We start from the raw sequence: 115343 nt of genomic DNA, 5'->3' as shown, positions 1-115343 counted from the left end.
GACCGCCTCGCCGCGGTCGAGGAGACCACCCTGGAGGCGCTGCGCCGGCGGGGAGCGGCGACCACCGTCGACCTCACTCGCGACGTGCCGGACCTGCTCGAACAGGTCGTCGTCGCGGCCGGCAAGCCCTACGAGACCCGCCAGAACGTGTCCAGCCGCGTCGTCCGCGTCCTGGCCGCCGAGGGCCGGATGCGCCGCGGCCGTCCCCTCGGCACGTGGCTGAGCACCCGGTTCCGCTGGGAGCCCGCCACACCGTGGCCCGAGCTCGACCCCGCCGACGCCCGCGCCGAGCTGGCCCGCCGCTGGCTCGCCTCCTACGGGCTCGGCTCCGAGGCCGACCTCAAGTGGTGGACCGGCTGGAACCTCGGGCACACCCGCAAGGCCCTCGCCGCGGCGGGCGCGGTCGAGGTCGAGCTGTCCACCGGCCCCGGCTACGCCCTGCCCGACGACCTCGACCCGGTCGAGGACCCCGAGCCGTGGGCCGCGCTGCTGCCGGCACTGGATCCGACGCCGATGGGGTGGCAGGCTCGCGGCTGGTACCTCCCCGACCGGCACCGGCCACGCCTGTTCGACACCGCGGGCAACGTGGGCCCGACCGTGTGGTGGAACGGCGCGGTCGTCGGCGGGTGGGCCCAACGCGCCGACGGCGGACTGGTGTGGGAACTCCTCGAGGACGTCGGCGCGGACGCGGAGGCCGCGATCGCCCGGGAGGCGGACCGGTTGGCGTCCTGGCTCGGCGGGGTGCGCGTGATCCCCCGCTTCCGGACACCGTTGGAGAAGGAGTTGGCGACATGATCCTGTTGCGGAAGGTGGACGACTGCGCGGTCGAACGGCTGCTGGGCCTCGCGGTGGCCGACACCGATCCCGGCGACGTGATGCCACCGGGCTGGACGGTCGACCGGCCCGACGAGTTCCGCGAGTTCTACCGCGGCTTCCAGGACGACGCCTACGAGATCGTGGAGGACGACCGCACGGTCGGCATGGTCCGGCTCAGCGCCAAGGGCGAGACCGGCATCTGGGTCGCCCGCTGCGCCCGCGGCAACGGCATCGGCCTCGCCGCGCTGCGCCGCGTGGTCGAGGAAGCGCCACGTCGCGGCGTCACCACGATCGTCGCCGACACCACCACCGACAACGTCGCCGCCCTGACCATCCTCCGCAAGGCGGGCGCCACCCTCGACGTCGACGGCGCCCGCGTCTGCGCGCGCATCGCCGTGCCCACCGAACCGCCGCCCGACCTCACCGACGCCGGCGACCTGCTCCTGGCCTACCTCGACTTCCACCGCGACGCCGTGCTCCGCAAGATCGACGGCATGTCCGAGGACGAGCTGCGCACCAGCCGCCTGCCGACCGGCTGGACGCCGCTGGCGATGGTCAAGCACCTCGCCCACGTGGAACTGCGTTGGCTGCGCTGGTGCTTCCGCGGCGAGGAGATCGCCCACCCCTACGGCAACCCCGACGTCGACCGCGCCGAGTGGGTCCTCGAGGACGACGACACCACCGACCGCGTCCGGGAGTTCTACCTCGAACAATGCGCCCGGTCACGCGACATCGCGGCCGAGTCCGCCCTCACCGACCGGGCCGTGCGCCGCAACCGGCCCGAGGCGCCGCCGCCGACGCTCGCCTGGATCCTGTTCCACCTGCTCCAGGAGTACGCGCGCCACGTCGGGCACCTCGACGTCGCGCGCGAGCTCAGCGACGGCGTGGTCGGGACCTGACCGTCAGGTCGCGGACTTGCGCAGCTTGGCGTGCAGCGCGCGGCGGGCGACCGGGCCGAGCTCCTGCACCACGTCGACGAGGGCCGCGAGGCGCTCCAGGGCGTCCAGCGCGGCGTGCGCGCCGGCGGGATCGACGCCCTCGAACAGCTCCAGGCCGATGAACCCGGCGCACACCGCGCGGGACAGCCCGGCGGTGTCCACCAGGTCGGCGACCGGCGAGTCGGCCAGCAACCGGTCCAGCACCCGCTCGATCGGCCGGATCCACAACCCCAGCGCCGCCGACGTCGCCTTGGCCAGCTCCGGGTCCGCCTGCGCGCCGGCCAGCATCTGGGCGAGCACCATGACGTTGCCCAGCGAGCGCTCCTCGGCGTGCAGCCGCCGGCCGAGGTCCAGCAGCCCGCGCAGGTCGGCGACCTCGTCCAGCCGGGCCGCGAACGGCGCCACCCTGGCCTCGGTCGCGGCCAGGCACGCCGCTTCCAGCAGCTCGTGCACGCTGCCGAAGTGGTAGAACACCAAGGCCTGGTTGACGCCGGCGGTGGCGGCGATCGTGCGCGCGGACGTCCCCGTGATGCCGTGCCGGCGGATGGTCTCGATCGCGCCGTCGATCAGTCGCTGTCGGGTGTCGGCCATGCCATCACGGTAGGGGCGCGGCCGTGCGGACCTCCGCCGGGCGTGCGCACAGGTAGGGCCGGGCGAGGACCAGGGCGGTCGCGGTGAGGCCGATCCCGACGAACACCGGCGCCAGGTGGCCCGCGTCGGTGTAGCCGATGACGCCGTGCACCACGACCGCGGGCAGGAACCCCGCGGCGGCGGCCAGCGCGAGAGACCACCACACCCACGCCTCGCCCCGACGCCAGCCCCACGCGGCGAGCAGCGTGATCGCCGCGGCGGCGGACATCAGCGCCCCGCCGAAACCCGCCCGGTCGTGCGCGATGAACCCCGGCAGCCGGGGGTTGGCCGCCCGCAACGCGTCCGGCCCGGTCCGCAGGAACTCCAGGTCGCTGGGCACGAACACGTCCGTCAGACCGACCGCCGACACCACCACTCCACCCGCGAACAGGCCGACCCCCGTGCACACCAGGAGCAACTGCCCGACCAGCGCCCGCCGCCGCTCGTGCTCGGGCCCGTCCGGGCGCGCGGTCCACCGCGGGTCGTCCGGACGACGCCGGGTGGCGGCCAGGAACATCGGGAACAGCACCACGGCCGCCGCGGTGTGCAGCGGCTCCACGAAACCGATCCCGAGGAAGTAGAGCACCGTCGGGAACCCGACCCACCCGGAGACGAGGAACACCTCGCGGGCCCACGGCCGGCCCGTCCGCATGCCGCCCGCCGCCAGGCCCGCGTAGAGCACGCCGATCGCGACCATCGTGCCGGCCATGGTGATCCGGTCGTGCTGCAGGAAGTGCACCAGGTGGTGGTTGATCCCGTGCAGCCCGTCCACGTCCGCGCCCAGGAAACCGCGGTCGTACCACAGCAGCACCGGACCGAGCGTGATCGCGGCGGCGCCCAGGCCCGCGACGACCATGCCCAGCCCGACCAGCGCACCCCACCACCACGCCGGCCACCGGCGGGGATCACGGCCGACGTCACGCGGTGACGGCGCCGGACCGGTGGGCGTCGCCGCCTCCGCCACCCGCGCGAAGAAGCCCGGACCGGCGCGCACCAGCACCTCGGGCGTGACCAGGACCGCCGTGGCCGGGTCGGCGAGGAGGGCGGCGGCACGCGCCGTGGACGCCGACGCCAGGTGGACCACGTCGGTATCGGCCCCGACCCGGACCGCGTCGACGTGCGGTGACAACGCGTCCACCACGGCCTGCTCCGTCGCACGCACCACCACCGGCACACGTCGGCCCGCGACGGCCTCGCGCACGACGTCGACATCGGCGGGCCCGACCGGCGCGACCTCCACCACCCCCGCGCCCAGCAGCGGCAACGCCCGCACCGCGTCCCGCGCCACACCCGGTGGCACCACCGCGCCCAGCCGGGTGCGCACCGGGACGCCGGCGACCGCACCGGCCAGCCGCGACGGTGGGTGACGGTGCCCGAACCCCCACGACACCAGCCGACCGCCGCCGGGCCACGACCCGACCGCGGCCAGCGCCCGCAACGCCACCCGCCGCGAACGACCGGTCCCCAGCAGCGCGGCGGCGATCCCGCGCAGCGGGTGGTAGGTCCAGTCGGGCATCAGCGGCCCACGCTCACCGGCACGTGGCCCGTGCTGTCGGGTGGCGTCCAGCCGAGGATCGGCGCCATGGCCCGCAGCGTCACGGCGGCCGGCGTCAGCCTGGCGGCGAGATCACGCGCCACCACCGCGGGCGGCCACGACCACTGGGCCAGCCTGCCCAGCCGTGCCGAACGCCGCACCACGGTCCGGGTCCGCGGCCCGCGCACCCGGTCGTAGCGGACCAGCGCCGAACCCACGCTCGCGTCCGAGACCAGGCAGTCGGCCAGCACGACCGCGTCCTCCAGCGCCTGACCCGCGCCCTGCCCCAAGGCCGGGTCCATCGCATGGGCCGCGTCACCCGTCAAAGCCACCCGGCCCCGCGCACAACCCGCCAACGGCGGCAGCACGTGCACGTCGTGCCGGACAACACCGCCCTCCGGCACCGCCGCCAGCAGCGCGCGCACAGGGTCCGGCCAGTCGCCGAACCGGTCGCGCACGGCGGCGAGCTCACCGCCAGCGGCGACACCACCCGCGGGCACGGTCGCCGTCCCGAAGCAGTAGAACCGCCCACCCGGCAGCGCGGTGAACCCGAACCGCTCGCCGCGACCCCAGATCACCGCACCCTCCGCCGGCGGGTCGGCGACCGGCTCGGTGATCATGCGCCACGCCGTGTACCCCGCGTAGCGCGGCGCGGGCGCGTTCGGCCACCACTGCCGCCGCACCGCGCTGTGCACACCGTCCGCGCCGACCACCAGCTCCGCCCGCACGACCCCGCCCCGGTGCTCGACCACCATCGCGTCACCGTCCGACCGCACCGCGGACACCTCGCTGTCCGACCGCAGGCACTCCGGCGGCAACGCCTCCGCCAACGTCCGGACCAGGTCCGCGCGGCGCACCACGACCAGCGGCACGCCGTGCCGCCGCGCGATCTCGGCGTTGTCCAGCCGCGACAACCACCGCCCGGAGCGGCCACGCACGCCGCCCGCCGTCTCCACCGCGCCGACCGCGCGGACCCGTTCCGCCAACCCGAGCGCCCCGAGCGCGCGCATCGCGTTCGGCCACAGCGAGAGCCCCGCGCCGACCTCGCCGAACTCGGGTGCACGTTCCAGCACCACGACCCGCCACCCGGCCCGGTGCAGCGCGAGGCCCGCCGCCAGACCACCGATACCGCCGCCCACCACGACCACTGTCCGCCCGACCACCGGCCACCCCCGTTTTGAGCGAGTGCTCAAAACGGAGGGTAGCCAGTTTTGAGCACTCGCTCAACGCCCGGTTAGGACGACACCGAACCGATCACCACGGTCGCCGACAACTCCTCGTCCGACACGACCTCCGCGCGCAACCCGCCCGCCGCGAACGCCGCCACCGTCCCCGCCGCCTGCCGCGCACCCGTCTCCACCAACAACCGACCACCCGGCGCCAACCACCGCGCCGCACCCGCGATCACCCGCCGCTGCACGTCCAGGCCATCCGTCCCACCGTCCAACGCCACCCGCGGCTCGTGCTCACGCGCCTCCGGCGGCATCAACCCGATCGCACCGGTCGGCACGTACGGCGCGTTCGCCACCAGGACGTCCACCCGCCCCGCCAACGACACCGGCAACGGCTCGTAAAGATCACCCGCGTACACCCGGCCGACGCCGATGTTGCGCCGGGCACAAGCCACCGCCACCGGATCCACGTCCACCGCGTGCAACCGCACCCCGGCCACCCGATCCACCACCGCCGCACCCACCGCCCCCGACCCGCAACACAGGTCCACCACCACCGAACCGGCCCGCGCCACCCCCACGGCCACCCGCACCAGGAACTCCGTGCGCCGACGGGGCACGAACACCCCCGGATCCACCACCACCCGCAACCCGCAGAACTCCGCCCACCCCACCACGTGCTCCAACGGCAACCCGGCCACCCGCCGAGCCGTCAACGACTCCAACTCCTCCGGACCACGCGCGGCCTCCACCAACACCCGCGCCTCGTCCTCGGCGAACACACAACCAGCCGCACGCAACCGCGCGACGACATCAAGATCCATGGAAACGAACGCCTCTCGCACGAAACCCGAGGGCGCCCCTCACACCGCCACGACGCGGCCGGGAGCGACCCGAAGCACACCAGCAGAAATGGGTCCCACCTCCCTCGTCCGCGCCAACCGCCACACCGTATATCACCGCCCGCCGACCTCAGCCCCCGCCGGCGCGCGCACGCGCCACCGCCGCCTCCACGCCGTCCAACAACACCTCCAGCCCCGTCACGAAGTTCCCCACCGCGTCCCGCTCCAAGTACGGCACGTCCTCCTCCCCCTCCACCACCGGCGGCTCCTCCGCGCCCAGCCACGCCGACAGCGGAAACCGCTCGGTGAAGTCCGGCGCGACCTCCTCGAACACCTCCGACCGCGAGAACCACCACTCCTCGTCCGTCATCCCCGTCTCCCGCGCCGCCCGCCGCGCCTCCGCGATCACCCCCGCCGCGCCACGCACGAACTGCACCACCGCACCCACCACACCCCGCAACACCGACACGCCCAGACCCGTCGGCCGCAGGATCCGCAACAACACCTCCACCATCAGGAACTCGTTCGGCCCCAGCACCGGCCGCGCCTGCGACACCTGCAACACCCACGGATGAGCCAGGAAGAACGCCCGCGCGTCCTGCGCCCACGCCCGCAACGCCACCCGCCACCCACCGTCCACCGGGTACTCCGACGGCAACTCCCCCAACACCCGGTCGTACATCAGGTCCACCAACTCCGCCTTGCTCGGCACGTACGTGTACAACGCCATCGCCGAACGCCCCAACCGCTCACCCACCGCGCGCATCGACAACGCCGCCATGCCGTCCCGGTCCGCCACCTCGATCGCCGCGTCCACGATCACGTCCACCGACAACCCCGACCCCGCACCACCACCCGGCGCACGCCACAGCAGCCGCATCGACCGACGCGCGTCACCCTGCCCGGCGAAGACCGCCACTTGCCCACCCCTTACAGCGTAAAGTACCGTGCCGCGAGCACCTTACGGCATAAACAAAGCAGGGGGAAAGCCAGGCGATGGCCGCACCAGCAGACAGCCACGACGTCATCCAAGTACGCGGCGCCAGGGAGAACAACCTCGCCGACGTCTCCGTCGACATCCCCAAACGACGACTCACCGTCTTCACCGGCGTCTCCGGCTCGGGTAAATCCTCCCTCGTCTTCGGCACCATCGCCGCCGAGTCCCAACGACTCATCAACGAGACCTACACCGCGTTCATCCAGTCCTTCATGCCCAGCCTCGGCCGCCCCGACGTCGACGCCCTGCGCAACCTCAGCGCCGCCATCATCGTCGACCAGGAACGCATGGGCGCCAACTCCCGCTCCACCGTCGGCACCGCCACCGACGCCCACACCATGCTCCGCATCCTCTTCAGCCGACTGGGCCAACCCCACGTCGGCACCTCCGGCGCCTTCAGCTTCAACCTCCCCGAAGGCATGTGCCAGACCTGCGAAGGCCTCGGCCGCGTCTCCACCGTCGACATCGACCAACTCGTCGACCGCACCAAATCCCTCACCCAGGGCGCCATCACCGTCCCCGGCTTCACCGTCGACAACTGGTACGTCCAGACCTACGTCCAATCCGGCTTCTACGACCCCGACAAGGCGCTCCAGGACTTCACCGACGAAGAATGGGACGCCTTCCTCAACCGCGAAACCACCAAAGTCAAAATCGGCAAGACCAACGTCACCTACGAAGGCCTCCTGGTCAAAGTCCAACGCCTCTACCTCGGCAAGGACCGGGAATCCATGCAACCCCACGTCCGCGCCTTCGTCGACCGCGCCGTCACCTTCACCGACTGCCCCACCTGCGGCGGCGCCCGCCTCAACGCCGCCGCCCTCTCGTCCAAGATCGACGGCGTGAACATCGCCGACTGCTCCACCATGCAGATCAGCGACCTCGCCGACTGGGTCGCCAAGATCACCGACCCCTCCGTCGGCCCCATGCTCACCACCCTCAAAGAACTCCTCGACAACCTCGTCGAGATCGGCCTCGGCTACCTCAGCCTCGACCGACCCGCCGCCACCCTCTCCGGCGGCGAAGCCCAGCGCGTCAAGATGGTCCGCCACGTCGGCTCCGCCCTCACCGACGTCACCTACGTCTTCGACGAACCCACCGTCGGCCTGCACCCCCACGACATCCAGCGCATGAACGACCTCCTGCTCCGCCTGCGCGACAAGGGCAACACCGTGCTGGTCGTCGAGCACAAACCGGAGACCATCGCCATCGCCGACCACGTCGTCGACCTCGGCCCCGGCGCCGGGACCAACGGCGGCCACATCACCTTCACCGGCACCGTCGACGAACTCCGCGCCTCCGGCACGCTCACCGGCCGCCACCTCGACCACCGCGCCCGACTCCGCGACCAGGTCCGCACCCCCACCGGCCAACTGCCCATCACCGGCGCCACCCTCCACAACCTCAAGGGCGTCGACGTCGACATCCCCCTCGGCGTCCTCACCGTCGTCACCGGCGTCGCCGGATCCGGCAAGAGCTCGCTCATCCACGGCTCCCTCGCCCACCGCGACGACGTCGTCACCGTCGACCAGGCGCCCATCCGCGGCTCACGGCGCTCCAACCCCGCCACCTACACCGGGCTGCTCGACCCCATCCGCACCGCCTTCGCCAAGGCCAACGGCGTCAAACCCGCCCTCTTCAGCGCCAACTCCGAAGGCGCCTGCCCCAAGTGCAAGGGCATCGGCCTCGTCTACACCGACCTCGCGATGATGGCCGGCGTCGCCTCCGTCTGCGAGGAGTGCGAGGGCAAGCGGTTCACCGCCGAGGTCCTCACCCACACCCTGCGCGGCCGCAACATCAGCGAAGTCCTCGGCATGTCCGTCACCGAGGCCCGCGACTTCTTCACCGAGAAGCAGGCCAAGGCCATCCTCGACCGACTCGTCGACGTCGGCCTCGGCTACCTCTCCCTCGGCCAACCCCTCACCACGCTGTCCGGCGGCGAGCGGCAACGGCTCAAGCTCGCCATCCACATGGCCGAGAAGGCGTCCACCTACATCCTCGACGAGCCGACCACCGGCCTGCACCTCGCCGACGTCGACCAGCTGCTCGCCCTGCTCGACCGGCTCGTGGACGACGGCAACACGGTCATCGTGATCGAGCACCACCAGGCCGTCATGGCGCACGCCGACTGGATCATCGACCTCGGCCCCGGCGCCGGGCACGACGGCGGCCGGATCGTCTTCACCGGCACGCCCGCCGACCTGGTCGAGAACGCCTCCACCCTGACCGCCCGGCATCTCGGCGCCTACGTCGGCCGCTGATCGTCCTGGCCGCTTTTGGACCCAGTCTTCTCCCGGTGCCACGTCCGGTGCCGGGAGAAGACTGAGTTTAGTCGACACTGAAGTTATTAAGATTATTGGCCAATGGGGCGCGGGTAGCCCGACCGTGGTCGTCGTTCGGAATACCGCAGGTCGTTCCCACTGCCGGCCGATTGTCCGGTACCGAGCGGTCCTCTAACGTTGCCGATCACGTCCGCGCGAACGTGATCGCAGAACCTCCACTCCCCGGCCGACCCGCGCCGCTATGGGTCTGCCGGAACCCCTGCACGAGGGAGAACCCTGCAATGGGAGACGTTCGCGGATCCAGACGAGCCCTGCTCGCGTTAGCCGCGGTGGCGATGACCACCGCGGCACTGGCCTCCGGCGCCACACCCGCCGCGGCCGAAGCCGACATCCTCGGCACGAACAACCCGACCGCCATCGCGGACAGCTACATCGTCGTGTACAACGAGCTGTCCACCCAGAGCGTCGACGCGCTCACCGCCGACCTCAGCGCCAAGTACGACGCCAAGGTCGACTACACCTACCGCAACGCGCTCAAGGGCTTCGCGGGCACGTTGTCCGAACGGGACGCGCGACGCCTGGCCGCCGAGCCCGGCGTGGCCTACGTCCAGCAGAACGGCGAGGTCAAGGCGACCGCGACCCAGCCGAACCCGCCGTCGTGGGGCCTGGACCGCATCGACCAGCGCGACCTGCCGCTCGACTCGTCCTACACCTACCCCAACGACGGAACCGGCGTCACCGCCTACATCATCGACACCGGCATCCGGACCACGCACTCCGACTTCGGCGGCCGGGCCACCTGGGGCACCAACACCGTCGACACCAACAACACCGACTGCAACGGCCACGGCACGCACGTGGCGGGCACGGTCGGCGGCACGGCCCACGGCGTCGCCAAGGGCGTGCGGCTGATCGCGGTCAAGGTGCTCAACTGCGCCGGGTCCGGTTCGTTCGCCGGTGTCGCCGCGGGCATCGACTGGGTCACCGGCCACCACACCTCGGGCCCGGCCGTGGCCAACATGAGCCTCGGCGGCCAGGGCAGCGACGTGACCGGCGAGACCGCGGTCCGCAACTCGATCGCCGACGGCGTGACCTACGCGATCGCGTCGGGCAACTCCAACGCCAACGCGTGCAACTTCACCCCGGCCCGCGTCGCCGAGGCGATCACGGTCAACGCGTCGACCAACACCGACGCCCGCGCCTCGTTCTCCAACTGGGGCACGTGCACGGACATCTTCGCGCCCGGTCAGAACATCACCTCGGCGTGGATGACCAACGACACCGCCACCAACACCATCAGCGGCACGTCCATGGCGGCGCCGCACGTGGCGGGCGGCGCGGCGGTCCTGCTCGGCGCCACGCCGTCGTTGACGCCCGCGCAGGTGGCGAGCGCGATGATCGGCAACTCCACCCCGAACAAGATCAGCGGTCCGGGCACCGGCTCGCCGAACCAGCTGCTGTTCGTCAACACCGGCGACCCCGGCACCGGCAACCCGTCGGTCACCCCGCCGGGCAACCAGACCGGCAGCGTCGGCACGGCCACGAGCCTGCAGCTCAAGGCCTCCGGCGGCGCTCCCCCGTACACCTGGTCGGCCACCGGCCTGCCGCCCGGCCTCACGATCGCGGCGTCCACCGGCCTGATCTCCGGCACGCCGACGACCGCGGGCTCCTACACCGTGACCGCGACGGTCACCGACAGCGCGGGCAAGTCGGCGGGCGCCACGTTCACCTGGACCGTCAACCCGACGGGCGGCACGTGCGCCGCGCCCGGTGAGAAGGCGGTCAACGGCGGCTTCGAGAGCGGCACCACCGGCTGGTCGAACGCCACCCACACGATCGCCGCGTGGACCGGCGAGGGCTCGCCCCGCTCCGGCACCCGCTCCTCGTGGATCAGCGGCTACGGCTACACCAACACCGAGACGCTGACGCAGACCGTCACCATCCCGGCGGGCTGCACGAACACCACGCTGTCGCTGTGGCTGAAGATCAGCACCGACGAGTACGAGCCGGAGGTGTTCGACACCTTCACGGTCTCGGTGGCCGGCACCACCCTGGCGACCTACACCAACCTCAACCCGTCCGGGTACGAGGTGCGCACCTTCAGCCTGGGCGCGTACGCGGGCCAGAGCGTCACGCTGAGCTTCTCCGGCGTGGAGGACTGGTCCTACCAGACCTCGTTCGTGGTGGACGACGTCTCGGTGAACGCGGCCTGAGCCGAGCGTGGGGAGGGCCGGCGCACCGGTCCTCCCCACGTCCGCCGGATCAGCAGGCGACGGGCGAGGAGCCGACCGCCACGTCGTCGTACCAGAGGGTGTTCGCGCCGTCGCCGTAGCTCTCCCAGCCCAGCCGCAGGTCGGTCACGGCGGGCCGCCAGTTGGTCTTGCGCAGCCACTGCGAGTCGACGTCGGGCGTGGACACGCCGTCGGCCACCAGGCCCTCGACCACCGCGCCGTTGAGCGAGGTCGAGATCCGGCCCGCCGGGTCGACGGTGAACTGCACGCAGTTCCACTGGCCGGTCGGCAGCGGCTTGCTCTTCGACACGCCGACCGGGCTCTGCTCGGGCAGGGTGGCGTCGTCGGACTCGCGGTTCCACTGCAGCGCCGAGTTCTGGCCGCCCATGCGCAGGTCCTTGCCGCCGTCGGCGGAGTCCTTCATGGCCATGAACGTCACGTGCGCCATCGGCAGGGCCGTGGTGTGGCGGACGTAGAACCGGCCGTGCACCACGCTCGTGCCGGTGATCGGCGTGCCGAAGAAGATGTGGTTGCAGTAGCCCGACGCGCCGTTGACCCGCACCGACTTCGAGCCGCTGCGCGCGACCGAGTTGTCGATGGCGACCGTGCCCTGGCCGGTGCAGTTGGCCGCGCCGACGGTCCACCGGCCGCTCGGGGCGGACCCGGTCTGCTGCTCGAAGTCGTCGCACAGCGCCGCCGTGTCACAGACCGGCGGGTTGCCGGTCGTCGTGGTCGTGGTGGTGGTCGACGTCGTCGTGGTCGTGGAGGTCGTCGTCGTCGTGGTCGGGCCGTCGCCGCTGCACGAGACGCCGTTGAACGCGAAGTCGGTCGGCACCGCGTTCGTGCCGCTGTACGTCGCCTGGAAGCCGAACTGCGCGCTCGCGCCCGTGCCCAGCGACCCGTTCCACGGCATGCTGGACGCGGTCACGACCGCGCCGGACTGCTTCACGTCGGCGCTCCAGCCGGAACTGACCGCCTGGTTACCGGCGAAGGTCCAGGTGAGCTTCCACGAGGTGACCGGAGCGGACTGGTTGGTCACGGTCACGTTGGCGGTGAACCCGGTGGCCCACTGGTTGAGCTTGTAGTCCACGGCGCAGACGGGAGCAGCCCCCGCCGTGCTGGTCCCGCCGATCACCACCAACCCGGCTATCGACACCACAGCGGCCACCGCCGCCAGCAGATTTCGCACAACAACCCCTTCGTTGTCGTCTCTGGGAGCGTTCCCAGAAACTGACTGTAACGATTCCGTCACCCCGATGGAATACTCCGGCTGCCGCAACGGTGATTCCGACGAAGGCGCCCGGCGCGGCGGACTACGGTGCACTGTGATCCACAACGGACCGGGCCACCGAGGGGGACCAATGCCCACCGCCGCCGAGATCGACCGGCTGCGCCGCCGGGGTGAGCTGGACCGGGCCGAGGCGCTGGCCGGGCCCGACCACCCCGCCGACGACACCGACCTGCGGATCGCGCGTGGCCGGTTGGCGCTGGCCCGGCACCGGTACGACGAGGCGCTGGCGCTGTTCGCGGACGACGACGACCGCCTGCTCGCGTGGCGCGTCGCGACCCTGTCCCGCACGTACCGGGACGACGAGGCGTTCGCCGTGGCCGCCGAGGCGATCACGCGGCACCCGGACAGCGTGCCGCTGCGGCTGGCCCTCGGCCGGGCCCACCTGGACGCGTGGCGGCCACGCGAGGCGCTCGCGGCCTTCACCGAGGCCCGCCGCCTCGCGCCGGACGACTGGCGCACCGCCGGCTGGGTCGCCGTCGCCCTGGCGAACCTGACCCGGCTGGACGAGGCGAAGGCGACCGCGCGGGAGGCGGTCCGCGACCACCCCGAGGCGCCGAAGGCCCACTACGCCCTCGGCCGCGTCCACTCGACCTCCTACGAGTACGCGGAGGCGGTGGCGTGCTTCGACGCGGCGCTCGACCTCGACCCGCACCACCCGGACGCGCTCGAGTGGAAGATCACCGCCTTGCGGTCCCAGCACCGCTACGACGAGGCCGAACAGGTGGCCGAGGCCGCGGTGGCGGCGGTGCCCGCCGTGCCGCGGCTGCACGTCGAGCACGGGTGGGTGCTCAGCGACCGGCACCGCTACGACGAAGCCCTGGCCGCCGTCGACCGGGCGCTGGCGCTCGACCCCGCGCACCGCTGGGCGCTGGACAGCCGGATCGACCTGCTCCAGTCGCTCGGCCGCACGGACGACGCGCTGGAGCAGGCGGCCGACGCGGCGGACCGGCACCCGTCCGACGTGGTGTTCCTCGTCTCCACGGCCTGGCTGCACGCCGCGCGCGACGAGCACGACCGGGCGATCGAGCACCTGGACCGCGCGGCGGCGATCACGCCCACGCACGAGTCGGTGGTGCGGAGCAGGATCTCGATCCTGGTGTCGGCGGACCGGCACGACGAGGCCGAAGCGGCGGCGGGCGTGGCCCTGCAGCACTACCCGGACGACCCGGACCTCCAGTTCACCCTCGCCGGGGTGCACCTGGCCCGCGGCGACACCGACCTCGCCGTCGCGTGCTGCGACAAGGCGCTGGCCGGTGTGCCGCGGCACGCCCCCGCGTTGCGCCGCAAGGTCGTGATCCTCCGTGACGCCGGTCGGTCCGAGGAGGCGTTGGAGACCGGCGAGCGGGCGCTGGCGTTCCACCCCCGTGACCCGGCGATCCACCTCGCGCTGGCGCGCCTGCACGCCGACGAGGGCCGGCACGTGGAAGCCCTCGACCACGTCGAGCGCACGTTGGCGGTCAGTCCCCGCGACACCGACGCGTTGCAGGGGCGGATCGACTGCCTCGGCTCCCTCGGCCGGCGCGAGGAGGCCGTGGAGGCGGGGCGGCACGCCGTGGCGCTGCGCCCGGACGAGCCCGACCTGCACGTGGAGCACGCGTGGGCGTTGAGCTCGCTCGACCGGGAGGACGAGGCCGTCGAGGCGGTCGCCGGCGCGCTGCGCCTGTCCCCCGACCACGCGTGGGCGCTGCGCAGCCGCGTCAAGTTCCTGACCTACGCGAAGCGGCTCGACGAGGCGGTCTCCGCCGCGGCGGACGCCGTGAGCCGGCAGCCCGACGACGCCGAGCTGCACGTCGCGATCGCCCGCCTGCAGATCACCCTCGGCCGGCTGGACGAGGCGGTGACGTCGTCGGAGCGCGCCTTGGCGCTCGAACCCCGGCACTCCGGGGCGCACAGCGCGCGGATCGTCGCGCTGGACGCCCTCGGCCGGCTGCCGGAAGCCCTGCGTGCGGCGGAGGCCGCCGCCGAGCAGCAGCCCGAGGACGTGCCCACCCTCCTGCGCCTGGCCGACGCGTACAACCAGTCCGGGCGGCACGACGACGCCGTGACCACGACCGAGCGCGCCCTCGCGATCGAGCCCGACGACCGCACCGCCGTGCGGAGCCTGATCGGCCACCTGCGCGAAGCCCGCCGGTTCGACGAGGCCAGGCGCACGGCGGAGGAGGCGCTGGCCCGGATCGCCGACGACCCCGACCTGCACGTCACCGTCGCCTGGCTGCACGCCGACCGCCACCGGGTGCCGGACGCCCTGGCGTCGTTGGACGCCGCGCTGGCGCTCGACCCCGAGCACGAGTGGGCGTTGCGCAGCCGGACCGCGGTCCTGCACACCGCCGGCCGGGTGGACGAGGCCCTGGTGACGGCGGCCAAGGCGGCGGCGCTGCACCCCGACTCGTCGAGCCTGCACGTGACCGCCGCCGAACTGGCCGCCGCCAGGCACCTCGTCGACGAGGCGCTGTCCCACCTGGACCGGGCGTCAGAGGTCGACCCGGCCTACGCGCTGCCCCATCGCCGCAGGATCCGCGTGCTGCGGCTCGCCCGCCGGTTCGACGAGGCCGGGCGGGCGGCCGACGAGGCGCTGGCGCGCTTCCCCGACGACGCCGACCTGCGCGTCGACATCGCCTGGCTGCACTCGGACCTCGACCGGGTCGAGGCGGCGTTCGCCGAGGTCGAGCGGGCGTTGGAGCTGCGGCCGGGGCACGAGTGGGCGTGGCGCACCAAGGTGAGCCTGCTGCGCACGGCCCGCCGCTACCCCGAGGCGCTCGCCGCCGCGAACCGGATGCTCGAGCTCCGCCCCGACGAGCCGGACGCCCTGGTCACGGCGGCCTGGCTGCACGGCGACATGGGTGATCTCGACCGCGTGCTGGTGGTGACCGACCGCGCGCTGGACCTCGACCCCGGGCACGTCGCCGCCTACGAGGCGCGCGTCGCCGCGTTGATGCTCCTCAACCGGTTCGAAGAGGCGGAGGAGACCGCGCGGCAGGCGTTGGTGAACGCGCCGGGCGTGGTGGACCTGCACGTGCTGCTGGCCAAGGTGCACGACCACGTCCGCGCGTTCGACCGCGCCGAGGAGCAGTTCGCCGCCGCACGCGCCGTCGACCCCTTCGACGTGGACCTGGTGGTCGCGCTGTCGGCGACGTTGCGCACCCTGCGCCGCCTCGACGAGGCCGAACGGCTGGTCTCCGAGTTCTGCGCCCGGGCGCCGCACCTGCGCGGGCCCAGGTTCGAGCTGGGGTGGGTCCACCACGACGCCCGCCGGCTCGGCGAGGCGCGCCGGGTGTTCGCCGCGTTGCTCGCCGACTCGCGCGACGACTACGAGCGCGCGGCGTCGCACCACGCCCTGGGCTGGGCGGCCTTCACCGACGACGACCTCGTCACCGCCGAGAAGGAGTTCCGGGCGGCGCTGGCGGACCGCCCGGACGACTACGACTACGTGCTGGCCCTGGTGTGGGCGCTGGCGCGGCAGGACGGCGAGCGGCGGTGGCGCGAGGCGGAGGGCCTGGCCGGCGGTCTGCTCGACCGGCGGGCCTCCGCGCCCGTGCACGTCTGCCTCGGCGTGCTCGCCTTCCGGCGGGGCAACCTGGCCTCGGCCGAGTACCACCTGCGCAAGGCGCTGGAGGTCGACCCGCACCACGGCAGCCACGCCGACCTCGGCGCGCTGTACGTCCAGATGGGGCGGTACGAGGAAGCCGAGGTCGAGCTGGGCAAGGCCGTCGCGCGGGACTGGTACGACGTGAACGCGCACGTCGAGCTGGGCGCGTTGTTCCTGCAGCTGGGCGAGGAGCGGTTGTCCGACGCCGAACGGGAGTTCCGGCAGGCGATCGCGATCGACCCGGCCTCGGGCGCGGCGGCGATCGGGCTGGCGCAGGCGTTGGCCAGGGCCGGCGACGAGGCGGAGGCCGAGTCCGTGCTGCGGCTCGCCGAGCAGCGGCAGGACGCGTCGCGGAAGTGGCGAACGCACCTGGCGCTGGCGCGGCTGCTGGTGCAGCGCGGTGACAAGCAGCAGAACCCGGACCTGCACGCGGAGGCGTACGCGCAGGCGCAGTCGGCGATCGATACCGCGCCGGACGCGGAGGCCGACCCGCACTTCGTGGCCGGTGTGGCGCACCACCGCATGGGGTCGCTGGCCGCCGACGCGCGCGGCCGGTTCGGCTACCGGCTGCGCGCGATGCACCACCTGCGGGAGTGCCTCAAGCGCAGCCGCGGCCACGTCGAGGCGCAGCGGAACCTCCAGCTCCTGGAACGGGAGATGAAGGCGGTGGCGCCGGCGATCTGGGGCGGCTACGCGGTGGCTACGATCTCGTTGCTGCTGCTCGGCACGATGTGGACGGCGTTCTTCTTCTCCAGCAAGGTGACCGCGGTGATGCTGACGGCCACCACGCCGGTGCTGGTCGGGCTGTTCACCGTGGCCGTGCTGCTGCCCGCGTTGATCCGGCTCAAGCTGCCCGGTTTCGAGGCCGACCTCCAGGCGGGCAGCGCCACGGTGTCGCCAGGGCCGACCGGGCAGGTCACGTTCGGTCCGGGCCGGTTGACCGTGACCAGCGGGCCGACCGGGCAGCTGCCCCGACGGGAGTGATCAGCCCAGCACGGTCACGGCGCCGCGCCCGCCGTCCACGCGGACGCGATCGCCGGTCCTGATCCGGGTGGTGGCGTTGCCGCAGCCGACGACGGCGGGGATGCCCAGCTCGCGGGCGACGATCGCGGCGTGCGACAGGGGCGCGCCGACATCGGTGACCACGGCGGCGGCGCGCGGGAACAGCGGGGTCCAGCCGATGTTGGTCACCGTGGTCACCAGGATCTCGCCGGGTCGCAGCGCGGCGGCGTCGGCGACGTCCTGGATCACCCTGGCGACGCCCTCCACCACGCCCGCCGCGCCGGGGAAGCCGGACACGGCGTCGCCGAGGGGTTCGGCGGCGGCGGCGTGGACGTCGGTCCGGCGGTCCGGGTCGGCGGCCCACGCCTCGGGGTCGAACCGGCCGCGGATCACGGTCGGGTAGGGCGGCAGCGCGCGGTAGCGGTCGTAGGCGGCACCGCGGGCCGGCACCGACGCCAACGGGGTCTCGTCGCCGTCGAGGACGCGCAAGGTCTCCTCGATCGGCAGGAAGAACACCGCGTCGCCGTGCCCGGTGACCTCGCCCGCCCGCACCAGGAACGCCCGCAGCACGGCGAACGTGCGCGCGAACTCCGACCGCGCCCGTTCCCGCTCCCGGGCCAGCGCGGCGAGCCCGTCCACCTCGCGGCGCAGCCGGTCGACCTTGCCGGGGTGCGCGGCGCGCAGTCGTTCCCACGCCGCGTCGCGCACGGCCGCCTGTCTGGCCAGCAGCTCTTCGGGGTCGACGCCGACGTCGTCGGTGCGCGGCCACCCGGGGTCCTCGGCCGGGCGCGGCGCGGACACCTCGAACTCGTCGGCGAACCGGTGGCCGTACAGCCGGACGTACGCCTCGCGGGTGATCTCGCCGCGCTTGAGCCGGGCGAGGCCGAGCACCGGGCCGAGGCTCTCCAACTCCCCCGCCGCGCCGTGCGCGCCGGTCAGCAACGCGGTGGTGTCGTCCTCGCCCACGAGCCCGGCCAGCTTGCGGCGCAGCTTGACCGACGACATCGAGCCGTTGCGCGCGCCGGCGTCGAACACCTTGGCGTCCACGTGCAGCACGTCGTGCACGTCGGACTTCCACAGCGCGAGCAGCTCGGCGGGCGTCGAGGCGGCGCGGAAGGCGGCGTGCAGCCGTTCGGCCCGACCCGGCGCGGAGGCCAGCAGGCCGTCGATCTTCGCCCGGAACTCCCGGTTCTGGCGCAGGAACGGCAGCGCCGCCCCGATCGCCGCCCGCAGCACGGCTGGGCGGGACAGCGGCAGCGGCGGCACCTCGACGCCCGCCGGGACGCGGCCGAAGTACAGCTCGACCGTCCGCCACAGGAAGCGGTTCAGGCCGAGCGCCCGACCGACGGCCAGCGCGGCGCTGAGGTTGAGGTAGAACCGGCCACCGATGTTGCCCGACGTCGGGTGGCCGGCGATCGGCGGTTGGGCGAGCACCCGGGCGAACGACCAGGTGGCGGGCGACATCACGCTCGGCACGGCCTCGCGCAGGTTCGCGCAGGTCCACAGGTAGTCGCCGCGCAGGGTGTCGTTCCAGACCTCGGGCAGCGCGGTGATCGGCCTGGCCTGCAACACCGCGATCCGCCCGCCGGCCACGGCCCACTCGACGTCCATCGGCACGCCGTACAGGTCCTGGATCCGTGCGCCCAACCCGGCCAGTTCCCGCACCTGAGCGTCGGAGAGCAGTGAACCGCCGGACCCGCGCACCACGCCGTCGGCGGACACGATGTACTCGTCCGGGGTGACCGTGCCGCCGACCAGCGCCTCGCCCAGGCCGGGCGCGGCGTTGACCACGGTCTCGGTCCGCGCGCCGGTGACGGGGTTCGCGGTGAACAGCACACCGGCCGCGTCGGCGGGCACCATCTCCTGCACGACGACGGCGAGCGCCACGTCGGTGATGCCGTTGCGGGCGCGGTAGGCGACGGCGCGTGCCGTCCACAGCGACGCCCAGCACCGCTTCACGGCGTCCAGGACCTCGTCGCCGGACACGTCGAGGAAGGTGTCGTGCTGTCCCGCGAACGACAGGTCCGGCAGGTCTTCGGCGGTGGCCGACGACCGCACCGCGACCGGTCCCGGTGGCAGGGCCGCGCGGATGGCGTCGGCGATGTCCGCGGGGATGTCCAGGCGTTCGAACGCGGCGGCGATGGCGGCCTCGCCTCCCCGTCCGGCCCGGGTCCCGGCGTCGAGCCCTTCGGTGGCCCGGCGGTAGGCGTGCGTGGTCAGGTGGAAGCCGGCCGGCACGGGCAGGCCCGCGGCGGCGAGCCTGGCCAGCGAGGCGCCCTTCCCGCCGACCGTCTCCAGGTCCGCAGTGGGATCGGCGAGCGGCAGCACCAACGCGGTGGTCCCCATGTGCCGATCTTCGCACCGACGACTACCTCCCGTTGCGCGAACCGGCCGGACGGCTGACCGACCGCGTGCGCGCGGCCAGGTCCAAGGTGATCGCGATCCCCAGCCCCACCGCCACCACGCCGGCGGCGACCACGAGCGCCGCGAAGAGCCCGGCCGCGGTGAACGCCAGCCCGATGACCGCCACGCCGAGACCGCCCGCCAGCTCACGGCTCGCGGTGACGGTGGCCGAAGCGACCCCGGCGAACCGCTCGTCGGCGGCATCCAGCACCACGGTGGTCAACGGGGTCGTCAACGCCGAGCCGAAACCGATCACCACCAGGCACGCGAGCATTGCCGGCGGACACGCGAAGGGCATCGCCACGAGCCCGGCCGTCACCGCGCCGAGCCCGCACGCCGCCGTCCGCCACGGCCCGAGCCGGGGCACCAAGAGGGGCACGACCGGCGCGCCCGCGATCACGGCCACCGCGGCGGGCACGAAGAACAGGCCGGTGGCCAACGGGGTGAGGCCCTCGGCGCGGTGCAGGTGCAGCGGCAGCACGAACAGCACGCCGCTGACCGCAAGCCCCCACAACGCCTGCGCGACCGTGCCGCCGACGAACACCGGCCGGACCAGGCCCGCCGGGAACAACGGGCGCGCGGCCGACCGCTCCGCCGCCACGAACGCCAGGCACGCCGCGCCGGACAACGCGGCCAACGCCGCCACCGGACCGTCGCCGCCGACGCTCAGCACGGTCGCGGTCACGGTGAAGACGGCTGCGGTCAAGGCCGCCGTCGACCGGATCGGCAGCGGTGTCGGTCGGGTGATCCGCCGTGACGGCAGGGCCAGGGCGGCGAAGGCGGCCACCGCCACGCACGCCGGGACGTTGCCGAGGAAGATCCACCGCCAGTGCGCCGCCTCGCTGAGCAGGCCGCCGAGCGCGGGCCCGACCGCGAGCGCCACGGCCAGCGCGGCCGTCCACGCCGCGATCCCCGTCCGGCGCCGGGCGGCGTCCAGGTCGGTCCGCAGCACGGCCAGCCCGGTCGGCACGATCGCCGCCGCCGACGCACCTTGGGCCGCCCGCCACAGCGCCAACTCCCAGCCGACGTCCGACGTGCCGCAGCCCAGCGACGCGGCGGCGAACCCGAGCAGCCCGACCAGCAGCACCCGGCGGTGCCCGAACCGGTCCCCCACCGCGCCCGCCGCCGGCATGAGGCTCGCGAACACCAGCATGTAGGTGACCACGGCCCACTGCAGGTCGGTGGTGGACAGGCCGAGGTCGCGGCCGATGGTCGGCAGGGCGACCATCAGGACGCTGTTGTCCAGCGCCGTGACGAAGGCCGCGAAGCAGGCCACCAGCACGACGCGCGTCACGCGAGCGCGGCCATCAGCACCGGCCAGGACGCCCGCAGCTCGCGTTGCCAGTACTTCCAGGTGTGCGTGCCGCCGCCGTAGGCGTTGACCGTGATCGGGATGCCCAGCGACCGCATCCGGCCCACGAAGTCCGGCGACGTGGTGCCCACGATCGTCTCGAACGCGTCGTAGGACCACCAGTCCGTGTCCAGCGCGCCTTTGAAGCCGTTGCCGTAGGACATGTAGAGGGACATGCCGCGCAGGTTCGCCGCGAGCTGCCTGGGGTTGTGCGCCGCCCAGACATCGGGCACGAGGGTTTCGCGGCCCCACGGCCCGTACGGGTCGAGGCCTTCCCGCAGCACGGTGGTGTAGATGAACTGGGGGACGCCGATGAACTGCGTGGACAGCAGACCGCTGTAGGAGGCGGCGGCCCGGAACATGCCGGGGTGCTTGGCCGCGTACCCGAACGCGCCCGTGCCTCCCGCCGACAGCCCCGCGACGGCGCGCGCCGTGCCGCCCCGGTAGTTCCGCTCGACGAGTTGCGGCAGTTCCCCGGTGTGGAACGTCTCCCACCTGGGCGTGCCGCCGCGTCCGCCGTTCCACCAGTCGGTGTACCAGCCGGCGCGTCCGGCGTCGGGCATGACGACCAGGACGTCGCTCGACGCGCTGAGCTCCTCGACGTCGGTTTCCCTGGTCCACGAGGTGTAGTCGTCGCCGACACCCTGGAGCAGGTAGAGGACCGGCCAGGTCCTGGACGCGGTAGGCGACCAGCCCGGTGGGGTGAGCAGGCGGACGGGAACGTGGCCGCCGATCGCGGGCGAGGACACCGTGAGGTCGACGGTGCGGGCGTCGAGCCACCGCTCGCCGACGACTACTGCCCCGTCATCGGCCGCGACGGGTGTGGCCTGCGCGGGAACGACCATCAGGACCAGGGCGGACAGGGCGGGCAACAGCACGCGCGACATGACTTCTCCCGAAATTGTCGGACCTCGTCGGTAAGATCGAGAACAGGGGTCCCCCTGGGCGGGGACCTCCGCGACGCGTCCGGGCCTGCGGTCACGAGGTGGGCGGTCACGAGGTGGGCAGCAGGCCGGCGAGGTAGCGGTCGCGGCAGGCGGTGCGCGAGAGCTTCCCGCTGGACGTCTTGGGCACCGAGCCCGGTTCGACCACGAGCACGTCCAGCACCCGCACGTCGTGATGTCGGGACACGGCGGCGCGCACGCGGGCGCGGACGCGGGACTGGTCGACGGCCGCGCGCGGCACCTTCGAGGACCGCTCGGCGACCACCACCATCGCCTCGCCGTCGACCGAGGGCACCGCGAACGCCGCCACGTGACCGCGCCGGATCACGTCGTCGGCCCCCTCCACCACCGCCTCCACGTCCTGCGGGTAGTGGTTGCGGCCGTCGATGACGATCAGGTCCTTGATCCGGCCGACCACGTACAGCTGGCCGTCGTGCAGCACGCCCAGGTCACCGGTGCGCAGCCAAGGTCCCGGCGGCGAACCCGGCAGCCGGGCGCCGAAGCCCTCCCCACCGGACCAATAGCCGGGCGAGACGTTCTCCCCGCACACCCAGATCTCGCCCACCCGGTCGCCGTCGACCCGCTCCCCCGTCACCGGGTCCACGATCGCGAGGTGCTGGTCGACCGCGCCGCCGCAGCCGACCAGCACGCTCGCCCGCTCCGGGTCGTCCTGGCGGACCGCGCGTCCTCGGGCGAGCGCGGCGCGGTCGAACCCGGTGGTCGTCGGCCGGGCGGCGGCGGTCACGAACACCGTCGCCTCGGCCAGGCCGTACGAGGGGCGCTGGGCGTCCGGCCGCAGCCCGCACGGCCCGAACGCCTCCTGGAACCGGGCCACCGTCGCAGCGTGCACCGGTTCGCTGCCGTTGATCAGCGCCACCGCGCCGCTCAGGTCCAACCCGGACCGTTCGGCCGCCGACACCCGCCGCACGCACAGGTCGTAGGCGAAGTTGGGCGCGGCGCTGAGGACGTTGCGCCGCCCGTGCATGGCCCGCAGCCACCGCGAAGGCCGGTAGAGGAACGCCGACGGGTCCATCAGCACCGCCTCGACACCGGTCACCAACGCCACGCCGACGCCGAGCACCAACCCCATGTCGTGGAACAGCGGCAGCCAGCTCACCGGCGACGCCACCACGTCGACCAGGCGGTAGGCGGTGAGCGCCTGGCGCACGTTGACCCGGAGGTTCCGGTCGGTCACCACCACACCGGCCGGTGCCCGCGTGGAGCCCGACGTGTACTGCAGGTAGGCGGGCCCGCCGAGCCGTCGCACGGGTGGTTCGGCGGACGGCGGCACGCTGCCGACCACCACCACGTCCAGGTCGAGCGCGGCGGGCGCGTCGGTGAGCGCGACGGTCGGCGCGCAGTCGCGCAGGATGCCGTCGAGGCGTTCGCGGTGGCCGTCGCCGGTGATCGGGAACAACGGCACGGCGAGCACGTCGGCGTACAGGCAGGCGACGAACGCCACCACGTAGTCCAGCCCTTGGGGCAGCAACAGCAGCGCGCGGTCGCCTGGCGCGCACCGGCGCCGCAGCTCGGCGGCCACGCCGCGGGCCCGTGCGTCCAGCTCGGCCCAGGTGATCGAGACCGGCACGCCGCGCGGGTCCGCCTCGTGGTCGAGGAACGTGAAGGCGGTGCGGCCGGGCCGGTCGCGGGCCCAGCGCAGCACGGCGTCCACGACCGTGCCGGTGGTGGTCGCGGTGACCGTCATGAACACCCTCTCCTCTGACAAAATCCCGAAATAGGTTTTGTGCGGTCGTCACAACTTTTGCCGAAGTGATTTCCAGCACGCCGGGCGCAGAAGCTACCGACGAGTAGAAGAACTGTCAACGACTACTTCCCGCGACCGGTCATTGACCCGATCAGCCTATTGTTCACCGGCGTTCGACCAGGCCACGATCGTTCGCACGCCGCAGACACCCGGATCACGGACGTGTCGTCCACCGCCTCACAAATACGTCGAGGCGTTTTTGTGGAAATCGTATGAAAGGTGACTCATGACCGGCTTCGACACGCCCGCGGAAGCGGAACTCCGCGCGTGGTTGGTGCGCGGCGTCGCGGAACTCGCCGACCTCGCCGAGGGCGAGGTGGACGTCGACCAGCCCTTGGCCGAACTCGGCCTGTCCTCACGTGACGCCGTCGTGCTCGCGGGCGCGTTGGGCGAGTTCCTGGACGTGCCGCTGCCCCCGACCGTGCTCTACCAGCACCCCACCATCGCCCGCCTGGCGCGCCACCTGGCCGGGCACGAGACCACGCCGGACACGGGGCCCGACCGTCCCGTGGACGAGGGCATCGCGGTGGTCGGCGTCGGCTGCCGACTGCCCGGCGGCGTCGACGGCCCCGACCGGCTGTGGGACTTCCTGCGCTCGGGCGGTGACGCGGTCACGCCCGCGCCGCCGGACCGGTGGCCCGGCCTGCCCGACGGCACGCCCCGGTTCGGCGGCTTCCTGCCCGACATCAGGGGTTTCGACGCCGAGTTCTTCGGCATCGCGCCGCACGAGGCCGCGTTGATGGACCCGCAGCAACGACTGGTGCTGGAGGTGTCGTGGGAGGCGCTGCACCACGCGGGCATCGCGCCGGACACGTTGCGCGGCAGCCGGACCGGCGTGTTCGTCGGCATCTCCACCGGCGAGTACGGCACGGCGAGCGCGGCGGACCTGAGCCGGGTGGAGCCCTGGACGGCGACCGGCGGCGCGTTGAGCATCGCCGCGAACCGGCTGTCGTACCTGCTGGACCTGCGCGGGCCGAGCCTGGCGGTGGACACGGCGTGCTCGTCGTCGCTGGTCGCCGTGCACCACGCGTGCCAGAGCCTGCGCGCGGGCGAGACGGACGCCGCCGTGGTCGCGGGGGTGAACCTGCTGCTCGGGCCGGCCGTCACGCTCACATTCCACCGGGCGGGCCTGCTGTCGGCCGACGGGCGCTGCAAGCCGTTCGACGCCGCCGCCGACGGTATCGCCCGGGCCGAGGGCTGTGCCGCGGTCGTGCTCAAGCGCCTGTCGGACGCGAGACGGGACGGCGACCGGGTGCTCGCGGTGATCCGGGGCAGCGGCGTGAACTCCGACGGGCGCTCGAACGGGCTGATGGCGCCGAACCCGCGGGCGCAGGCCGATCTGCTGCGCCGGGTCTACGCGGACGCGGGCGTCGACCCGTCCCGGGTGGACTACGTGGAGGCGCACGGCACCGGGACGCTGCTCGGCGACCCGATCGAGGTGGGCGCGCTGCGCGAGGTGCTCGGCCAGGACGAGGCTGCCCGCGACAACGGGCCGTTGCTGCTCGGGTCGGCGAAGTCGAACTTCGGCCACGCCGAGTCGGCCGCCGGTGTCATCGGGCTGGTGAAGGCGGTGCTGGCGGTACGGCACGGCGAGATCCCGCCGAGCCTGCACTTCCGCGCGCCCAACCCGCACATCGACTTCACCGGCTTGCGCGTGGTGACCGAGCCGACGCCGTGGCCGCGGTACTCGGGCCGGATCACGGCGGGTGTGTCGTCGTTCGGGTTCGGCGGCACGAACGCGCACGTGGTGCTGGAGGAGGCGCCCGCGACCGACCACGCCGACCGGCCCGACGGCCCCGCGTTCCTGGTGGTGTCCGGCACGTCCGAGGGGCGCGTGCGGCGGCACGCCTCGGCGTTGGCCGAGTGGCTGGCCACGACGCACGCCGACCTGCACGACGTGGGCGCGACCTTGGCCCGACGTCGTGGACGTGAGCCGCACGCCGCGGTGGTCGCCGGGCACGACCGGACCGCGGTGGTGGCCGGGTTGCGCGCGTTGGCCTCGGGAGAGCGCCCCGTGAGCAGGGCCGAACGTCGCACCGGCGCCGTGTGGGTGTTCTCCGGGTACGGCTCGGGCTGGGCCGGGATGGGACGTCGGCTGCTCGACGCGGAACCGGTGTTCGCGGCGGCGGTGGACGAGGTGGACCGGCTGATCGCGCCGCACTCGGTGCGGTCGTTGCTGGAATCGCCGTCGGACACCTTGGGCGACGGCCAGATCGCGTTGTTCGGCGTGCAGGTCGCCCTGGCCCGGCTCTGGGAGTCACGCGGGCTGCGGCCGGCGGCGGTGATCGGGCAGTCCGCGGGCGAAGTCGCCGCGGCGGTGGTGAGCGGCGCGTTGTCCCTCGCCGACGCCGCCCTCGTGATCACCACCAGGGCCCGGCTGCTGGACGTGGTCGACGCGGCGGGCGGCGGCGGGATGGCTGCGGTCGACCTGCCCGCCGACGAGGTGGACGACCCGGCGCTGTCGGTCGCGGTGCACGCCGCACCACGCCGCTGCACGGTGTCCGGCCCGGCGGACCGGCTCGCCGCCCTGGTCGCCCGGGTCGAGGCGGGCGGCGGGACGGCGCGCGTGCTGCCGCTGCGCACCAGCGGCCACTCCCCCGCCGTCGAGCCGGTGCTGGACGAGCTGGCGTCGGCCCTGCGCGAGGTGGCCGGACGGCGTGGTGACGTGCCGCTGTACGGGACCGTGCTGGCCGATCCGAGGCACGCGCCGCCGTTCACCGCCGCCTACTGGGCCGCGCACATGCGCCACCCGGTGCGGTTCACCCAGGCCGTGACCGCTGCGATCGAGGACGGCTTCACCGCGTTCCTCGAGGTCTCGCCGCATCCCGTGGCGCTGTCCGCGATCGCCGAGCACGCGCCCTCCCTCGCGCTCGTCGGCTCGCTGCGCCGGGACACCGACGACGTCCGCACCTTCCACGACAACCTCGCGTCGCTCCACCTGCACGGCCTGGTGCCCGCCCGAGGAGTCACCGACGTGCCGACCGCGCCCTGGGAGCACCGTCCGCACTGGACCACTCCCCCGACCCGTCCGGCGGACCGGCACCCGCTGCTCGGCGACCACGTCGAACTGCCCGACGGCACGCACGCGTGGCACGCCGACGTAGGGCTGGCCGCGCTGCCGTGGCTGGGCGACCACCGGGTGCAGGACACCGCCGTGCTGCCCGGCGCGGCGTACGTGGAGATCGCCCTCGCCGCCGGCGCGCAGGTGGTGCCGGGTCCGCTCGCGGTGCGTGACGTGGCGTTCGAGGCGCTGCTCCCCCTGGCCGACGAGGTCCCGCTGAGCACCACGTTCCGGGCCGGACGCGTCGAGGTGCACGCGAAGACCGCCGACGGGTGGGTCCGGCACGCCACCGCCACCGTCGTGCCGGGCGAAGAGCGCGGCGCCCCACCGCCGGTCCGCAGTGGACTCGAACCGGTGGCCTTGTACGAGCGGCTGGCCGAGGTCGGGATGAACTACGGTCCGGCCTTCCGGGGCGTCCGGTCCGCCCTGGCCGGCGCCGGTGCGGCGAGTTGCCTGGTCGACCGGCCGGACGGCCCGGACCGCATGTTGCGGCTGCCGCCGACGCTGCTCGACTCGTGCCTGCACGCGCTCGCCGCCGCCGCGCTCGACCTCGCCGCCGGTGGGCCGTACCTGCCGGTCGGCATCGGCGCCGTGCGGCTGCACGGTGACCCGCGCCGTGCGCACCGGTGCGAGGCCGTGGTCCGCGAGAGCGGCGGCGGTGAGCTGACCGGGTCGGTGTGGCTCCACGACGACGCCGGCACCCTGCTGGTGGAGGTCGTGGACGTCCGCGTGCGGCCGGCGTCCGTGGCGTTGCCCGGGCCGGCGTTGGAGATCGGGTGGGAACGGCACGACCTGCCCGCCGTCGAGGACGCGTCCCGCACGTGGCTGCTGCTCGCCGACTCCCCGACCCTGGCCCGCGTCCTGATCGACGCCGGCCAGCACGTGACGACCGATCCCTCGGCGGCGGCCGACGGGATCGTGTTCGTCCCCGGTGGTCTCGAACAGGACTTGGCGCGGTTGTCGGCGTTGGCGCACGACGCGCGGCGGTTGTGGATCGTCACGCGGGACGCGGCGTGCGTCCTGGACGGTGAGGCGGGCGTGCCGGAGCAGGCCGCGTTGCGCGGCGCGGTGCGGGTGTTGGCGTTCGAACGGCCGCAACTGCGGGCCACGATCGTGGACGTCGACGACGTCGCGGTGCTGCCGCGCGAACTCCTCGCCGACCGGGCCGACGACGAGGTCGCCTGGCGTGGTGGCGTGCGGTACGCGGCACGGCTGCGGCGCGCGGAGGTCGACGTGCCCGCGACGGGGTCGGTGGTCGACTCGGGCGCGTACCTGATCACCGGCGGATTGGGCGCGTTGGGGCTGGTCATGGCCCGGTGGCTGGCCGAACGCGGTGCCGCGCGGATCGTGCTGTGCGGTCGTCGTGAGCCGTCGCCGGACGCGCGGGCCGAGGTGGCGAAGCTGCGGGCGCTCGGCGCGGACGTCGTCGTGGTGACCGGTGACGTCGCCGAACCCGGCGTGGCCGAGCGGGCGGTGACGGCGGCGGTGGACGGCGGGTCGCGGCTGTGCGGGGTGGTGCACGCGGCCGGTGTGCTGGCCGACGCGCCGTTCGACCGGCTCGACCCGGCCGACGTGCGGCGCGTGCTGCGGCCCAAGGTCGACGGCGCGCTGCGGCTGCACGAGGCGACGGCCGGGTGTCGGCTGGACTGGTTCGTGGTGTTCTCCTCGGCGGCGGCCCTGCTCGGCTCGCCCGGCCAGGCCGCGTACGCGGTGGCCAACGCGTGGCTGGACGGGTTCGCCCGGTGGCGGCGGGCGTCGGGGCTGCCCGCCACGACGATCGACTTCGGCGCGTGGAGCCGGGTCGGGCTGGCCCGGGACAACGACAACCCGCTGCTGCGGCCGATCTCGCCGGCCGAGGGCGTGCAGGCGGTGGAGGCGTTGCTGCTGTCCGGACGGGTGGCGACCGGTGTGGTGAGGTTCGACCGGCGGCGGGTGGTGGAGCTGTTCCCGGGGCTCGCGCACCGGCCGTTCTTCGAGTCGTTCCTCCAGCCTTCGTCCGACGTGCCGGCGGCGGACCGGCTGAGCGCGATCGTGGCCAGGGTGATGGGTGGCGCGCCGGATCCCTCGCTGCCGTTGACGTCGCTGGGGTTGGACTCGTTGATGGCGATGCGGTTGCGCAACGCGGTCGAGCACGACCTGGGGGTGGAGCTGCCGGTGCCGCTGCTGCTGCGCGGGGCCAGCCTGCGTGACGTCGAGCGTCACCTCTCCGGGGTCGAACGTGGGGCTTCGACCCGGGTCGAGCCGCGCGACCCGACCGAGCGGTGGCTGTTCGGGCTGTGGGCGGAGGTGCTGGGACGGCGGGACTTCGGCGTGCGCGACGACTTCTTCGCCCTCGGCGGCTCGCGGGAACGGCTGCTGGCGCTCGTCCGCCGACGGGTCGCTGCCGACGACTCCCTGTTCACCTCGCCCACCGTGGAGGCGATGGCCGAACGGCTGCGTGCGGCGTTCGAGGACGCGGGCGGGCCGGTGCGGGTGCTGCGCGCGGGCGGGTCGCGGCGGCCGGTGCACCTGTTCCACCCTGCGGGCGGCCCGACCAGCGTGTACGAGCCGTTGGTCGGGTTGCTGGAGGACCGGCCCTGCTACGGGTACGAGCGGATCGACGAGGTGCCGGACATCCCGGCCAAGGCGGCGCGGTACGTGGAGCTGGTGCGGTCGGTGCAGCCGTCCGGGCCGTACGTGCTGGGCGGCTGGTCGTTCGGCGGGTGCCTGGCGCACGAGGTGGCGTGCCTGCTGCTGGACGAGGGCGCCGAGGTCGAACTGGTGGTGATGATCGACACGGTCCGGCCGCTGCCCGCGCCCGAGGTCTCGCCCGCCGACCTCGTGCGCCACCGGTTCGCCCGGTACGTCCAACACGTCGAGGAGGTCTACGGCGCGTCGGTCGAGCTGCCGTGGGAGTCGTTGTCCGCGTCGGACGACGTGGGGCAGATCGACGCGGTGCTCGCCGCCGTCGCCGACCTGGGCATCAGCCCCGGCGCGCTGCGCCACCAGCGGACGTCCTACCTGGACGCGCGGGCGGCTGAGCGGTTCACGCCGCGGCACTACCCGGGCCGCGTCGTGTTCTACCGGGCGACCGACCGGGAGACGTTGACCACCGTGCTCGACCCGCGCTACCTGCGCCGGCAGGACGACGACGACCTCGGGTGGGCCGACGCGTGCGGCGTGCTGGAGGTCGTGCCGGTGCCCGGTGACCACCTCTCGATGGTGGACCTGCCGCACGTGTCCGTTGTCGCACGGCACCTCTCGGAGGTGTTGGACGCGTAGGGTGCCCCGGCGCGCGGGGTGAGGGCGCGAAACCCCCGCGCGCCGGGGACGGTCACAGGCCGTTGGTGAACAGCAGGCGGTTGACCGTGCCGCCGGTGCCGCCACCGCTGACGACGTTCGGCGTGGCGCCGGAGTTCAGCCAGTTGTGCACGGTGGCCGAGGGCTGGTCGCCGAACCGCTGCTTGTAGAGCGCGGCCACGCCCGCCACGTGCGGCGTCGCCATCGACGTGCCGCTCATCGTGCCCGCGCCGCCGGTGCGGACGGTCGAGACGATCGAGCTGCCCGGCGCGTAGAGGTCGACGCACGCGCCCGTGCTGGAGAACGACGACCGGGCGTCGGTGTTCGTGGAGGACGCCACCACGCTGGCCGTCTCCACCTTGCGCGGCAGGCGGTCGCACGAGTTGCCGCCGGTGTTGCCCGCCGAGGTGGCCAGGAAGACGCCCGCGGCGATCATGTTGCGGATCGCGGTCTCCAGGCTGGCCGACGCGGTGAAGTTCCACGACGTGTTGGCCACGGCCGGCTTGGTGTGGTTGGCGGTGACCCAGTTGATCGCGTTGAGCGCCGCCGTGGTGGTCGCGCCGCCGGAGCAGTTCATCATCTTCACGCCGTGCAGCCGCACGCCCTTGGCGATGCCGTAGGTGTTCGAGCCGATGGTGCCGGCGACGTGCGTGCCGTGGCCGTGGCAGTCGGTGTTGTTGCTGTCGATGCCGTTGTAGTCGAACGTGGCCCGGCCGCCGTAGTCCGCGTGACCCGGCGTGATGCCGGTGTCGATGATGTAGGCGTGCACGCCCGCGCCGGTGTAGGTGTACGTGTAGCTCGCCGACAGCGGCAGGTTGCGCTGGTCGACCCGGTCGATGCCCCACGACGGCGGGTTGGCCTGGGTGGCGTCGAGCGCGTCGGTGACGAGCACGTCCTGCTCGATCGTGGTGACCGCGGGGTCACGGCTGAGCTTGCGCAGCTGCGCCGGGGTGAGCTTGGCGGCGAAGCCGTGGAACGCCGCGTCCCAGACGTGGGTCGGCGTCACGCCGGCGGTGGCGGCCACGCTCGCGCCGCCGCGGGCCGTCGCGCCGAGGGTGACGATGTAGGAGTCCTTGATGGGGTGGACGGTCGCGGACGCCGTCGCGGTGACGATGTCGACCTGGTGCGGGGGTTCGGCCGAGGCGGTGGTGGCGGTGAGGCCGACGGCGGTGGTCGCGACGGCCACAACGGTGAGCGTTCGACGGAAAGGACGCACGGGTTGGCTCCTTCGGGTGAACCCGGGCGAGTGCGCCCCGACGCAGGGTTGACGGGGCGAACGGTCACTCGACCGAGGTTCAGACCAGCAGCCTGACCAGCGGTTATGCCATGGTCAACCGACGTCGGCCGAACGGCCGCCACCGCCGTCACGCTCGGTCGACATAACCGACAACTGGTAACGCCCGGTTCGCTCTCCCGGCCGCTTGGCCGGGGCCAACCGGGTCAGGGCGACCCCGACCAGGACCACGGCCATCCCGGCCACGATCCGTGCCGTCAGCGGCTCGTCCAGCACGATCGCGCCCAGCGCGACGGACACGACCGGCAGCAGGTAGCCGACCGTGGCGGCGCTGGTCGGGCCTTCGTCCTCGATGATCCGGTAGTTGAGGACGAACGTGATGCCGGTGCCGAAGACGCCGAGCACCACCACCGCGACGATCGCGGTGGCGTTGGGCGTGGCCGGGGTGTCGTCGAACGGGAGCATGAGGGCGGCCAGGCCCGTGGCGGCGGTGAGCTGGGCGGCGGACACCGCGACGGGGCCGCCTTCGCCGACCAGCTTGCGTCCCATGTAGGCGAACGCGACCGCGTAGCTGGCCGCCGCGCCGAGGAGGACGAGAGCGCCGACGCCGGCCAGGCCGTGCTGCCGCCAGGGGGCGAAGATCAGCAGGACGCCGGCGAAGCCGAGGACGAGGCCGGCCACCCGGACCGGCGTGACGCCGCGGTCCGTGCCGATCGCCAGTCCGATGAGGAGCGAGAACAGCGGGGTGGTCGCGTTGAGGACGCCCGCCACGCCGGAGTCGACGGTCTGCTCGCCGATCGCGAAGAGCAGGAACGGCAGGGCGTTGCAGAAGAACGCCGCGACCACCAGGTGGCCCCACAACCTCGCCGGGAACCTCTGCCGCCCGACCCCCGCCATGACCACCAGCACGGCCGCGCCGAGCGCGCACCGGATCACCGTGATCTGCACCGGCGACAACCCGGTCAGGGCCAGCTTGATCCACAGGAACCCCGACCCCCACAAGAGGGCCAGCACACCCAACCGCAGCACGCCACGTCCGGTCATGGGACCACCGTCCCCCACGACCACCTTCAAGAAAAGTGAAACATCATGACGCCACGTTAAGCAGCGCTACAACGTCGCTTCCACCTGAACGTAGAACTCGGGGTACCTGAACGTTCGACACGCGGGCGCCGAACGTAGGACTCGCGCGAGAGTCCTACGTTCACACCGCGCGTGTCGAACCTCCAGCGCCCGCGTGTCGAACGTTCGGAACGCGCGTGTCCTACGTTCAGGACCCCCGAGTTCAACGTTCAGGTCAGCGGGTGTGGACGAGCAGCGACTCGACACCGTGCACGATCGACGCGGCCCGGAACGCCGGCCGTTCATCGGCCAGGCGCAGGTTCGGGAAGCGGCGCAGCAGGGCCGGGTAGGCGGCGCGCAGCTCCAACCGCGCCAACTCCGCGCCGACGCACCGGTGCGCGCCGTACCCGAACGCCAGGTGCGACGACGACGAACGGCCGGCGTCGAACTCCGACGCGTCCTCGCGGTTCGCCGCCGACAGCGACACCACGACCACGTCGCCTTCCTCGATCTGCTGGTCACCGACCCGCAACGCGTGCCGCGCGAACCGCGGGAACGCCACCTGCACCACGCTCAGGTGCCGCAGCAACTCCTCGACCAACGGCGCCGCCGCCGCGTCGTCATCACGCATCGCCGCACGCGCGGCGTCGTCCCTCAGCAGCACGATCGCGCCCAGCGCGAGCATCGACGCCGTGGTGTCGAACCCGCCGGTCAGCACACCGTCGGCCAAGCCCGCCAGCTCGACGTCGCTCACGTCGTCGCCGTGCTGCCGGATGATCGAGCCGATCAGGCCGTCCCCCGGAGACCGGCGCTCGCGACGCACGATCTCCTCCATGTACGACAGCGACTCCGAGATCGCGCCCAGCGCCTGCCCCGCGCCGCCGAACAGGTCGAACCGCGCCGCCGCGAGCTCCTGGAACCGGTCGCGGTCCTCATAGGGCACGCCGAGCAGCTCGCAGATCGTCAACGACGGGATCGGCAGCGCGAACTCCTGCACCAGGTCCACCGGCCCGTCGGCGGCCTCCATGGCGTCCAGCCGCTCGGTGACGATCGCGTCGATGCGCGGCACGAGCCGCGACAGCCTGCGCATGGTGAACTCCGGCGTGAGCAGCTTGCGCAGCCGGGTGTGGTCGGGCGGGTCGGCGAAGCCGAGCCCACCGGGCGACTGCTCCAGCCGACCGACCGCCGCGCCGAGCCGCGCGTAGTCGTTGCTGAACGCCCCTGTGTCGGAAAGCACGTTCTTCGCTTCGTCCTGACCGGTGACCAACCACACCCGCAAGCCGAACGGCACCGGGATCCGGTGCACCGCGCCGGACTCCCGCATCCGCTCCAACTCGGGCACCGGCACCACCCCGTCCCGCTTCAGCGGAACCAGCGCACGGTCCGGGAGCAGCGAAAACGCCCGCGATCCGATCTTGCCCAACACCCACCGCGTCGCCGAACGCCGTGCGACCCACGCCACCAAGCCGTCGCGCACGGACGCCAGAGTCGTCATCGAACACCCCTCTTCCCCAGACTGGATCGCCCGACGGTAACCGCACGCACGGGTGAGCAGCATCGCGCTAGAGGCGGATTGACACTTCAAGGTCCGTGACAGACGATCGGCAATCGCGCGCGATACGGGGGAAGCCGGTCGAAATCCGGCGCTGACCCGCAACGGTAGGTCCCACCGGGGACGAGCCCGAACGCCCGTCGCGCGTGCCACGCTCCCGACACCGTCGAGGTCAACGGGTCGGAGCCCGGGGGAAGTCGGTCACGGCTGTCCGGGGTCCGCCCACGCCTTGCCCCCGGAAAGGCCGAACATGTCGTTGAGACGGACCGCCGCCGTCATCCTCACCGCCGCGGTCGCCGCGCTCGCGTCGGCTCCCGCCGCCCAGAGCCAGGAGCGGGTGGCGCCCACGACGGACGTGAGCGACGCCGCCGCCGGCTGGCTCGCCCGGCAGCTCGTCGACGGCGACCACTTCGAGAACGTCTTCGACGGCGTCGCCTACCCCGACCAGGGCCTCACGCTGGACGCAGTGTTCGCGTTCACCGCGGCCGGCGTGGCGTCCGCGAGCTCGGACAAGGCCGCCGCCTGGCTCGCCGAGCCCGCGATCATCGCCGGCTACCTGCACGGCGGCGACCCGGCCGAGTCGTACGCGGGCGCGCACGCCAAGCTGGCGTTGGCGGCCCGGGTGCGCGGCCAGGACCCGACGGCGTTCGGCGGCGAGGACCTGATCGCCGGCCTCACCGCGCTCCAGGCGCCGTCCGGGCGGTTCCAGGACAAGTCGCAGTGGGGCGACTACTCCAACGGTTTCACCCAGGCGTTCGCGGTGCTCGCGCTGGACCGGTGGGAGGGTGCGCCGCAGGCCGCCGTCGACTACCTCGTCGGCACGCAGTGCCCGGACGGCGGGTTCCCGCTGGTCCTGGAGGCCGAAGCCTGTGAGTCGCACGTGGACGCCACCGCGATGGTCGTGCAGGCGCTGCTGGCGGTCGACAAGTCCGCCGAGGCGGGCGAGGCGCTCGACTGGCTGACCGGCGTGCAGCAGCCCGGCGGCGGGTTCCGCGACGAGGGCCAGGCCGGCGAGGGCAACGCCAACAGCACCGGGCTGGCCGCGCAGGCGTTGCGCGCGGGCGGTCGGACGGCCGCCGCGAACCTGGCGGCCGGGTTCCTGACGTCGTTGCAGGTCGGCTGCACGGCCGCCGAGGCGGGCCGGGGCGCGATCGCGTTCGACAAGACGGGGTTCACGCAGGCCACGTCGTTGCGCGCGAGCGCACAGGGCGTCCTCGGCCTGGTGGGCGTGAGCTTCGCGGACCTGACGGCGGGGGGCGGCACGCCGTCCGCGCCGGTGCTCGACTGCCAGGTCACCACCACTACGCCGACGTCGACCTCCACGTCCACTTCGGACACCACGACGACGACCACTGCCGCCACCACCACCTCGGACACCACTGCCACCAGCACGACGACGACCGCCGTGGTGGCCGTGGCGGGCAACCGCGGCAACCTCGCCCGCACGGGCGTGGAGGTCGGTCCGATGCTGTGGATCGGCGCGTTGCTGATGGTGGGTGGCGTGCTCGCGGTCGTCCTGGCGCGTCGGCGGTACGCGGAGGCACGGAAGTGACGGCACGTGATCGCGGCACGCCGACCGCGTTCGTGACGCGATGACCGGCCGGTTGCGGCGTGGCCTGACGGCGCTGGCCGCCGTCGGGCTCGTCCTGGCGTCCGCCCCGCCGACCGCCCAGGCGGCCGAGTGCTCGGGCGTCACGGTGGTCGTCGACTTCCGCTCCCTGGGCGGCGGCGTGCAGACGGGGTGCGCTCCGGGTGATCCCGCCACGGGGACGGCCGCGCTGACCGCCGCCGGGTTCGGCTACACGTTCGCGTCCCGGCAGCCCGGTTTCGTGTGCCGGATCAACGGCAAGCCGAGCAGCGACCCGTGCGTGAACACGTCCCCGACCACCGCGTACTGGGGTTACTGGCACGGCCAACCCGGCGGTTCGTGGGTTTACGGCAACACCAGCGCCGGCGCGTACGACCCCCCTCCGGGAAGCGTCGAGGGCTGGTCGTTCGGCGCGGGTGAACCGCCGGGCATCGCGCCGCCCGCGCCCGCGCCGAAACCCACGCAGCCCGCGCCGCGGCAACCGGCGCCCGGTCAGCCCACGCAACCCGTCCAACCCGTCCAACCCGGACAACCAGCACCACAACCGGGTCAGCCGACCCAGCAGGCCACCCAGCAGCCCGAGACGACGTCCGCGTCGACCACCGCCGGGACGACTACCGCACCGCCCTCGTCGTCGGCGGCGACCACGTCCGGCAGCACGACGTCGGGTTCCGCCGCGCCGACGGGCTCGACGTCGGTCGCCGTGGAGCCGACGGCGGGCACGTCGTCCGGCGGCACGGTGGGCTTGGTCGTCGGGATCGTGGTGATCGCCGCGTTGGCCGGTCTCGGTCTGTGGACCGCGCGCCGGCGCGCCAAGGCGACGGAGTGAGCCTGCACCCCGGCGCGTGGTGGCTGTGGGCGTTGTGCCTCGCCGCCGTGGCCGGCCGCGCCACCAACCCGGTGTTGTTGGCGCTGGTGATCGCCGTCGCGGGGTACGTGGCCGTGTCCTGCCGCGAGGACACCCCGTGGGCCGGCGCGTACGGGGTGTTCCTCAAGTTCGCGTTGGTGGTGCTCGCCATCCGGGTGGTGCTGCACGTGTTGCTGGGTGGCGTGAGCGGGCCGACGGTGCTGGTGACGTTGCCGGAAATCCCGTTGCCGGAGTGGACGAAGGGCATCCGGCTGGGCGGCCCGGTCAGCGCCGAAGGGCTCGCTTTCGCGTTGTACCAAGGGCTTCAGCTGGCGACGTTGCTGTGCTGCGTCGGCGCGGCGAACGCGTTGGCCAACGCGAAGCGGCTGCTGCGGTCGTTGCCGGCCGCGTTGTACGAGGTGAGCGTCGCGGTGGTGGTGGCGTTGACGGTCGCGCCGCAGTTGGTGGCCAGCGCGCGGTCGGTGCGGCGGGCGCGGGCGCTGCGGGGGGACGTGGTGCGCGGCGTGAAGGCGATGCGGGTCTTGATGGTGCCGGTGTTGGAGGACGCGTTCGAGCGGTCGCTGGTGCTGGCCGCGGCGATGGACTCGCGCGGGTACGGCCGGACGGCGGGGCTGCCGAAGCGGACCAGGGTGGTGACCGGTGTGCTGGTGCTCGGCGGGTTGCTGGGGCTGTGCTTCGGCGCGTACGGGCTGCTCGGCGGCAGCGCGCCGGGCGTGGTCGGCACGCCGATGCTGGTGGTGGGCTCGGCGCTGGCCGTCACGGGTTTGTGGACGGGGTCGCGACGGGTGCGGCGCAGCCGGTACCGGCCGGACCGGTGGGGCCCGCGCGAGCTGGTGATCATCGGGTCGGGGCTGGTCGCGGCGCTGGCGACGTTCCTCGCGCCGCAGGACCTGGGCGGCGGCGCGTTGACGCCGAGCACCGTGCCGCTGACCGTGCCGGAACTGCCGCTGCTGCCCGCGGTCGGTCTGCTGTGCGCGCTCGCGCCCGTCGTCATCGCCAGGAACGCAGGCGCCAGGAACAGGGTGAACACGTGATCCGGTTCGAGAACGTCTCCGTCACCTACCGCGACGCCGACGCGCCCGCGTTGGCCGCGGTGGACCTGCACGTGCCGGAAGGCGAGTTGTGCCTGGTGGTCGGGCGGACGGGGTCGGGCAAGTCGACGCTGTTGCGCGCGGTCAACGGCCTGGTGCCGCACTTCACCGGCGGCACGCTCACCGGCCGGGTGCTCGTGGCCGGACGCGACACCCGCACTCACCCGCCGCGCGAGCTGGCCGACGTGGTGGGCATGGTGGCGCAGGACCCGCAGGCCGGGTTCGTCACCGATTCGGTCGAGGAGGAGCTGGCGTACTCGATGGAGTCGCTGGCGCTGGCGCAGCCGGTGATGCGCAAGCGGGTCGAGGAGACGTTGGACCTGCTCGGCCTCGCGGACCTGCGGCACCGGCCGCTGGCGACGTTGTCGGGCGGGCAGCAGCAACGCGTGGCCGTCGGCGCGGCCCTGACCGCGCACCCGCGCGTGTTGGTGCTGGACGAGCCGACCTCGGCGCTGGACCCCGGTGCGGCGGAGGACGTGCTGGCCGCGCTGCACCGGCTCGTGCACGACCTGGGCATGACCGTGCTGATCGCCGAGCACCGGCTGGAACGGGTCGCGCAGTACGCCGACCGCGTGGTGTGGCTGCCCGGCGGTGGTCTGCCGCCGGTCGCGGGCGAACCCGGCCCGGTGCTGGCGGACGCCCCGGTCGCGCCGCCCGTGGTGCGGTTGGGTCAGCTGGCCGGGTGGGAGCCGGTGCCGGTGTCGATCCGCGACGCGCGGCGGTTGGCCGCTCCGCTGCGGGACCGTCTGCCCGAGCCGCCGGTGGCGACACCGGCGCGGCCGGCGGAGTTGGTGCACGCGCGTGACCTGCGGGTGCGGTACTCCGGTGTGGACGCTCTGCGTGGGGTGTCGTTGAGCGTCGGCGCGGGTGAGCGGGTGGCCGTGATGGGTCGCAACGGGTCGGGGAAGTCGAGCCTGCTGTGGGCGGTGCAGGGCACGGGCAAGCGGTCCGGCGGCGAGGTCGCGGTGGACGGCGTCGACCCGGCGACGCTCAAGCCCGGCCCGCGGCGCAAGGCCATCGGTCTGGTGCCGCAGCAGCCCGGTGACCTGCTGTACCTGCACACCGTCGGCGGCGAGTGCGCGCAGGCGGACCGCGAGTCGGACAAGGCCGAGGGCACGTGCCGCGAGTTCCTGGACCGGCTCGCGCCGGGCATCCCGGACGACCGGCACCCGCGTGACCTGTCGGAGGGGCAGCGGCTCGCGCTGGTGCTGGCCGTGGCGCTCACCCCGTCGCCGCGGGCGATCCTGCTGGACGAGCCGACGCGGGGCTTGGACTACCCGGCCAAGACGCGGCTCGCGGCGGCGTTGCGCGCTCTCGCCGACGACGGGCACGCGATCGTGCTGGCGACGCACGACGTGGAGTTCGTGGCGGAGTACGCGAGCCGGGTCGTGGTGCTGGCCGAGGGCGAGGTGGTGGCCGACGGACCGACCGCCGAGGTGGTCACCGCGTCACCGGTCTTCTCGCCGCAGGTGGCGAAGGTGCTCGCGCCGGCGCCGTGGCTGACGGTGGCGGACGTCCGCGCGGCTTTGGCGGCCCGGTGAACCCCGGCCGCGCGCAACTCCCGGCTGGCACGGGCCACGCGCAGATCCCAGCCGGGACGGGCTGCGCAGAGGTACCCGCCAGGGGGACCCCTGTTCTTGATCCTGCCACAAGGGACCGACGCTCCCGGCCCGTCGTGCTCGCCCTGTGGACAACTGCCGGCGAGGTGACGCGATGAACAGGTCGGTCCGGATCCGGCCCCGCGCCACCCTCGCCCTGGCCGTGGCGGCGGCGATCAGCGTGGTCGCCTTCGGCTGGCCGTTGCTGGTCTCCGCGGACGCCGGCATCGCGCAGGGCGCGACCGCGCCGTGGACGTTCGCTCTGCTCCTGCCGCTCGTGCTCGCCGTCGTGCTGGCCGAGATCAGCGAAGGCGGGCTGGACGCCAAAGCCGTGGCGATGCTGGGCGTGCTGTCGGCGTTGGGCGCGGCGATCCGCCCCCTCGGCGCGGGCACGGCGGGGATCGAGACGGTGTTCTTCCTGCTCGTCCTCGGCGGCCGGGTGTTCGGGCCCGGGTTCGGGTTCGTGCTCGGCAACACCATGCTGTTCGCGTCCGCCCTGCTCACGGGCGGTGTCGGGCCGTGGTTGCCGTACCAGATGCTCGGCGCGGCCTGGGTGGCGTTGGGCGCGGGTCTGCTGCCGTCGGCGCGCGGCAAGGTCGAACTGGTGCTGCTCGCCGCGTACAGCGCCCTCGCGTCCCTGGTCTACGGGCTGCTGCTGAACCTGTCGTTCTGGCCCTTCGCGCTGAGCGCGGGCAGCACCTCGCTGTCCTTCCAGCCGGGCGCGCCGATCCTCGACAACCTGGTGCGCGTGGTGGCGTTCAGCCTGGCCACGTCCTTCGGCTGGGACGTCGGCCGCGCGGTCACCACCACGATCCTGGTCCTCGTGACCGGCCCGGTGCTGCTGCGCACGTTGCGCCGGGCCGCCCGCCGGGCGTCGTTCGGCGATCCGGTGTTCACCGGGGCAGCTGCGCCGCCACCTCCGCCAACGCGTCCAGCACCTCCGGCGTGACGTAGCCGGTCGCGATCTCGGCCTCGGCGACGGTGACCGTGGACCGGTCCCGGTCCGAGCCGTAGTTGGCGCCGGTGAACGCCACGTCCACGAGACCGACCTGGGCGGTACCCAGCGCCTTCACGTCACCGGTCCCGGGCGCGTCCATGATCTCTTGGAACTCCCGCGCGTCGCCGCGCGAGTCGAACACGACCCAGGCCACCGCGATCACCGCCGAGTTGCCCGCGTCGTCCCCCACGGTGAACAGCACCCGGTCCATCGACGTGCACCCGGTCTCGCGGAGGAACTCCCGCACCGCGCCGAACGCCGCGTCCACGCACGCGGCCTGCTGCTTCTCCGTCCGCTTGAGCCCGTGCAGCCCCATCCGGCGCCACGCGCCGTCGGCGTCACCCCGCCGCGCGAGGTCGCCGCCCTCGGCCTTGCGCGCCTCCACGCTCAGCCCCGGACCGCCGCCGCCACCGGAGCCGCCCGCGCTGAGGCCGACCGCTCCTCCGTACCCGACCGCGCTGAGCGCGATCAAGCCGGCCAGCAGCACCGACCTGCTCCGCCCGCCCCCGCCGGCGACCGGCCGGACCCGGCCGCGGTCGTCGGTGTAGAAACCCTTTGGCACGTGACCTCCTCCCCCTGAGGAAGGTTTAGCAACGCCGAGGGGCACGAGACCCGAATTTCGCGGAGAACCGCTCGAAGAGCGCAAACCAAACGGTCGGTTCACTGACCGTGCGTGACCCGCCACCGGTCGTAGTCCTCGGGTGTCCGCACGCCGTCGTCCAGCACCGACCGGTAGACGTCGAAGCTGCGGTAGTCGGGGCGCGAGTGCTTGATCAGCAGGATCGCCGCCCGGGTCTCCGGCGTGATCCGGTCGGGCAGCGTGCGCACGTGCCCGAGGTCGGGCTGGCGCTCGGGTTCGTCCACGAACCAGATGTCGGCGTTCCACTCGGACCCGGCGCCGTGCCGGTCCTTCCCTGCCCGGTACTTCAGGCCCAGGTACAGCCCGTCCGGGTAGGCGTCCGGCTCGGTGTTCCAGTGGCCGTCGTCCCTGCGGAACTGCACCACGCGCACCCGCTCGTGCCGCGCGAGCCGGGCGGCGACGTCCACGACGGCGTCGCGGTCCAGCGCCGGGCACACCACCGTGATGTCGATGTCGGGCACCACCATCAGGCCCAACGCCGAGCTGCCCGTCCGGACCGGCTCACCCAGCGCCGACAGCAGCACGTGCAGCCCGAGGTCGGCCACCACGGCGTCCGCCTCCGCTTGCAGGTCCTCCTGGCGCCGCAGCAGCTCGTCGATCACGCGGTCAGTATCGCCGACTTGGGACGTGCGGCGAGCAGCAACGCCAACCCCAGCACCGACATCGCCAGCCCCATGCCGTAGGCGGTGCGGTAGCCGAGGTGCTGCGCGAGGCCGAGCAACGGCCCGACGAGCATCGCGCTGGTCTTGTAGGTGTTGGTGAACAGCGTGCTGGCGTACCCGGGCCGGTCGGGCGCGAGGTCCTGGAAGTAGGAGATGCCGAGGCCCATCACCGCCGAGATGACCACGGCGTGCAGCACCTGCGCCGCCATGACCTGCCAGGTCGCCTCGGTGAGGAGCATGATCGTGTAGTAGACCAGCGCGACCGCGCCGCCCGCCAGCACGAGAACCCGGAGGTTGTGCCGCACCGCCAACGCGCCGAAGCCGAGCATCAGCGGGATCTCCAGGGCCGCGCACAGCCCGAGAACCAGGCCCGCGTCACGGGTCGTCCCGCCCAAACTCTCGGTCACGAACAGCGGCATCGCCGTCACCCCGAGCGATGTCGCGCACTGCAGCAGCACGAACGCCGCCGCCGCGAGCACCACCTCCCGCCGCAGCCCGGACTGCTGTGCCACCTCGTGCGACGGCGGCGCGGACGGCCCCAGCTCCGGCAGCCACACCAGGATCACGACGACGGCCACCACGTACACCGCGGCGCTGACCGCGAACAGCCCGGTGAACCCGCCGCCGGCGAGCACCAGCGCGCCCAGCGGCGGACCGCCGACCCACGCGATCGACATGGTCGTGCGCAGGCCGCTCATCACCAACGGCGCCTTCGTCGAGCCGCTGCGTTCGAGCAACTGCCGGGCGTAGGCGTACATCTGCGGAATCTGCGCGGACGCGAGCGCCCACACCGTGACCGCGACGACGAGCAGCAACCAGTACTCCCGCAGCACGGCGAACAGCACCCACGCCAGCCCGCCCGACACCCCGGCCACCACCAGCAACGTGCGGCGGATCGCCCGCGCGTCGGACAACCGCCCGAGCAGCGTGCTCACCACCATCGACACCAGTGAGGCGACCAGCAGGAACGCCCCGACCGCGACCGGGCCCGCCTGGACCTCCTTGATCAGGAACAGCGACAGGAACGGGCCCGCCAGCGCGTACCCGACACCGGTCAGCAGGCTCACCGACATCAGCGGCACGAAGGGTCGGGACCGGGGTTGGACAGGGGTTTCGCTCAGCGCGGGCACACCGGCGATCCTCGTCGCCGGGGTGGGCGACGAGGAAGCCGATTTCCAGCATGCGGACCGGTGAGAGCGCTCACACGATGGCGCGCGCGACCAGCACGGCCATGTCCAGCGGCAGTTCGCGGATGTCCTCCAACGCGAAGCCGTTGGCCGCCAACAGCCTCCGGTGCTCCTCGGTGGTCCGCTCGCCGCCCTGCACGGTGTTGACCATCATGTGCACGTTGAACGCCAGCGGCAGCAGCGTGCGCGGGTCGTCCTGGATCGGCCGCTCCACCACGGCCAGGGTCGCGCCCTCCGCCATCGCCGCGCGCACGTTGCGCAGGACCGTCGAGCACCGCTCGTCGTCCCAGTCGTGCAGGATCCGGGACAGCAGGTAGAGGTCGCCGCCCGGCGGCACCGGGTCGCGGAAGAAGTCGCCCGCGACGACCGACGCCCGCGCGCCGTGGCCCGCCAGCACGTCGGCCGCGGCGCCGACCACGTGCGGCCGGTCGAACAGCACGCCGCGCAGGCCGGGCGCGGCGGTCAGCACCAGGTCGAGCAGCCTGCCGTCGCCACCCGCCACGTCGACGACCGTGCCGGTGGCGGGCAGGTCCAGCAGGCCGGGCACCAGTTCCAGGAAGCTCGTGCCCGCCGCCATCGCGCCCTCGAACAGCCGCGCGTCCGCCGGGTGGGCCGCGAAGTGCTCGAACAGCTCCGCCCCGTACACGTGGCTGAACCCGCTCTCACCGGTGCGGACGGCGTGCTCCAGCCCGCTGAACGACCGGTAGAACAGGCCGCCGTAGATGCGCGCCAGGTCCCGTTGCGACCCGGGCGCGTCGGCGCGCAGCATCGTGCCGACCTCGGTCAACGACCACTGCTCCCCGTCACGGCGGAACACGCCGAGCGCGGCGAGGAAGGCGAGCACGCGGCGGAGCTTGTCCGCGCGGCAGCCGGTGCGCGCGGCCAGTTCGGCGGTGCCGAGCGGGCCGCCGGCGAGCAGGTCGGCGATCCCGAGCTCGGCGACCGCGGCCACCGCGCGGGTGCGCCACGCGCCGGTCATGAGGTCGAGCATCGACCGCCGCGGCTGGTCGGGCCGCCCGACGTGGCGCTCCAGCAGCGCCGTGCGCCGGCCGGGGACCTTCAGCTCCAGCCGCGCCGAGGTCGGGCCGCGGAAGTACAGCATCGTCGCGTGCTCGTGGTCGTTGTAACCGCCGCCGTCCGCGGTGAGGCCCGCGTCCTGCAACGTCTCGCACACCCCGCGCAGCAGCACGTCGTCGTCGCCGGTCACGCGGAACGCCACGTGCGACTCGGCCTCCCGGTCGGCCTCGGACAGCACCGCTCCGCCGGGCACCACGAACAGCTCCACTTCACGCGTGCTGCCGGCGACGGCGCCGCGCACGATCAGCGGGTCGAACTCCCGTCCCGTCCGGACGCGCAGGCGGTCGCGCACCACCACGCTCGGGCACGGTTCCCGCGCGTCCACGCCGAGTTCGGCCAGCGCCCCGACCACGTCCGCCGGCTCCGCCACGGCGACGAGCACCGCGGCGTGCGCGAACTCCAGGTGGCGCAGGACCGTCGCGGGCGGCTCACCGCCCAGCACGGCGGCCAACGCGTCCCCGGTGCTCCGGTCCCGCGCGAAGGCCACGGTTTCCGCCAACCGGCGGAGGTCTCTGTCCCCCAGCGCGCCGGGCGCGCCGCTGACCGTCACGGACATTGCCGATCCTCCAAGAGGGTGGCCGTGACCCACCCGCGGGCGGGTCACGGCGGATTCGTCACCCCAGGTGGGGTTGAGGTCTCTCGAGCTCCGGGTGGAGCTCGACGTCGCACCAGCGCACGAGGCCGGCGATGCGTGGCTGCCCGTCGTGCCGCCACACCATGGACGGCTTGGTCATCTCGCCGGGCGCGGACACCCGGCTCGCGCCGAGCACGGCGAGTTCGCGCGCGGTCCGCCGGAACTCGTCGCCGAACGCGCCGAGGCCGACGTTCTGCAGGTGCTCGGCGAACGGCCGCATCGCGTCGACCGCCGCGGCCACGTCCGGCACGGACACGATCCGCGCGACCCGGTTGCCCGCGCCGCTGAGCGGCATCAGCACGTCGTCCAGCACGACCGTCCACTCCAGACCGTCGGGCGACCACACCTCGCTGTCGTCCGAAGTGGCCGCACGCCACTCGGCGACGAGCCTGCGGTGTTGCAGCACGGTGGCGTCCTGCGCGTCGATCGTCCCGGGTGGGCGGTCGCGCGCCTCCCGCCGCATCGCGGCGGCCAGGTGCTCGGCGATCTCGCGGGCGTGCTCCCGCTGCACCAGGTAGACCTGCGGGGAGAGGCACGCGTGCTGGTCGAAGTCGCTGCAGTCGGCGGCGATCCGGCGCGCCACCTCGGCGGCGCCGAGCCGGGCCGCGTACTCGGCGCTCACGATGCCGAACGACAGCTTGTGCCCGTGCTCCTCGTAGAGCTGGTGGGGCCCGACCTTGGCCCGGATCGCCGCGCACGCCTGGTCGCCGCCGTAGGCGATCACGGCGTCGGCCTGGCCGAGCGCCGCCTCCAGCGCGGCCTCGTCGTCGCGGTCCCAGTAGGTGGCCACGACCGCGTCGGCCAGCACCGGCTCCACGTCGTGCAGCGTGCGCAGGAACGCGGCGGTGAAGTGCGGCTCCTTGGCCGGGATCTTCGCGATCACCGACGCCTTCACCAGCAGGGCGCGCACCAGCGACCGCGCGGGCAGGCCCGGCACGTTGCCGGAGAACACCGCCAGCACGGTGCGCGGCCCGATCGCCGTGGTGCCGCCCCGGAAGCCGTCGAGCACCTCCGGGTCGCCGAGCTCCCGGGTGAGCGCGGCCAGCAGCGACTCGGCGCGCAAGGTGCTCAGCTCGGCGTCCAGCGCGCGGTCGATCGTCTCCTCCGACATGCCGGTGACCAGCGCGGCGTCGCGGACGGCGGCGCGGCGGGCAGTGAAGTCGCGCTTCGCCCACAGGTCGACGACCGCGTCGACGGCCTCGACGATCCGCCGCACGGGCAGCCGCCGCAGGTCCTCCTGCGCGGTCCGGAGCCCGTCGCCGACCGCGGCCCAGTCGGCGGGTCGCACGCCGCGCCACTCGTGCGGGCCGGACTTGAGGGTGAACGGCACGCCGCCGGGCGTCAGCCACCCGGGCGTCCACGAGACGCTCATGCCGCGCCTCCCGTCATCTCGTCCAGGGTCAGCGAGCACCCGCGGCTGCTGCCCGCGATCCGGCCCGCGATCGCCACGCCCTCCGGCCCCGCGATGCCGAGGTCGCCGGTGAGCAGCACGTGCGGCCGGTCCAGCAGGGACAGGTCGGTGATCTCCAGCAGGCCGCGGCCCTCCGCGAGGTGCTCGCGCGTGCGGGGGTCGCGGACCTTCGGACCGCCCGCCGGGTGGTTGCCCTTGGGGCGTTCGCCGAGCGGGCCGACCGGGGTGTCGGAGGCGTCGTAGAGCATGTTGGCCAGCTCGGTCATGCCGAAGATGTTGCCGTGGCGCTCGATGCCGAAGACCCGGCGCACGGCGGCGCGCAGGTCGTCCACGCGCATGACCCGTGAGCGGCCCTTGAACCCGCCGCCGTCGTACATCCGGGAGCCGGGCGGCAGTTCCCAGCTCTGGCCCCGTTCCTCCAGCGCGTCGCAGATGTTGACGAACGCGAAGGTGGCGCCGACGAGCACGACCGGCAGCCCTTCGGCCACGGCCGCGTCCAGTCGCCGTGCCAGCAGGTCGAAGTCCACCCCGTCGGCACCGACGACGGCGGTGCTGAGCGCGGGGTCGCCGCACGACTTGGCGATGCGGGCCATGTCGAACGCGATTGCCATCTCCGGCGCGGCTTGCTCCGACGGCGCGAACGCGAGGACCACGGGCCGCACGCCGCCGTCCGGCCGCAGGTGCCGCCGGGCGTTGGCCTCGACGGCGAGCCCCTTCAGCTCCAGCCCGAGCCGGGAGTAGCGGACGGTGCCGCGGGTGCTCCCGGTCGTTCCGCTGGTGCGGAACACCCTGACCGCGGGCGCGTCCGGGAACAGGTGCGGACCTCCGTCCTTGTAGGCGGTGTCCGGAACGCCGACGCCCTCGCCGACCTGCTTCCAGTACCGGGCGACGTCCGGTGAGTTCGCCATGGCCAGCTCGACGAGCTGCTCGTGGAGGTCGAGCGGGTCGCCGACGCCGTCGCCGACGAGCCGTGCCATGTGTTCGAAGAGCCGCGCGACGTGGGGATCGTCGTGGGCAACGGTCATCGAGAAATCCTCCTGCGGTGGAGATCGGGCTCGGGACAGGTCAGCAGCGGCGGACGCGTCGGACAAGGTCCGTCCCCGGAACGGGGCACCGCTGACCGGGGGTTTTCGAGGGGCACAGGATGACTCAGCGACGGCGTGCGCAGAACCGAACGAGCGCGTTCCGCTTCGGGAAACGGAACGCTGACCGGTCCTGTCGGTGCTGGTGGACGGAGGCGGAACGCCTCGGAACGCCTGCGAACGTCTGTGAACGGTCCTGCGATGTCACCGGGAGGGGCTTGACACGGCGGTCGACACGGGTTCGACACGGGTCGTGACACGCGTCTGCACGCCCGATGACATGTCCATCCCGGACTGTCGTCCCCGGACAACGGGGAAGGGAACGGACATGGAGTACGCATTCGAGGCGGAAGGCCTGGTCAAGCGGTACGGCAAGACGACCGCGCTGGCCGGCGTCGACCTCGCCGCGCGTCCGGGGACCGTGCTGGGGGTGCTCGGGCCGAACGGCGCGGGCAAGACGACCGCCGTGCGGATCCTGGCCACGCTGCTGCGGCCGGACGGCGGACGTGCCGCCGTGGGCGGGCTGGACGTGGTGTCGGACGCGGCGCGGGTGCGTCGGCTGATCGGGTTGACCGGGCAGTACGCCTCGGTGGACGAAGACCTGACCGGCGTGCAGAACCTCGTGCTGATCGGGCAGCTGCTCAACCTGCGCACCTCGCAGGCCAAGGCGCGGGCCGCCGAGCTGCTGCGCGACTTCGAGCTCGTCGAGGCGGGCGGGCGGCAGGTCAAGACCTACTCGGGCGGCATGCGGCGGCGGCTGGACCTGGCCGCGAGCCTGGTCGGCCGACCCGACGTGATCTACCTGGACGAGCCGACCACGGGGCTCGACCCGGCCAAGCGGGACGACATCTGGAACGTGGTGCGCACGCTCGTGGCCGATGGCGCGACCGTGCTGCTGACCACCCAGTACCTGGAGGAGGCGGACGCGTTGGCCGACGAGATCTCGGTCATCGACCACGGACGGGTGATCGCGCACGGCACGCCCGCGTCGCTCAAGCGGGTCGTCGGCGGGCAGACCGTGCTGGTGCGGCCCGCGGACCCGGCCCGGCTGGCGGACGCCGCCGCGGTGCTCGCCGAGGTGTCCGGGCACCAGCCGGAGTCGACCGCGCGGGGTGTGGTGACCGTGCCGGTGGACGGTGACGCGGCGTTCACGGAGGTCGTGCGGCGGCTGGACCAGCGGCGGATCTCGGTGACGGAGCTGTCGTTGCGGCTGCCGAGCCTGGACGAGGTGTTCTTCACATTGACCGGCAAGCACACGGAGGTGGCGGCATGACGACGGTGACGACTTCACCGGTGGTGGCTCGTCGGGCGGAGGCGCGGCGGCCGTTCGCCCTCGTGCGGCACAGCGCGGCGTTGGCGCGGCGCAGTCTGATCAAGACGATGCGGTCGCCGGAGCAGCTGCTGGACGTGACGTTGCAGCCGGTGATCTTCGTGGTGCTCTTCGTGTACCTGCTGGGCGGCGCGGTGTCCGGGTCGACGCACGAGTACCTGCAGCTGCTGCTGCCCGCGATCATGGTGCAGACGACCATGTTCGGTGGGATGGCGACCGGGGTGAACCTGAACACCGACATCGGCAAGGGGGTGTTCGACCGGTTCCGTAGCCTGCCGATCGGCCGGTCCGCGCCGTTGATCGGATCGGTGCTCGGCGACCTGATCCGGTACGTGGTGGCGGTGGTGTCGCTGCTGGCGTTCGGCACGCTGATGGGGTTCCGGGTGGAGACCGGGGTGCTGCCCGCGGTGGCGGCGTGCCTGCTGGCGATCCTGTTCGCGTTCTCGGTGAGCTGGGCGTTCGTGCTGGTGGGGATGCTGGTGCGGACATCGGGTTCGGTGCAGGGCATCGGGTTCCTGGTGATGTTCCCGCTGACGTTCGGCACGAGCATGATCGCGCCGGCCGAGACGTTGCCGGGGTGGTTGCGGTCGTGGGTCGGGATCAACCCGGTGACGCACGTGATGGACGCGGCCCGCGGGCTGATGGTGGGTGGCCCGGTGGCCGGTCCGGTGGCGTGGACGGTGGGCTGGTCGGCGCTGTTCGTCGCCGTGTTCGCGCCGCTGGCCGTGCAGGCTTACCGGCGTCGCGCCTGACCTGCGGTTCCCGTGCGGAGTGGTGGGCTCGGGCCGCCCGGTGACCCGCGCCCGGCGCGACAGGGCGTCCGGCAAGGGCGAGGCCGCCGCGAGGCTGCCACCAGCCGGGGCTCGGGCGACGGCTCGGCGAGCTGTCCGAGCAGGGCGGCCGGTTCCTGGTTCTCCGGCCGACCGCCGTGGCCCGAGGACCGGCCCAAACGGTGTTCGGGCCGGTCCTCGGCCGCGTCGGTTGCCGGGGTTTCGAACCCTGGGCCTGCGGATCGTGGAACGTCATGGAGCTCGGCCGGCCGGTGTCAGGAGATCGAGAAGACCGACGCCCACTTCTGGCTGGTCGAGGTGGCGGATGCGGTGTTGGCGGTGACCGCCTGGCCCGCGACCGCGTTGCCGTCCAGGGCGTAGCCGGTGGCCGGGTTGATCAGGGTGTACGTGCCGACGCTGTTCTGCGTGACCTGCCAGCGCTGGTTGGGGGCGCCGAGGTTGACGGCCTGCAGGGACACCTGGCCGCCGGCAGTGGTCGGTGCGGTCAGGTAGAGCGGGACCAGGCAGCTGTCGTAGACGCGCACGGTGCCGTCGCCGTTGGAGGTGAACTTCCAGCGCTGCGACGCCCGGGAGGTGTCCAGCGCGGCGAACTCGGCCACCGTCTGGATGGTGACGCTGCACGTCCCGCCGCGCTGCAGCGCGACGCCACCGCCGTTGCTGAGCGCGTGGTAGGCGTTGTCACCGACCACCGTGGGGCCATAGTTGACGGCGTAGGACTCCAGTGCGGTCAGCGCGGCGCCGGTTGTGGACAGCGGCGGCACGGCCGTCGGGCGGACGTTCTTGAACCAGTCGGCGAAGGTCGCGGGCGTGTTCGAGGCCAGGGTCTTGATGGTGCGGTCCCAGCTGCCGTCCACCTGGTTCCACAGTCCGAGCAGCGAGCCGGCCACGTTGCCCTGCACGTGGTCGCCGGTCTCCCAGCCCGCGGCGTGGATGAACGGGTAGGAAGTACCGCTCGGGAACACGTAGCGCTTGTCGCCCAGCAGGTAGGCCGCCACCGCGTCCGCGAAGCCCTCGGTCCAGGCGCAGGTGGCGGACGACGCCTTCTCGATGAAGTGCGGGTTGCAGTTGGTGACGTTCGGGAACGTGCTGTTGTACAGCCGGTGCTGGAAGAAGTGACCGGCCTCGTGCAGCACGGTGTGCTCGGAGTCCGGGTCGGCGTCAGCCAGGTGGATCGTGTTCGCCAGGTCGTAGTACGTGCCGTCGACGGACCCGGAGTGCCAGCGCAGCGTCAGCGTGGTGCAGGTCGCGGCGTTCGCCTCGGCGGTCGTCCAGCACGGGGTGGTCGAGTTGGCCCGGCGCGACCAGAGCAGGTTGACGGTGTCGAAGGCGTGCCAGGCGCGGGCCGCGGCGGCCGGTTTGACCACGCCGAGGGCGATGCTCGCCGACACGTTCGACTGCACCGGCGTGTCGTAGGTGTAGACCGTGCCGGCGGCGTTGGCGACCCGCCACACCTGGTTGTTGCGGGTGGCGAAGCGCACGAACAGGCGGTCCATCGCGGTGGTGGTGACCGGGGTGTGGCAGAGGTTGAACGAGCCGTCGGCCGCACCGGTCAGCCGGGTGTCGGTGTTCAGCTTCTGGTCGGTGTCGGTCGACTTCTCCCGGCCCCAGAGCTCGACCGAGACGTTGCGCGCGGCCCTGGTCCGGATCGGCTTGGCGGTGCCCTCCTCGGCGGACTGGTAGTCGAAGTTGAGGTTGCCGCTCAGGCAGATCGGCTCCGCGGCGGAGGCGACACCCCCGGAGAGCGGCACCATGACGCCTGCGGCGAGCACCGCCGGCACCACCAGGCGGAACAGGGCGGTGGATCTTCGTGACATGATCGTCCTTCCGGGAAGTGTCCGATCCGCCGAATGGCAGACCTGGCGCAGGAAGAGGAAAGGCCGAGCGTTCCGGCTCGACCTGTTGCGCACCGTCGAATAGCGGTCCGGCCGAACCGTGATTGATTGTTGGTTCGGCGCCGCACCTCCCACAAGGGCCGAATGAGTCACAGCTCCGGGGCAGGTTCAGCCGGTCGTCGCACGTGATCCCGGCGTTCGGCGGGAAATGAATTACCCGCCGTGCGTCGGATGTCGGCAACGGCCGCTCGGGAGGTGGCCGACCCTCCGGGCGCATCGGGGCGGAGCCGACCATCGAGCAGCAGACCTGCGTCGCGGTGCTGGTCGGTGACGTCTCGGTGATCGTCTGTGCCCGTGTGCCGGACCTGTCCGACCCGCCGGACGGGAACGGCGCTGTGCTGTACCTCAAGGCGGTGTGCTCTACCTCACCGAGGACGAGTTGGACTTGCTTCGGCCACCCGCACCCGCCCCGCGCGGCGCGTTCTGCATCCGGACCACATGACCTCGGCGGACACGCCGCATATGGCGGAGCACCGGCCCTATATGGGTGGTCCGCTGCTTCTCCTTCCGCTTATCTGCGGCTATTCGCACCGACCTGATATTCAGCCTTGCTCCGCTTGGTGGGAGCATTCATTCAGCTACCTCACCGCTTCCTCGTCGTGACCCCGACGCGGTCATGGACGTGTACGACGACCCCACTCCGGATGGCGCTCCAGGACTCTCGCGCGCGGTGGTGGTCGTGAGGTGGTTCAGGTGTCGGGGTGGATCAGGGCGATGGCGTCGGCGCGGTCGAGGGCCACGCCGGTGGCGTGGGCGAGGTCGTAGGCGGCGTCGCCGATGTCGGCGCGCAGGCGGGCGGCGAGGCGGGCCACCTCGGGGTTGCGGGCGTCGGGCGCGCCGCGCAGGTGCTCGGCCGCGCCCAGCGCCTTGGCCGCGTCGGTCGGGTTGCCGAAGTAGGCGTGCACGGCCGCCTCGGCGACCGCGACCCTGGCCAGGACCGGCATGTCCTTGGCGGACATCGCCTTCTCGAAGGCCGCGCGGACCGCCTCCGCGGCCGCCTCGCGGTCACCACGCTCCACGGCGAGGTGCGCGCGGGATGTCAGGATCCGCGCGTGGAACTGCGGGATCACCAACGGCTCGCCCCTGAGCGACTCCCGGGCCGCCTCGTACTGCCGTTCCGCGTCCGCCAGGTCGCCCTCGTACCGGGCCAGGTCGCCGAGCACGAGCCAGGCGAACGCGACACCGCGCGCCGACCACGGCTGCGACGTCGGCTTGGTCAACGCCAGGCAGTCCGCACGGGCCCGCGCCACGTCGCCCAGCTGCACGTGCGCGGTGGCCAGCAGGATCCGTTCGTGCGCCGCGTCGTCGTCGGCGTCCAGTTCGGCGAGCAGGCGGATCGACTCCTCCAGTGCCGCGATCGCCTCCTCGGGTTCGCCGAAGCCCAGGTGCGCCTCGGCCGCGCCGGTCAACGCCTGCGCCAGCGCGAACCGGTCGCCCACCTCGCGCAGCCCGGTGATCGCGGTGGTGACGTCCTCCCGCGCGCCGCGCAGGTCGCCCTCGTTCTCCCGCACCGCGCTGCGCACCATCCACAGCACGGCCCGCGCCCACGGGTCCGGCACGTCCAGCCGCCGGTCGACCGCCGCCAACGCCCGTTCCGCGTCGTCGAGGAACAGCCCCAGCATCGGCTCCAGCAGCACGAGCACCGGGTGGTCGTCGCCGGTGGACTCGGCGACCAGCTCGGCGAGCCGGGCGATGTGGTGGTCGAGGTCCGTGAAGCCGCCCGTGACCGCGTTGTTGACCAGCAGGAACGCGGAGGCGACCTGCCGTGCCGTGGCGGGCGCGTCCCCCGGCACGGACAGCGCGAGGCGCAGCCACGGCACCGACTCGGCCCGGTTGCCGCGCATGGTCCACAACATGCCCATCGCGGCGGCCAGCCGCACGGCGGTGTCCGCGTCACCGTTGTCGGCGGCGAAGTGCAGCGCGGCGATCAGGTTGTCCCGCTCGGCTTCCAGCCGGGCGATCCAGGTCAGCTGCTCCTTGCCGCGCAGGTGCGGTTCGGCGGTCTCGGCCAGGTCGCGGAAGTACTCGGCGTGCTCGGCCCGCGCCGCGGCGACCCGGCCGCCCTCGGCCAGCCGTTCCAGGCAGTACTCGCGGATCGTCTCCAGCATCCGGTAGCGGGCGCCGTCGACGACCTGCACCAGCGACTTGTCGACCAGGGCGGCGAGCAGGTCGAACGCGTCGGCGCCGGCGAGCCGTTCGGCGGCCTCCAGGTCGAGGCCGGCCGGGAACACGGCCAGCCGCTCGGCGAAGTCCCGTTCCGGCTCCGACAGCAGGTCCCAGCTCCACGCCACCACCGCGCGCAGCGTCTGGTGGCGGGGCATGGCGGTGCGGCTGCCGCCCGTGAGCAGGCGGAACCGGTCGTCGAGGCGGGCGGCGAGCTGCTCGATCGACAACGACCGCAGCCGGGCGGCGGCCAGTTCGATCGCCAGCGGGAGGCCGTCCAGCCGCCGGCACACCTCCGCGACGGTCTCGGCGTTGTCCGGCGTCACGGCGAAGCCGGGCCGCACCGCCGCCGCGCGTTCGGCGAGCAGCCGCACGGCCGCGTCGCCGTCCAGCGGCGGCACCGGGCTGACCACCTCCCCGTACACGCCGAGCGGTTCACGGCTGGTGGCCAGCACGCGCAGCCGCGGGCAGCGGCCGAGCAGCTCGTCGGTGAACCGGGCCGCCGCGTCGACCAGGTGCTCGCAGTTGTCCAGCACGATCACGGCCTCGGTGCGCGAGAGCACGTCCACCAGGCGGGTCATCGTGTCGACCGGCGCCACGGGGCGGTCGACGGCGCGCTGGTCGCGCAGGCCGAGCGCGCCGAGCACGGCGGGCGCGACGTCGTCCGGGTCGGTCACCGACGCCAGCTCGACCAGCCACGCGCCACCGGGCAGCCGGGCCGCGACCGTGGTGGCGAGGCGGGTCTTGCCCGCGCCGCCCGGTCCGACGAGGGTGACCAGCCGGTGGCCCGCGAGCTGCCCGACGACCCGTTCGACGTCGGCGGACCGGCCGACCAGGCTGGTCAGCGGCAGCCGCAGGTTGCCGGGGCGCGGCTGGTCGGCGGGTTCGGCGCGGAGGATCTCCCGGTGCGTCTCGCGCAGTTCGGGGCCGGGGTCGGTGCCCAGTTCGTCGGCGATCCGGCGGCGGACCTCCTCGTAGGCGACCAGGGCCTCGGCCGGGCGGCCGGTGGCGACGAGGGCGCGCAGCAGCAGGGCTTGCAGCCGTTCGCGCAGCGGGTGACGGGCGGCGAGGTCGGTGAGGTCGGCGACCAGGTGCTCGGCCCGGCCGCACGCCAGGTCGGCCGCGGCGCCGTCCTCCACGACCGCCAGCCGCGTCTCGTCGAGGCCCGCGACGTAGCCGACCGCGAACGGCGCGCCCGCCGCGTCGGCCAACGCCGGTCCGCGCCACAGCGCCGCCGCGTCCGCCGCCAGCCGTCGCGCGGTGGCCGGGTCGCCCGCGGTCAGCGCGGCCCTGGCCTCGCGGGCGAGCCGGTCGAACCGGAGCGCGTCGACCGCGTCGGCGGGCAGGTCGAGCCGGTAGCCGCCGTGCGCGGACCGCAGCACGTCGGCGGGCAGGGCGCGGCGCAGCCGGGACACCAGCGACCGGACCGCGGCCACCTCGTCGGACGGCCGGTCGTCCGGCCACAGCGCGTCGGCCAGTTCCTCGGTGGTGACGACGCGGCCGGCGGCGACCGCCAGCCGGACCAGCAGCGCGCGCACCCTGGCGCCGCCGACCTCGATCGCCGTGCCGTCCACCGTGACCTCCAGCGGCCCCAACACCCCCACCCGCATGCGATCACTGTGCCACGGCGGCCGGTGGACGGCGGCGCGCCCCACCGGCCGTTCCACCGGCGCTGGTCGCGTGTCGGCACGGCCGGAAATCCGAGGAGTGCTCCCGTGCGGAAGGTCGATCTCGCCAAGACCGGTCACAGGGGGTTCACTACGACAAAAAACTTGCACGGTTCTCCGCAATAGTGCGGATAACACTCGGACATCCGACCATTCGTACCGTAACAATGTCAGGGATGCGCTAACGAATGCCCGGAGCAACCGATATCGCCGCTATGGACGAGGATTCCACTCCGGCGGCACGAGTCCCCGCGCCCGAACGCCGGAACACGGCGTCCGAACGCAGGAACCGCGCCGTCGCGGACCGAGCAACCACCTGGGGTGCCGGATGAACAGCCGAATGGTCGAACTCGAAGCAGTACTGGCCCGGTCCGCGCCGGACCGGCAGGCGGCCCGCCGCCTCGCGGTGGACCTCGCGCGGTCGCTGGACGCGCTCAGCGCGCGCCGCGACGTGGACCGCCTGCTGCGCTGCGCCGCCGCGCTGACCCGGATCGGCTCCGCCGACGCCGCGGACGCGTTGTTGATCGCCATGCTGGCGCTGGTCGACCCGACCGGGCCGGAGGCGTCACGGGTGCGCGACCTGCAGGCGTTGGCGTCCGTGGCCAGGGGTCGGCGGGATCCGGGGACGACGGCGCCGCGCCAGGTGCGCCGCAGGCCCCCGACCACGGCGTTCGGCCGCGGCGCGCCGTTGCGCCAGGTGGTCGGCGACTTCCTCGACCCGCTGCCGGTGGCCGACCCGGTCGCGGTCGGGTCGGTGGCGGTGGCCGTGGAAATGGCGAAACCGAGCGAGACGGGCGCGCTGGAGCTGGCGTTACAGCGCAACGCGGCGGTGCTCGGGTCGAACCACCCGCAGACGTGCGTGCTGCGGCTGAACCTGATGTGCGCGCGGTTCCGGATCGCCCGCGACCACGGTGACGCCGAGGAGGTCGCCGAGTCGCTGACGGACCTGCGTGACGCCACCGACCGGGCGCTGAACGCGCTGGGCGCGCACCACCCGCGGGCGTTGGTCGCGCAGGCGAACCTGGCGTCGGCGGAGTTCGAGCTGGCCAGGGTGCGCCGGTCCGCCGAACGGGCCCGGCTCGCCCTGCCCAGCCTGCGTTCGGCCGCGGACCGCACCGCCACCCGGCTCGGCGCCGACCACCCGCACGCGGTGATCGCTACGTCGAACCTGGCGTCGGCCGAGCTGGAGCTCGCCCACCTCGACGGCACCCGCGGCCAGGCGCAACGGCTGCTGGACGTGGTGCGCGACGCGTCGATGCGGGCGGTGTCGGCGCTGGGCGCGGACCACCCGGCCGTGCGGGCGCTGGACGAGCAGCGGCGGGCGTGCGAGGCGTTGCTGTCCGGGGTGGGGCCCGATCCGTCGTTCGAGCGGGGTTACGCGTCGTTCGCGGACGCGGGCCGATCGCTGGCCACGGCGAAGCCGAGCACGCCCGCGGCGCGGCAGCACGTGGCGATGCCGGAGTGGCCGCCGGGCACGTTGCTGGCGCGGCTGCGGGAGAGCAGCCGCCAGGAGCTGATGTCGCTCGGCACCACGGTCCGCTACGCCGCCGACCGGGAGCTCATCGTCCAGGACGCCACCGACACGCACGTGTTCCTGCTGCTCGAAGGCGTGGTGAAGGTGCTGGTCAACGACGCGAGCGGGGACACCGCGGTGCTCACCGTGCGGGTCGCGGGCGACCTGGTGGGCGAGCTGGCCGCACTGGACCACAAGCCGCGGTCGGCGACCGTCGTGACGTGCGGTGACGTGTCGGCGAAGCTGATCACGAGCGCCGAGCTGCACGGGTTCCTGCACCGCCGCAACGACGGGTTCGTCGAGCTGATCGGCGTCATCGACGACCAGCTGCGGTGGGCCAACCGGCGGCGGCGCGACTTCCTGTCGCACACCGCCGCCGAGCGGGTGGCCCGTGTGCTGGCCGAGCTGGTCGGCGCGCACGGCCGCCAGGAGGTCGGCGGGTGGGTGCTCGGCATCCCGTTGACCAAGGTGGAGTTGGCCTCCATCGCCGGGATGAAGCCGCGCACGGCCGAGAAGGCGTTCGCCGACCTGCGCAAGGCCGGTGTGGTGGTCAGCCACCTGCGGCGCGACGTGGTCGTGCCCGATCTGGAGGGGCTGCGGCGATTCGCGCGGTTGTGAGCGGCGCTCAGGCGGTGAACCAGCCGTCGATCAAGGGGTTGCGGAAGGTGCGGGTGGGGTCGAGCTCGTCGCGCAGAGCGGCGAAGCGCGCCCACTCCGGGTAACGCTCGCCGGGGTCGGCCAGCTCGAACAACTTGCCCCAGTGCGGGCGGGGTCGCCACGGGCTCAGCGCCGCCTCGACCTTGCGGAGCACGGCGCGCACGGCCGCGTCGTCCGGGTGCCAGGTGAAGTGGAACGCCACGCTCGGCCGGCCGTGCACCGGGCTGAGCCACTGGGTGTCGGCGGCGATCGTGCGGACCTCGGAGGTCAGCAGCACGGGCGCGATCTCGGCGGACAGGTCGTTGAGCGCCCGCAGCGCGTCGGCCGCGTGCTCGCGGGCCACGAAGTACTCCGACTGCAGCTCGCGGCCGACGCTCGGGGTGAAGTCGGCGCGGAAGTGCGGCAGCCGTTCGTGCCAGGGGCCCGGCACGCCGAGCTGGGTCGTGCAGTGCAGGGCGGGCTGGCCGGGCACCGGGTGCACCGGCGCGGTGGCGGGCGTCGCGCCCGTCCAGGTCAGGTCGTGCCTGGTGTCGGTCGTGCGGTGCTTGGCGAACACGTGGGCCACACCCTGCCAGGTGGTGAAGGCGCTGACGCTGTAGGCGCTGCCGAACACGGCGTCCACGTTCTCGACCAGGGCGTCGAACGGCATGTCCTGGTAGACCCGCTGCTCCACGTCGAAGGTCGGCACGACGTCCAGCTCGACGGCCACCACCACGCCGAGCGAGCCGAACGCCACCACGGCGCCGTCGAAACCGGCGTCTCCCCTGGTCAGGGTGCGGATGGTGCCGTCGGCCGCGACGAGGTCGAGCGAGCGGACCAGGCTCGCGAGCGACGGGATGTCGTTGCCGGAGCCGTGGGTGGCGGTGGCGCACGCGCCGATGATCGTGATGTGCGGCAACGACGGCATGGCGGGCAGCGCGAGGCCGGCGGCGTGCAGCCGTTCGGCGAGCCGCGCCAACCGCGTGCCGGCGGCCACCCGCACCGACGTGGCGCGGACCTCGAACACCTCGGGCATCCGGTCGAGGCTGATCAGCGTGCCGTCGGTGTCGGCGATCGTGCTGAACGAGTGCCCCGCGCCGACCACGCGTGCCGCCCCGGCGGTCCTGACCACGTCCTGGAGTTCCTCGACGGACGTGGGGTGCGCGGTGCGCGCGGCGGAGAAGGTGAAGTTGCCTGCCCAGTTGGTGCTCACCGGGCAGATTCTGCCCCATGGCCGGTGGCGGGCGGCCCACCTGCGGTTTCCTCGACGGCCTGCCGCGCCTCGGGGGTCCACGGCCGTGCCGCCGGCCGACGCGTCCGGGAGGACACCGGCCCGTCACCGAGATTTCACCTCGCTCGAGGCGATCGGCACGCGGACCGGGTGGAACGGATGCCCCGTGCTCGCCGTCCCACGCGGGGAGGTGCCGAGATGCTGCGCTACATGACGGTCGCGGGTGCGTTGTGCGCCGCGTGGGCGCCGTTCCGGTCGGGTGGGGTGCCCCGGCCGGAGGCGGACGTGACGGTGATCGGGTTGGCGGTGGGTGTCGTGCTCGTGGCCGCGCTGGCGGTGGGCGGCGGACGCCCGGCCCGGGTGTTCGCGGCGGTGGCGGGTGTCGGGGTGGCCGGCGTGGTGTGGTGGCTCCTGGTGGCGGACCTGCTGATCGGCTTGACCGGCGACGACTTGCCGGTGCTGGCGGTGGGTTCGCTCGCGGTGGCGGTCGGCGCGGTCGGGTTGGCGGGACGGCGCTCGCAGGCGGTCGGTGGCTCGGTGGAACGACCGGCGGCGGCCGGCTCGGGGAAAGGTCCTGACCCGTCGATCCGGAGTTCGGCGGAACAGCAAGCGCCGGTCGGGGTTGCGGCAGAGGACCCACCTGGGGCGGCGGCCGGAGGCGAGCCCGAACCGCAGGCGCACTCGGCCGGGGGTGCGGAGGCGTCCGGCGATGAGGTGACGCGGCAGGCCCGATCCGGTGGGCAGGCGGTGGTCGGTGGTTCGTCGACGGGTCAGGTGCGGTCCGGTGGGCAGGCGGCCGGTGGTTGGTCGACGAGGCGGGCCCGGTCCGGTGGGTGGCGGGTGCGGCCCGTTGGCGTTCTCGCGGCGGTGTTGGTTGTGGTCGCGGCATTCTTGGCGCCGGCCGGGGCTCAGGCGGTGATCGTCCGGTCCGAGACGCGGGATGCTCGCAACTTCCCGCCGGAGCCTTTGGTGGAGCGGCCCGGTGCGCGGCAGTGGGCTTGGCAGCCGCCCACCGACGTGGTGGAGGTCGTGCCGGTCCTGCACGGGGTCGCCGTGGCCACCCGGGACGGGGCTGTGGTGGCGTTGAACGGGAGCGACGGACGGGTCGACTGGCGGTACGCGCGGCCAGGCGCGCCGGTCGGCTCGCTGGTGGCGTCGATGGACCGGCGGACCGTCGTGGTGTCCTTCCGGTCGGTGCACGACACCAGGGCGCAGTCGGTGGTGGTGCTGGACGCGGACACCGGCACGCCCCGGTTCGAGATGGTGGTCCGGTCCGTGCTCGTGGAGACCGACCAGTTGATGCCCGGCACGCGGATGCTGACGGTGCGCGACCACGAGGTCATCACCGGCTACGACATCGGCGACGGCGGGGCGCGGTGGCACTGGTCGCCGCCCGCCGGTTGCTCGTCGTGGTTCGGTCAGGTGGCCTGGGGCCGCACGACCGTCCTGGTGCCCGTGGAGTGCGCGGACACGTTGGGTGTCACCGCCCTCGACGAGGTGACCGGTCGGGAGCGGTGGCGGCACGAGGTCCGGCGCGGTGAGGCGAACGGCGAGCGGCAGGACGTCCGGCTGCGCGCCACGCCGGACGGTGCCGTCGTCCTCTTCCAGACCTTCGGCGCGGCGGCCACGCCGGACGCGGTGCCGAACGGGCTGCTGGACACCGAGACCGGACGGGTGCTGACCCGGCCGGAAGAACCGTGGACCGTGCGCGCCGACGTCGGCCTCGCACCGTTGGTGGAGCGGGCGGAAGCCGGCCAGGTCACCGGCCTCCTCGCGCTCGACCCGACCACCGGCGCGACCACGCCGCTGTCGATCGAGGCCTGCCCCCGGCGCACGGTCGACCTCACCACGCGCACCACCTACCTGCGCGCGTGCGAGGACAACGGCCGCGAGCTGACCGTGGTGACGCAGCCGCTGGACGGCTCGCCGCCCACGGCCACCCCGGTCCGGCTCGACGGCTCCGGCTCGCGTGGCCGCCGCGACGTCCGGCTCGTCTCCGTGCCCGGCGCGATCGTGGTCACCCGCACGACGTTCGGCGGCACGCCCGCCGCGGTGGTCGGGCTGACGGGCTGATGGCCTGGCGGGCCGGCCACCCTCACGTGAGCCGCGGGCTGATCGCCAGCCGGTCGTAGGCGTTGACCACGGTCACCGCCCACACGACCTGCTGCGTCCGCACCTCCCCCACCGCGTGGATCGCCGCGTCGAGGACGCTGTCCGGCACGCGCCCGTCGTGCACCAGGGTCACCACCCCGGCCAACGCCCCCACAGCCCGTTCCGGCTCCGTGAACGCCGGTCGGTCCGCCAGGAGGAGACGTCACGCGTCTCCCCACCGCCACGGCCGCGTCGCCGTGCAACCGGATGCAGTAGGTGCGCCCGTTGAGCTGCGAGCACCGCAACCGCAGCAGTTCGACGAACCCGACCGGCAGGTCCACGTCGTCCACGGCCCTGGCCAACTCCCCCAACGCCGCGAAACCCGGCCGGCGAACGGATCGAGTCCCACCACCGCCTCTCCAGAGAATCCACCATCCCTACCGCGTGCCAGCCGACCCCAGGCCACGTCAACCCTGAAGGCCCAGCGCGTCGACCCCTGCCGGCCGACACGCTGCCGTTCGACACCCAGTCCTTCGACGGCCAGCCGGGTGACCGTGGCCAGGCAGACCTTCCCCCGTCCGGCCCAGCGGCAGTTCCGGCAGCACCACCACGCGTTCGGGTAGCTTGCGGCGGCTGAGGCCGCGTTCGAGCAGGAACGCGGTCAGCTGCCCGAGCGACGGCGCGGGTCGGCCGGGGCGCGCGGCCACGCACACGCACAGCCGCTCACCCAGGTCGGGGTCCGGCACGGGCACGCACGCCACCTCGGGGTGCCCGTCCAGCGCACGTTCCACCTCGGCCGGACTGATGGTGTACCCGCCGCGGATCATCACCCGCTTCAGCCGGCGCACCACGTGCAGCGTGCCGTCGGCGTCGAAGAAGCCCTCGTCGCCGGTCCGGACCCAACCGCCCGGCAGGCGGTGCCGCCGGTCCAGCTCGGGTGCGTCGACGTAGCACAGCGGCGTCATCGGCCCCAGCGCGCAGATATCGCCGTCCACCACGAGGTGTCCACAGTGGACGCAGCCCCGCCATCCGCCGCAGCATCGTGGGCGCACCGAACACGTGCGTCGGCCGGTGCTCCGCCGCATCAGCAGCACCGTCCCGCCCCACCCGCACAGCGTGATCGCCGCGCCGAACGACCCGAACGCCGACGCCAACGGCACCAGCACCAAGTCGCGCGGCACCGCCGTGGCACCGTGCACCGCCCGCACATGGTTGCCCCGACCACCTCCGAACGCGGTTGTGCGAGTAGGCGACCAGCTTCGGCGCGGACTCCGTGCCCGACGACACCAGGATCTGCGGCGGAGCCTCCGGGTCGATCGCCACCGGCGGACCGCCGTCGGGCAGGTGCACCGCCACACCGCCGACCGCCGCCAGTTCCGCCACCACCCCCTCTCCCGTTCGGCACCTCGACACCGATGATGTCGGACGGGCCATAACCACGGAGTAACCTCGCCTGCCACCTCACCGCCCGGTCCAACCACCCGTAGTCCCACCCAGGACCGGCGCAGCGCGGCGGGCATCAAATCCCGCAACACCACCCCGGTCGACGAGGTCCACGTCATCCGAACTCCCAAGCCGACCTCGGCACCACGCACCCGTCCGACACCAACGCCCGCGCGAACCGCTGATCCCGCGCCAGCGAAGCCAGGTCCGTGCACACCGGCACGCTCAACGGCGCCGTGCACCGCCGCGTCGCCCGCGCGTTCAGCCGCGAAGCCGCCGACAGCAACGACGACGCCACCGACTGCCCCGTCCCCGACCGGATCCGCACCGCGAGGGCGTCCACGACACCGCGGGCACACACCACGCCGCCGAACACGTCCACGATCGTCATCAACGACGGCGGCACCCCGGCGTGCGCCTGCACCACGAAGTCCGTGCCCAACGGCGGTCGCGGGCCCAGGGCGTCACCCCAGCCGGACGCGTGCGCGTACACGATCCCGGGCCGCACCCTGGCGACGTCACGGGCCCGCAACGACCACGCGGCGGCCTTCCCCGGCCCCCAGTCGTGCAGGAACACGTCCGCGCCGGACGCCAGCTCCAGCAGCTCACGCCGCCCGGCCACGGTCGCGAGGTCCACGGTCACGACCCGTTTACCGCGGTTCAGCGCGTGGAACCGGGCGGACACGGCACCGGCCATCGGCGGCACGCCTCGCAGCAGGTCGCCGCCCGGCGGTTCGACCCGCACCACGGACGCGCCCAGCTGCCACAGCAGGTGCCCGGCCATCGGCCCCTGCACCCGGCGGCACGACTCCAGCACCACCACCCCCGTCAACGGCAGCGCGCCCGGCCGCGGCGACCCGACCGGCCCCGCGCCCGGGCCCAACGGCCGCACGACGTACGGCGGCACGTCGTCGACCGCCCGGTGCGCGACCCGCACCAACGTCATCCCGGTCGACACGGCGACCCGTTCCAGCCGCACGAGCGGCAGCCGCGCGGTCAGCCCGGTCAGCTCCGGCGGCAACGGGCACGTCGCCGTGGCGAACCGGTGCTGGAAGGGCCGCCACGCCGACGCCACCACACCGGGGTCCGCGTCCAACGCGGCCCAGAACCGCCGCCACACCTCGGCGTCCGACGCCTCGACCTCGAACGCCACCCCGTCGGAGGACAGGAACGGCGGCCCGCCGACCCCCGCCGGCACCGGGCCAGGCTCGTCCGCGGTGGCCGCCGCCAGGTACTGCGACACGGCCAGCAGCGCCGCCTGCGCGACCGACGTGGACACCGCCTCCAGCGGGACACCGCGCAACAGCGCCACGTCCAGCGCCGACACCCCGATCGCGTCGAGTTCGGCGGCCAGGATCGAGGCGTAGTCCAGGCCGAGCGCCGTCGGCCGCCCGAACCGCCTGCCGTGCACGTGCATGATCCCGCACGCCGCCTGCACGTCCAGCTCGCCGCCCAGCGGCAGGTCGACCGGCCCGGACCACGGCGTCGCCGTCAACGTCGAGGTCATGCCGACCACCGCCCGTGGTCGAACGCGGAAGTCGTCACGTCCACCGCCCGCTGCCGTGGGTCTCGGCGGTGCCGGCCAGCCGGGTGAGCAGGTCGAGCCTTCGCACCTTGCCGGTGCCGGTGCGCGGCACGTCGTCCCAGGCCAGCACGTGCGGATCGGCCATCGGCGGCAGGTCGGCCACCGCGTTCCGCCACGCCACCGGGTCCAGCGGGCCGGACGTCACCAGCACGGGGATCGGCGGCCTGCCCGGCGTGCCGAGCACCACGCACTCGACCACCTCGGGCAGCCGGTCCTCGACCAGGTCCTCCACCCGCAGGCAGCTCAGTCCCGGTACGGCGTCCACCTCGCGGTCCAGCAGCCGCACCGCGCCGCCGCGGGTCAGCACGCCGAGGTCGCCGGTGTTCCACCACGCCCCGATGTTCTTGGCGTGCCACCGGTCCTGCTCGCCGACGTACCCGGCGCACCGGGCCGCCGTGCGGGCCGGCACCAGGCCGCTGTGCCCGCGCGGCACGGGGGTGAGCGTCACCGGGTCCACCACGCGCAGCCGGGTCCGGCCGGGCACCGGACGTCCGAGGTCGCGGGCGTCCGGCGACCGGTCGAGGGCGCGGCGGGTGAGGAAGCGGAACGTCAGCGGGCCCGTCTCGGTCTGGCCCCAGCCCTGCATCCACAGTGGACGCCTGCGCCGGGAGGCGTGCAGCATCGCCCGGATCGCCGGCGGGTGCATGGCGTCGTAGGTGCTGACGAACAGCCGCACCTCGCGGAACGGGTTGTCCGGCCGCGCCGCCGGCGGCTGCCACCGCACGTAGGCCGACGGCAGCGCCTCCACCGTCGTCGGTCGGTGCCGGGCCAGCACCGGTGCGGCCGACTCGGGGTCGCTGAGCACCACGACCTTGCGCGGCGCGAGGCAGAACACGCTCGCCGTCCAGCAGAACGTGCGGCCGTGCGCGTAGGAACTGGCGTTGGCGACCACGTCGTCTCGGCGCACGCCGATCACGGGCCGGCGCACCGCCTCGAACCGGGCCAGCCGGTGGATGATCGTGCGGGTGGTGTGCACGGCGAGCTTGGGCACACCGGTCGTGCCCGAGGTGTGGGTGACGACCAGCGGGGCGTCGTCGTGCCTGCGCCGGGGCGCGGGCACCCGCGCGCCGCGCACGTCGTCCAACGTCAACGCGCCCGGCACGGGCGGGCCCAGCGACAGCACCCGCCGCGCCAGTCCGACGGGCGGCACGCGGTCGGTCACCAGCACGGCCGGGTCGAGCCGTTTGAGCAGGACCTCCAGCACGTCGTCGGTGAGGTGGCCGGACATGTCGTGCGGCTTCATGCGGGTTGCCTCCTCGTGCCGGTCCGCGGGGACGCGGTGTGGACCCGTGCGGCGGCACGGCGGCCGGCTCGCTGCACGGGGTCAGGGTCACCCAGTCGCCCGCGTCGTCCACGACCCCGCCGAGGCGGGACACGAACTCGCCGCGCAGCGCCAGGGCGTGCGGTGTGGCTTCGGGCAGGCCGTGACGGCACCGGTGCACGACCGATCCGGTCACGGCGGCACGCAGGCCGGGCACGAAGCGCTCGGCTCGGCGGCCGAGCGTTCCGGCTGCCACCCGAAGAACCCCGACACCACCGGTTGGCACAGGTACTCCAGCACGTCGCGGTGGTAGGGCGCGCAGAACTCGGCGACGGTGGCCCCGCCCACCCGGGACGCCTCGGGGCGTTCGGTGTCGGCCGCGCTCCTCCTGGCCAGGTGTCCCAGCCGCCGCAGCCGACGACGTGCGCGGCCCCGGCGTGGGCGGCCGGCGTCCGTTCCAATTCCTGCACTTTCCGCCCGTGCGAGCACTTGCCGTCGTCGATGACTTCCACAATGTGCCGTCGCGTTATCGGCCACAATCCGGAAAATGTCGCCGATTGCGTGCAGAATGGCACCGTCAGCGCGCTCACCTCCGCGGTCACCGCTTCCGGAGGTGAGCGTATGGCAGGTCACCGGGCCGGCGACCGACCACCGGCCGGTTCACTCTTCCTGGTCAACTCACCCTCGTGGAGTTGACACACCTTCGCGATTGGGACAACGTCGGGGCCATCAATTGAGAGCTGACATCGCTCATTCCCGATGCCTTCGAGACCGGACGAGACAAGACGGGGCTCACTAGTGCGCACACTCGTCGTGGGACTGGGCCGAGCCGGTGCGGAACTGCACCTGCCGGTGCTGGCCAGGGCGCGGACCTCAGTCCGACAGCTGTTCGACGACCGACCCATCGTGGCGTGCGACCCGCGGCGGCTGCCCGCGGAACGACCGGGCCTGGCGATGGTGGGCAGCCTCGCCGAGGCCGCCACCCTGCTCGACCCCGGGGACACGGTGGCACACCTGTGCACACCGCCGTCCGTGCGCGCCGAGGTGATGACCGAGCTCGCCGAACGCGGTTTCCGCAACGTGATCGCGGAGAAGCCGCTGGCCGCCGACACCGACGACCTGGCCAGGGTGATCCGGCTGCGCCGCAAGCACGGCCTGCGGATCGCGGTGGTCGAGCCGTGGCTGACCAGCTCGCTCACCGCGCGGCTGATGGAGCTGATGCGCGGCGGCACGCTCGGCGAGCCGAAGTCGATCTCGATCGTGCAGAACAAGCCGCGCTTCCGCCGGTCGCTGACCAGGCCGAGCCACCTGACCGCGTTCGACGTGGAGCTGCCGCACGGCGTGGCCCTGGCGCTGCGGCTGGCGGGCAGCGCGCGGGTCACGCACGCGGCCGGGTACGACCTGACCGTGGGCGACGTGGTCGTGCCTCGAATGGGTGGCGCCCGGATCGGGCTGCGGCACAACAGCGGCGTGCGCACGGAGATCGGCTCGGACCTCACCTCGCCGGTGCGGGAGCGCCGGATCACGGTGGAGTTCGAGAAGGGCAGCGCGGTCGGCCACTTCGCGGTGAGCGACGACGACGACCACGCGCAGCTCACCGTCACGCTCAACGGGCGGCGCGAGCACGAGGTGCTGCGCGACGACTCGCTCACCGAGTGGGTGCTGCGCGCCTACCGGCTGTTCCACGCGGCGGGCGACCAGCACGCGCGGGGGTTCTCGTTCGCCACGGACGTGGTGCAGCTGCTGTCGGTGGCCAAGAACATCTGCGCCGAGCCGGTGATACCCGCGGCGCGTGGCGAGGCCTCACCGGGCCCGGTGGCCGCGCATGTCCGCTGAGCCGGTGCTGGCGGGCATCGCGGACGAGGCCGCGCCGGACCTGGCGGGCCAGTTGGCGGTGCTCGCCGAGCTGGGCTGGTCGCACCTCGAGCTGCGCACCGTGGACGGCCGGGCGGCGGCGGACCTGGACGACGACGAGTTCGCGGTGGTGGCGAAGGAGCTGGCGGCGCGGGGTGTGCGGGTGGTGTGCCTGGCCTCGCGGATCGGCGGGTGGGCCCGGCCGATCAGCACGCCGTTCGAGGACGACCTGGCAGAGCTGGACGTGCTGCTGCGCCGCTGCGCCGCGCTGGGCACCCGGTACGTGCGGATCATGTCCTACCCGAACGCGGGCCTGTCCGAGCGGCGGTGGCGCGACCGGGTGATCACGCGGGTGTCGATGCTGGCCGAGCTCGCCGATGCGGCGGGGGTCGTGCTGCTGCACGAGAACTGCTCCGGGTGGGCGGGCGCGAGCGCGGAGCGCGCGCTGGACCTGCTCGACGCGGTGGACAACCCCGCGTTGCGGCTGCTGTTCGACACCGGCAACGGCGTCGCGCACGGCTACGACGGGTACGCGCTGTTGCGCGAGGTGGTCGCGCACGTCGAGCACGTGCACGTGAAGGACGCGTCGGGTGACCGGTTCGTGCTACCCGGTTCGGGTGACGCACGGGTGGCCGACTGCGTGGAGTTGTTGCGCGCCGGCGGTTATCGAGGCGCGTGGTCGTTGGAGCCGCACGTGTCGCTGCGCCCGCACGAGTCGGGCGCGCGCGCACCGGACTCGGCGCCCGCGTTCGTGGCGGCCGGTCGGGCGATGGCCGGGCTGGTGCGGTGATCGGACCCTGGGCGGCGAGGGGAGCCGTGCGGTGATCGGCGAGGACCGCGACCTGTTGCTGCGGCTGCTGGCGATGCCGACCGCGGGTCCGCTGGAGACCACCGACGAGGTGTGCCTGTGGGACGCGGTGCACGCGTACTCCGAGGCGGCCGAGTGCTTCGGGATGCGCACCGTGCACCTGGGGCCCGCGCGGGAGGCCGACGTGCTGCGGCACGACGTGCCAGCCGTGGTGCGGGAGGCGATCGCCGAGGACCCGGACTTCCTGGCCCGGCAGCCGAACCTGGTGCTGCGGGTCGGCCACGCCGAGCCGGTGGTGATGTTCAACGTGCACCTGGACACGGTCGCGCCGTTCGAGCCGGCCGGGTTCGACGGCATCCGGTTCCACGGCCGCGGCGCGATCGACGCGAAGGGGCCCGCGGTGGCGCTGCTGGCGGGTGTCCGCGCCGCGATGACCGATCCGGCGGTGGGGCGGGACGTGAGCGTGCTGATCCAGGCGGTGTCCGGCGAGGAGGGCGGCGCGATGGGCGTGTTCGGCACCCGTCCGCTGGTCGAAGCCGGGTACCACGGCAGCCTGAACGTGTTCTGCGAGCCGACGGGGATGCGCTACCTGCCCCGGTCCACGGCCGCGATGACCGCGTGCGTGCAGGTGCGCGGCGAGGACGCGATCGACGACCAGCCGCAGGCCGGCCACAACGCGACCGTGCTGCTCGGGTTCCTGGCCCAGCACCTGGCGGGCGCGCTCGCCGGACGCGTGCCGGACGGCCGGGTGTGCGTGGCCGGGCTGCACACGGGCCGGATGCACGACCGCGTGTACGGCGGCGGCGAGCTGCTGCTCAACCTCTCCTACGGCAGCACGGCGTCCGCGCGGGTGCTGGCCGTGGCGCTGGACGCCGCGTTGCGCGAAGGGCTGGCCGAGTTCACCGCCCGCTTCCGCGGCGTGCCGCCGTTCCACCGCACGGCCGTCGACGCGGCCCTGATCACCCGACTGGTGTGGCGCAAGCGCGGGCTGCCCGCCCTGCCGCCGCAGGACGTGCCGCTGCTGGACGGCATCGTGCCGCGCTGGCCCGCGCACGAGCCCGCGTTCACCTGCGACGCGATCTGGCTGGCCGACGTGCCGGGCGCGCACACCGCCGTCCTCGGCCCCGGCTCGCTGGAGGGCAACCAGGCCCACGCGCGCGGCGAGCACGCCGACGTCGCCGACCTCGACCGGTTCGCCGACGTGGTGCGCGACATCGTCGTGGGGTTCGCGCGGAACGGAAGGGCGGTCTAGTGCCCGTTCCGGGACGCGACTCGTCCGGTCCGACCACAGCCCGGTCGAGGACCTGACGTGGTCCCGCACCGACCGCCGGCGGCGCGGGACCACGCGAACCCGATCAACTCCGATCAAGGAACAGGAAGCAGGAACATGACCGTCCTGGTGCCCTACCCGACCCTGCTCGACACCGTCACCGGTGTCTTCCGGGCGCGTGGTGTGCCGCCGGACCGGGCGGCGGTCGCGGCGGAGGCGCTGTGCCACGGCGACCTGACCGGCTTGAGCACCCACGGGCTGGTGAACCTGACCCGGCTGTACCTGCCGCTGTTCGACTCCGGCCGGACGGAGCCGGCGGCCGACATGGCGGTGGTGGCCGATCTCGGGGCGTCCGTGCTGGCCGACGCGCGTCGGGCGCTCGGGTTGTGGTCGGCGTCCCAGGCGGTGGAGCTGGCCTCGGCGCGGGCCGCGCGGTACGGGATCGGGATGGTGACGTTGCGCGGTGCGACGCACATCGGCTGCGCCGGGTACCACGCGGCACGTGCGGCGGCGCACGGGATGGTCGGGCTGATCGCGTCGAGCTGCGGCGGGCAGCGCATCGCGCCCGCGCCGGACGGCCGGGAGCCGTTGCTGGGCACGAACCCGCTGGCGTTGGCCTGCCCGGCGGGCGACCGGCCGCCGTTCGTGCTGGACATGACCACGACCGTGGTGCCGACGAGCCGGGTGCGGGCGGCGGCGCGGGCCGGTGAGCCGATCCCGCCGGGGTGGTTGGCGGCCGACGACGGCACGCCGGTGACCGACCCGGCGGCGTTCGACCGGGGTGACGGGCGGCTGCTGTGGCTGGGAGGGACGCCGGAGACGGGCGCGTACAAGGGTTTCGGGCTGGGCCTGCTGGTGGAGGTGCTGGCGGCGCTGGTGCCGGGTGCGGCGACCGGGCCGTTGTCGTCGGTGTCGCGGGATGACGACATCGGGGTGACGGCGCTGGTGTTCGCGCCGTCGGCGCTGCGGCCGGGGTTCTGGGAGGACGCGGCGGCGATGTTCGGCGCGGTGGCGGGCGCCAAGCCGGTCGACCCGCGCAAGCCGGTGAGCTACCCGGGCTGGCACGAGGGCGAACGCGCGCGGTGGCGGCGGGTGCACGGCGTCCCGGTGCCGGACGAGCTGTACGAGGAGTTGCGCTCGATCGCGCCCGCCCTGCGGGCCGCCGGATGACCGGGTCGGAAGCGGGCGGGTCGGGCCGACCGCGGACGAGTGGACCGCGCGGGGGTGAGGCGGGATCGAGCGGTTCACGGGCGGGCGCGCCGCCGGTGATCCGGCTGGGCGTGGTCGGGTTGGGCGTGATCTCGCGGTTCTACCTGGCCGCGATCGCGTCCTCGCCGCGCTTCGAACTGGCCGCCGTGTGCGATGTCGACGAGCGGGCGTTGGCGGGCCATCACGTGCCCGCCTACCGGTCGCACCGGGAGATGCTCGACGCGGGCGGGTTGGACGCCGTGGTGGTGACCGCGCCCCACGACGTGCACGCCGCGGTCACGGCGGACGCCATCGGGTGTGGCCTGCCGGTGTGCGTGGAGAAACCGCTGGCCACGACGCTGCGTGACGGGTTGGCGGTGGCCGAGGCGGCGCGGGCGCGGGACGTGGCGCTGTTCACCGCCTTCCACCGCCGGTACAACGCGAACGTGCTCGCGCTGCGGGACAAGCTCGCGGGCGCCGCGCCGATCGAGCAGCTCACCGTGCGCTACCTGGAGCGGATCGAGGAGCACGTCGCCGACGACCGCTGGTACCTCGACCCGGCGCGGTCCGGCGGCGGGTGCGTGGCCGACAACGGGCCGAACGCGCTGGACCTGGCACGGCTGTTCCTCGACGAGCTGACCCTGGAGTCCGCGCTGGTCACGCGGGTCGCGGGCGTCGACCGGCAGGCGGTGCTGCACGTGCGCGGCTCCGCGCCGGCGGTGGTGGAGTTGGGCTGGTCGCACGCCGGCGAGACGAAGGACGTGACCGCGCGGCTCGCCGACGGGACCGTGCTGCGGGCGGACGTGCTCGAGGGCTACGACGAGTTCGAGGGCTCGCTGTGGCACGAGTACGAGGCCGTCCTGCGGGACTTCGCGTCGGCCGTGGCGGCGCGGTCGGCGTGGCGCGACGGCGGGTTGGCCGCGTTGGACCTGGTGGACGAAGTGTACCGACGAGAGGGTGCGTGATGCTGGAGGACGGCGAGAAGCGGGCGGTCGGCAGCCGGGTCTTCAAGGTGCCGGCGCACCGCCGCGACGACCGCGGGATGAGCCTGGAGCCGTTCGCGAGCCGCTGCGTGCGCCGGGCGAGGTGCACGAGTTGGTGACCACCGACCACGACGACACGGCGGCGGGCGCGCGGATCGACCGGGTGGCGTTCCTCGGACTCGTGGAGATCGCCAACGCCGGCGTGATCGACCGCGGCGACGAGGCGTGGTGCGACGGCGAGACCGGGCCGGAACTCGGCCTGCGCCCCGAGGTGGACGTCCTGTTCAGCCCCGCGTTCTGACCGACGCCGACGGCGCCCCAGGGAGACTGTCCCGAGGCGCCGTCGTGTTCGTCGGCTCAGCGACCGAGGAGCGGCACGTCCAGGGTGCCGAAGTGGTAGGCGCGCACCGCGGCGACCAGCTCGTCCACGGTCAACGTCCCGCTGCCGTCGGAGTCGATGGTCCGGAAGGCCTCGACCGCCGCCGACGGGTCCACCCCGATCGCTTCCAGCCACTTGTGGAACTCCGGCGGGCCCACCTCGCCGTCGCCGTCGGTGTCGCACAGGCCCACCATGGCCGCGACCGTCGGCCGGACCACGCGGTTGAACCCGGCGTCACCCTCCGCGAACACCTGCGCCTCGACCACGTTGAGGAACTGCTCCTCCGTCATCGAGCCGTCCGCGCCCACACCGGCCTTGGTCGCCAAGAACTCGTACATGGAGATGTAGGAGTCGGTGAGCGCTCGCGCCTGCGGTGACGACGCGTCCTCGCCGAACGCCTCGATGATGCGACGCGCCTCGGCCTCGTAATCGGATTTCCCGATCCGGCCGTTGCCGTTGACGTCCCACTTCTCGAAGCGCTTCTTGAGCCGATCGCCCTTGACCGTCGTGGACATGACCTTCGGACACTCCTAAAGAATGATGAGGTGGTTCTCGGCGAACCTGGACGTGCTGAGCCGGTCCGCAGACCTGCTCCCCCGTCAGGGGGATGTCAATGGCGCATGACCTCCCCTCCGGGCACGCTGCCCGTGACGTCCAGCAAGCGCCGGGAGTTCCTGGCCAGGTGGCCGAGTTTGTAACCGCTGTGCGCGACGAGCAGCACGGTCGCGTCGCTCGCGCGCAGCGCTGACTCCAGGTCGTCGGCGGACGACCCGAGCGCGGGCACCTCCCCCGCGACGGGGTCGACCCGCCGGGCCGCCTCCGCCACGCCCAGCCGCGCGCCCTCACGACGGGCCTTGTCCAGCAGGTAGCGGGGTCGTCGGGGATGCAGTGACCGCCCACGCCCGGTCCGGGGGTGAACGGCTGGAAGCCGAACGGTTTCGCGTACCCGCAGGTGTTCTCGAGCAGTTTCACCATCTCGGCCTCGCGGGTGCCGCGAGCCACCACGACGGAGTCGACGACCCGGCAGGAGAAGGTCGCGCAGTGCTTGGTGCACAACGGGGTGTGCCCGCTGATCACCTCGGGCGTGGTGCGGATGCCGAAGGTGCGGTTGCCGGGGTCGATGCGTTCCGGCGAGCAGCCGAGCGGGAAGTCCTCACCGGCCACGTGGCCGTGCCGCTCCAGGATCGGGGGTCGCCCGTCAGGCGCCAGACCGGTGGGCACGCAGATCACCACGGTGTCGGCGCCCGCGATCACGGCCGGATCGGTTTCGTACCCGCCACCGCCGTACCCGCAGCGGTCGCCGCCGCCGGCGGCAGCCCTACGCAGCCGACTCCGACCACGACCAGATCGAAGGACACGTGCGCCCTCTCCACATCGGTTGGGGTTGACCACCACCGCGGTCAGGCCTTGAAGGACGTGCCGTGCACGGGCACGTCGGCGGCCGCCTGCGCCGCCGGGCTCACGGGCAGCAGTACAGCGGCGGCGAATGCACTGAGCACCACGCCGAACAAGCGCTTCACCCCTTGCCTCCTCACCAGACGTAATCGCTGATGGCAAGCTAACAGTCACCCAGAGGAAGTGGCAGTAGTTGAACCGAACACCACTCGGGCAGGTTGCGATCTTCCGCGGTAGTTCATCCGGATGGTCATCGGACGCGTGGCAGGGGTGGTTGTCGGTGATCCGACCACCGTCCGAATTCACGAGTTCGAGTGACACTCACCGGACTTTCCGATTGGTCAAGAGAAATGTCAGACGCAGCCCGTGACGAACCCGCAAGACGGCGGTCACGGCAGGCACCTCACCGCACGGACGAGCGCTCGCACCGGCTGGCCGGCGGACGATCCGCCGGGGCCCGAACGGCGACCGGCGACCGACTACGCACGGTGAAGGAGCGCCAGGGTGACGTCGCAACGTGGTCCACAAAGGACCTACGAGGAGTGACTGGACCCACCACCTGGGTGACGGCGGCCTTCGGTATAGGCGGGGGACGACGCGGAGGTCCCTACTCCTGCGGCCAGGGATGGCGAACGGGCCGACGGGGTCCGAGTCCGGTGGCTTGAGCGGGCGGGCAGGTGCGGCGGGAAGTGCGGTGGTGCCCCTGCCCGACCTTCCCGCCGTGCCCGGTGGCGAGGTGGGATTCTCCGCGTCCGCCGAGCCCCGGCGCTTCGGGCTCGGCACCCGCGGCGGAACGCCGGCGGGCATGGCCGGCGACTGGTTGCCGGCGGCGTTCGACCCACAGCCCGGCCGCCTCGGACGCGTCTGCCGCGTCCGAGGCGAAACGGGAGACCGTGCGGTGGTCGGCGTCGAGGTTCGGGCTCGGCGACGTCCACACCCGGGCTTTCGCCACCGGACCGACGATGTCGAGCTCTCGACGGGTGAGCAGGCGGGGGTGTTGGAGTCCGCTCCATGCACAAGATCAGCGACGATTGACGGGCAGGATGCCGCCAGTTCGGCTACGCCGTCGCCTGCTCACCGCACCGCCGCTGGCCAAGCAGATGATGCCGCGAACCCTACAGCCGAGCGGGGCCCGGCCCCTCAGGACAACGTCGGCAGCACGTCGGCGGCCACGGTGTCCAGGATCGACTCGTCACCGGCGAACGGGCCGTCCGCTCTCGGCCACGGCGCCAGCACGTCGGTGAAGCCCAGCTCGTCCGCCCTGCCCAGGAAGTCCCGGTAGCACTCCACGCTCGACAGCGAGAACACCGGCGCGGCGTCGGTCTGCAGGAACCGGCGGACCGACGCGCGGTCGCGGGACTCGGCGGCCAGCGCCTCGTCGAACCGCGCCGACAACTCGGCCAACGACTTCCACCACGAGTCCAGCGAATCCCGCGCCGAACCCAGGGTCACCCACCCCTGGCCGTGCTTCGCGGCCAACGCCTGCCCCCTCGGCCCGTCCGCGGCCAGGATGAACGGTGTGCGAGGCCGTTGCACGCAGCCAGGCGCGTTCCGGGCCTCGACCGCCGTGTAGTACTCGCCGGAGTAGTCGACCCGATCCCTGGTCAGCAAGGCGTCCAACAGCTCGACGAACTCCTGGTACCGGCGCGCCGGGCTCGCGGCCTTGGTCGCGCCGCCGAACACCTCGACGTCATAACCGCCCACCCCGCCCGCGCCGATGCCCACCGAGATCCTGCCGTCCGACAGGTCGTCCAACGCCAGCACGTCCCGCGCGAACGGCAGCGGGTGGCGGAAGTTCGGCGACGCGACCATGAACCCCAGCTCGATCCGCGACGTTGCCAACGCCGCCGCGCTCAACGTGGGCACCGAGCCGAACCACGTGTGGCCGACCAGCGGACCCCACCCCAAGTGGTCGAACGTCCACGCGTGAGCGAACCCGTACGCCTCCGCCGCCAACCACCGCGGCTTCGCCTCGGCCCAGCGGTACTCCGGCAGGATCGTGATCCCGGCGCGCATGACTCCCCCTCCGTGAACAAGCGATGCGTTCATTCGAACAGAGGAGGCGTGAGCGGTCAACACCGGACCGGGTGATCCACTGCCCGGCGACGCGCGAACGCCCGGTCCCGACCCCTCGACCGGGGAGTCCGGACCGGGCGTCTCGAGCGCCGACCTAGCCCCAGATCGACGCCGCCCACTCGGGGTGGTCGACGAACGGGTTGCGGTTGCGCTGGTAGGAGTCGTAGATCACCTGGTTGCGACGCTTCTCGAACGCGTCCGGCGGGTCCTGCGCGTTCCACCGCAGCAGCACCGACAACCTGCCGTGGTACGGCGCGGTGCCGTTGTTGACGTTGTCGTTCATCTCCAGGTTCGGGTAGCCGTCGCCGCCCTCGTACCGCACCGCCATGTAGAACAGCATCCGCGCGACGTCGCCCTTCACCGCGTTGCGCGGCTCCCACGAGTCGGCGTCGGTGTAGTTGCCGGGAGCCTCCCCGACCGGCGAACCACCGAGGTCGAAGTCCTTGTTGCCCCGCTCGGCGTTCACCGAGACGTCCGTCGGACGCAGGTGGTGGATGTCGGTGCCCGGACCGGTCGCGGTGCCGAAGTCGCCGTGGGACTTGGCCCAGACGTGCTCGCGGTTCCAGTCGTCGGGGTCACCGCCGTTGGTGGTCTTGCCCTGCGAACGACCGGTGTAGAGCAGGATCACGTTGGCGCTGTTGTTCGGGTCCTGGTCGGTGACCTTCAACGCCTCCCACACCTGGTCGTACGACAGCTTGGTGTTGGTCCGGATGATCCCGTTCAGGGCCGTCTTCAACGACGCGCCGGTCTTGCCGAGCGCGTTGCGGTAGTACGTGTCGTCGTAGCCGCCGCCCGGAGTCGTCGTGGACGTGGCGGTGGGCCGGGTCGTGGTGGACGTCGGCGTGGTGCCCGCGTTGGCGAACGCGGTCGGCGACGTGAGGCCCGCGTGCGAGAAGTACGCGTTCAGCGGACCGGTGACGTCGATCCGCGCACCGAGCAGGCCGGGGTTGGTCCGCAGGCCCCACTGGGCCCGGAACGCGGACGTGATCTGCACGTACAGCATCTGGCTCGTGCTCGTCTGGGTCGGCGAGTCGGCCAGCGCCAACGCGTAGTCGGACGGGAAACCGGACCGCACCACGGTGTTGGTGGCGGTGGGCTGCCCGACGACGTAGCCGCGCACGGTCGCGGACGCGCCGTTCTGCTGGCCGATGGCCTGGGCTACGGTGATCGGCGTCGCGCCGGCGGCAGCGGTGGGGATCAGCAGGGCCGCTGCGACGGCGACGACGGAAACGACAACGGCAAGGGGATTCAGCAGGGGTCGTGGTCGCACGATGGGGTGTCTCCTCCCGAGCGCGGCGCAGGGTTGCCGCACGCAGGCAGGATCGCACGAAAGATCACACGTTCGAGTGAATGATCACGGAACAATCGTCACGAGAACGAACGACTTTTAGTCAACACTGAAGCTATTGAGAGCAGTTAAGCGTCGTACCCCGTGGTGGCGCGCGTGATCAGCTCCGCGTCGGTCTCACCGAGCCGCCCGGTCAACGCCGACAGCACGTCCGCGATCTTGCGCTCTTCGTACGTGAAGTGCGTTTCCATCAACGCCGCCACGCCGGCCAGCTCGCGTTGCAGCACCTCCGGCTCGGCGTCGCCCAACTCCCCCAGCGCGGCCAGGGCGTCCGACACGATCCGGTGATCACGGCCCAGCTCGTCGAGCACCGGCCGCAGCTCCGGGTGCTCGCGGGCCAGCACGGGGAACACGCCGTCGTCCTCGGCAGTGTGGTGCCGCTCCAGCGCGGCGCAGAACGAGAGGCAGTGCGACCACAGGTCCGTGACGCGCGCCCCGTCGGCCAAGCCGTCGCTCAACGCCTCCAGCCGTTCGCGCAGCGCGATGTGCGCCTGCACGAGCTGGTTCCCGAACGCCTCCAAGCGCGACGACGGTTCGATGACGTGCTCACCTCCGGACCCCGATCCGCGGACAACGGGATCACCAGCCCGGAGAACCACACCTTCTCCCGCACCCGCGGATCGATCTTCCCACGGTCGCCGGCCGGGGAGGCTTCCGGGCCGCGTGTCAGCTCGTCGCCGACACCGGTTCCCGGCTCCGCGCCCATTCGGCCAGTCGCGGCGCGAGGAGCCGGTACACCTCGGGGTCGAGGCCCATGCCGGTGTGCGTGCTGCTCACCTCGATGCAATCCGCGCACGGGTCGGCGCACAGCTCCCACGGCGCGATGAGGTCGTTGCGGGAGAACACCGCGATGGCCGGCACCTTCAAAGGCTGCCCCATCGCGGCGGAGTTGGTGTCGTAGCACGTGCCCGCGAAGCACTCCTCGTTCAACAGGCCCGGAACGCCCGCACTCGACAGCCGCGCCATGGTCCGCGCGACCCGCATCACGCTGGGGTGCGCGCCGAGCTGGTCCAGCACCGGGCTGGCGAGCATGACCAGACCACGCACGAGTTCGGGCCTGCGCACCGACACCAGCCTGGCCAGACCACCGCCGCGGCTCTGCCCGAGCAGCACCACCGGCCCGCCGGTCGCCTCGACGTGCTTCTCCAGCCTGCGCTCCAACCGGTCGACCAACTCCGACGTGCAGCCGACGTTCATCCCGATCCGCGCGCCGATCGGCGCGTAACCCCGCTTGCGCAGCCAGGTCCTGGCCAGTCGCAGGCTCCAGTCGCCGAACCCGAAACCCGGCACCAGCACCACGCCGAGCCCGCGTCCCTCGTCCCGGTCGACGGCGCGCCACGCCGGATGGGCCAACAAGCGCGGGATGCCGAGCAAAGCCACCAGCACCTGTTCGCCGGCCACCGCACGAGGCACCTCGACCGCACTCATCCGACCTCCCTGCGTCGCCGGGCCACTGGGATTCCCCGATCCACGGCGATCCATTCCTTCCGTTTGTCGGCCGGAAGGCCGGGAACAACAGTCCTATGTGGTTGTTGAGGCCGCCGGGCGTCTACCGGCCCCAGGAAGACACGTGGTTGATGGCCGAGGCGCTGGAGGAGGCCGGCATACCGAGTGGCGGCCGGGTGCTCGACGTGTGCACCGGCACCGGCGCGCTGGCGGTCGCCTCGGGATTGGCGGGAGCGCGTGAGATCACCGTGGTGGACGTGAGCAGACGCGCCCTCCTCGCCGCCTGGGCCAACGCCCGGGTGCGCGGCATGTCGGTGCGCGTGCGGCGCGGTGACTTCGGCGACCTGGTGGGGCACGGCAAGTTCGACGTCATCACGGCCAACCCGCCTTACGTGCCCAGCGACGGCGTGCCGGACCGAGGGCCCGCGCGGGCCTGGGACGCGGGGCCGAACGGCCGTTCCCTGCTCGACCGGTTGTGCGCGGTGATGCCGTTGTTGTTGGCGGACAAGGGCATGGGGCTGGTGGTGCACTCCGGGCTGTGCGACCCGGACGTCACCCTGAGGCAGTTGCGCGGCGGTGGCCTGAAGGCGTCGGTGGTGGCCCGCCGCACGGTCCCGTTCGGGCCGGTGATGCGCGAGCGGGCGGAGTGGTTGGCCCGGCGCGGGCTCATCGACCACGAGCAGGAGCACGAGGAACTGGTGGTGATCCGTGCCGACGCAGCGTGACGCCCGGGTGGTGACCGTCGTGCCCGGTGGGCCGATCCTGGTGGAGGGGCCGGTCGAACTGCGGCTGGAGGACGGCGAGGTGGTGTGCTCGGACCGGTTCGTCGTCGCGGTGTGCGCGTGCCGCCGCAGCAAGCGTTACCCGCTGTGCGACACGAGCCACCGCAAACGACGTTGACCGATGTCCGTCAGAGGGGCAGGGGCAGGCGCAACGCCGTCTGCCCCTCTTCCCACGCGCGGAGGAGGTGGTCGCCGAGCCGTTGTTCGAGCAGTTCCGTGGCCTGCACGCCGAACACGACGGATTCGGTCAGCTCCGGCTCACGGGCCAGCAGGTCGCCGATCACGTCCCGCCGCATCACCTGCTCGTGCACCGCGTCCGCCTCGATGTGCTCGGTGAAGAACTCCACGCAGTCGGGGTGCGCGTCCAGCCGTTCCAACGCCTTCGCCATGCGCGTGGCGCTGGGCGCGGTGGTGATCTCGGCGGCGGCGAAGTGCCCCACCAGCGCGCCGCGCAACGACCGGTGCAGTCCGCACAACGACATCAGGTTGACCGTCGCCAGCATCACCGCGGGAGCGTGCTCCAGGTACCGGAGGTAGCCGTTGTCCAGCCCGGCGCCCGCGAGCAGGTCGGCGAACAGCCGCGAGTGCATGCGGTCGCCGCGTCCGCCGCCGAACTCGTCGAACTCGACGGCCACCAGCGCCGCCTTCGCCGCACCGCGCAGGCGCGGGATCACCCACGCGTGCGGGTCCGCCTCCTTGAGGTGGTAGATCGAGCGCAACGCCATGTACTCGCGCATGTGCCACCACTCCCCCTCGTCCTTGAGGAAGTGGCTCACGCCGACGCCGTCGACCGGCTCCACCAGCAGTTCGTCCAGCACACCGCCGATGTCCGCGCCGCCGGGCACGTCGGCGCGCAACGCGTTCAGGAACACCTGTTCCAGCGCAGCGCGGAAGCCCAACAGCCCTGGATCCCACTCCCAGGAGTCCGAGACGTCCGCGAAGCCCTGGTAGTGCAGCTCGTAGCACACGTGCAGGGCCAGGTGCAGGTCTTCGCCGTAGGGTTCGGCCGACACGTGCGACGGCAGGCCGGCCGCGGGCGGGTCGCCGCGCAGGGCGTCCAGGACGGCGGCGGACAGGGGGCCGCGCGGCGCGGGCAGCACCGCTCGGTCGACAGCAGGGTCCACAGTGGTCATGACCGTGGACTACCCGTTCCCGCCGGGGTGCACGCGAGCAGCTCCACGGCGGCTTCCGGTGATCCCGCCCTCAGCTGCCGCTGCGCGCCCGTTCCCCGGTCGAGCACGTCGCGCACCAGCGCGTGGACCAGCTCGCGGTCGTCGCCCAGCGCTTCGGACACGTGCGCCAGCAACGCCTCCACGAGCTCGACGGCGGGCACCTGACGTGCGGTGACCGGGTCGACCCCCGGACCGGACAGCCCGTGCCGGGCCGCCGACCACACGGCCGCCGCCAGCACCTGGTCGTCCAGCTCGGGCGCGGCTCCGGCGGTGCGCGCCGTGTCGACGAGCGCCCTGGTCAGGCCCGCTTGGAGCAGGGCGTCGTCCACGGTGGCCGCGGTGTCGGCGGCCCGGACCTCGACGGTCGGGTAGCGCGGTGACGGCCTGGCCAGCCAGAACGTCTGGCTCGCGTCCACCAGCGCGCCGCAGTCCACCAGCCGGGCCACGCGCGCGTCCTGCTCCGCGGCCGTGCGGCAGAACGGCGGCACGCCCGAGCCTGGGAACGCCGCCTGGTCCATCATCCGCCAGCTCGCGTAGCCGGTGTCGCGGTCCCGGTCGAACGGCGAGTTGCCGCCGAGCGCCAGCAGCGTCGGCAGCCATCGCCGCAGGTGGTTGACCACGTGCACGGCCGTCTCCCGGTCCGGCACGCCGACGTGCACGTGACAGCCGCAGCACTGGTAGCCGTCCACTTGGGCGCCGTACATCGACCCGACCCGCTCGAACCTCTCCCCCGCGCTCAACGCCGGTCGCGGGTCGGCCAACGGTGGTGCACCCGCCGCGACCAGCCACAACCCCTCGGCGTGAGCGGCCTCGGCCAACGCACGCCGACCGGCCGTCAGCTGGTCGCGCAGCTCGTCCAGGCCGCCGCACACACCGCTGGCGAACTCCACCTGCACGGCGCTGAGCTCGAGGTGGACGTGCGCGCCCGGCGGCAGGTCCCGCACGCGTGCCAGCACATCCGCCGCACGCGCCGAGGGACGACGCGTCGCCGGGTCCACGAGGAGGAACTCCTCCTCGACGCCCACCGTCATCAGGCGGGATCGCGGCGCGGCAGCGGCTTGGTCGCCGGGCCTTCCAGCACGGCGCCGTCCACGTCGAACCGCGACCCGTGGCACGGGCAGTCCCAGCTGCGTTCGGCGGGGTTGAACCGCACCAGGCAGCCCAAGTGCGTGCAGCGCAGGGACACGCCGTGCACGCCGCCCGCCTCGTCGCGGTACACCCCCGCCTTGCCCGTGCCGTCACGCACCACCCGCGCCTGCCCTGCCGGCACGTCCGCGACCGAGTCGACCTCGGCGGACTTCAGCCGGTCGCCGACCAGGTCGACGGCCACCTTCGCGTTCATCATCGCCAGCTTCGGCGTGGCGCCCAGGGTCAGCCGGTGCGGGCTGAACCGCGCCGCCAGCGGGTTCTCCCGGCCCACGATCAGGTCGGTCAGCAGTTCCGCGGCCATGGTGCCGTTGCTCAGGCCCCACTTCATGAACCCGGTCGCGCCGTACAACGTGGACGAGCCCGGCAGGTAGGGGCCGATCATCGGCAGGTTGTCGTAGGACGTCGGGTCCTGCGCGGACCAGCGGTGGGTGACCTCGGCGATGTCCCAGTGCTCGGCGGCGAACTTCGTCAGCTCGTCGTACGGCTCGCCCGGCGACGAGCCAGCGGCGTGGCCGCGCCCCGCGACGATCAGCAGGTCGCCGGACCTCGCCAGCGACCACGTGGTGCTGCCCGCGCTGATGCCCAGGCCCGTCGGCGGCGTGCCCGACGCCAACCGGACCGCGACGCAGTAGGAGCGCACGGGCTCCAGCCGCGCGAAGTACAGGCCGCGGTCCAGGATCGGGTAGTGCGTGGCGATCACCACGCGCTCGGCGACGACGGTGCCCTCGTCGGTGTGGACGCGGCACGGCGTTCCGTCCTCGATGCGCAGCACCCGGCTCGCCTCGTAGACCCGCGACCCGTCGCCGTCCACCGCCTCCGCCAGGCCGCGCACGTACTTGACCGGGTGGATCGCCAGCTGGTCGTCCAGCCGCACCGCGCCCGCGATCGGGAACGGCACGCCCATCTGCTCGCCGCGGTCGCGTGACACCGGCAGGCCCGCCTTCGCGGCGGCGGAGGCCTCCTCCTCGACCGCGTCGAGTTCCCGGTCGTCGAACGCGAAGGTGTAGGCGGGCATCCGGCGCAGGTCGCAGTCGACGCCCACCTCGGACACCAGCGCGGCGACCCGCTCGACGGCGGCGGCGTTGCCGGAGGCGTAGTCGGCCGCCGCCTCGGCGTTGTGCTTGCGCTCGATGGTCGAGTACACAGTGGACTGGAGGGCGGTCACCTTGGCGGTGTTGTTGCCGCTGACGCCGCTGCCGACCCGGTCGGCTTCGACCACCACGACCCGCAGGCCCGCGCGCTTGAGCAGCAACGCGGTGGTGATGCCGGTGATGCCACCGCCGACCACCGCCACGTCCACCGCCGTCTCACCGGTGAGCACGGGGAACCGGCCGTGCGGTATCGCCTCGGACCACAGCGAGTGGCGGGCGGTCGTGGTCGCTTCCGTCATGCTCTAGCTCATACCCGGGCGTTCCGTGTTCGAACCTCCGTTCCTGCGGTAACCCCGGCGCATGCGCACCTTCGCCGATCTCGCCGACCTGGTCGCCTTGGTCGAGGACCGCGCGCCCGCCCGTGAGCTGTACGTGCGCTGGTCGCGCGGTCCGGAGGCGGACAGCGACCGGTGCAGCCGGGACGGGTTGAGCGGCGTGCGGCTGCCCGGCCTGTCCGCCAACGCGCTGACGGTCGAACCCTGGTGGGGCGACAGACCACTGCGGCTCTGGGTGGCCCGTCGCCTGCACGACTACCGCCACCTGCGGGAACGCCGCGGGCCGGGCACGCGACCGTGGATTTTGGAAGGCACCGAGGTCGGTCGGGGCCCGGACAACGAGCCCCTGGTCGAGTGCCTTCACCCGATCGGGTGGATCACGGACGAGGCGCTCGCCGAGTGCGAGCGCCTGGTCGAGGAGCACGCCGCCACGTCGTGGGGCCCCCTGGACCGCGAGGGTTAGCCGACGGTGAACGTCCTCGTTGCGCCGGTGAACGGGGTGATCGCGCCCGTCCAGCCGCTCTTCCAGTCGCCGTGGTGGACGATGCGGTAGGTGCCCGCGGGCGTGTCGGCCGGGATCGTCCAGGTGACCGTGGCGTTCGAGTTGGCCACGCCGTCGCGCTGCCAGCGGTAGCGGGTGGACCAGTCGCCGTCGTCCGCGTGCCTGGTCCAGGCGCCGTCGACCAGGCGCTGCACCTCCAGGAACGTGCCGTTGCGGCGGAGGTTGTTCTTCGGGTGGCCGGTGACGAAGACCGCCGTGGCGGTCTGGCCGCGGGCGTAGCCGGCGGCCGGCTCGGTGAGCACCTGGCCGAAGGAGTGCCACGGCGCCTTGTCGTCGAACACCACCCCGGTCTGGAGGTTGAGCTCGGTGAACGGTGGCTTGGTCGGCGTGGCGCCGGGCGCGAGGGGTGTGCCGGCGCGCAGGGACGCGGCCAGCTTGGCGAACTCCTGCTGGTAGGCGGGCAGGGTGTTGCGGCCGAACAGCGTCGAGCCGCCCTCGTACTGCTGGAGGTCGTACTCCTCCGGCGTGGTCACGTACTGGCTGTAGTCGTTGGCGTAGCCCTGCACCAGCACGTCCTCCAGCGGCACGCCCGCCTCGGCGGCCACCGCGCGCCGGATCCGCAGGCCCGCCACGATCGTCACCTCGCCCGGAACGGCGACCAGGTGCAGCGGCCCGATCTTCACCACCTGAAGCGGCAGCACGTTCGGCGTGGCCTGCACCAGGCCGGTCGGCACCAGCGACGCCTTCGGGTACTGGCAGTCCCGCAGCCACTGCGGGACCTCGACGTCCAAGGGCTCGAACAGCGCCTTCCACGGGCTGGTCATGCCCTCGCGGAAGCCGGGGATCGCCGGGCCGTCCTCGACGCTGCCCGCCATGGTGGACGCGCCGACGACGCCGGGGCACGTGGTGCCGGGTCGCCCGTCGGTGGTGTACCGGCCGTCGACGGCGACCGCGGCCATGTCGACGAACCGCATCCGGTAGTCCACCGCTCCGGTGACCGGTGTCTGCGGGCCCGCGAACACCTGCTGCGCCTTGCGGTTCTGCCGCTCGCCGATGATCCGGGTGTTCTCCACCTCGTCCTCGGTCGGACCGGAGCCGGGGCGCAGGTTGAGGTTCGGCGACATGTCGCCGGCGTTCGTGTTGGAGAACGCGGCGACGAACCCGGGCCGGTCCTCCAGGTACCGCACGCCCCGGTCGTCGTGCTCCCACTGGTAGGACGCGTAACCCTTGTTGTCCGGGCTGATCAGCGTGTTCTTGTTGGTCATCGACGTGTTGTGGGTGGCGAACCAGCTGATCGCGCCGACGTCCGCGCCGTTCTGCCGGAACCGCAGCACCGTCATGGCGGGGTCGATCGCCCGGGGGAAGTGGCCCTTGTCGGGGTTGCGCTCGAACGCGACCCGGGAGCGGTTCACGCTGGCGTCGGTCAGCTCGCCGCGGCCCAGGGTCAGCTCGCCGGGCTTGAGGTCTTCGTGCGCGCGCACGACCGACTCCGTGATGCCGTCGGTGATCGCGGCCAGCGTCTGCGGCTGCATGCCCAGGATCGAGAGGTTGTAGGCGAGGTTGTGCGAGTAGCCGCCGGGCCCGGCGTGCGTGTGGGTGGCGGACAGCAGCACGTTCTCGCGGGTGTAGAGCGAGCCGTACCGGGCCTGGAGCTTGGCCAGCACCGCCTCCTGCACCGCCCGGAAGATCATCGCCAGGTCCGCGTTGACGTACGCGACGCGCTTGCCTGTGGCCTGGTCGACCACGACGTACGCGCGTGAGCGCTGCCGCTGGTGGATGCCGGTGGTCTTCTGGTCGAACGCCGAGTAGCCCATCATCCCGTTCTCGGCGGCCGGACCGGTGACGTCGGAGATGCCGCGACCCACCAGGTACGGCTGCGGCGCGGCGTCCGCGACCGGCAGTCCGACCACGACCAGCGCGCCGACCAGCGCCGTTGCCGCCAACGACCGTCGCGAGACCCGCATCCGCACTCCCCGACCCGGTTCACCCATACGCGAAACGTCTTCACCTTTACTCGACGGTAGGTGATCCAGGACACGCGGGCAAGCCCCCGCCTGGCACAGTGGTCGTCGTGATGTCGGACGGCCTGCCGGACTGGTTGCCGGCGTGGTGCGCGGACCGGTTGGGCGCCGAGCCGGTCGGCGTCCTGTTCGAGGTGCGGCAGATGTCGGCGGTCTTCGGGCTGCGGTTGGCCGGCGGGCGCGAGGTCGTGGTGAAGGCGCGCGAGGACGACGGCCGTGCCGCGTCGTGCGTCGCCGCGCAGGCCAGGCTGGCGGAGCGGGGTTTCCCGTGTGCCCGGCCGCTCACGCCCGCGGACACCGTGGGCGCGCTGGCCGTGCACGCCGAGGAGTACCGGCCGGGCGGCGAGCCGCTGATGGGCGACTCGCCGGACGTCGCCGCCCGCTACGCGGAGGTGTTCGCCCGCCTGATGGCCGGCCTGGTCGACGTGACCGTCCCGCCGCCGCTGCCGAACCCGCGCTGGGCACGGTGGGACCACGCGGATCCGGGGCTGTGGCCGGCGGTCCCCTTGCTGGACGACCGGGACCAGGCGGCCGTGCCCGAGCACGTCGTCGACACGGCGGCCCGGGTGCGCAAGCGGCTCCTGGCCGCCGACCTGCCGTGCGTGCTCGGGCACGCCGACTACGAGGGGCAGAACCTCCGCTGGCGGGACGGGGAGGTGTGGGTCGTGCACGACTGGGACAGCCTGGCCTGGCAGCCGGAGGCGGCGCTGGTGGGCGCGGCGTGCGGGTCGTTCGTGCACGCGTCACCGCCGACGCTGGCCCCGATCGAGAGCTCCGCCGCGTTCCTCGACGCCTACCAGGACCTCCGGGGACGCCGGTTCACCGCGGAGGAGCTGGAGGTCGCGTGGGCGGCGAGCCTCTGGCAGGCGGCGCACAACGCCCGCTGGGAGGCCCTGCACGGCAGCACGCCGGTGTCCGGTGAGGCCGTCCGCGCGCAGGCGACCGAACGCCTCCGTCGAGCCGACGCCGCGTGAGCCCGCCGCCCACGGCGACCACCCGGCCGGTCGACGTGGCGCCGGTCGCGCCCACCGCGACGGCTCACGTCCGGTCGATCTGCGGGCCGAGGTGCGCCACGATGGTGTCGATGGTCGGGAAGTCCCAGGCCAGCGTGGGTTCCACGAGAACGCCCCAGCGCTCTTCGATGTCGACGCACAGACCCATGGCGTGCACGGAGTCGAAGCCGAGCGAGCGCAGCGCCACCCCGGTGCCGACCCGCGAGGGCGGCAGACCCACGTATCCCGCCACGGCGTCGACGAGCCACGCCCTCAACGACTCGTCAGGCATGGTCGACCTCCGGGACGGCGAGGACGGCGGCGACGGCGGGTGACAGCTCGCGGTGCAGCGCCGACAGCCCGCCGCCGAGGAACAGGTCGCGCATGTGCCCCCGACGCACCTTGCCGCTCGTGGTGTGGCGGATCGTGTTCGGACGGACGACCACGAGGCTCACCGACACGCCGAACTGCTTGGTCACGACGTCGAGCACGGCGTCGGCGAACTCGGCGGGGTCCACCCGCGAGGCGCGGCGCAACTCCTGCACCAGCACCACTTGCTCCTCCCCGTCGGCGGCCCGCACGCCGAAGGCCGCGCCCCGGCCCGCGTCCGGGTGCGCCTCCCGCGCCGAGAACTCGAAGTCCTGCGGGTACAGGTTCCGGCCGCGGACGATGATCAGTTCCTTCAGCCGCCCGGTGACGTACAGCTGCCCGTCGAGGAGGAAGCCCAGGTCGCCGGTCCGCAGCCACCGGACGGCCGAGTCGGTGACGAACGTGGCGCGCGTCGCGGCGGGGTCGCGGTGGTAGCCCGCGGCCAGGCTGGGCCCGGCCACCCTGATCTCCCCGATCGTGCCGTCGCCCACCTCGCCGCCCACAACCGGGTCGACGATGCGCACCTCCATGTCGCCCGGCTCGCCGCACCCGACCAGCGGCACGCCGTCCGCGTCCGACGTGGGCACGGCCACCCCGGCTGCCAGCGACGCCGAGGCGAACGAGCGCACGGTCGGTCCGAGTCCACGTGAGGTGCACGTGACCACCAGGGTGGATTCGGCGAGGCCGTACCCCGGGTTGAGCGCGGTGCGCCGGAACCCGACCGGCGCGAACCGCTCGGCGAACGCGTCCAGCGTGGCGATCCGGATCGGCTCGGCTCCGCTGACCGCCATCGTCAGGCACGACAGGTCGAGTCCTTCGAGCTCCTCGTCACCGATTCGGCGGGTCGCCCACGCGTAGCCGAAGTCGGGGGCCACGGTCCAGTCCACCCGGTGGTCGCTGATCGCGCGCAGCCAGCGGATCGGCCGGGCCACCACCGCCTCCGGTGACAGCAGGACCAGGTCGGCTTCCGCGTGCAGCGCCTGCAGCTGGAGCCCGACGAGCCCCATGTCGTGGTGGTGCGGCAGCCAGCCGCCGATGCGCCGGACGGGGACGTCGCCGGCGATCTTCCCGAACAGCTCGAGGTTGTGCGTCAGGCTGCCGCGGGTGACCTCGACGCCGCGCGGCCGGCTGGTCGACCCCGAGGTGTACTGGAGGTAGGCGACGGTGCCGGTGCCCGCCTCCGACGGCTCCCACGAGTCGGGGGCGGGCGTCTCGTCGAAGGTCCGCGCCGACAGCCCGTCCAACGCGGCCACGTGCGCCCCGTCGGTGAGCACCAGTCGCGCGCCCGAGTCCTCGAGCAGGCGGTCCACCCGGTCCACTCGCGAGGCGCCGGACAGCGGCAGGGGCGCGGGCACCGCCACGGCACGCGCGTAGAGGCAGCCCAGGAACGCGACGAGGAAGTCCAGTCCGGCGGGGTAGAGCAGCAGCACCGGTCTGCCCGCCATCCCGGACCCGGTCAGCCAGGACGCCACCGCCCTGGCCCTCCGGTCGAGCTCCAGGTGGGTCAGTTCGGCCGCCGGCCGCCCTTCGGGCAGGTAGGTGACCTTCCGGTCGGGGCGCGGGCGGGCGCGGAAGCGGGTGACGAAGTCCGTCATTCGGGGAGCCCCTCGCGGGTGTACCAGGAGATCAGGAGGTCGAGGATGCGAGGCGTGACGGGTGGCGGCTCGGCGTCCGCGTGGGACTCGAACTGGTACTCGTAGCGCAGGTACGGGGAGGTGAACTTGCACCGCATGTTGACGATCGCCTCGAACCTGCTGAAGGGCTCGGCTTCGACCTCCGCGGCGGTGACCGCGACCAGCTCGACGGGCAGGTGCGCGGAGATCGCGGCGAACAGGTCGGTCACCGGCACCGCGGTCGGGGGCACGAGGTGGCGCACCGGCCGGTCGAGCGGGCCGCTCGCCAGCGCGAGCATCCGGTCCACGGTGCCGTCGACCGGTGTCAGGTGCAGAGCGGCCCTCGGGTGGCAGACGAAGCGGACGCGTTGGCCGGGGGTGCGCCTGGCGAACAGCGCGATGACCCTGAGGAAGTCGTACATCCCGAGGTCGGTCAGCGCCCGGCCGGTCCCGGAGTGGCCGACCATGACGCCCAATCGGGCGACGAGCACGTCACCCTTGTGAGCTAATCCGGTCTGAGAGAGCTCTACTTCGGCCAATCTTTTCGAGTGTTCGTAGTCATTCCGGAACTCGGACGGGTGAGCGTATTCAGGCCATTGCTCGAGCGCTCTACCGTCCGTGGTCCCGTGTTGGTAGGCCGTGCTGACGTGGACATAACGGGAACCGGGTTTGGCGTGCCTGGCGAACGCGGCGGTGACATTGGTGGAGCCGACCACGTTGACCGCGTGCAACTCGGCCTCGCGACGCGGGAAGAACGTGATGAGGGCGGCGCTGTGCCAATACGTGCACGGTTCGACGAACACGTCGGAAGCCGATATCCCCAGCTCCTTTTCGGCCAGCGAGAACTGCCTGACCTGCACCTTCCTCGCCAGGGAAGGGTCCAGGTGCAGCGTGACCAGCGCGTCGGAGACCTTCCTCCTGACCACTTCCTCACTGGCGCGCGCCAAGGCGACCACCGCGTCACCGCGGGCCACGAGCGCACCGATCAGATGTGAGGCGACAAACCCATTGGCTCCGTCTACCACATGGTCAGCCATTCGGCAACCTTACCGTGGTCACAGCGCAAACAGTAGCGTTCACGTCGCCAGCGTAATACGCCGCCGGAGAAAGGTGACCATCGCATGCTCAACGAACTGCTGAAACGGAAACTCGCACACCTCTTCGCCCTGCTGGACGTGGACGACGACGGGACCATCGACAGGATGGACTACACGGCGTCCGCCGATCGGCTCGTCACCGCGTTCGGGTACGCGCCGGGCTCGCCCGAGAGCGAACTCGTCCGGGACCGCTACAACGCGCTGTGGGAGGCGGTCACGCGCCCGATGGACGCCGACGGGGACGACCGCGTCGACGTCGACGAGTACTCCTCGGGCATGGACCGGTTCGTGACCGCGTCCGACGGCGGCTACCAGACCCACATCGCACCGGTCGCGGACGCCTTCTACGACCTGATGGACGTCGACGGCGACGGCCGGATCACCAGGACCGAGTACGTGCGCATGGCGGCCAGCGCCTTCCGCCTGTCCGAGGACGCGGGCAACGCCGCGTTCGACAAGCTCGACCTGGACGGCAACGGCTCGCTCGACCGCGGCGAACTGCACGCCGCCAACGAGCAGTTCTTCCGCAGCACGGAGGAGGGCGCCAGGGGAAACTGGATCTTCGGGCCGATCGCGGCCTGACCCCGGCCTGCCGGGTGCGGACGGCGATCGGCCACACCCGGCAGGATCAGGTTTCCGGCGATCTCCGGGCAGGTCACGAGACCGGGTGACAGCCGGCCGCGCCGCGAGACCCCGAGGCGCGCCGTCCGACGTGACCGGCCGCGCGGCTACGGTTCCCGCATGCGCACGGTGGCCGTCCTCGCCCTCGACCGGGTCGTCCCGTTCGACCTGTCCACGCCGATCGAGGTGTTCACCCGCACCCGACTCCCCGGCGGCGAGCCCGCCTACCGCGTGCTGGTCTGCGGCGCCACGCCGACGGTCGACGCGGGCGCGTTCACCCTCCAACCGCCGTGGGGCCTGGACGCCCTGGCCGACGCGGACACCGTGATCCTGCCCGGCTGCGCCGACGCGACCGCGCCGATCCCGGACGAGGTGCTCGACGCCCTCCGGGCCGCCGCCGCGGGTGGCGCTCGGCTCGCGTCGATCTGCTCCGGCGCGTTCATCCTCGCGGCCACCGGCCTGCTCGACGGGTTGCGCGCCACGACCCACTGGTCGGCGGCCGACGCGCTGGCCGCGCGCCACCCCGGGATCGAGGTCGACCCCGACGTCCTCTACGTGGACAACGGGCGGCTGCTCACGTCGGCCGGCGCCGCCGCCGGGCTCGACCTGTGCCTGCACCTGATCCGCCAGGACTACGGCTCCGCGGTGGCCGCCGACGCCGCCCGCCTGTCGGTGATGCCGCTGGAGCGCGAAGGCGGGCAGGCGCAGTTCATCGTGCACGAGCAGCCGCCGACGACCCGCGGCTCCGTGCTCGAACCCGTGCTGCGGTGGATGGCGGACAACTGCGCGCGCGACCTCGGCCTGGCCGACATCGCCGCGCACGCGGGCATGAGCACCCGCACCCTCAACCGCCGCTTCCGCGAGCAGACCGGCACCACGCCGTTGCAGTGGCTGCACCGCACGCGCATCCGCCGGGCGCAGCACCTGCTGGAGGCCACCGACCACCCGGTGGACCGGATCGCCGCACGGGTCGGCTTCGGCTCGCCCACCGCGTTCCGGGACCGGTTCAAGCGGGTCGTCGGCACCAACCCCCACGCCTACCGCTCGGCCTTCCGGCGTCCGGCTCAGTCGACCCCCGCGTAGGAGTGCAGGCCGACCGCGACCAGGTTGACGAAGAACAGGTTGAACAGCACCACGACCAGGCCGACGACGTTGAGCCACGCCGAGCGCCGGCCGCGCCAGCCCGCCGTGGCCCGCGCGTGCAGGTAGGCGGCGTAGCAGACCCACGACACGAAGGCGACCGTCTCCTTCGGGTCCCAACCCCAGAACCGGCCCCACGCCTGCTCCGCCCACACCGCGCCGGTGATGATCGCGAACGTCAACGTCAGGAACCCGACCGCGCCGGTGCGGTAGGCGATCTTGTCCAGGTGCTCGACGGGTGGCAGCCGACGGCTCGGCCCGCCCTTCCCCGAGAGCTCGTCGCCCTTCCTCGAGAACTCGCCCGAGCTGACCAGGTGCAGCGCGCTGACCACACCGGACAGCAGGAACACGCCACTGGCCATGATCGCCGCGGCGACGTGGACGACGATCCAGTACGAGCGCAGCGGCGGCACGAGCGGCGCGGCCTCGGCGTAGAGCCGGTTGCCCGCCAGGAACAGCAGCGACGCGATCGGCAGCAGCACGAACACCGACATCCGGCGCATGTCGTACCGGGACACCACGTACAGCCAGGCGACGACGGCGATGAGCCCCACCGCCGACAGGTACTCGTACATGTTGCCCCACGGCACGCGGCCGGTCGCCACACCGCGCAGCACCACCGATCCCAGGTGCAGCAGTCCACCCAGGACGGTCAGCGCGACGCCGGCACGCCCGACGCGCACGGCGAACGCGGGCGGGTTCGCCGCGTGCCGGGTCAGCGCGTACTCGGCGGAGCAGAGCAGGGCGGCGAACATGTAGACGCCGAACGCGCTGGTGAACAGCCAGTCGCTGAGCAGGGCGGGCACGGCGAGGCGGTCACCCATGGCCGGCCCACAACTGGTCGAGCCGCAGGATCATCACCGGCACGCTCAGGCAGGTCACGGTCAGCACCCCCGCGCCCCACCGGGACCGTTCGGCCACCGACCACACCGCGCCGAGCGGCAGCACCACCGCGACGCCGACCAGGTAGCCGACGAACGTCGCCCGGTCCAGCTCGCGGTCCGAGCCGAGCATCGCCACCACACCCGCCACGGCCTGCACCAGCAGTCCCGCCTCCAGCAGCAGGACGACCACCGCCAACCCGAGCGTCGGCTTGGTGCGCAACGTGATCGGGTGGTCGAGCACGGCCAGCGCCAGCGCCCAGGCCGCGGCGGCCAACGCGACGACCGTCAACGCGGTCGCCAGGACTTGGATCATCGAGGAACCCCTCCGAGAGGACTACTACGCAACGTAGCACTACACGTTGTAGTAGTCCTCGGAGAGGGGTCACCACACCAAAAAGCTCAGCGGGGTTGCGACCAGCACCAGTCCGCCCACCAGGGCGGACCACCGCAGGACCGCGGGCAGCGGCGGCAGCCCGGCCAGGCGGACCAGCCGTGCCGCCACCGCGACGTCGGCCGCGCCGAGGGCGCCCTCGGGCGGACGCGCCGAGCCGAACGCGCGCAGTGCCGCGGCGAGGGGCTGGGCGCCGTGGCGCAGGCTCGCGCTCTCGTCGGCGCGCATCTCCACCAGCAGCGCCACGGCCCGCGCCACCGACCGCACCAGGCGGACCTTCGGCAGCACCGAGCACAACGCGCTGAACGGCAGCAGCACCAAGTCGTGCCGCTCGCGCCCGTGCGCGTGCTCGTGGCCGAGCACGGCGTCCACCTGGTCGCGGGTCAACGCGGTCAGCGCGCCCGAGCTGAGCACGACGGCCGACCGCGCGCCGGGCACGCAGTAGGCGACCACGTGCGGGTGGTCGAGCACGAACGCGCCGGGCGCCGCGTCGTCACGGCGGGCCACCAGCGCCAGCACGTCGCGGTGCCGCCGGCGCACCCGCAGCACGGAGCCCCAGGTCCACAGCAGCCCGATCACCAGGTCCAACGCGGACAGCAGGCCGAGCACGACCAGCAAGGCGAGCGGTGTCACGTCGCCGCGCACCGCGTCGTCCACCCACCGTCCCAACGCCACCGGAATGGGCGCGTCGTAGGGCGCGAGACCGAGGGCGAGCAGCAGCCCGACCGCGGACAGCGCCCACGACAGGCCGAGCATCTGCCACAGCAGGATCCCGGTGCGCGGCGCCCGCCACACCCATCGGGCGCGGGCGAGCGGGCCCGCCGCCGCCACGCACAGCACCAGCGTCGCCGCGAGGTGCAGCGCGGCGTTCACCGCTCGTCCAACGCCTGGCTCAGCGCTTCCGCCTCGGGCGCGGTCATCGACTGCGCGAAGTGCGCCAGGGCGGTCTCCCGGTCGCCGGTCAGCGACAACGCGTCCAGCATCAGCCGCGCGACGTACTGCTCGCGGCTGGCAACCGGCGTGTAGTACCAGGCACGGCCCTCACCCGCCTCGCGGCGGACGAAACCCTTCTTCGCCAACCGGTTCAGCACCGTCATCACGGTCGTGTAGGCGAGATCGCGGTCGGCGAGCGCACGTACGACGTCCCGCACCGCGACCGGCTCGTCGCGGTCCCACAGGACGTCCATCGCGGCCCGTTCCAGCTCGCCGAGCCCGGTCACCGCCCGCCTCCACGTGTCACGTGGCGATCCTACGAGGAGTGGCGGCGGGCGGGCTCACGCGCCGCTGATGTTGACCATCCAGAAGATGCCGAACCGGTCCTGGCAGGAGCCGAACTCGTCGCCCCACATCTGCTTCTCCAGCGGCACGGTGACGGTGCCGCCGTCGGACAGCTTCTCGAAGTAGCCGCGCAGTTCGTCGACGTCGTCGCCGCTGAGGCTGACGGTGATGTTGTCGCCGGGGTTGTGCGGCATCCCGGGCGGGGTGTCGGCGCCCATCAGCGTGTAGCCGCTCGGCGTCTCCAGCATGGCGTGCATGATCTTCTCCGCCTCCGGCGCGTCGGCCTGGCCGTACTCGCCGAACGTGTTGAGCCGCAGCGTGCCGCCGAAGACCGATTCGTAGAACTCCATCGCCTCGCGCGCGTTCCCCGCGAAGCTGATGTACGGGTTGAGTCGAGAGGTCACCGTGTCCTCCTCGGAGGTCGTAAGGGCGGGCCCATCCTGGCAGCACCGGCCACCGGCCGCAGGGGAAGGCACCAGGGGCTACTGGACGTCACCGGTGGTGGCCGAGCGGACCTGGCCGGAGGACAGGTCGCCGGGCGGGATGCCGGGGTGGTGGCCGGTCCGCGCGCCGGGCGTGGGCGCGGACGGCGCGAGCGACAGCTTCGAGACGATCCGGTAGCGGTCGCCCCGGTACAGCGAGTGCACGTACTCGACGGGACGGCCGGTGGTGTCGTTGGTCAGCCGCTCGAACAGCAGCGCGGGCGCGAACACCGGCACGCCGAGCAGTTCCGACTCGGCGTCGTTGGTGACCGTCGGCTCGATGGACTGCACCGCGTCGCTGACGTGCACGCCGTGGTCGGCGAGCCGGTCGTAGAAGTTGCCCGACTCCATGTCCGCCACCGTGAGGCCGGGCGCGACGGCGACCGGGACGTGCAGGTACTCGATCGCCATCGGCGCGCCGTCGACCAGGCGCAGCCGGGCGATGTAGGTGATCTCGGCCGCCGGCGACACGCGCAGCCTGCGGCCGACCCGGGCGCCCGCCGGGATGCGGGCGTGCTCCAGCACCCGACTGGTCCACGCGCCGCCGGCCTGCGGCACGGTCATCGCGCGGTCGGCCGACACCAGCTCCTGGGTGATCTTGGCGGGCGCGACGAACGTGCCGCGGCCGTGCTGGCGGATGAGCAGGCCGGTGTTGACCAGTTCGTCCACCGCCGAGCGGAGCGTGGGCCGGGACACCGACAGCTGCGCGCACAGCACCCGTTCGGCCGGGATGGGCGCGCCGGGCGGGTGCGTCTCGATGAGTTCGAGCAGGTAGTCGCGCACCCGTTCGCGCTTGAGGATCGGTTCGGCCATGCAGCCTCGCTTCGTCTTGCCGGTCGTCGACCAGTATGTCAGACCAGTGGTCAAGTCGATAATCACCAAGATCGAGAGCGCTCTCACGGCCGTGAACTGGGTGTTGACTGCCACATTGGTCTATGCCATCTTCGGGTGGCTCCAGCGAGTTTACCAATTGGTCAGATAAGAGGTGAGACGTGCCGAACCGCTCCGTCGCCTTCGTCCTCGCGTCGTCGCTCGCCCTGTCCGCCTGTGGTCCCGATCCGGGCGCGTCCGGCGGCAAGCAGGAGATCACCGTCTGGCTGATGAAGGACACGGCCACCGACGACCTCGTCAGCCGCTTCGAGACCGAGTTCGAGCGCGACCACCCCGAGTTCGACCTGAAGATCCAGATCCAGGAGTGGAACGGCATCACGCAGAAGGTGACCAGCGCGCTGGCCAGCACCGACCCGCCGGACGTAATCGAGGTCGGCAACACGCAGGTCGCCCAGTACGCGTCCAGCGACGGCGTCACCGACCTGTCCGGCAAGGTCGGCGAGCTCGGCGGCGGCGACTGGATCCCCGGCCTCGCCGAGCCGGGCGCGGTGGGCGGCAAGCAGTTCGGCATCCCGTTCTACGCGGCCAACCGGGTCGTCATCTACCGCAAGGACCTGTTCGCGGCGGCGGGCGTGACGCCGCCGACGACGCGGGACGAGTGGCTGGCCGCCACCGGGAAGCTGGACCAGGGCGACACGCAGGGCATCTACCTGCCCGGCCAGAACTGGTACGTGCTGTCCGGCTTCGTCTGGGACGAGGGCGGCGACTTGGCGAAGCAGGACGGCGGCGAGTGGTCCGGCTCGTTGAACACGCCGGAGGCGTTGGCGGGCGCGGACTTCTACCGGCGGTTGCAGGCGCTGGGCGACGGGCCGAAGGACTCCGACGAGGCCAAGCCGCAGCAGACCGACGTGGTCGCGGGCGGCGAGGTCGCGCAGTTCATCGCGGTGCCGGGCGCGGCGAAGCTCGTCGCCAAGGCCAACCCCGCGCTGGCCGACCAGCTCGGCTTCTTCCCCATCCCCGGCAAGACCGCGACCACGCCGGGCGCGGTGTTCACCGGCGGCTCGGACCTGATCATCCCACTGGCCTCCACCCGCCAGGACGGCGCGTACGCCGTGGTCAAGGCGTTGGCCGGGGAGAAGTGGCAGGTCGAGTTGGCCAAGGCGATGAACTACGTGCCGAACCGGACGTCGCTCGCGGACGCGGTCGGCGACGACCCCGGCGCGGCGGCGATGGCGGCCGGCGCGGTCAACGGGCGCGCCACGCCGAACTCACCGAACTGGGCGGCGGTCGAGGCGCGCAACCCGATCAAGGAGTTCCTGACCGCGGTGCTGACCGGCGCCGACCCGGCGACCGCCGCGGCCGAGGCGGACAAGGTGATCACCCAGGCGCTCAACTCGGGCGCCTAGCGATGACGACGACGTTGACGCGGGCGATCGAGCGCCGCCCGCCCCCGTCCCCTCCCCCGCCGCGCCGCCGCCGCACGTCCTGGTGGCCCTACCTGCTGATCGCGCCGACCGTGCTGGCCACCGGGTTCCTGCTGCTGTACCCGCTGGTGCGCAACGTGGTCATCTCGGTGCAGGAGTTCGGCCTGCCGCAGCTGGTGCGCGGCGACGCGCGGTTCGTCGGCCCGGCGAACTACGCCCGGGTGCTGGGCGACCCGGAGTTCTGGGCCGTCGTGCGGCGGACGCTGGTGTTCACCGCGATCAACGTCGTGCTGATCATGGTGCTGTCCACCCAGGTCGCGTTGCTGCTGGTGCGGCTCGGGAAGTGGACGCGGCTGCTGGTGATGTCCGGGCTCGTGCTGGTGTGGGCGACGCCGGTGATCGCGGCGACCACGGTGTTCCAGTGGCTGTTCCAGTCCCGGCTCGGGGTGGTCAACTGGGCGCTGGTCGAGCTGGGGTTCGACGGCTACCGGGACTACACGTGGTTCGCCGACGGTCCCGCCACGTTCGCCATCCTGGTCGCGCTGATCGTGTGGCAGTCCGTGCCGTTCGCGGCGCTGTCGCTGTACGCGGCGATGGTGACGATCCCGTCCGAGCTGTACGAGGCGGCGCGGATGGACGGCGCGGGCGCGTGGCGGGTGTTCGCCGCCATCACGTTCCCGATGCTCCGGGCGATGTTCGGGCTGATCACGTGCCTGGAAGTGATCTGGGTGGTCAAGGCGTTCGTGCAGATCTGGGTCATCTCCCAGGGCGGGCCGGGACAGGCGACCACGACGTTGCCCGTGTACGCGTTCCAGGTCGCGCAGTCGTTGCAGCGCTACGACCTCGGCGCGGCGGTGTCGATGCTCATGGTGCTGCTGCTCGTGCTGGTGCTGCTGGCGTACTTCCGGCAGATGTACCGGCAGGAGGAGGCCTCGTGACGGGGCGGGTGCTGCGCGGTGTCGCGGCGGTGGTCGTGTTCGTGGTGTCCGTGTTCCCCGTGTACTGGATGGTGCTGACGGCGTTCAAGCCGACGCGCGACATCCAGGCGGAGACGCCGACGTTCCTTCCGCTGTCGTTGACGTTCGAGCACTTCGGCACGGCGGTCTCGGCCCAGGGGTTCTGGTCGTTCTGGCGCAACAGCGTCCTGGTGGCCGGCGGCGCGGTGCTGCTGTCGCTGGTGGTGGCGCTGCTGGCGGCGTTCGCGGTGGCGCGGCTGCGGTGGAAGGGGCGGCGCGGGTTCATCCTGATGGTGTTCGTCGCGCAGATGACGCCGTGGGAGGCGCTGCTCATCCCGATCTACGTGATCGCCCGGGACACCGGGATGCTCGACACGCTCTGGATGCTCACGCTGGTCTACTTCATGATCACGCTGCCGTTCACCGTCGTGACGCTGCGCGGGTTCCTCGCCGCCATCCCCGTCGACCTCGAAGAGGCGGCGCTGGTGGACGGGTGCTCGCGGGCGCAGGCGTTCCGGCGGGTGGTGTTCCCGCTGCTCGCGCCGGGTCTGCTGGCGACCTCGCTGTTCGGGTTCATCACCGCGTGGAACGAGTTCGCCTTCGCCAACGTGCTGATCATCAAGGACCAGGACGACCGCACCCTGCCGGTGTGGCTCTCCTCGTTCAGCAACACGTTCGGCACGGACTGGGGCGCGACCATGGCCGCCTCGACGCTGTTCATGCTGCCGGTGCTGGTGGTGTTCCTCGTGCTCCAGGGCCGGGTGACCACCGGGATCGTCGGCGGCGCGGTCAAGGGCTGACGTTCGTTGGAGGAACTCGTGATCGTGCCACGACCGACCCGGCTGATCCGGCGGCACGGCCGGTTCGCGCTCGACCGCGACACGGCGATCCGGGCCACGCCCGGCGCCCAGGGCGCGGCCCGGCTGCTGCGCGCGCTGCTGCGCCCGGCAACCGGCTTGCCGTTGCCGCTGCACGAGGACGGCCGGGTGGTGCTCGCGCTGGACGACCGGCTGGTCGGGCTCGGTGACGAGGGCTACGCGCTGACCGTGAACGAACACGCGGTGGTGTTGCGCGCGGCGACGCGCCACGGGCTGGCGCACGGCGTGCAGACGATCCGGCAGCTGGTGGCGCCGACGGCGTTGGGCTCGCGGCCGGTGTCCGGTGTGGACTGGACGTTGCCCGGGGTGGACGTCCGGGACGCGCCGCGGCTGCCCTGGCGGGGCGTGCTGCTGGACGTGGCACGGCACTTCCAGCCGGTCGGCGTGGTGCGCCGGTTCGTCGACCTGATGGCGGTGCACAAGCTGAACGTGCTGCACCTGCACCTGACCGACGACCAGGGCTGGCGGATGCCGGTGCCGCGCCACCCGCGGTTGACCTCGGTCGGCGGGTGGCGTGCGGAGACCATGGGCGACGGTGTGCCGCACGGGGGTTCGTACACGCGCGCGGAGCTGGCCGCGCTGGTGTCCTACGCCGACGAACGCGGCGTCCGGATCGTGCCGGAGATCGAGATGCCCGGTCACGCCCGTGCCGCCCTGGCCGCCTACCCGCACCTGGGCAACTTCCCCCGGCGGAGGTTGCCGGTGTGGACGCGCTGGGGCATCAGCGACGAGGTGTTCGGCGTGGACGACGCCGTGCTGGAATTCTGCCGGGACGTGCTGGACGAGGTGATCGAGGTGTTCCCCGGCCGGCACGTGCACCTCGGCGGCGACGAGTGCCCGACCTCGGAGTGGGAGGCCGGCCCCGGTGCGTCACGGCGGGTCCGGCGGGAAGGGCTGGCCGGGCCGCACGAGCTGCACGGCTGGTTCCTGCGCGCGATGGCCGACCACGTGGTGGCACGCGGACGGGTGCCGGTGTCGTGGGAGCCGATCGGCGACCCGCGCGTGGTGGTGATGCCGTGGCGTGACGCGGCGGACGCGCGCACGGCGTTGGACCTCGGGCACGACGTGGTGATGGCGCCGCACCGGTCGACCTACCTGGACTACCCGCAGTCCGCCGACCCCGACGAGCCCGCCGGGCAGCCCGGCCTGGTGGTGACCGCGCAGGACGTCTACGACCTGCCCTTGCCGGACGGCGTGCTCGGCGCCCAGTGCGCGCTGTGGACGGAGTACGTGCCGACCGCGCACCACCTGGAACGGCTGGCGTACCCCCGGCTGGCGGCATTGGCCGACACCCTCTGGGCGCAACGCCCCTCCTGGACCGACTTCACCGAACGGATGCGCGCGCACACCGGCCGCCTGAGCGCGCTGTCCGTGCCCCTGTCGAGGAAGGAGGACGACGCCCGCTCCCCTGTCCCACCCTGCTGACTTGAGGAGGAACACGAAGTGCACGCACGCATGATCGCCGCGATCGGAGCCGCCGCGGTGTCCGTCGCCGCGCTGGTGGCCGCCCCGATGGCGTTGGCCGCCGACGTGGTCACCGCCCAGTACCGGACCAGCGCGTCCGGTGCGACGACCGACCAGGTCGAACCGTGGTTGAAGCTGGTCAACACCGGCGGCACGACCGTGCCGCTGGCCGAGGTGAAGGTCCGCTACTACTTCAAGAGCGAGACGCCGGACGTCGGCTACCGCTTCGCGTGCTCGTGGGCGGTGCGCGGTTGCGGCAACGTCACCGGCACGTTCGGCACGCTGACCGGCGGTCCGGCCGACCGGTACCTGGAGGTCGGGTTCACCGCGGGCGCGGGCTCGCTCGCGCCCGGCGCCGACAGCGGTGACCTGCAACTGCGGTTCTACCGGTCGAACTGGGGGCCGATCACCCAGTCCGACGACTACTCGTTCCGCTCGGCCAGTGCCTACTCGGCGTGGTCGAAGGTGACCGTGCACCGGGGCGCGACCCTGCTGTGGGGCACGCCTCCCGGCGGCACCGGTCCGACCACGACCACCACGACGACGACCCCGCCGAACCCGAACGGCCCGGCGTTGTTCGACGACTTCAACTACACGGGCTCCGGCGACTCGCGGATCTCCCAGCGCGGCTGGACGGTCCGCTCGGGCGGCGGCGGTCCGGGCGTGCCGGGCGCGGTGTGGGACCCCGCGATGGTGACGTTCCCGACCGTGGACGGCCAGAAGTCGATGCGGCTGGAGTCGTCCAACAACGGCTCGTCCGCGCGGCAGACCGAGCTGTACCACCAGCGGAAGTTCTTCGAGGGCACGTACGCGGCGCGGGTGAAGTTCTCCGACGCGCCGGTCTACGGCCCCGATGGCGACCACGTGGTGCAGACGTTCTTCACCATCACGCCGCTGAACAGCAACCTGGACCCGAACTACGGCGAGCTGGACTTCGAGTACCTGCCCAACGGCGGGTGGGGCGAGCCGGCCAACATCATGTACGAGACGACCTGGGAGACCTACCAGAACGAGCCCTGGATCGCCGACAACGTCCACACCGAACAGCGGCAGAGCTACGCCGGCTGGCACGACCTGGTGATCCAGGTGTCCGGCGGCCGGGTGAAGTACTTCATCGACGGCGCGCAGGTGGCCGACCACGGTGACAAGTACTACCCGGAGACCCCGATGTCGCTCAACTTCAACCTGTGGTTCATCTCCGGCGGCCTGGCGGGCGCGCCCGGTGACCGCGCCTACCAGCAGCACGTGGACTACGTGTACTTCGCCAAGGACCAGGTGCTCAGCCCGGCCCAGGTGCAGTCGCGCGTGGCGGGCTACCGCACGTCCGGCGTGGACCACGTCGACACGGTGCCCGCGAGCTGAGCCGGCCCCGGGCCGGGCGGCGTCGCCCGGCCCGGGCGCCCGCGTTCAGGAGGTCGCCGGCGCGAAGTGCGCGCGGTGGCGCTCGAGGAAGTCCCGCAGCGAGGCGCCGGGCCGCCCGGTGATCCGCTCGACCGTGTCGAACGTGGCCGCGGTCTCGGGCAACGACCCCTCCCTGGTCCGCTCGAAGACCGTGCGGACGCAGGCCATGTAGAGCGGGTCCGCGCCGGCCGCCGTCATCGCCGCGAAGAACTCCGCCGGCTCCTTCGGCTCGTACCTCCACTCCCGGCCGGTCACGTCCGAGAGCACGGCGGCGATCCCGCCGATCGTGGCGGTCTCCGTGCCCAGCCCGTAGCTGCGGCCCCGGTGTTCCGCGGGCGACCGCAGCACGACCGACGCGACCTCCGCGACGTCCTCGGTGTCGACCCAGCTGGTCTCGGCGTGATCCTCACCCCGTTTGACGGAGTCGGGTTGCTGGAGTTCAGGCTACTGGAGCGATCCTGGCGTGTCGGAGTTCGTACTCGATCGGGGTGAGCATTCCGAGTGCGGTGTGGCGTCGACGGCGGTTGTGGAACATCTCGAGGTACTCGAACAGGGCGTTGGCCAACTCGAGCCGGGTGCGCCATCGTCGGCGGTCGAGCAGCTCCGTCTGCACGCGTCCCCAGAACGATTCGATCATGGCATTGTCGTAGCAGTCACCGATCGAACCCATCGACGGCAGAAGCCCGGAATCCCTGGCACGCCTGGTGAAAGTCCATGACGTGAACTGGACTCCGTGATCGGAGTGGATCACCGTGTCCGACAGCGGAGACCGGTTCGAGATCGCCATCCCGAGGGCGTTGGTGGCCAATGCGGCGGTCTGGCTGGAGTCGATCGACCAGCCGACGACACGGCGGGAATGGACGTCGAGCACGACCGCGCAGTACACCTTTCCCTCACGGGTGGGGTGCTCGGTGATGTCGGTGACCCACAGCTGATTCGGCGCGGCGCGGGCGAAGTCGCGTTCGACCAGGTCCACCGCGGTGGGCGTGTCGTGCCTCGAACGCGGGCGGCGTCGATTGGGCAGGCCCTTGATTCCGTTGCGGCGCATGAGAAGCGCGATGGTGTTGTGCCCGACGGTGACCCCGCGGCCGAGGGTGAGCTCGGCGTGCACTCGCGGGGAGCCGTAGACCTGGAACGACTCGACATGGATCTCGCGGATCAAGTCGACGAGCCAGGCTTGGCGGATCGCCCGCTGCGAGGGAGCGCGGCCGCGCCAGTCGTAGAAGCCGGACTCGGACACTCCGAGCACGCGGCAGGCGAGTTGGATCGACCGGCCCTCGGAGGCGATCACCGTGACCGCCTCGTATCGCCTTTTGGGGTGCTGCCCTCCTTGAGCAGTTCGGCGGCGCGGCGGTGGACGGCGACCTCGGTCTCGAGTTCGGCGATCCGACGACGCGCGGCGACCAGCTCGGCGTTGTCGGCGCTGGTGGTGCCGGGTAGTTGCCCGGAGTCGATGAGCTCCTGGCGGCGCCAGGCGTAGATCGTCTGGTCGCTGATGTCGAGGTCCGCCGCCACCTGGGCGACGCGGCGACCGGACGCGACCAGGTCGAGGACCTTGCGCCGGAACTCGGGTGGGTACCGCTTGGGCATCGTGGGCTGTCCTCCGGGCTACTGAGATGAGTGATCATCCAGTAACCCGACTCCGCACAACCAGGGGAGGATCAGCGTCTCCGACGTAGTGGGTGAGCACGGCCGATCCCGCGTCGCTCATGGCCGGCATCAGGAGGTTCTGCATGAAGGAGGTCGGGTGGAGGTTCGTGTGCCCGAGCCCGGACCGCTCCAGATAGGCCTCCACCACCTGGTGCCAGCCGAAGTGCACGATGGTGGTGTCCGGCTGCGCGTGCACGCCGAGGTGGACGACGTGGTCGACGCCCGCCGGCCGTGCCGCGTCGATCACCGCCTTCGCCTGGCCCAGCATCCGCACGTCGTACCCGGTCGCCAGGAACACCCGTCGCACGTCCCGCAGCGCCGCGACGATCGGGGCCGGCCCGTGCCGCTCCGCCGAGTCGAGGTCGACGTGCCGCGCCTCGATCCCCCGCGCCTCGAACGCCGCCGCGGCCTCGGCACGGCGGACCGCCGCGATCAGCCGCACCTCACCGGCCCGGTGCGCGGCCAGCAATCGGTCCACCACGGTGCCACCGGTCCTGCCGGTGGAGCCGAACACGAGCACCCCGGGTGCCGACATCGCGAATCCCCTCGTTGAACGGACCGATCGGTCCCGGACCGATCGGTCCGGCAATCCTGTGCCGACGGCGGCCGTCACGTCAAGGCGACCGGACCGAACGGTCCGCTAAGCTCGGCACGGGAGGCAGCAATGGCTCGTCAGCCGGCACCGGACACCCGGGACCGCATCCTCGACACCGCGGCCAGGCTCTTCACCGCGCACGGCGTGCGGGCGGTCGGCATGCAGCGGATCGTCGACGAGTGCGGCTGCGGCAAGAACCTGCTCTACCGCGAGTTCCCGAGCAAGGACGACCTGGTGCTCGCCCACCTCGCCGGGTTGCGCGCGACCTGGCTGGCGCAGGTCGAGGAGGTCACGGCGCCGTTGGCCGACGACCCCGCGGCCCAACTGGTCGCGATCGCGGAGCTGGCGGCCCTTCAGGTGCGGGAGCCCGACTACCGCGGCTGCGCCTTCCGCAACTGCTTCACCGAGTTCCCGGACCACCGGGTGGGCGGGTTCGCCGCCGACCACCTGGCGGACGTGCGCGGGCACATCGCCGACCTGGCCGCACGGACCGGCGCCGCCCGGCCGGACCTGCTGGCGGACCGGATCTGGCTCGTCATCGAGGGCATGTACGCGAGCGCGGCGCACCCCGGCGGCGAGAGGGCGGACGAAGTCGCGGTGGCGCTGGTCGCCGAGCTCACGGGCGTCGTGCCGCCCGCCGGGCGGGTGGCACGGACCTGAGCACCCCCGAAGTCGCCCTCGCGCAGGCAGGGGGGCGAATGCGAAACTCTTCCGCCTATGCGGCAGATCACGCGCGGCACCCGGGCGGGCTACGCGACCGGGTCGTTCGTCACCGGCGCGTTCGGCACCGTGCCCGGTCTGCTGCTCCTGCCGTACCTGACCGATGGCCTGGCCGTGCCCGCCGCCGTGGCCGGTCTGCTCGTGCTCGTGCCGAAGGCGTGGGACGTGCTGTTCAACCCCGTGGCGGGACGGATCAGCGACCGGGCCGGCGCGCGGCGGCCGTTCCTGCTGCGCGGTGGGCTGGCGACGGCGGTGTTGTTCGCGCTGCTGTTCGCCGGGCCGTTCACCGGGACGGGCGCGGTCGTGTACGTAGCGCTGGTGTTCCTGGCCTGTGCGACGGCGTACGCGTTCTTCCAGGTGCCGTACGTGGCGATGGCCGCGGAGATCACCGAGGACTACGACGAGCGCACCCGGCTGATGGCGTGGCGGATGGCGTTCCTGGCGCTGGCGATCCTGATCAGCGGCGCGGGCGCGCCGGCGGTGCGTGACGCGGTCGGCTACCCGGGGATGGGTGCGGCCGTCGCGGCGCTGATGGTGGTCGGCACGCTGGCCACGGTCGCGGGCACGCGCGGCGCGCCGGCGTCACGGCGGGTGCCCGCGGCGGCCGGCGTGGGCGAGCTGGTGGCGGCGGTGCGCGGCTCGCGGCCGTTCCGGCTGCTGCTGGCCGCGTTCGTGGTGCAGGCCGTCGGCCTGGGCACGATGCTCGCCGGTGTCGACTACTTCGCCCGGCTGGTGGTGGGCGAGCCGGGGCTGCAGACCGCGTTGTTCGCCGGGTTCGTCGGGCCCGCGCTGCTGGTGATGCCGCTGTGGCAGCGCGTCGGGCGGCGGCACGGCAAGCGGGTCGGGCTGGTCGCGGCGTCGGTGCTGTTCGCGGTCGCGGTGGCCGGGCTGACCGCGTCACGGGTGCTGCCGGTGGCGGCGGTGCTCGCGCTGATGGCCGTGATCGGCGTGGGTTACGCGGGCATGCAGGTGTTCCCGCTGGCCATGCTGCCGGACGTGATCACCGCGGAGGAGCGGCGGACCGGCGCGACCCGCGCGGGTCTGTTCTCCGGGGTGTGGACGGCCGGTGAGACGTTGGGGCTGGCGCTCGGTCCCGGCGTGTACGGGCTGGTCCTGGCGCTCGGCGGGTACGTCGCGAGCACCGACGGCTCGGCCGTGCAGCCCTCCGGCGCGGTGACGGCCGCGCTGCTCGGTTTCACCGTCATCCCGGCCGTGCTGGCGTTGGCGGCCCTGCCCCTGCTGCGTGAGGAGACCGCGTGACCGAGGACGTGCTGGCCGAGCTGCGTGCGTTGCGGGCCGGTGACCTGCCCACGCACGGTGGGCGGACGCTGGCCTACGTGTACGACAGCGCGCTGCCGGGCCTGGACGAGTTGGCCGCGTCCGCGCACGCGCTGGCGTCCTCGGTGAACGGGCTCGACCCGACCGCGTTCCCGAGCCTGCTGCGCCTGGAGAACGACGTAGTCCGCACGGCGGCGCGGTTGCTGGGCGGCGGTGACGCGACGGTCGGCACGGTCACGTCGGGCGGCACGGAATCGTGCCTGCTCGCGGTGGTCGCCGCACGGGACTCGCGGCCGGACGTCGCCCGACCGTCGATGGTACTGCCGGAGACCGCGCACGCGGCGTTCCACAAGGCCGCGCACTACTTCGGCGTCCGGGTGGTCGCGGTGCCGGTGGACCCGGGGACGTTCCGGGCGGACCCGGCGGCGATGGCGGCGGCGATCGACGAGTCCACCGTGCTGGTGGTGGCCAGTGCGCCGTCGTACGCGCACGGGGTGGTCGACCCGGTGCCCGAGATCGCGGCTGCCGCTCTCGAGCGCGGCGTGCGCTGCCACGTGGACGCGTGCATCGGCGGGTGGGTGCTGCCGCACGCGCCGGACGCGCCGCCGTTCGACTTCGCCGTGCCGGGGGTCACCAGCATCTCGGTGGACCTGCACAAGTACGCGTACTGCCCGAAGGGGACGTCCGTGCTGCTGCACGCGTCGGCCGACCTGCGCCGGGCGCAGTACTTCGCCTCCGCCGCGTGGCCCGGTTACACGATGCTGAACTCCACCACCCAGTCCACCCGATCAGGTGGACCGCTGGCCGCCGCGTGGGCCGTGCTGCGGCACATCGGTGACGACGGGTACCGCTCGCTCGCGCGCCAGGCCCTGGAGAGCACACGCGTGCTGCGCGAGGGCATCGCGAAGATCGACGGCCTGCGGGTGTTGGGCGAGCCGTCGGCGACGTTGCTGGCGGTCGCGGCCTCGCGCGACGACTTCGACGTGTTCACCGTGGCCGACGAGATGAAGGCGCGGAACTGGTACGTGCAGCCGCAGTTCGCCCACCGCTCCTCCCCCGCGAACCTGCACCTCACCGTGACGGCGGCGAACGCCGGGCACGAGTCGGAGCTCCTGGCCGACCTGAGGGCGTCGGTGGAGGCCGCCGTAGCGGCCGGGCCGGTGCAAGTGGCGCCGGAGATCGTGGCGTTCGTCGGCGGGTTGGAGCCGGACTCGCTCACGCCGGAGGAGTTCGGCGGGCTGCTCGCGGCGGCGGGCATGGGCGGCGGCGACGGCGTGCTGCCCGACCGGATGGCGACGGTGAACACGCTGCTCGCGGCGGCGAGCCCGGCGCTGCGGGAGCGACTGCTGGTGGAGTTCCTGGGCGCGCTGTACTCGTGAACACCCGGGCGTTCGCACCACCGGGTGACCGCTGCCGCACCGGGAATGCGCCGGCGCCGTTCGGAATGCGCCGGCGCCGTCAGTCGCCGCTGACCATTCGGACGCCCTTCGCGGACTCGTCGGTCGCCGTGAACAGACCTCGCGCGTGCGCGGACAGTTCATTCCAGTCGAGGCGGCCGTCGTCGTCGACGTCCATCGCCCCGAACGCCGTCTCCGCGACCTTCCGGTCCGGGATTCCCGCTCCCCGGTAGATGGCGGCGAAGGCGTCCAGGTCGATGTAACCGTCACCGTCCCGGTCGGCCACCTCGAAATTCCCGTGCGTCGCGGACAGCCACCTCTCGACCACCACCTCGGTGTCCACCCTCCCGGACGTGTGGGCCTCGCGGAATTCCGCCGCACCCACCACGCCGTCGACGTCGAGGTCCGCGCCGGAGATGCAGTCCCAGATCCCCTCGTACTTCGCGATCAGGCTCCGGGCCTGCGGCGCGTCCTCTTCGAACCCGAACTCCCTCGCCACCCCGGCGCCCATCGAGGTGAAATCGCCCTTGCTGACCCCGCCGTCGCCGTCCACGTCGAGGATCGCGAAAACCCGGTCGATGTTGTCGAGCAGAACCCGATCCGACATGAAGGCCCCTCTTCCGATCGATGACACGGCCTGTCCGCGATGGGCAGCCTACTGACGGCTCGCCGCCATCCGGCAGCAGGAATACGGGTTCGACTATCACTCGATGGTGTTTTCTCGGCATCTTGACAACGACCGAGAGTGGAGATCACCGCACAAATCGCGTCGGCACGCCCGCAATGGCGCCGAGAACGGAAAGGCTCCACCGGGAGACCGCGCCGGGACGAGCCATTCCCGGAGCGGGATCTACTGGTGAGCGCGGCGAGCGGGCGTCGGCGACCGGCGGCGTTGCGCCATTTGCGCGATCATGGTCGCCATGCACCTGGATCTGAGCGGGAAGACGGCGCTGGTCACCGGTTCCACGCAGGGCATCGGCGAGGCGATCGCGGCGGCGCTGGCGCGGGCCGGCGCCCGCACCGCGGTGAACGGGCGCAAGGCCGACGTCGTCGACGAGTCGGTGGCACGGCTGCGGGAAGTGGTGCCGGGCGCGAACGTGCTCGGCGCCGCCGCGGACGTGTCGACGGCGGAGGGTGCGGCGTCGCTGGTCGCGGCGCTGCCCGAGGTGGACGTGCTGGTGAACAACGTCGGCGTCTTCGGCGCGCGACCGGCGCTGGAGATCACCGACGACGAGTGGCGGCGCTACTTCGAGGTCAACGTGCTGGCGGCGGTCCGGCTGACCCGCGCCTACCTGCCGCGGATGCGGGAGCGCGGGTGGGGCCGGGTGCAGTACATCGCCAGCGACTCGGCCGTGGTCATCCCGGCCGAGATGATCCACTACGGCGTGTCGAAGACGGCGCTGCTGGGTGTGTCGCGCGGGTTCGCCAAGGAGGCGGCGGGCAGCGGCGTCACGGTCAACTGCGTGATCGCGGGGCCGACGCACACCGGCGGGGTGGAGGACTTCGTCTACCAACTGGTGGACCGCTCGCTGCCGTGGGAGGAGGCTCAGCGGGAGTTCATGCGCGTGCACCGGCCGCAGTCCCTGCTCGGCCGGCTCATCGAACCCCAGGAGATCGGCAACCTGGTGGTGTACCTGGCCTCGCCGCAGGCCTCGGCGACGACCGGCGCCGCGGTGCGCGTGGACGGTGGTTACGTCGACTCGATCCTGCCGTGACGCGGGCTCATCGGCCGGGGATCACCGCTCCGGTCGCGTCGAACGCCTCGTGGGTGAGCTCGGAGTAGTCGTAGTCGACCAACGGCGTGTTGCCCGACCACGGGTGGGCCTCACCGGCCACGGACGTCGGTTGCGCCAACACGCCCCACGCCAAGGCCAGGACGACGACGAGCCCGCACCCGGACCACGTGACAACCCGGGCCATCTCCCACCCCCGAGCCTGATCATGCCCGACCGTCCCGTCGACGAGGCCGAAATCCCACGACAACGCGGTCGCGCGTGCGTGATCATGCTCGGCATGGCTTCGGACGAGAACGTGAGGCGGGAGCACCTCGGGGTCGATGACCTGCGCGGTGTGGCGCGGGCGGTGTTCGGGGCACGGGAGTTGGTGTCGGTCGAGCGGCTGCGGGGTGGGACCAGGAAGGGCGTCTACCGGTTGAACCCGGCCGACGGCACCGGTGCGGTCGCCTGCGTGTGGCACCCCGACGAGGACTTCTGGCCCGACCCGCAGTCCACGACCGGGTTGAGCCTGTTCGAGAGCGCGCACCAACAGCTGTCGGCGGCCGGTGTCCGGGTGCCCCGAGTGCTCCTGCGCGAGCCCGGTGGACCGCTCGGTGACGTCGCCGTGGTCGAGGACGTGCGCGGCGGCACGCTGGAGGAGTTGACGACCCGTGATCCACAGCGGGCCGGAAGGCGTGCTCGCACGGCTCGGCGCGGCGGTGCGCGCGATGCACTCCCGGACCTCCGACCCGGCTCAGCACGGCGTGGAGCACGCCGTGCTGAGCCACGCGCTCACCCACCTCGCCGAAGCCGCCGCCCGCGTCGACCGGATCGCCGACGCGCGGGAACGGCTGGCCGACCTGCTGCGGTCGCGGCACGCCGCCGTCACGCCGCGGTCGCGGTTCGGCCTGGTGCACGGCGAGCTGGGTCCCGACCACGTCCTGGTCGACGCTGACCTGGACGAGCCGGTGCTCATCGACATCGAGGGCGTGAGGGCGTTCGACGTCGAGTGGGAGCACGCCTTCCTGGAGCTGCGCTTCGGGCCGCACTACCACCACTTCGCCGACCCGGGCGTCGACCTCGACCCCGCCCGACTGGCGCTCTACCGCCTGGCCACCTACCTCTCACTGGTGGCGGGTCCGCTGCGCCTGCTCGACGGCGACTTCCCCGACCGCGCCGGGATGGTCGACATCGTCGAGCAGAACATCGCCCGCGCACTGGCCCAGCTGCCGGGGTAGGGAGCTCTGTGGGCGCGGCACGCCGCCGAGGTGCCGCGCCCACAGCCCGATCGGACCGACCTTTGGGTCAGTGCCCGACCTGGAACGTGGCGTCCGCGCGGTCCGACGTGGTGCTGATCGGGTCGATGCGCAGGACGTAACCGGCGTGCCGGAGGTGGCGGTCGGGGAAGTTGTGCGACCGGAACGAGGTCCACCCGGCGTCGGCCAGGCCGGCGACGCGGTGGAAGGTGGCGTCGGCGGCGAACGTCGGACTGCCGTCGTCGGCCGCCAACGTGACCGCGTAGTTCACGTGCCGCAGGTAGCGGTCCGGGAAGTTTACCGAGCGGAACGACACCCCGGCCGACGACGCCAGACCCGGGACCAGGCGCCACTGCGAGTCCTGGTACGGGTCGAACGGGTACGGGTCGATGCGCGCGACGTTGGCGGCGTGCCGGATCAGGTGGTCCGGGAAGTTGTAGGACTTGATCCGGTTCCAGGTCGGCGCGCCCCACCGGGACAGCAGGTTGGCGTGCTCGGTGGCCGTGATGCCGCAGATGGTGGGGTGCTTGGCGTTGAGCGGCTGGGTGTACTGCGCCTTGGTCAGCGGTGTCCAGGAGTTGGCGTTGATGTCGCCGCTGCGCCACGCGTACAGCTCGCCGTTCACCGGGGAGAACGAGTCGCCCCACAGCCACCACTCGTTGCGGTTGTGGGCCTTCACGACGATGGGCGCCTCGATGCCGCCGCTGACGACCCCGCCGGTGTAGGTGCCGCGGTCGAAGCTGCGGGGGTTGAGCGTGCTCGACCGCGCGCCGTAGAGCCGGCCGTCGGCGAAGCTCTTGTAGTACAGGTAGTTGGCGCCGTTGCCGACGTGCACCGTGGCGTCGAGCACGTTGAAGCCGGGGTCGAAGAACAGCTGCGGCGCGCTGACGGTGACGAAGTCGGTGGTGTAGTTGACGTAGAACGCGTCACGGCCGCCGCTGTTGGCCGAGTAGAGGATCCCGTACTGGCCGCGCGCGGCGTCCCAGAACGCCTCCGGCGCCCACGTGTGGGTCGGCATCGAGTGCATCTTGAGCCTGCGGTACCCGGTGAACGACCGCAGGTCGGCCGAGTCCCAGGCGTGGATGTACTGGTTCTGCCTGGTGAAGTCGGTGCCGGTGAGGTCGGTGGCCAGCACGACGAACCCGCCGTTCTGCTTGCGCATGATGAACGGGTCACGCAGGCCGCCGGTGCCCGCCGTCGGCGTGGCGACCGGGTTGCCCTGGTTGAGCGGGGTCCAGGTGAGCCCGTCGGTGCTCACCGCGAGGTGCAGCGCGTACCGGTCGGCGACCTTGTTCGGGGACTCGGTGAAGTAGCCCATCACGTAGGCGGAGTCACCGGGCGCCGCGGCGGCGACCCCGGTCCGGGCGAGCGCCAGCGAGGCCAGGCCTCCGGCCAGCAGTGTGCGTCGTTGCAGCATCAGCCGTGTGCCTTTCGGGGGAACCCCGGGGCGGGCGGGGGACACCCGCCCCGGGGGGAATCTCATTCGCCGGAGGGCGCGGTGAGGGTGGTGCCGAGCCGGACGGGCGTGCCGAAGTTCGGGGTGCCGTCCGCGTTCCAGGTGAACTTCTGCGCGCGGGTGGACCGGTTCATGTCGCAGCCGCCGGACGCGGAGTCGTTGGCGTGGTAGACGATCCAGTCCTCGGTGCCGTCGGGCGACTTGAAGAACCCGTTGTGGCCCGGCGCGTACACCCCGTTGCCGTCGTTGCGCTGGAACACCGGGTTGGGCGACTTCGTCCAGTGCGCCCGGTTCAGCGGGTCGGAGCCGGTCAGCGTGAGCAGGCCGAGCTTGTAGTCGGGGCCCCAGCACGCGCTGGCCGAGTACACGATCATCGTGCGCCCGTTGTGGTACAGCGGCTCGGCGCCCTCGTTGACCGCCGCGGTCTGCCGCTCCCAGGACAGCGTCGGCTGGGAGATGGTGCGCCGCGCGCCGCTGATCGTGTACGGGTTGGACAGCGGGGTGATGGTCAGCGACTGGGTGCCGTCCATCGCGCTGCCCATCAGGTACAGCTTGCCGTTGTGCTGCAGGATGCTCGGGTCCAACTCCCACGTGCTGCCCAGGTCGGCCTTGAACGAGTACGGGCCCATCGGGTCGGTGCCCGAGGACTCCAGCACGTGCAGCCGCTGCGTCGGGTTGTAGTCCGACACGTTCTGCCCGGCCACGTAGTACAGGTACCACCGGCCGTTGAGCAGGAAGAACTCCGGCGCCCACATGTTGCAGCACCCGTTCGGGCGCGTCAGGTTGAAGACCACCTGGTCGGCCGCGGTCGACAAGCCGGCCAGCGTCCGCGATCGGCGCATCGTGACCGTGGAGTTCCACGTCGTCGTGGCGAGGTAGTAGTACCCGTTGTAGTACTGCATCCACGGGTCCGGCCCGTTGCGCTTGATCGGGTTGGTGAAGGTGCCCGGAGTGGGCGCTCCCAGCTTGACCAGCTGCCACTGCTGGTTCGTGCCGCCGGTGTCCGGCCACTGGATGAGCTGCGCGCCGTCGGCGGTGGAGAAGTCCAGCACGTCGACGGCCTTGCCGCTGGCCCGGTTGAGCAGCCGGACGAACCCGCCCGCCGAGTCGGCCAGCCGGAACTGCTGGTTGGTGCCGTTGCGGTCGGTCCACTGGGCCAGCCCGGTGCGGTCGGCGGTGTCGGCGAAGTCCAGCACCTTGCCGCTGTGCCGCGACTTCAACCGGTAGTAGCCGCCGCCCGAGTCCACGAACTGCCACTGCTGCCACGCGCCGTCGTTGCGCGTGTACTGCGAGATCCGCGCGCCGTCGGCGGTGGCGAGGTCGTAGACGTCCAGGGCCTTGCCGCTGTTGCGGTTGACCAGCACGTACGAGGCGTTGGTGTCGACCACCGCGGCCGACGCCGTGGGCGGCAGAGCCGAGGTGATCCCACCGAGCAGCGTGGCCACGGTGGCGAGGACGACGCCGCCGCGGCGCGCGCTCCGATAAGTCGATCTCATGGTTGCTCTCCCTGCGACGCTGCATGGACGAACACGGTCGGCCCGCCGGCGTGGCAGCCGGTGCGGGCCGGTGGAACGGGCTGGCGGCGGGTGGCGGGTGCGGGCGGACGGGATCACCGGCCACTCGACCTCGCACCTGTTAACGCTAACAGCAGGATCGTCGACGGTTCAATAGCGGCTCGTCTTCGCTCGCCGCACACCGCGCTGTGGTCGAAGGGTTTCGACTCGTTAGGCCGTTCGGCCGCATCGTGCCCGTCTGTTAGCGATAACAAGGGTGCACATTCCAGGCCTGCCCGGAATTGGCCGGCAGCGGTCCCAGGAAAGCCTCTGGTAACCGACCGGACACGGCGCGCGACGTTCCATAGGAACGGTAAATAAGGCTCACCGCACAAAACGAATGAAGGGTTCGACCGTTCAGAGGATTCCACATTACGAGACGCGCGGCGTAACGTTGCGCGGACCGGCAACCCGCCCGCATCCGCCAAGGGCAGGAGATCACTGCATGACTGACGAGCACGCCAATTACCACGAATTCCTCGTCGTGGTGAACGACGAGGAGCAGTACTCGGTCTGGTTCGCCGACCGGGACCTCCCGCCGGGATGGCGGGCCGAGGGAACGCGCGGCACCAGGGAAGACTGCCTGGCCCACATCGACCGGGTGTGGACGGACATGCGCCCGCGCAGCGTCCGCGAGCACATCGCCGCGCACCGCGGCTGACGCTCCGCCCGACCACACCTCGCGCATTACCGCACGCCCGCACTAAAGGGTGCCCCACGCTGTCCGGAATCGGTCTCCGGGAATTTCCCGGCGGCCGGTTCGGTCGTGCGCACCCGAAACACATTCGTCGGGGAGGCTTTGTGCACACGGATTCTGCGCCGCGACTCGCGCCCGCTCTGCCGTTGCAGAGCGGAATGATCGCGGCCGGGTTGCGCGACCCGTCGGCCGGGACCGACGTCATCCAGTGCGTGCAGCACTGGCCGCACGGCCTGGACACCGCCGCGTACCTCGCGGCGTGGCGCGCCGCCGTCGAACGGCACCCGGTGTTGCGCACCCGGTTCACCTGGCGGTCGGACGGCGGCATGGACCAGTGGCCGGGGCCCGCCGACGACGTCCCGCTGCTGGTCGACGGCTCGGTGACGGACCTGGACGCGTTCCTGGCCGCCGACCGGCGGGCCGGGGTGGACCCGGTGGCCGCGCCGCCGCTGCGGGTCGTGGCGCTGCCCGGCGACGTGGTGGTGGCGACGTTCCACCACGCGATCCTCGACGGCCGGTCGCTCGCGATGCTGCTGGGCGAGATCGACGACGATTACGCGGCCAGGCTCGCCGGCGGCGCCCTGGAGTTCGCGCCACGCCCCGACTTCGCCGACTACGCCCGGTGGCACGACGCCCGGATCGCGCCCGAGCACCCGCAACGGCTGGCCGACGAGCGGTTCTGGGCCTCGGAGCTGGCGGGGTCGGCCGAGCCCGCTCCCCTGCCGCTGGAGCACGCGGGGCCCGGCACACCCGTCATGGCCACGGCCGCGCTCGACCTGTCCGACGCCGAGACCGGGGCCGTGCGAGCGTTGGCCGAACGGGCGGGCGTCACGGTGAACACCGTGGTGCTGGCCGCGTGGGGCCTGGTGCTGACCGCGCACGCGCACGCCGACGAGGCCGTGTTCGGGGTGACCCGGGCGGCACGTCACGGCACCGTCGAAGGCGCGCAGGAGATGCTCGGCCTGCTGCTGGCGACCGTGCCGCTGCGGCTGCCGGTCGACCGGGACGCGTCGGTGGCCGACTGGCTGCGATCCGTGCGGGAGCGGTCCGTGCGGGCGCGCGACCACCAGCTGTGCCCGCTGCCGGTGATCCAGGGCGCGGCCGGGCACGACGTGTCGCTGATGCGCAGCCTCGTGCTGTTCGAGCACCGCGAACTCGGCACGGTGCTGGCCGCACGGCCGTCCGCGCCGCCGGGCAGGCGGGTCCGCATCCTGCGCACCCCCGGTTACGCCCTGACCTTGTACGCCTTCGCCGAGCCGCACCTGAGCTTCCAGCTGATCCACGACACCGGCCGGTTCCCGGGTTGGGCGCCGGACGCGGTGTTGACGCACGTCCGGGACCTGCTGGCGGGCATGGCCGAAGCGCCGGACCGGCCCGTGCGGCACCTGGCCGAGCCGCGTGACCGGGCGCGGGTGCTGACCGCGTGGAACGACACCGCGATCGACTTCCCGGCGGACGCGACCGTGCCCGACCTGTTCTCCGAGCAGGTGCGGCACAGACCCGACGCGGACGCGGTGTTCGACGGCGAGCGGTGGCTGAGCTACGCGGAGCTGGACGAGCGGTCGAACCGCTTGGCGCACGTGCTGCTGGCGCGGGGCGCCCGGGTGGACCGCCCGGTGGCCCTGTCGCTGCCGCGTGGTGCGGACTTCGTGACCGCGGTGCTGGCCGTGCTGAAGACCGGTGCGGCCTACCTGCCGCTGGACCCGGCGAACCCGGCGGCCCGGGACGCGGTGGCGTTGCGCGAGTCCGGCACACCGTTGGTGGTGTCCGATCGGCCACGCGCCCTGCCTGACGGCGTGGCGTCGGTCGTCTTGCCGGGATTGGACCTTTCAGAGCAGTCGCCGGTATCTCCGGGGGTCCGGGCGCATCCATTGAGCGTGGCTTACGTCAACTACACGTCCGGGTCGACCGGCAAGCCGAAGGGCGTCGCCGTGCCGCACCGGGGTGTGGTCCGGCTGGTCACGCGGCCGACGTTCGCGCGGTTCGGGCCGGGGCAGACGTTCCTGCACCTGTCCGCGACCGCGTTCGACCTGACGACGCTGGAGGTGTGGGGCGCGCTGCTGACCGGCGGCCGGGTGGTGGCCGCGCCGTCCGGTCCACCCGACCCGGCGGTGCTGGCCGAGTTGCTGCGCGTGCACCGGGTGAGCGTGCTGTGGCTGACCGCCGGGCTGTTCCACCAACTCGACCCGTCGCTGGTGGCCGACGTGGAGCAGTTGCTCGCCGGTGGTGACGTGGTCGCACCCGACGCGGTGCGCGCGGCGTTGGCGGCACGCGGCGGGAAGCCGGTGGTCAACGGGTACGGGCCGACGGAGAACACCACGTTCACCGCGTGCCACGTCGTGCGGTCGGCCGACGACGTCGGCGCGACCGTGCCGATCGGCACGCCGATCCAGCGGACCACGGTGTACGTGCTGGACGAGTCGATGCGACCCGTGCCGGTGGGCGTGCCCGGTGAGCTGTACACCGGCGGCGACGGGCTGGCGCGCGGGTACTGGGGCGCGCCGGGGTTGACCGCCTCGAAGTTCCTGCCGGATCCGTTCGCGCCCGATTCACCCGGGGCCGTGCCCGGCGGGCGGCTCTACCGGACCGGCGACCTGGCCCGGTGGCGACCGGACGGCGTGCTGGAGTTCCTGGGTCGCGCGGACCGGCAGGTCAAGGTGCGCGGGTTCCTGGTGGAACCGGCCGAGGTCGAGGCCGTGTTGCGGGAGCACCCCGCGGTCGCCGCGGCGGCCGTGCTGCCGATCGGGGACGACGACGCGCGGCACCTGGTGGCGTTCGTCGTGCCGACCGGGTCGTGCGAGGTCGAGGACGTGCGCGCGCACGTCGCGGAACGGCTGCCCGCCTACCTCTGCCCGGCGCGGTACGTGCCGCTGCCGGAGCTGCCGCTGAACCGCAGCGGCAAGGTGGACCGGGCGGCGCTGCGGTCGGGGGGGGGGCCCCGGGGGGGGGGGGGGGCCCCGCGCCCCCCCCGGCGCCCCCCGCCCACGGCGGGGGGG

General features: G+C 72.9%; 91 protein-coding genes, 3 pseudogenes and 1 riboswitch (1 of these 95 only partly in view). Of the genes and pseudogenes, 40 read left to right on the top strand and 54 right to left on the bottom strand.

All coding sequences use genetic code 11. The annotated features are described in order from the left end of the window. Window positions 1-795 carry the 3' portion of a winged helix DNA-binding domain-containing protein gene (locus LNK82_RS20000; RefSeq protein WP_230568536.1) on the top strand. The gene continues 363 nt to the left of window position 1, outside the view, so the window shows 795 of its 1158 coding nt (coding positions 364-1158); the start codon falls outside the window, past its left edge; it ends in the stop codon at window positions 793-795. Continuing rightward, a complete protein-coding gene (locus tag LNK82_RS19995; RefSeq protein WP_230568535.1) occupies window positions 792-1715 on the top strand; it encodes a GNAT family N-acetyltransferase in 924 nt (307 codons plus the stop codon). Before LNK82_RS20000 ends, LNK82_RS19995 begins: the two co-directional genes overlap by 4 nt. Before the next feature lie 3 nt (window positions 1716-1718). Here the strand turns inward: LNK82_RS19995 and LNK82_RS19990 are convergent, their stop codons facing one another. From LNK82_RS19990 to LNK82_RS19970, 5 genes are all read right to left on the bottom strand, one after another. Further along, a complete protein-coding gene (locus tag LNK82_RS19990) occupies window positions 1719-2345 on the bottom strand; it encodes a TetR/AcrR family transcriptional regulator (RefSeq protein ID WP_230568534.1) in 627 nt (208 codons plus the stop codon). 4 nt (window positions 2346-2349) lie between these two features. Beyond that, complete coding sequence (locus LNK82_RS19985) at window positions 2350-3900, bottom strand: hypothetical protein (protein ID WP_230568533.1); 1551 nt, start codon at window positions 3898-3900, stop codon at window positions 2350-2352. After that, entirely contained in the window at window positions 3900-5081 is a 1182-nt protein-coding gene (locus LNK82_RS19980) for an FAD-dependent monooxygenase (protein ID WP_230568532.1), read from the bottom strand. The genes LNK82_RS19985 and LNK82_RS19980 overlap by 1 nt, the downstream gene beginning before the upstream one ends. A gap of 71 nt (window positions 5082-5152) precedes the next feature. Continuing rightward, complete coding sequence (locus LNK82_RS19975; protein WP_230568531.1) at window positions 5153-5914, bottom strand: putative protein N(5)-glutamine methyltransferase; 762 nt, start codon at window positions 5912-5914, stop codon at window positions 5153-5155. 148 nt (window positions 5915-6062) lie between these two features. Then, window positions 6063-6851, bottom strand: coding sequence for a TetR/AcrR family transcriptional regulator (locus tag LNK82_RS19970; RefSeq protein WP_230568530.1), 789 nt, complete (start codon window positions 6849-6851; stop codon window positions 6063-6065). A 77-nt stretch (window positions 6852-6928) separates the two neighbouring features. On the opposite strand from LNK82_RS19970, the gene LNK82_RS19965 reads away from it, so the two are divergent. Together LNK82_RS19965 and LNK82_RS19960 are read left to right on the top strand one after the other, a co-directional pair. Beyond that, complete coding sequence (locus tag LNK82_RS19965; RefSeq protein WP_230568529.1) at window positions 6929-9190, top strand: ATP-binding cassette domain-containing protein; 2262 nt, start codon at window positions 6929-6931, stop codon at window positions 9188-9190. Window positions 9191-9546: 356 nt separating this feature from the next. Then, window positions 9547-11424, top strand: coding sequence for a S8 family peptidase (locus LNK82_RS19960; RefSeq protein WP_230568528.1), 1878 nt, complete (start codon window positions 9547-9549; stop codon window positions 11422-11424). Between the two features lie 49 nt (window positions 11425-11473). On the opposite strand, the gene LNK82_RS19955 is transcribed toward LNK82_RS19960, so the two are convergent. Then, window positions 11474-12631, bottom strand: a complete 1158-nt coding sequence (locus LNK82_RS19955) for a cellulose-binding domain-containing protein (protein WP_230568527.1) — start codon at window positions 12629-12631, stop codon at window positions 11474-11476. 172 nt (window positions 12632-12803) lie between these two features. Here LNK82_RS19955 and LNK82_RS19950 point away from each other — a divergent pair, with 172 nt between their 5' ends. Beyond that, a complete protein-coding gene (locus LNK82_RS19950) occupies window positions 12804-17303 on the top strand; it encodes a tetratricopeptide repeat protein (protein ID WP_230568526.1) in 4500 nt (1499 codons plus the stop codon). On the opposite strand, the gene LNK82_RS19945 is transcribed toward LNK82_RS19950, so the two are convergent. The 4 genes from LNK82_RS19945 to LNK82_RS19930 form a co-directional block, all read right to left on the bottom strand. Further along, entirely contained in the window at window positions 17304-19667 is a 2364-nt protein-coding gene (locus LNK82_RS19945) for a PEP/pyruvate-binding domain-containing protein (RefSeq protein WP_230568525.1), read from the bottom strand. It abuts the gene before it with no gap. A 22-nt stretch (window positions 19668-19689) separates the two neighbouring features. Next, entirely contained in the window at window positions 19690-21018 is a 1329-nt protein-coding gene (locus tag LNK82_RS19940) for an MFS transporter (protein WP_230568524.1), read from the bottom strand. Further along, window positions 21015-21962 (bottom strand): alpha/beta hydrolase, encoded by a 948-nt coding sequence (locus LNK82_RS19935; RefSeq protein ID WP_230568523.1) that lies wholly within the window; start codon window positions 21960-21962, stop codon window positions 21015-21017. Before LNK82_RS19935 ends, LNK82_RS19940 begins: the two co-directional genes overlap by 4 nt. A gap of 106 nt (window positions 21963-22068) precedes the next feature. Continuing rightward, a complete protein-coding gene (locus LNK82_RS19930) occupies window positions 22069-23724 on the bottom strand; it encodes a fatty acyl-AMP ligase (protein ID WP_230568522.1) in 1656 nt (551 codons plus the stop codon). A gap of 286 nt (window positions 23725-24010) precedes the next feature. Between LNK82_RS19930 and LNK82_RS19925 the strand changes: the two genes are divergently transcribed. Further along, complete coding sequence (locus LNK82_RS19925) at window positions 24011-30106, top strand: type I polyketide synthase (protein ID WP_230568521.1); 6096 nt, start codon at window positions 24011-24013, stop codon at window positions 30104-30106. A gap of 52 nt (window positions 30107-30158) precedes the next feature. Here the strand turns inward: LNK82_RS19925 and LNK82_RS19920 are convergent, their stop codons facing one another. The 3 genes from LNK82_RS19920 to LNK82_RS19910 all read right to left on the bottom strand — a co-directional run bounded on the left by LNK82_RS19920 (window position 30159) and on the right by LNK82_RS19910 (window position 33915). Then, window positions 30159-31310 (bottom strand): S8 family peptidase, encoded by a 1152-nt coding sequence (locus tag LNK82_RS19920; protein ID WP_230568520.1) that lies wholly within the window; start codon window positions 31308-31310, stop codon window positions 30159-30161. A gap of 144 nt (window positions 31311-31454) precedes the next feature. Next, a complete protein-coding gene (locus tag LNK82_RS19915) occupies window positions 31455-32402 on the bottom strand; it encodes a DMT family transporter (protein ID WP_230568519.1) in 948 nt (315 codons plus the stop codon). Window positions 32403-32655: 253 nt separating this feature from the next. Then, window positions 32656-33915 carry a cytochrome P450 gene (locus LNK82_RS19910; RefSeq protein WP_230568518.1) on the bottom strand — a complete coding sequence of 420 codons (1260 nt, stop codon included), beginning with the start codon at window positions 33913-33915 and terminating at the stop codon, window positions 32656-32658. Window positions 33916-34018: 103 nt separating this feature from the next. Beyond that, window positions 34019-34131: riboswitch (cobalamin riboswitch) on the top strand. Window positions 34132-34222: 91 nt separating this feature from the next. Here LNK82_RS19910 and LNK82_RS19905 point away from each other — a divergent pair. The 5 genes from LNK82_RS19905 (at window position 34223) to LNK82_RS19885 (ending at window position 40066) form a co-directional block, all read left to right on the top strand. Further along, entirely contained in the window at window positions 34223-35524 is a 1302-nt protein-coding gene (locus tag LNK82_RS19905) for a prenyltransferase/squalene oxidase repeat-containing protein (protein ID WP_230568517.1), read from the top strand. A 40-nt stretch (window positions 35525-35564) separates the two neighbouring features. Further along, window positions 35565-36389 carry a hypothetical protein gene (locus tag LNK82_RS19900; protein WP_230568556.1) on the top strand — a complete coding sequence of 275 codons (825 nt, stop codon included), beginning with the start codon at window positions 35565-35567 and terminating at the stop codon, window positions 36387-36389. Continuing rightward, on the top strand, window positions 36386-37462 hold the full coding sequence (locus LNK82_RS19895; RefSeq protein ID WP_230568516.1) for a CbiQ family ECF transporter T component: 1077 nt from the start codon (window positions 36386-36388) through the stop codon (window positions 37460-37462). The genes LNK82_RS19900 and LNK82_RS19895 overlap by 4 nt, the downstream gene beginning before the upstream one ends. Beyond that, on the top strand, window positions 37459-39060 hold the full coding sequence (locus LNK82_RS19890) for an ABC transporter ATP-binding protein (protein WP_230568515.1): 1602 nt from the start codon (window positions 37459-37461) through the stop codon (window positions 39058-39060). The genes LNK82_RS19895 and LNK82_RS19890 overlap by 4 nt, the downstream gene beginning before the upstream one ends. 172 nt (window positions 39061-39232) lie before the next feature. After that, window positions 39233-40066, top strand: a complete 834-nt coding sequence (locus LNK82_RS19885; RefSeq protein ID WP_230568514.1) for an ECF transporter S component — start codon at window positions 39233-39235, stop codon at window positions 40064-40066. Here LNK82_RS19885 and LNK82_RS19880 read toward each other — a convergent pair. The 6 genes from LNK82_RS19880 to LNK82_RS19855 all read right to left on the bottom strand — a co-directional run bounded on the left by LNK82_RS19880 (window position 40011) and on the right by LNK82_RS19855 (window position 46750). Beyond that, the gene (locus tag LNK82_RS19880; RefSeq protein ID WP_230568513.1) at window positions 40011-40676 is read right to left on the bottom strand and encodes a hypothetical protein; all 666 of its coding nucleotides are present in this window, start codon (window positions 40674-40676) and stop codon (window positions 40011-40013) included. The two genes, LNK82_RS19885 and LNK82_RS19880, sit on opposite strands and share 56 nt — an antisense overlap. A gap of 98 nt (window positions 40677-40774) precedes the next feature. Continuing rightward, window positions 40775-41356, bottom strand: coding sequence for a hypothetical protein (locus LNK82_RS19875; protein WP_230568512.1), 582 nt, complete (start codon window positions 41354-41356; stop codon window positions 40775-40777). Then, on the bottom strand, window positions 41353-42489 hold the full coding sequence (locus LNK82_RS19870; RefSeq protein ID WP_230568511.1) for a sugar efflux transporter: 1137 nt from the start codon (window positions 42487-42489) through the stop codon (window positions 41353-41355). The genes LNK82_RS19875 and LNK82_RS19870 overlap by 4 nt, the downstream gene beginning before the upstream one ends. A 127-nt stretch (window positions 42490-42616) precedes the next feature. After that, window positions 42617-44236, bottom strand: a complete 1620-nt coding sequence (locus tag LNK82_RS19865) for a methyltransferase (protein WP_230568510.1) — start codon at window positions 44234-44236, stop codon at window positions 42617-42619. A 58-nt stretch (window positions 44237-44294) separates the two neighbouring features. Next, the gene (locus LNK82_RS19860) at window positions 44295-45686 is read right to left on the bottom strand and encodes an acyl-CoA reductase (protein ID WP_230568509.1); all 1392 of its coding nucleotides are present in this window, start codon (window positions 45684-45686) and stop codon (window positions 44295-44297) included. Further along, window positions 45683-46750, bottom strand: coding sequence for an acyl-CoA reductase (locus LNK82_RS19855; protein ID WP_230568508.1), 1068 nt, complete (start codon window positions 46748-46750; stop codon window positions 45683-45685). Before LNK82_RS19855 ends, LNK82_RS19860 begins: the two co-directional genes overlap by 4 nt. 385 nt (window positions 46751-47135) lie before the next feature. Between LNK82_RS19855 and LNK82_RS19850 the strand changes: the two genes are divergently transcribed. Next, the gene (locus tag LNK82_RS19850) at window positions 47136-48080 is read left to right on the top strand and encodes an ATP-binding cassette domain-containing protein (RefSeq protein WP_230568507.1); all 945 of its coding nucleotides are present in this window, start codon (window positions 47136-47138) and stop codon (window positions 48078-48080) included. Then, on the top strand, window positions 48077-48889 hold the full coding sequence (locus LNK82_RS19845) for an ABC transporter permease (RefSeq protein ID WP_230568506.1): 813 nt from the start codon (window positions 48077-48079) through the stop codon (window positions 48887-48889). The genes LNK82_RS19850 and LNK82_RS19845 overlap by 4 nt, the downstream gene beginning before the upstream one ends. A gap of 293 nt (window positions 48890-49182) precedes the next feature. On the opposite strand, the gene LNK82_RS19840 is transcribed toward LNK82_RS19845, so the two are convergent. Continuing rightward, complete coding sequence (locus LNK82_RS19840; protein ID WP_230568505.1) at window positions 49183-50742, bottom strand: RICIN domain-containing protein; 1560 nt, start codon at window positions 50740-50742, stop codon at window positions 49183-49185. A gap of 767 nt (window positions 50743-51509) precedes the next feature. Continuing rightward, window positions 51510-54593 (bottom strand): ATP-binding protein, encoded by a 3084-nt coding sequence (locus LNK82_RS19835; protein ID WP_230568504.1) that lies wholly within the window; start codon window positions 54591-54593, stop codon window positions 51510-51512. Between the two features lie 385 nt (window positions 54594-54978). Here LNK82_RS19835 and LNK82_RS19830 point away from each other — a divergent pair, with 385 nt between their 5' ends. Further along, window positions 54979-56781 carry a Crp/Fnr family transcriptional regulator gene (locus tag LNK82_RS19830; protein WP_230568503.1) on the top strand — a complete coding sequence of 601 codons (1803 nt, stop codon included), beginning with the start codon at window positions 54979-54981 and terminating at the stop codon, window positions 56779-56781. Between the two features lie 7 nt (window positions 56782-56788). Here the strand turns inward: LNK82_RS19830 and LNK82_RS47785 are convergent, their stop codons facing one another. After that, window positions 56789-58012 carry an FAD-binding protein gene (locus LNK82_RS47785; RefSeq protein WP_230568502.1) on the bottom strand — a complete coding sequence of 408 codons (1224 nt, stop codon included), beginning with the start codon at window positions 58010-58012 and terminating at the stop codon, window positions 56789-56791. A 216-nt stretch (window positions 58013-58228) separates the two neighbouring features. Here LNK82_RS47785 and LNK82_RS19820 point away from each other — a divergent pair, with 216 nt between their 5' ends. Then, window positions 58229-60103 (top strand): outer membrane protein assembly factor BamB family protein, encoded by a 1875-nt coding sequence (locus tag LNK82_RS19820; protein WP_230568501.1) that lies wholly within the window; start codon window positions 58229-58231, stop codon window positions 60101-60103. 22 nt (window positions 60104-60125) lie between these two features. Here LNK82_RS19820 and LNK82_RS19815 read toward each other — a convergent pair whose 3' ends face one another. The 5 genes from LNK82_RS19815 to LNK82_RS19795 all read right to left on the bottom strand — a co-directional run bounded on the left by LNK82_RS19815 (window position 60126) and on the right by LNK82_RS19795 (window position 64758). Continuing rightward, window positions 60126-60296, bottom strand: a complete 171-nt coding sequence (locus tag LNK82_RS19815; RefSeq protein ID WP_230568500.1) for a hypothetical protein — start codon at window positions 60294-60296, stop codon at window positions 60126-60128. A gap of 292 nt (window positions 60297-60588) precedes the next feature. Then, window positions 60589-61302, bottom strand: a complete 714-nt coding sequence (locus LNK82_RS19810) for an AMP-binding enzyme (RefSeq protein WP_230568499.1) — start codon at window positions 61300-61302, stop codon at window positions 60589-60591. A gap of 377 nt (window positions 61303-61679) precedes the next feature. Further along, on the bottom strand, window positions 61680-63071 hold the full coding sequence (locus LNK82_RS19805; protein WP_230568498.1) for a CoA transferase: 1392 nt from the start codon (window positions 63069-63071) through the stop codon (window positions 61680-61682). A gap of 34 nt (window positions 63072-63105) precedes the next feature. Beyond that, window positions 63106-64392, bottom strand: a complete 1287-nt coding sequence (locus tag LNK82_RS19800; RefSeq protein ID WP_230568497.1) for an AMP-binding protein — start codon at window positions 64390-64392, stop codon at window positions 63106-63108. A gap of 210 nt (window positions 64393-64602) precedes the next feature. Continuing rightward, complete coding sequence (locus tag LNK82_RS19795; protein ID WP_230568496.1) at window positions 64603-64758, bottom strand: hypothetical protein; 156 nt, start codon at window positions 64756-64758, stop codon at window positions 64603-64605. Window positions 64759-65223: 465 nt separating this feature from the next. On the opposite strand from LNK82_RS19795, the gene LNK82_RS19790 reads away from it, so the two are divergent. The 7 genes from LNK82_RS19790 (at window position 65224) to LNK82_RS19760 (ending at window position 70814) form a co-directional block, all read left to right on the top strand. Further along, window positions 65224-66246: a Gfo/Idh/MocA family protein gene (locus LNK82_RS19790; protein ID WP_230568495.1), complete on the top strand. Its 1023-nt coding sequence runs from the start codon at window positions 65224-65226 to the stop codon at window positions 66244-66246. Further along, window positions 66236-67054, top strand: coding sequence for a sugar phosphate isomerase/epimerase family protein (locus LNK82_RS19785; RefSeq protein WP_230568494.1), 819 nt, complete (start codon window positions 66236-66238; stop codon window positions 67052-67054). Before LNK82_RS19790 ends, LNK82_RS19785 begins: the two co-directional genes overlap by 11 nt. Before the next feature lie 31 nt (window positions 67055-67085). Further along, the gene (locus LNK82_RS19780; RefSeq protein ID WP_230568493.1) at window positions 67086-68324 is read left to right on the top strand and encodes a M20/M25/M40 family metallo-hydrolase; all 1239 of its coding nucleotides are present in this window, start codon (window positions 67086-67088) and stop codon (window positions 68322-68324) included. A 135-nt stretch (window positions 68325-68459) separates the two neighbouring features. After that, window positions 68460-69512 (top strand): Ldh family oxidoreductase, encoded by a 1053-nt coding sequence (locus LNK82_RS19775; RefSeq protein WP_230568492.1) that lies wholly within the window; start codon window positions 68460-68462, stop codon window positions 69510-69512. Further along, complete coding sequence (locus tag LNK82_RS19770; RefSeq protein ID WP_230568491.1) at window positions 69509-70495, top strand: Gfo/Idh/MocA family protein; 987 nt, start codon at window positions 69509-69511, stop codon at window positions 70493-70495. The genes LNK82_RS19775 and LNK82_RS19770 overlap by 4 nt, the downstream gene beginning before the upstream one ends. After that, window positions 70495-70632: a DUF6917 domain-containing protein gene (locus tag LNK82_RS19765; protein ID WP_230568490.1), complete on the top strand. Its 138-nt coding sequence runs from the start codon at window positions 70495-70497 to the stop codon at window positions 70630-70632. The genes LNK82_RS19770 and LNK82_RS19765 overlap by 1 nt, the downstream gene beginning before the upstream one ends. After that, on the top strand, window positions 70629-70814 hold the full coding sequence (locus tag LNK82_RS19760; RefSeq protein WP_230568489.1) for a DUF6917 domain-containing protein: 186 nt from the start codon (window positions 70629-70631) through the stop codon (window positions 70812-70814). Before LNK82_RS19765 ends, LNK82_RS19760 begins: the two co-directional genes overlap by 4 nt. A 56-nt stretch (window positions 70815-70870) precedes the next feature. Here the strand turns inward: LNK82_RS19760 and LNK82_RS19755 are convergent, their stop codons facing one another. From LNK82_RS19755 to LNK82_RS19725, 7 genes and pseudogenes are all read right to left on the bottom strand, one after another. Further along, window positions 70871-71407, bottom strand: coding sequence for an EF-hand domain-containing protein (locus LNK82_RS19755; protein ID WP_230568488.1), 537 nt, complete (start codon window positions 71405-71407; stop codon window positions 70871-70873). Window positions 71408-71502: 95 nt separating this feature from the next. Beyond that, on the bottom strand, window positions 71503-71718 hold the full coding sequence (locus LNK82_RS19750; protein WP_230568487.1) for a hypothetical protein: 216 nt from the start codon (window positions 71716-71718) through the stop codon (window positions 71503-71505). 1709 nt (window positions 71719-73427) lie between these two features. Then, window positions 73428-74303, bottom strand: coding sequence for an LLM class flavin-dependent oxidoreductase (locus LNK82_RS19745; protein ID WP_230568486.1), 876 nt, complete (start codon window positions 74301-74303; stop codon window positions 73428-73430). A gap of 154 nt (window positions 74304-74457) precedes the next feature. Beyond that, window positions 74458-75141, bottom strand: a pseudogene (locus LNK82_RS19740) (endonuclease I family protein); the annotation flags it as partial. A 93-nt stretch (window positions 75142-75234) separates the two neighbouring features. Continuing rightward, window positions 75235-75633: pseudogene (locus LNK82_RS46870) on the bottom strand (DUF6359 domain-containing protein); the annotation flags it as partial. A gap of 146 nt (window positions 75634-75779) precedes the next feature. After that, on the bottom strand, window positions 75780-76232 hold the full coding sequence (locus tag LNK82_RS19730) for a hemerythrin domain-containing protein (RefSeq protein WP_230568485.1): 453 nt from the start codon (window positions 76230-76232) through the stop codon (window positions 75780-75782). A gap of 145 nt (window positions 76233-76377) precedes the next feature. Continuing rightward, the gene (locus tag LNK82_RS19725; RefSeq protein ID WP_230568484.1) at window positions 76378-77139 is read right to left on the bottom strand and encodes an alpha/beta fold hydrolase; all 762 of its coding nucleotides are present in this window, start codon (window positions 77137-77139) and stop codon (window positions 76378-76380) included. A 95-nt stretch (window positions 77140-77234) separates the two neighbouring features. Here LNK82_RS19725 and LNK82_RS19720 point away from each other — a divergent pair, with 95 nt between their 5' ends. Both LNK82_RS19720 and LNK82_RS19715 read left to right on the top strand, forming a co-directional pair. Further along, the gene (locus LNK82_RS19720) at window positions 77235-77882 is read left to right on the top strand and encodes a HemK2/MTQ2 family protein methyltransferase (RefSeq protein WP_230568483.1); all 648 of its coding nucleotides are present in this window, start codon (window positions 77235-77237) and stop codon (window positions 77880-77882) included. Beyond that, a complete protein-coding gene (locus tag LNK82_RS19715; RefSeq protein ID WP_230568482.1) occupies window positions 77866-78057 on the top strand; it encodes a CDGSH iron-sulfur domain-containing protein in 192 nt (63 codons plus the stop codon). The genes LNK82_RS19720 and LNK82_RS19715 overlap by 17 nt, the downstream gene beginning before the upstream one ends. A 10-nt stretch (window positions 78058-78067) precedes the next feature. On the opposite strand, the gene LNK82_RS19710 is transcribed toward LNK82_RS19715, so the two are convergent. From LNK82_RS19710 to LNK82_RS19700, 3 genes are read right to left on the bottom strand one after another with little or no spacing between them, the layout of a single operon-like run. Further along, on the bottom strand, window positions 78068-79072 hold the full coding sequence (locus tag LNK82_RS19710) for an iron-containing redox enzyme family protein (RefSeq protein ID WP_230568481.1): 1005 nt from the start codon (window positions 79070-79072) through the stop codon (window positions 78068-78070). Continuing rightward, window positions 79069-80142 carry a carboxylate-amine ligase gene (locus LNK82_RS19705; protein ID WP_230568480.1) on the bottom strand — a complete coding sequence of 358 codons (1074 nt, stop codon included), beginning with the start codon at window positions 80140-80142 and terminating at the stop codon, window positions 79069-79071. The genes LNK82_RS19710 and LNK82_RS19705 overlap by 4 nt, the downstream gene beginning before the upstream one ends. Continuing rightward, a complete protein-coding gene (locus LNK82_RS19700; protein ID WP_230568479.1) occupies window positions 80142-81650 on the bottom strand; it encodes an FAD-dependent oxidoreductase in 1509 nt (502 codons plus the stop codon). Before LNK82_RS19700 ends, LNK82_RS19705 begins: the two co-directional genes overlap by 1 nt. Before the next feature lie 61 nt (window positions 81651-81711). Between LNK82_RS19700 and LNK82_RS19695 the strand changes: the two genes are divergently transcribed. Then, window positions 81712-82149 carry a DUF6098 family protein gene (locus LNK82_RS19695; RefSeq protein WP_230568478.1) on the top strand — a complete coding sequence of 146 codons (438 nt, stop codon included), beginning with the start codon at window positions 81712-81714 and terminating at the stop codon, window positions 82147-82149. Here LNK82_RS19695 and LNK82_RS19690 read toward each other — a convergent pair. Next, entirely contained in the window at window positions 82146-84152 is a 2007-nt protein-coding gene (locus LNK82_RS19690; protein ID WP_230568477.1) for a neutral/alkaline ceramidase, read from the bottom strand. The two genes, LNK82_RS19695 and LNK82_RS19690, sit on opposite strands and share 4 nt — an antisense overlap. 107 nt (window positions 84153-84259) lie before the next feature. Here LNK82_RS19690 and LNK82_RS19685 point away from each other — a divergent pair, with 107 nt between their 5' ends. Continuing rightward, window positions 84260-85183, top strand: coding sequence for a phosphotransferase enzyme family protein (locus LNK82_RS19685; RefSeq protein ID WP_230568476.1), 924 nt, complete (start codon window positions 84260-84262; stop codon window positions 85181-85183). A gap of 64 nt (window positions 85184-85247) precedes the next feature. Here LNK82_RS19685 and LNK82_RS19680 read toward each other — a convergent pair whose 3' ends face one another. Genes LNK82_RS19680 through LNK82_RS19670 form a run of 3 tightly spaced genes read right to left on the bottom strand, consistent with a single transcriptional unit; the run spans window position 85248 to window position 88220 of the window. Then, the gene (locus tag LNK82_RS19680; RefSeq protein ID WP_230568475.1) at window positions 85248-85493 is read right to left on the bottom strand and encodes an acyl carrier protein; all 246 of its coding nucleotides are present in this window, start codon (window positions 85491-85493) and stop codon (window positions 85248-85250) included. Next, a complete protein-coding gene (locus LNK82_RS19675) occupies window positions 85486-87165 on the bottom strand; it encodes a fatty acyl-AMP ligase (RefSeq protein ID WP_230568474.1) in 1680 nt (559 codons plus the stop codon). The genes LNK82_RS19680 and LNK82_RS19675 overlap by 8 nt, the downstream gene beginning before the upstream one ends. Then, a complete protein-coding gene (locus LNK82_RS19670; protein WP_230568473.1) occupies window positions 87162-88220 on the bottom strand; it encodes an SDR family oxidoreductase in 1059 nt (352 codons plus the stop codon). Before LNK82_RS19670 ends, LNK82_RS19675 begins: the two co-directional genes overlap by 4 nt. Before the next feature lie 84 nt (window positions 88221-88304). On the opposite strand from LNK82_RS19670, the gene LNK82_RS19665 reads away from it, so the two are divergent. Together LNK82_RS19665 and LNK82_RS19660 are read left to right on the top strand one after the other, a co-directional pair. Next, window positions 88305-88862: an EF-hand domain-containing protein gene (locus tag LNK82_RS19665; protein WP_230568472.1), complete on the top strand. Its 558-nt coding sequence runs from the start codon at window positions 88305-88307 to the stop codon at window positions 88860-88862. Between the two features lie 159 nt (window positions 88863-89021). After that, window positions 89022-89984 carry a GlxA family transcriptional regulator gene (locus tag LNK82_RS19660; protein WP_230568471.1) on the top strand — a complete coding sequence of 321 codons (963 nt, stop codon included), beginning with the start codon at window positions 89022-89024 and terminating at the stop codon, window positions 89982-89984. Here the strand turns inward: LNK82_RS19660 and ccsB are convergent. The 6 genes from ccsB to LNK82_RS19630 all read right to left on the bottom strand — a co-directional run bounded on the left by ccsB (window position 89966) and on the right by LNK82_RS19630 (window position 93889). After that, entirely contained in the window at window positions 89966-90865 is a 900-nt protein-coding gene (gene ccsB / locus LNK82_RS19655) for a c-type cytochrome biogenesis protein CcsB (RefSeq protein WP_230568470.1), read from the bottom strand. The genes LNK82_RS19660 and ccsB overlap by 19 nt on opposite strands. Then, complete coding sequence (locus LNK82_RS19650; RefSeq protein WP_230568469.1) at window positions 90858-91238, bottom strand: hypothetical protein; 381 nt, start codon at window positions 91236-91238, stop codon at window positions 90858-90860. Before LNK82_RS19650 ends, ccsB begins: the two co-directional genes overlap by 8 nt. A 69-nt stretch (window positions 91239-91307) precedes the next feature. Continuing rightward, window positions 91308-92189, bottom strand: coding sequence for a M56 family metallopeptidase (locus LNK82_RS19645; RefSeq protein ID WP_230568468.1), 882 nt, complete (start codon window positions 92187-92189; stop codon window positions 91308-91310). Then, window positions 92186-92536 (bottom strand): BlaI/MecI/CopY family transcriptional regulator, encoded by a 351-nt coding sequence (locus tag LNK82_RS19640; protein WP_308257239.1) that lies wholly within the window; start codon window positions 92534-92536, stop codon window positions 92186-92188. The genes LNK82_RS19645 and LNK82_RS19640 overlap by 4 nt, the downstream gene beginning before the upstream one ends. Window positions 92537-92590: 54 nt before the next feature. Continuing rightward, window positions 92591-92998, bottom strand: a complete 408-nt coding sequence (locus tag LNK82_RS19635) for a VOC family protein (protein WP_230568467.1) — start codon at window positions 92996-92998, stop codon at window positions 92591-92593. Window positions 92999-93076: 78 nt separating this feature from the next. Next, the gene (locus LNK82_RS19630) at window positions 93077-93889 is read right to left on the bottom strand and encodes a GntR family transcriptional regulator (protein WP_230568466.1); all 813 of its coding nucleotides are present in this window, start codon (window positions 93887-93889) and stop codon (window positions 93077-93079) included. 179 nt (window positions 93890-94068) lie between these two features. Between LNK82_RS19630 and LNK82_RS19625 the strand changes: the two genes are divergently transcribed. From LNK82_RS19625 to LNK82_RS19605, 5 genes are read left to right on the top strand one after another with little or no spacing between them, the layout of a single operon-like run. Continuing rightward, the gene (locus tag LNK82_RS19625) at window positions 94069-95313 is read left to right on the top strand and encodes an extracellular solute-binding protein (RefSeq protein ID WP_230568465.1); all 1245 of its coding nucleotides are present in this window, start codon (window positions 94069-94071) and stop codon (window positions 95311-95313) included. 2 nt (window positions 95314-95315) lie between these two features. Further along, window positions 95316-96269, top strand: coding sequence for a carbohydrate ABC transporter permease (locus LNK82_RS19620; protein WP_230568464.1), 954 nt, complete (start codon window positions 95316-95318; stop codon window positions 96267-96269). After that, window positions 96266-97087, top strand: a complete 822-nt coding sequence (locus LNK82_RS19615; RefSeq protein WP_230568463.1) for a carbohydrate ABC transporter permease — start codon at window positions 96266-96268, stop codon at window positions 97085-97087. Before LNK82_RS19620 ends, LNK82_RS19615 begins: the two co-directional genes overlap by 4 nt. 18 nt (window positions 97088-97105) lie before the next feature. Beyond that, on the top strand, window positions 97106-98590 hold the full coding sequence (locus LNK82_RS19610; protein ID WP_230568462.1) for a beta-N-acetylhexosaminidase: 1485 nt from the start codon (window positions 97106-97108) through the stop codon (window positions 98588-98590). An 18-nt stretch (window positions 98591-98608) separates the two neighbouring features. Next, entirely contained in the window at window positions 98609-99991 is a 1383-nt protein-coding gene (locus LNK82_RS19605) for a cellulose binding domain-containing protein (RefSeq protein WP_230568461.1), read from the top strand. A gap of 45 nt (window positions 99992-100036) precedes the next feature. Here LNK82_RS19605 and LNK82_RS19600 read toward each other — a convergent pair whose 3' ends face one another. The 3 genes and pseudogenes from LNK82_RS19600 to LNK82_RS19590 form a co-directional block, all read right to left on the bottom strand. Next, window positions 100037-100378, bottom strand: coding sequence for a Rossmann-fold NAD(P)-binding domain-containing protein (locus LNK82_RS19600; RefSeq protein WP_230568460.1), 342 nt, complete (start codon window positions 100376-100378; stop codon window positions 100037-100039). Window positions 100379-100469: 91 nt separating this feature from the next. Next, a pseudogene (locus LNK82_RS19595) lies at window positions 100470-101620 on the bottom strand (IS3 family transposase). A 34-nt stretch (window positions 101621-101654) separates the two neighbouring features. Then, window positions 101655-102215 carry an NmrA family NAD(P)-binding protein gene (locus tag LNK82_RS19590; RefSeq protein WP_230568459.1) on the bottom strand — a complete coding sequence of 187 codons (561 nt, stop codon included), beginning with the start codon at window positions 102213-102215 and terminating at the stop codon, window positions 101655-101657. A gap of 129 nt (window positions 102216-102344) precedes the next feature. Between LNK82_RS19590 and LNK82_RS19585 the strand changes: the two genes are divergently transcribed. Genes LNK82_RS19585 through LNK82_RS19575 form a run of 3 tightly spaced genes read left to right on the top strand, consistent with a single transcriptional unit; the run spans window position 102345 to window position 105652 of the window. After that, complete coding sequence (locus LNK82_RS19585; RefSeq protein ID WP_230568458.1) at window positions 102345-102935, top strand: TetR/AcrR family transcriptional regulator; 591 nt, start codon at window positions 102345-102347, stop codon at window positions 102933-102935. Window positions 102936-102992: 57 nt separating this feature from the next. Beyond that, complete coding sequence (locus LNK82_RS19580) at window positions 102993-104255, top strand: MFS transporter (protein WP_230568457.1); 1263 nt, start codon at window positions 102993-102995, stop codon at window positions 104253-104255. Further along, a complete protein-coding gene (locus tag LNK82_RS19575) occupies window positions 104252-105652 on the top strand; it encodes a pyridoxal phosphate-dependent decarboxylase family protein (RefSeq protein WP_230568456.1) in 1401 nt (466 codons plus the stop codon). Before LNK82_RS19580 ends, LNK82_RS19575 begins: the two co-directional genes overlap by 4 nt. Before the next feature lie 79 nt (window positions 105653-105731). On the opposite strand, the gene LNK82_RS19570 is transcribed toward LNK82_RS19575, so the two are convergent. After that, window positions 105732-106277 carry an EF-hand domain-containing protein gene (locus tag LNK82_RS19570; RefSeq protein ID WP_230568455.1) on the bottom strand — a complete coding sequence of 182 codons (546 nt, stop codon included), beginning with the start codon at window positions 106275-106277 and terminating at the stop codon, window positions 105732-105734. A 313-nt stretch (window positions 106278-106590) separates the two neighbouring features. On the opposite strand from LNK82_RS19570, the gene LNK82_RS19565 reads away from it, so the two are divergent. Beyond that, on the top strand, window positions 106591-107385 hold the full coding sequence (locus LNK82_RS19565) for an SDR family NAD(P)-dependent oxidoreductase (protein WP_230568454.1): 795 nt from the start codon (window positions 106591-106593) through the stop codon (window positions 107383-107385). 7 nt (window positions 107386-107392) lie between these two features. Here the strand turns inward: LNK82_RS19565 and LNK82_RS19560 are convergent, their stop codons facing one another. Further along, window positions 107393-107590: a hypothetical protein gene (locus LNK82_RS19560; RefSeq protein WP_230568453.1), complete on the bottom strand. Its 198-nt coding sequence runs from the start codon at window positions 107588-107590 to the stop codon at window positions 107393-107395. Between the two features lie 466 nt (window positions 107591-108056). Here LNK82_RS19560 and LNK82_RS19555 point away from each other — a divergent pair, with 466 nt between their 5' ends. Beyond that, the gene (locus tag LNK82_RS19555; protein WP_230568452.1) at window positions 108057-108623 is read left to right on the top strand and encodes a phosphotransferase; all 567 of its coding nucleotides are present in this window, start codon (window positions 108057-108059) and stop codon (window positions 108621-108623) included. Window positions 108624-108690: 67 nt separating this feature from the next. Here the strand turns inward: LNK82_RS19555 and LNK82_RS19550 are convergent, their stop codons facing one another. Together LNK82_RS19550 and LNK82_RS19545 are read right to left on the bottom strand one after the other, a co-directional pair. Beyond that, window positions 108691-110058 carry a glycoside hydrolase family 43 protein gene (locus LNK82_RS19550; RefSeq protein WP_230568451.1) on the bottom strand — a complete coding sequence of 456 codons (1368 nt, stop codon included), beginning with the start codon at window positions 110056-110058 and terminating at the stop codon, window positions 108691-108693. 62 nt (window positions 110059-110120) lie between these two features. Beyond that, a complete protein-coding gene (locus LNK82_RS19545; RefSeq protein WP_230568450.1) occupies window positions 110121-111593 on the bottom strand; it encodes a family 43 glycosylhydrolase in 1473 nt (490 codons plus the stop codon). A gap of 502 nt (window positions 111594-112095) precedes the next feature. On the opposite strand from LNK82_RS19545, the gene LNK82_RS19540 reads away from it, so the two are divergent. Both LNK82_RS19540 and LNK82_RS19535 read left to right on the top strand, forming a co-directional pair. Further along, window positions 112096-112311 carry an MbtH family protein gene (locus tag LNK82_RS19540; protein ID WP_230568449.1) on the top strand — a complete coding sequence of 72 codons (216 nt, stop codon included), beginning with the start codon at window positions 112096-112098 and terminating at the stop codon, window positions 112309-112311. 140 nt (window positions 112312-112451) lie between these two features. Further along, window positions 112452-115343: non-ribosomal peptide synthetase (locus LNK82_RS19535; protein ID WP_230568448.1), on the top strand; the 2892-nt coding region annotated here is incomplete at its 3' end.

This window comes from Saccharothrix luteola (assembly GCF_020859565.1).
GTDB lineage: Bacteria > Actinomycetota > Actinomycetes > Mycobacteriales > Pseudonocardiaceae > Actinosynnema > Actinosynnema luteola.
Note: the sequence above shows the minus strand (reverse complement) of the source record. Positions and strands in the feature narration are given on the sequence as shown.

Bases quoted from the DNA above. Each gene is read 5' to 3' on its own strand.
- LNK82_RS19675 (WP_230568474.1), bottom strand. From the start codon at position 87,165: ATGACGGACTTCGTCACCCGCTTCCGCGCCCGCCCGCGCCCCGACCGG.
- LNK82_RS19755 (WP_230568488.1), bottom strand. From the start codon at position 71,407: ATGTCCACGACGGTCAAGGGCGATCGGCTCAAGAAGCGCTTCGAGAAG.
- LNK82_RS19910 (WP_230568518.1), bottom strand. From the start codon at position 33,915: ATGACGACTCTGGCGTCCGTGCGCGACGGCTTGGTGGCGTGGGTCGCA.
- LNK82_RS19960 (WP_230568528.1), top strand. From the start codon at position 9,547: ATGACCACCGCGGCACTGGCCTCCGGCGCCACACCCGCCGCGGCCGAA.
- LNK82_RS19695 (WP_230568478.1), top strand. From the start codon at position 81,712: ATGCGCACCTTCGCCGATCTCGCCGACCTGGTCGCCTTGGTCGAGGAC.
- LNK82_RS19580 (WP_230568457.1), top strand. From the start codon at position 102,993: ATGCGGCAGATCACGCGCGGCACCCGGGCGGGCTACGCGACCGGGTCG.
- LNK82_RS19925 (WP_230568521.1), top strand. From the start codon at position 24,011: ATGACCGGCTTCGACACGCCCGCGGAAGCGGAACTCCGCGCGTGGTTG.
- LNK82_RS19860 (WP_230568509.1), bottom strand. From the start codon at position 45,686: ATGAGCGTCTCGTGGACGCCCGGGTGGCTGACGCCCGGCGGCGTGCCG.
- LNK82_RS19565 (WP_230568454.1), top strand. From the start codon at position 106,591: ATGCACCTGGATCTGAGCGGGAAGACGGCGCTGGTCACCGGTTCCACG.
- LNK82_RS19650 (WP_230568469.1), bottom strand. From the start codon at position 91,238: ATGATCCAAGTCCTGGCGACCGCGTTGACGGTCGTCGCGTTGGCCGCC.
- LNK82_RS19930 (WP_230568522.1), bottom strand. From the start codon at position 23,724: ATGACGGTCACCGCGACCACCACCGGCACGGTCGTGGACGCCGTGCTG.
- LNK82_RS19770 (WP_230568491.1), top strand. From the start codon at position 69,509: ATGACCGGGTCGGAAGCGGGCGGGTCGGGCCGACCGCGGACGAGTGGA.
- LNK82_RS19990 (WP_230568534.1), bottom strand. From the start codon at position 2,345: ATGGCCGACACCCGACAGCGACTGATCGACGGCGCGATCGAGACCATC.
- LNK82_RS19690 (WP_230568477.1), bottom strand. From the start codon at position 84,152: ATGCGGGTCTCGCGACGGTCGTTGGCGGCAACGGCGCTGGTCGGCGCG.
- LNK82_RS19560 (WP_230568453.1), bottom strand. From the start codon at position 107,590: ATGGCCCGGGTTGTCACGTGGTCCGGGTGCGGGCTCGTCGTCGTCCTG.
- LNK82_RS19570 (WP_230568455.1), bottom strand. From the start codon at position 106,277: ATGTCGGATCGGGTTCTGCTCGACAACATCGACCGGGTTTTCGCGATC.
- LNK82_RS19820 (WP_230568501.1), top strand. From the start codon at position 58,229: ATGCTGCGCTACATGACGGTCGCGGGTGCGTTGTGCGCCGCGTGGGCG.
- LNK82_RS19725 (WP_230568484.1), bottom strand. From the start codon at position 77,139: ATGAGTGCGGTCGAGGTGCCTCGTGCGGTGGCCGGCGAACAGGTGCTG.
- LNK82_RS19830 (WP_230568503.1), top strand. From the start codon at position 54,979: ATGAACAGCCGAATGGTCGAACTCGAAGCAGTACTGGCCCGGTCCGCG.
- LNK82_RS19785 (WP_230568494.1), top strand. From the start codon at position 66,236: ATGTCCGCTGAGCCGGTGCTGGCGGGCATCGCGGACGAGGCCGCGCCG.
- LNK82_RS19775 (WP_230568492.1), top strand. From the start codon at position 68,460: ATGACCGTCCTGGTGCCCTACCCGACCCTGCTCGACACCGTCACCGGT.
- LNK82_RS19885 (WP_230568514.1), top strand. From the start codon at position 39,233: ATGAACAGGTCGGTCCGGATCCGGCCCCGCGCCACCCTCGCCCTGGCC.
- LNK82_RS19585 (WP_230568458.1), top strand. From the start codon at position 102,345: ATGGCTCGTCAGCCGGCACCGGACACCCGGGACCGCATCCTCGACACC.
- LNK82_RS19660 (WP_230568471.1), top strand. From the start codon at position 89,022: ATGCGCACGGTGGCCGTCCTCGCCCTCGACCGGGTCGTCCCGTTCGAC.
- LNK82_RS19805 (WP_230568498.1), bottom strand. From the start codon at position 63,071: ATGACCTCGACGTTGACGGCGACGCCGTGGTCCGGGCCGGTCGACCTG.
- LNK82_RS19545 (WP_230568450.1), bottom strand. From the start codon at position 111,593: ATGAGATCGACTTATCGGAGCGCGCGCCGCGGCGGCGTCGTCCTCGCC.
- LNK82_RS19630 (WP_230568466.1), bottom strand. From the start codon at position 93,889: ATGGCCGAACCGATCCTCAAGCGCGAACGGGTGCGCGACTACCTGCTC.
- LNK82_RS19950 (WP_230568526.1), top strand. From the start codon at position 12,804: ATGCCCACCGCCGCCGAGATCGACCGGCTGCGCCGCCGGGGTGAGCTG.
- LNK82_RS19935 (WP_230568523.1), bottom strand. From the start codon at position 21,962: ATGTCGCGCGTGCTGTTGCCCGCCCTGTCCGCCCTGGTCCTGATGGTC.
- LNK82_RS19700 (WP_230568479.1), bottom strand. From the start codon at position 81,650: ATGACGGAAGCGACCACGACCGCCCGCCACTCGCTGTGGTCCGAGGCG.
- LNK82_RS19840 (WP_230568505.1), bottom strand. From the start codon at position 50,742: ATGTCACGAAGATCCACCGCCCTGTTCCGCCTGGTGGTGCCGGCGGTG.
- LNK82_RS19670 (WP_230568473.1), bottom strand. From the start codon at position 88,220: ATGGCTGACCATGTGGTAGACGGAGCCAATGGGTTTGTCGCCTCACAT.
- LNK82_RS19900 (WP_230568556.1), top strand. From the start codon at position 35,565: ATGACCGGCCGGTTGCGGCGTGGCCTGACGGCGCTGGCCGCCGTCGGG.
- LNK82_RS19835 (WP_230568504.1), bottom strand. From the start codon at position 54,593: ATGCGGGTGGGGGTGTTGGGGCCGCTGGAGGTCACGGTGGACGGCACG.
- LNK82_RS19985 (WP_230568533.1), bottom strand. From the start codon at position 3,900: ATGCCCGACTGGACCTACCACCCGCTGCGCGGGATCGCCGCCGCGCTG.
- LNK82_RS19705 (WP_230568480.1), bottom strand. From the start codon at position 80,142: ATGACGGTGGGCGTCGAGGAGGAGTTCCTCCTCGTGGACCCGGCGACG.
- LNK82_RS19965 (WP_230568529.1), top strand. From the start codon at position 6,929: ATGGCCGCACCAGCAGACAGCCACGACGTCATCCAAGTACGCGGCGCC.
- LNK82_RS19765 (WP_230568490.1), top strand. From the start codon at position 70,495: ATGCTGGAGGACGGCGAGAAGCGGGCGGTCGGCAGCCGGGTCTTCAAG.
- LNK82_RS19975 (WP_230568531.1), bottom strand. From the start codon at position 5,914: ATGGATCTTGATGTCGTCGCGCGGTTGCGTGCGGCTGGTTGTGTGTTC.
- LNK82_RS19945 (WP_230568525.1), bottom strand. From the start codon at position 19,667: ATGGGGACCACCGCGTTGGTGCTGCCGCTCGCCGATCCCACTGCGGAC.
- LNK82_RS19665 (WP_230568472.1), top strand. From the start codon at position 88,305: ATGCTCAACGAACTGCTGAAACGGAAACTCGCACACCTCTTCGCCCTG.
- LNK82_RS19590 (WP_230568459.1), bottom strand. From the start codon at position 102,215: ATGTCGGCACCCGGGGTGCTCGTGTTCGGCTCCACCGGCAGGACCGGT.
- LNK82_RS19915 (WP_230568519.1), bottom strand. From the start codon at position 32,402: ATGACCGGACGTGGCGTGCTGCGGTTGGGTGTGCTGGCCCTCTTGTGG.
- LNK82_RS19620 (WP_230568464.1), top strand. From the start codon at position 95,316: ATGACGACGACGTTGACGCGGGCGATCGAGCGCCGCCCGCCCCCGTCC.
- LNK82_RS19850 (WP_230568507.1), top strand. From the start codon at position 47,136: ATGGAGTACGCATTCGAGGCGGAAGGCCTGGTCAAGCGGTACGGCAAG.
- LNK82_RS19905 (WP_230568517.1), top strand. From the start codon at position 34,223: ATGTCGTTGAGACGGACCGCCGCCGTCATCCTCACCGCCGCGGTCGCC.
- LNK82_RS19870 (WP_230568511.1), bottom strand. From the start codon at position 42,489: ATGTCGGTGAGCCTGCTGACCGGTGTCGGGTACGCGCTGGCGGGCCCG.
- LNK82_RS19845 (WP_230568506.1), top strand. From the start codon at position 48,077: ATGACGACGGTGACGACTTCACCGGTGGTGGCTCGTCGGGCGGAGGCG.
- LNK82_RS19800 (WP_230568497.1), bottom strand. From the start codon at position 64,392: ATGAAGCCGCACGACATGTCCGGCCACCTCACCGACGACGTGCTGGAG.
- LNK82_RS19710 (WP_230568481.1), bottom strand. From the start codon at position 79,072: ATGACCACTGTGGACCCTGCTGTCGACCGAGCGGTGCTGCCCGCGCCG.
- LNK82_RS19540 (WP_230568449.1), top strand. From the start codon at position 112,096: ATGACTGACGAGCACGCCAATTACCACGAATTCCTCGTCGTGGTGAAC.
- LNK82_RS19745 (WP_230568486.1), bottom strand. From the start codon at position 74,303: ATGCGCGCCGGGATCACGATCCTGCCGGAGTACCGCTGGGCCGAGGCG.
- LNK82_RS19720 (WP_230568483.1), top strand. From the start codon at position 77,235: ATGTGGTTGTTGAGGCCGCCGGGCGTCTACCGGCCCCAGGAAGACACG.
- LNK82_RS19680 (WP_230568475.1), bottom strand. From the start codon at position 85,493: ATGCCTGACGAGTCGTTGAGGGCGTGGCTCGTCGACGCCGTGGCGGGA.
- LNK82_RS19855 (WP_230568508.1), bottom strand. From the start codon at position 46,750: ATGACCGTTGCCCACGACGATCCCCACGTCGCGCGGCTCTTCGAACAC.
- LNK82_RS19995 (WP_230568535.1), top strand. From the start codon at position 792: ATGATCCTGTTGCGGAAGGTGGACGACTGCGCGGTCGAACGGCTGCTG.
- LNK82_RS19550 (WP_230568451.1), bottom strand. From the start codon at position 110,058: ATGCTGCAACGACGCACACTGCTGGCCGGAGGCCTGGCCTCGCTGGCG.
- ccsB (WP_230568470.1), bottom strand. From the start codon at position 90,865: ATGGGTGACCGCCTCGCCGTGCCCGCCCTGCTCAGCGACTGGCTGTTC.
- LNK82_RS19865 (WP_230568510.1), bottom strand. From the start codon at position 44,236: ATGTCCGTGACGGTCAGCGGCGCGCCCGGCGCGCTGGGGGACAGAGAC.